The 113,078-nt window shown below is 57.4% G+C and carries 110 protein-coding genes (2 of these 110 only partly in view); 52 read left to right on the forward strand and 58 right to left on the reverse strand.

The genetic code is table 11. From position 1 onward, the window contains the following. The 9 genes from ACDO57_RS19390 to fkpA form a co-directional block, all read right to left on the reverse strand. The coding region (locus ACDO57_RS19390; RefSeq protein WP_040176433.1) for a GTP-binding protein at window positions 1–321 on the reverse strand (321 nt) is incomplete at its 3' end. 69 nt (window positions 322–390) lie between these two features. Beyond that, complete coding sequence (gene fusA, locus ACDO57_RS19395) at window positions 391–2,505, reverse strand: elongation factor G (RefSeq protein WP_008503004.1); 2,115 nt, start codon at window positions 2,503–2,505, stop codon at window positions 391–393. A 96-nt stretch (window positions 2,506–2,601) separates the two neighbouring features. Next, window positions 2,602–3,072 carry a 30S ribosomal protein S7 gene (gene rpsG, locus ACDO57_RS19400; RefSeq protein WP_004106370.1) on the reverse strand — a complete coding sequence of 157 codons (471 nt, stop codon included), beginning with the start codon at window positions 3,070–3,072 and terminating at the stop codon, window positions 2,602–2,604. Window positions 3,073–3,168: 96 nt separating this feature from the next. Further along, window positions 3,169–3,543 carry a 30S ribosomal protein S12 gene (gene rpsL, locus ACDO57_RS19405; protein ID WP_000246815.1) on the reverse strand — a complete coding sequence of 125 codons (375 nt, stop codon included), beginning with the start codon at window positions 3,541–3,543 and terminating at the stop codon, window positions 3,169–3,171. Between the two features lie 124 nt (window positions 3,544–3,667). Next, window positions 3,668–3,955, reverse strand: coding sequence for a sulfurtransferase complex subunit TusB (gene tusB, locus ACDO57_RS19410; RefSeq protein ID WP_024907951.1), 288 nt, complete (start codon window positions 3,953–3,955; stop codon window positions 3,668–3,670). 7 nt (window positions 3,956–3,962) lie between these two features. Next, window positions 3,963–4,322, reverse strand: coding sequence for a sulfurtransferase complex subunit TusC (tusC, locus tag ACDO57_RS19415; RefSeq protein ID WP_148768916.1), 360 nt, complete (start codon window positions 4,320–4,322; stop codon window positions 3,963–3,965). Then, complete coding sequence (gene tusD, locus ACDO57_RS19420) at window positions 4,322–4,708, reverse strand: sulfurtransferase complex subunit TusD (protein ID WP_048992404.1); 387 nt, start codon at window positions 4,706–4,708, stop codon at window positions 4,322–4,324. Before tusD ends, tusC begins: the two co-directional genes overlap by 1 nt. Then, window positions 4,708–5,430, reverse strand: coding sequence for a transcriptional regulator (locus ACDO57_RS19425; protein WP_003861697.1), 723 nt, complete (start codon window positions 5,428–5,430; stop codon window positions 4,708–4,710). Before ACDO57_RS19425 ends, tusD begins: the two co-directional genes overlap by 1 nt. A gap of 166 nt (window positions 5,431–5,596) precedes the next feature. Next, complete coding sequence (gene fkpA, locus ACDO57_RS19430) at window positions 5,597–6,415, reverse strand: FKBP-type peptidyl-prolyl cis-trans isomerase (RefSeq protein WP_008503008.1); 819 nt, start codon at window positions 6,413–6,415, stop codon at window positions 5,597–5,599. 238 nt (window positions 6,416–6,653) lie between these two features. Between fkpA and ACDO57_RS19435 the strand changes: the two genes are divergently transcribed. Further along, the gene (locus ACDO57_RS19435; RefSeq protein ID WP_024907948.1) at window positions 6,654–6,872 is read left to right on the forward strand and encodes a protein SlyX; all 219 of its coding nucleotides are present in this window, start codon (window positions 6,654–6,656) and stop codon (window positions 6,870–6,872) included. Between the two features lie 51 nt (window positions 6,873–6,923). Here the strand turns inward: ACDO57_RS19435 and slyD are convergent, their stop codons facing one another. From slyD to kefG, 4 genes are all read right to left on the reverse strand, one after another. After that, the gene (gene slyD, locus ACDO57_RS19440) at window positions 6,924–7,514 is read right to left on the reverse strand and encodes a peptidylprolyl isomerase (RefSeq protein WP_024907947.1); all 591 of its coding nucleotides are present in this window, start codon (window positions 7,512–7,514) and stop codon (window positions 6,924–6,926) included. Between the two features lie 94 nt (window positions 7,515–7,608). After that, the gene (locus ACDO57_RS19445; protein ID WP_010436300.1) at window positions 7,609–7,809 is read right to left on the reverse strand and encodes a YheV family putative zinc ribbon protein; all 201 of its coding nucleotides are present in this window, start codon (window positions 7,807–7,809) and stop codon (window positions 7,609–7,611) included. A 13-nt stretch (window positions 7,810–7,822) separates the two neighbouring features. After that, window positions 7,823–9,628 carry a glutathione-regulated potassium-efflux system protein KefB gene (gene kefB, locus ACDO57_RS19450; RefSeq protein ID WP_370884461.1) on the reverse strand — a complete coding sequence of 602 codons (1,806 nt, stop codon included), beginning with the start codon at window positions 9,626–9,628 and terminating at the stop codon, window positions 7,823–7,825. After that, window positions 9,628–10,182, reverse strand: coding sequence for a glutathione-regulated potassium-efflux system ancillary protein KefG (gene kefG, locus ACDO57_RS19455; RefSeq protein ID WP_021242220.1), 555 nt, complete (start codon window positions 10,180–10,182; stop codon window positions 9,628–9,630). Before kefG ends, kefB begins: the two co-directional genes overlap by 1 nt. 135 nt (window positions 10,183–10,317) lie before the next feature. Between kefG and ACDO57_RS19460 the strand changes: the two genes are divergently transcribed. Further along, entirely contained in the window at window positions 10,318–12,222 is a 1,905-nt protein-coding gene (locus ACDO57_RS19460) for an ABC transporter ATP-binding protein (protein WP_370884462.1), read from the forward strand. A 15-nt stretch (window positions 12,223–12,237) separates the two neighbouring features. Beyond that, entirely contained in the window at window positions 12,238–13,170 is a 933-nt protein-coding gene (locus tag ACDO57_RS19465; RefSeq protein ID WP_148768913.1) for a LysR family transcriptional regulator, read from the forward strand. A gap of 62 nt (window positions 13,171–13,232) precedes the next feature. On the opposite strand, the gene mdcH is transcribed toward ACDO57_RS19465, so the two are convergent. From mdcH to mdcA, 8 genes are all read right to left on the reverse strand, one after another. Next, a complete protein-coding gene (mdcH, locus tag ACDO57_RS19470; protein ID WP_370884463.1) occupies window positions 13,233–14,129 on the reverse strand; it encodes a malonate decarboxylase subunit epsilon in 897 nt (298 codons plus the stop codon). Then, window positions 14,129–14,746, reverse strand: coding sequence for a malonate decarboxylase holo-ACP synthase (locus tag ACDO57_RS19475; protein ID WP_370884464.1), 618 nt, complete (start codon window positions 14,744–14,746; stop codon window positions 14,129–14,131). Before ACDO57_RS19475 ends, mdcH begins: the two co-directional genes overlap by 1 nt. A gap of 2 nt (window positions 14,747–14,748) precedes the next feature. After that, window positions 14,749–15,708: an AEC family transporter gene (locus ACDO57_RS19480; RefSeq protein ID WP_024907941.1), complete on the reverse strand. Its 960-nt coding sequence runs from the start codon at window positions 15,706–15,708 to the stop codon at window positions 14,749–14,751. 128 nt (window positions 15,709–15,836) lie between these two features. Then, window positions 15,837–16,637: a biotin-independent malonate decarboxylase subunit gamma gene (mdcE, locus tag ACDO57_RS19485; protein ID WP_148768917.1), complete on the reverse strand. Its 801-nt coding sequence runs from the start codon at window positions 16,635–16,637 to the stop codon at window positions 15,837–15,839. Beyond that, window positions 16,637–17,470, reverse strand: a complete 834-nt coding sequence (locus ACDO57_RS19490) for a biotin-independent malonate decarboxylase subunit beta (RefSeq protein WP_370884465.1) — start codon at window positions 17,468–17,470, stop codon at window positions 16,637–16,639. Before ACDO57_RS19490 ends, mdcE begins: the two co-directional genes overlap by 1 nt. Further along, complete coding sequence (gene mdcC / locus ACDO57_RS19495; RefSeq protein ID WP_014885504.1) at window positions 17,463–17,762, reverse strand: malonate decarboxylase acyl carrier protein; 300 nt, start codon at window positions 17,760–17,762, stop codon at window positions 17,463–17,465. The genes ACDO57_RS19490 and mdcC overlap by 8 nt, the downstream gene beginning before the upstream one ends. Window positions 17,763–17,771: 9 nt before the next feature. Further along, a complete protein-coding gene (locus ACDO57_RS19500; protein WP_370884466.1) occupies window positions 17,772–18,629 on the reverse strand; it encodes a triphosphoribosyl-dephospho-CoA synthase in 858 nt (285 codons plus the stop codon). Beyond that, window positions 18,629–20,284, reverse strand: a complete 1,656-nt coding sequence (gene mdcA / locus ACDO57_RS19505; protein ID WP_370884467.1) for a malonate decarboxylase subunit alpha — start codon at window positions 20,282–20,284, stop codon at window positions 18,629–18,631. The genes ACDO57_RS19500 and mdcA overlap by 1 nt, the downstream gene beginning before the upstream one ends. Window positions 20,285–20,512: 228 nt before the next feature. Here mdcA and ACDO57_RS19510 point away from each other — a divergent pair, with 228 nt between their 5' ends. Genes ACDO57_RS19510 through ACDO57_RS19520 form a run of 3 tightly spaced genes read left to right on the forward strand, consistent with a single transcriptional unit; the run spans window position 20,513 to window position 22,650 of the window. After that, window positions 20,513–21,535: a hydrolase gene (locus ACDO57_RS19510; protein WP_370884468.1), complete on the forward strand. Its 1,023-nt coding sequence runs from the start codon at window positions 20,513–20,515 to the stop codon at window positions 21,533–21,535. After that, the gene (locus tag ACDO57_RS19515) at window positions 21,532–21,750 is read left to right on the forward strand and encodes a YheU family protein (protein ID WP_008503016.1); all 219 of its coding nucleotides are present in this window, start codon (window positions 21,532–21,534) and stop codon (window positions 21,748–21,750) included. Before ACDO57_RS19510 ends, ACDO57_RS19515 begins: the two co-directional genes overlap by 4 nt. A 30-nt stretch (window positions 21,751–21,780) precedes the next feature. Next, window positions 21,781–22,650, forward strand: a complete 870-nt coding sequence (locus ACDO57_RS19520) for a phosphoribulokinase (RefSeq protein ID WP_008503017.1) — start codon at window positions 21,781–21,783, stop codon at window positions 22,648–22,650. 66 nt (window positions 22,651–22,716) lie between these two features. On the opposite strand, the gene ACDO57_RS19525 is transcribed toward ACDO57_RS19520, so the two are convergent. Next, a complete protein-coding gene (locus tag ACDO57_RS19525; RefSeq protein WP_008503018.1) occupies window positions 22,717–23,121 on the reverse strand; it encodes an OsmC family protein in 405 nt (134 codons plus the stop codon). 311 nt (window positions 23,122–23,432) lie between these two features. On the opposite strand from ACDO57_RS19525, the gene crp reads away from it, so the two are divergent. Beyond that, on the forward strand, window positions 23,433–24,065 hold the full coding sequence (crp, locus tag ACDO57_RS19530) for a cAMP-activated global transcriptional regulator CRP (protein WP_000242758.1): 633 nt from the start codon (window positions 23,433–23,435) through the stop codon (window positions 24,063–24,065). A gap of 57 nt (window positions 24,066–24,122) precedes the next feature. Continuing rightward, window positions 24,123–26,210, forward strand: a complete 2,088-nt coding sequence (locus ACDO57_RS19535; protein ID WP_370884502.1) for a YccS/YhfK family putative transporter — start codon at window positions 24,123–24,125, stop codon at window positions 26,208–26,210. On the opposite strand, the gene ACDO57_RS19540 is transcribed toward ACDO57_RS19535, so the two are convergent. The 4 genes from ACDO57_RS19540 to ppiA form a co-directional block, all read right to left on the reverse strand. Beyond that, window positions 26,207–27,427 carry an aspartate aminotransferase family protein gene (locus tag ACDO57_RS19540; protein ID WP_370884469.1) on the reverse strand — a complete coding sequence of 407 codons (1,221 nt, stop codon included), beginning with the start codon at window positions 27,425–27,427 and terminating at the stop codon, window positions 26,207–26,209. The genes ACDO57_RS19535 and ACDO57_RS19540 overlap by 4 nt on opposite strands. A gap of 86 nt (window positions 27,428–27,513) precedes the next feature. Then, entirely contained in the window at window positions 27,514–28,077 is a 564-nt protein-coding gene (pabA, locus tag ACDO57_RS19545; protein ID WP_248166261.1) for an aminodeoxychorismate synthase component 2, read from the reverse strand. Between the two features lie 30 nt (window positions 28,078–28,107). After that, window positions 28,108–28,692 (reverse strand): putative adenosine monophosphate-protein transferase Fic, encoded by a 585-nt coding sequence (locus ACDO57_RS19550; RefSeq protein ID WP_370884470.1) that lies wholly within the window; start codon window positions 28,690–28,692, stop codon window positions 28,108–28,110. A gap of 105 nt (window positions 28,693–28,797) precedes the next feature. After that, a complete protein-coding gene (gene ppiA / locus ACDO57_RS19555; RefSeq protein ID WP_023309471.1) occupies window positions 28,798–29,370 on the reverse strand; it encodes a peptidylprolyl isomerase A in 573 nt (190 codons plus the stop codon). Window positions 29,371–29,648: 278 nt separating this feature from the next. On the opposite strand from ppiA, the gene tsgA reads away from it, so the two are divergent. Continuing rightward, a complete protein-coding gene (gene tsgA / locus ACDO57_RS19560) occupies window positions 29,649–30,833 on the forward strand; it encodes an MFS transporter TsgA (protein ID WP_370884471.1) in 1,185 nt (394 codons plus the stop codon). 18 nt (window positions 30,834–30,851) lie between these two features. Here the strand turns inward: tsgA and ACDO57_RS19565 are convergent, their stop codons facing one another. Next, the gene (locus tag ACDO57_RS19565) at window positions 30,852–32,153 is read right to left on the reverse strand and encodes a cytosine deaminase (RefSeq protein ID WP_032648350.1); all 1,302 of its coding nucleotides are present in this window, start codon (window positions 32,151–32,153) and stop codon (window positions 30,852–30,854) included. 239 nt (window positions 32,154–32,392) lie between these two features. Here ACDO57_RS19565 and nirB point away from each other — a divergent pair, with 239 nt between their 5' ends. From nirB to ACDO57_RS19585, 4 genes are all read left to right on the forward strand, one after another. Further along, entirely contained in the window at window positions 32,393–34,936 is a 2,544-nt protein-coding gene (gene nirB, locus ACDO57_RS19570; RefSeq protein ID WP_233396107.1) for a nitrite reductase large subunit NirB, read from the forward strand. Beyond that, the gene (nirD, locus tag ACDO57_RS19575) at window positions 34,933–35,259 is read left to right on the forward strand and encodes a nitrite reductase small subunit NirD (RefSeq protein WP_032648347.1); all 327 of its coding nucleotides are present in this window, start codon (window positions 34,933–34,935) and stop codon (window positions 35,257–35,259) included. The genes nirB and nirD overlap by 4 nt, the downstream gene beginning before the upstream one ends. Window positions 35,260–35,369: 110 nt before the next feature. After that, entirely contained in the window at window positions 35,370–36,743 is a 1,374-nt protein-coding gene (cysG, locus tag ACDO57_RS19580; protein WP_048989696.1) for a siroheme synthase CysG, read from the forward strand. A gap of 137 nt (window positions 36,744–36,880) precedes the next feature. Further along, window positions 36,881–37,051, forward strand: coding sequence for a YhfL family protein (locus ACDO57_RS19585; RefSeq protein WP_008503029.1), 171 nt, complete (start codon window positions 36,881–36,883; stop codon window positions 37,049–37,051). Window positions 37,052–37,194: 143 nt separating this feature from the next. Here the strand turns inward: ACDO57_RS19585 and trpS are convergent, their stop codons facing one another. The 12 genes from trpS to pilM all read right to left on the reverse strand — a co-directional run bounded on the left by trpS (window position 37,195) and on the right by pilM (window position 47,178). Continuing rightward, the gene (trpS, locus tag ACDO57_RS19590) at window positions 37,195–38,199 is read right to left on the reverse strand and encodes a tryptophan--tRNA ligase (RefSeq protein ID WP_370884472.1); all 1,005 of its coding nucleotides are present in this window, start codon (window positions 38,197–38,199) and stop codon (window positions 37,195–37,197) included. Continuing rightward, on the reverse strand, window positions 38,192–38,953 hold the full coding sequence (gene gph / locus ACDO57_RS19595) for a phosphoglycolate phosphatase (RefSeq protein WP_024907924.1): 762 nt from the start codon (window positions 38,951–38,953) through the stop codon (window positions 38,192–38,194). Before gph ends, trpS begins: the two co-directional genes overlap by 8 nt. Then, window positions 38,946–39,623: a ribulose-phosphate 3-epimerase gene (rpe, locus tag ACDO57_RS19600; protein ID WP_024907923.1), complete on the reverse strand. Its 678-nt coding sequence runs from the start codon at window positions 39,621–39,623 to the stop codon at window positions 38,946–38,948. Before rpe ends, gph begins: the two co-directional genes overlap by 8 nt. 41 nt (window positions 39,624–39,664) lie before the next feature. Next, window positions 39,665–40,477: an adenine-specific DNA-methyltransferase gene (gene dam / locus ACDO57_RS19605; protein ID WP_024907922.1), complete on the reverse strand. Its 813-nt coding sequence runs from the start codon at window positions 40,475–40,477 to the stop codon at window positions 39,665–39,667. A gap of 67 nt (window positions 40,478–40,544) precedes the next feature. After that, window positions 40,545–41,861, reverse strand: coding sequence for a cell division protein DamX (gene damX, locus ACDO57_RS19610; RefSeq protein WP_024907921.1), 1,317 nt, complete (start codon window positions 41,859–41,861; stop codon window positions 40,545–40,547). A 92-nt stretch (window positions 41,862–41,953) separates the two neighbouring features. Then, entirely contained in the window at window positions 41,954–43,042 is a 1,089-nt protein-coding gene (gene aroB, locus ACDO57_RS19615; protein WP_024907920.1) for a 3-dehydroquinate synthase, read from the reverse strand. 57 nt (window positions 43,043–43,099) lie between these two features. After that, complete coding sequence (gene aroK, locus ACDO57_RS19620) at window positions 43,100–43,621, reverse strand: shikimate kinase AroK (RefSeq protein ID WP_003861630.1); 522 nt, start codon at window positions 43,619–43,621, stop codon at window positions 43,100–43,102. A 286-nt stretch (window positions 43,622–43,907) separates the two neighbouring features. Then, the gene (hofQ, locus tag ACDO57_RS19625) at window positions 43,908–45,131 is read right to left on the reverse strand and encodes a DNA uptake porin HofQ (protein ID WP_370884503.1); all 1,224 of its coding nucleotides are present in this window, start codon (window positions 45,129–45,131) and stop codon (window positions 43,908–43,910) included. Next, on the reverse strand, window positions 45,058–45,462 hold the full coding sequence (locus ACDO57_RS19630; protein WP_370884473.1) for a HofP DNA utilization family protein: 405 nt from the start codon (window positions 45,460–45,462) through the stop codon (window positions 45,058–45,060). The genes hofQ and ACDO57_RS19630 overlap by 74 nt, the downstream gene beginning before the upstream one ends. Continuing rightward, the gene (locus tag ACDO57_RS19635; RefSeq protein WP_248273339.1) at window positions 45,452–45,907 is read right to left on the reverse strand and encodes a HofO; all 456 of its coding nucleotides are present in this window, start codon (window positions 45,905–45,907) and stop codon (window positions 45,452–45,454) included. The genes ACDO57_RS19630 and ACDO57_RS19635 overlap by 11 nt, the downstream gene beginning before the upstream one ends. Window positions 45,908–45,910: 3 nt before the next feature. After that, entirely contained in the window at window positions 45,911–46,405 is a 495-nt protein-coding gene (locus ACDO57_RS19640; RefSeq protein ID WP_032648332.1) for a PilN domain-containing protein, read from the reverse strand. Then, window positions 46,402–47,178: a pilus assembly protein PilM gene (pilM, locus tag ACDO57_RS19645; RefSeq protein WP_024907916.1), complete on the reverse strand. Its 777-nt coding sequence runs from the start codon at window positions 47,176–47,178 to the stop codon at window positions 46,402–46,404. Before pilM ends, ACDO57_RS19640 begins: the two co-directional genes overlap by 4 nt. Window positions 47,179–47,298: 120 nt before the next feature. On the opposite strand from pilM, the gene mrcA reads away from it, so the two are divergent. Next, a complete protein-coding gene (gene mrcA, locus ACDO57_RS19650; RefSeq protein ID WP_032648328.1) occupies window positions 47,299–49,851 on the forward strand; it encodes a peptidoglycan glycosyltransferase/peptidoglycan DD-transpeptidase MrcA in 2,553 nt (850 codons plus the stop codon). Between the two features lie 79 nt (window positions 49,852–49,930). On the opposite strand, the gene nudE is transcribed toward mrcA, so the two are convergent. Continuing rightward, window positions 49,931–50,491, reverse strand: a complete 561-nt coding sequence (nudE, locus tag ACDO57_RS19655) for an ADP compounds hydrolase NudE (RefSeq protein WP_023333707.1) — start codon at window positions 50,489–50,491, stop codon at window positions 49,931–49,933. Between the two features lie 321 nt (window positions 50,492–50,812). Between nudE and ACDO57_RS19660 the strand changes: the two genes are divergently transcribed. From ACDO57_RS19660 to pckA, 5 genes are all read left to right on the forward strand, one after another. Next, window positions 50,813–52,948: an intracellular growth attenuator family protein gene (locus ACDO57_RS19660; RefSeq protein ID WP_024907914.1), complete on the forward strand. Its 2,136-nt coding sequence runs from the start codon at window positions 50,813–50,815 to the stop codon at window positions 52,946–52,948. A 67-nt stretch (window positions 52,949–53,015) separates the two neighbouring features. Continuing rightward, window positions 53,016–53,699 carry a GMP/IMP nucleotidase gene (gene yrfG, locus ACDO57_RS19665; protein WP_024907913.1) on the forward strand — a complete coding sequence of 228 codons (684 nt, stop codon included), beginning with the start codon at window positions 53,016–53,018 and terminating at the stop codon, window positions 53,697–53,699. After that, complete coding sequence (gene hslR / locus ACDO57_RS19670; RefSeq protein WP_023333710.1) at window positions 53,696–54,097, forward strand: ribosome-associated heat shock protein Hsp15; 402 nt, start codon at window positions 53,696–53,698, stop codon at window positions 54,095–54,097. The genes yrfG and hslR overlap by 4 nt, the downstream gene beginning before the upstream one ends. 17 nt (window positions 54,098–54,114) lie before the next feature. After that, the gene (gene hslO, locus ACDO57_RS19675) at window positions 54,115–54,999 is read left to right on the forward strand and encodes an Hsp33 family molecular chaperone HslO (protein WP_161495995.1); all 885 of its coding nucleotides are present in this window, start codon (window positions 54,115–54,117) and stop codon (window positions 54,997–54,999) included. A gap of 359 nt (window positions 55,000–55,358) precedes the next feature. Next, window positions 55,359–56,978 carry a phosphoenolpyruvate carboxykinase (ATP) gene (gene pckA / locus ACDO57_RS19680; protein WP_023309493.1) on the forward strand — a complete coding sequence of 540 codons (1,620 nt, stop codon included), beginning with the start codon at window positions 55,359–55,361 and terminating at the stop codon, window positions 56,976–56,978. Window positions 56,979–57,044: 66 nt separating this feature from the next. Here pckA and envZ read toward each other — a convergent pair whose 3' ends face one another. Beyond that, window positions 57,045–58,391 (reverse strand): two-component system sensor histidine kinase EnvZ, encoded by a 1,347-nt coding sequence (gene envZ / locus ACDO57_RS19685; RefSeq protein ID WP_008503047.1) that lies wholly within the window; start codon window positions 58,389–58,391, stop codon window positions 57,045–57,047. Further along, window positions 58,388–59,107, reverse strand: a complete 720-nt coding sequence (gene ompR, locus ACDO57_RS19690) for a two-component system response regulator OmpR (RefSeq protein WP_001157751.1) — start codon at window positions 59,105–59,107, stop codon at window positions 58,388–58,390. The genes envZ and ompR overlap by 4 nt, the downstream gene beginning before the upstream one ends. Before the next feature lie 228 nt (window positions 59,108–59,335). Between ompR and greB the strand changes: the two genes are divergently transcribed. The 5 genes from greB (at window position 59,336) to feoC (ending at window position 65,391) form a co-directional block, all read left to right on the forward strand. Beyond that, a complete protein-coding gene (gene greB / locus ACDO57_RS19695) occupies window positions 59,336–59,809 on the forward strand; it encodes a transcription elongation factor GreB (RefSeq protein WP_014885539.1) in 474 nt (157 codons plus the stop codon). Window positions 59,810–59,895: 86 nt separating this feature from the next. Continuing rightward, window positions 59,896–62,226 (forward strand): Tex family protein, encoded by a 2,331-nt coding sequence (locus tag ACDO57_RS19700; RefSeq protein ID WP_370884474.1) that lies wholly within the window; start codon window positions 59,896–59,898, stop codon window positions 62,224–62,226. A 340-nt stretch (window positions 62,227–62,566) separates the two neighbouring features. Beyond that, entirely contained in the window at window positions 62,567–62,794 is a 228-nt protein-coding gene (gene feoA, locus ACDO57_RS19705) for a ferrous iron transporter A (protein WP_008503050.1), read from the forward strand. A gap of 29 nt (window positions 62,795–62,823) precedes the next feature. Further along, window positions 62,824–65,142, forward strand: a complete 2,319-nt coding sequence (gene feoB, locus ACDO57_RS19710; RefSeq protein WP_370884475.1) for a Fe(2+) transporter permease subunit FeoB — start codon at window positions 62,824–62,826, stop codon at window positions 65,140–65,142. A 12-nt stretch (window positions 65,143–65,154) separates the two neighbouring features. Continuing rightward, on the forward strand, window positions 65,155–65,391 hold the full coding sequence (feoC, locus tag ACDO57_RS19715; protein ID WP_024907906.1) for a [Fe-S]-dependent transcriptional repressor FeoC: 237 nt from the start codon (window positions 65,155–65,157) through the stop codon (window positions 65,389–65,391). A 33-nt stretch (window positions 65,392–65,424) separates the two neighbouring features. On the opposite strand, the gene ACDO57_RS19720 is transcribed toward feoC, so the two are convergent. Then, window positions 65,425–65,694, reverse strand: a complete 270-nt coding sequence (locus ACDO57_RS19720; RefSeq protein WP_024907905.1) for a YdgH/BhsA/McbA-like domain containing protein — start codon at window positions 65,692–65,694, stop codon at window positions 65,425–65,427. A gap of 111 nt (window positions 65,695–65,805) precedes the next feature. Continuing rightward, window positions 65,806–66,579, reverse strand: coding sequence for a pimeloyl-ACP methyl ester esterase BioH (gene bioH, locus ACDO57_RS19725; protein ID WP_248273334.1), 774 nt, complete (start codon window positions 66,577–66,579; stop codon window positions 65,806–65,808). Between the two features lie 36 nt (window positions 66,580–66,615). On the opposite strand from bioH, the gene gntX reads away from it, so the two are divergent. The 3 genes from gntX (at window position 66,616) to gntT (ending at window position 69,615) form a co-directional block, all read left to right on the forward strand. Beyond that, entirely contained in the window at window positions 66,616–67,299 is a 684-nt protein-coding gene (gene gntX, locus ACDO57_RS19730) for a DNA utilization protein GntX (protein ID WP_370884476.1), read from the forward strand. 61 nt (window positions 67,300–67,360) lie between these two features. After that, a complete protein-coding gene (gene nfuA / locus ACDO57_RS19735; RefSeq protein ID WP_008503055.1) occupies window positions 67,361–67,936 on the forward strand; it encodes a Fe-S biogenesis protein NfuA in 576 nt (191 codons plus the stop codon). 362 nt (window positions 67,937–68,298) lie between these two features. Further along, window positions 68,299–69,615 (forward strand): gluconate transporter, encoded by a 1,317-nt coding sequence (gene gntT, locus ACDO57_RS19740; RefSeq protein ID WP_024907902.1) that lies wholly within the window; start codon window positions 68,299–68,301, stop codon window positions 69,613–69,615. A gap of 86 nt (window positions 69,616–69,701) precedes the next feature. On the opposite strand, the gene malQ is transcribed toward gntT, so the two are convergent. Next, window positions 69,702–71,783 carry a 4-alpha-glucanotransferase gene (malQ, locus tag ACDO57_RS19745; protein ID WP_370884477.1) on the reverse strand — a complete coding sequence of 694 codons (2,082 nt, stop codon included), beginning with the start codon at window positions 71,781–71,783 and terminating at the stop codon, window positions 69,702–69,704. A gap of 9 nt (window positions 71,784–71,792) precedes the next feature. Next, window positions 71,793–74,186, reverse strand: coding sequence for a maltodextrin phosphorylase (gene malP / locus ACDO57_RS19750; protein WP_370884478.1), 2,394 nt, complete (start codon window positions 74,184–74,186; stop codon window positions 71,793–71,795). 585 nt (window positions 74,187–74,771) lie between these two features. Here malP and malT point away from each other — a divergent pair. Then, complete coding sequence (gene malT / locus ACDO57_RS19755) at window positions 74,772–77,477, forward strand: HTH-type transcriptional regulator MalT (RefSeq protein ID WP_024908893.1); 2,706 nt, start codon at window positions 74,772–74,774, stop codon at window positions 77,475–77,477. A gap of 62 nt (window positions 77,478–77,539) precedes the next feature. On the opposite strand, the gene ACDO57_RS19760 is transcribed toward malT, so the two are convergent. From ACDO57_RS19760 to glpE, 3 genes are read right to left on the reverse strand one after another with little or no spacing between them, the layout of a single operon-like run. After that, complete coding sequence (locus tag ACDO57_RS19760; RefSeq protein ID WP_008503060.1) at window positions 77,540–78,298, reverse strand: DeoR/GlpR family transcriptional regulator; 759 nt, start codon at window positions 78,296–78,298, stop codon at window positions 77,540–77,542. Between the two features lie 16 nt (window positions 78,299–78,314). Then, complete coding sequence (gene glpG / locus ACDO57_RS19765) at window positions 78,315–79,145, reverse strand: rhomboid family intramembrane serine protease GlpG (RefSeq protein ID WP_048991798.1); 831 nt, start codon at window positions 79,143–79,145, stop codon at window positions 78,315–78,317. Window positions 79,146–79,192: 47 nt separating this feature from the next. Then, entirely contained in the window at window positions 79,193–79,525 is a 333-nt protein-coding gene (glpE, locus tag ACDO57_RS19770; protein WP_008503062.1) for a thiosulfate sulfurtransferase GlpE, read from the reverse strand. A 188-nt stretch (window positions 79,526–79,713) separates the two neighbouring features. Here glpE and glpD point away from each other — a divergent pair, with 188 nt between their 5' ends. Then, complete coding sequence (gene glpD, locus ACDO57_RS19775) at window positions 79,714–81,222, forward strand: glycerol-3-phosphate dehydrogenase (RefSeq protein WP_032648306.1); 1,509 nt, start codon at window positions 79,714–79,716, stop codon at window positions 81,220–81,222. Between the two features lie 95 nt (window positions 81,223–81,317). On the opposite strand, the gene glgP is transcribed toward glpD, so the two are convergent. The 6 genes from glgP to asd all read right to left on the reverse strand — a co-directional run bounded on the left by glgP (window position 81,318) and on the right by asd (window position 92,039). Beyond that, window positions 81,318–83,765 (reverse strand): glycogen phosphorylase, encoded by a 2,448-nt coding sequence (gene glgP / locus ACDO57_RS19780; RefSeq protein ID WP_032648304.1) that lies wholly within the window; start codon window positions 83,763–83,765, stop codon window positions 81,318–81,320. 18 nt (window positions 83,766–83,783) lie between these two features. Further along, a complete protein-coding gene (gene glgA / locus ACDO57_RS19785; protein ID WP_024908888.1) occupies window positions 83,784–85,217 on the reverse strand; it encodes a glycogen synthase GlgA in 1,434 nt (477 codons plus the stop codon). Beyond that, on the reverse strand, window positions 85,217–86,512 hold the full coding sequence (gene glgC / locus ACDO57_RS19790) for a glucose-1-phosphate adenylyltransferase (RefSeq protein ID WP_032648303.1): 1,296 nt from the start codon (window positions 86,510–86,512) through the stop codon (window positions 85,217–85,219). Before glgC ends, glgA begins: the two co-directional genes overlap by 1 nt. Before the next feature lie 17 nt (window positions 86,513–86,529). Further along, window positions 86,530–88,503: a glycogen debranching protein GlgX gene (glgX, locus tag ACDO57_RS19795; RefSeq protein WP_370884479.1), complete on the reverse strand. Its 1,974-nt coding sequence runs from the start codon at window positions 88,501–88,503 to the stop codon at window positions 86,530–86,532. Further along, window positions 88,500–90,686 carry a 1,4-alpha-glucan branching enzyme gene (glgB, locus tag ACDO57_RS19800; RefSeq protein ID WP_208763312.1) on the reverse strand — a complete coding sequence of 729 codons (2,187 nt, stop codon included), beginning with the start codon at window positions 90,684–90,686 and terminating at the stop codon, window positions 88,500–88,502. Before glgB ends, glgX begins: the two co-directional genes overlap by 4 nt. A gap of 249 nt (window positions 90,687–90,935) precedes the next feature. Next, window positions 90,936–92,039, reverse strand: a complete 1,104-nt coding sequence (gene asd, locus ACDO57_RS19805; protein ID WP_024908885.1) for an aspartate-semialdehyde dehydrogenase — start codon at window positions 92,037–92,039, stop codon at window positions 90,936–90,938. 177 nt (window positions 92,040–92,216) lie between these two features. Between asd and yhgN the strand changes: the two genes are divergently transcribed. Further along, window positions 92,217–92,810, forward strand: coding sequence for an NAAT family transporter YhgN (yhgN, locus tag ACDO57_RS19810; RefSeq protein ID WP_003861574.1), 594 nt, complete (start codon window positions 92,217–92,219; stop codon window positions 92,808–92,810). 113 nt (window positions 92,811–92,923) lie between these two features. Here yhgN and tusA read toward each other — a convergent pair whose 3' ends face one another. Further along, window positions 92,924–93,166: a sulfurtransferase TusA gene (gene tusA, locus ACDO57_RS19815; RefSeq protein ID WP_370884480.1), complete on the reverse strand. Its 243-nt coding sequence runs from the start codon at window positions 93,164–93,166 to the stop codon at window positions 92,924–92,926. Window positions 93,167–93,333: 167 nt separating this feature from the next. On the opposite strand from tusA, the gene ACDO57_RS19820 reads away from it, so the two are divergent. Further along, on the forward strand, window positions 93,334–93,999 hold the full coding sequence (locus tag ACDO57_RS19820) for a 7-cyano-7-deazaguanine/7-aminomethyl-7-deazaguanine transporter (RefSeq protein WP_032648297.1): 666 nt from the start codon (window positions 93,334–93,336) through the stop codon (window positions 93,997–93,999). 72 nt (window positions 94,000–94,071) lie between these two features. Then, on the forward strand, window positions 94,072–94,629 hold the full coding sequence (locus ACDO57_RS19825) for a DcrB family lipoprotein (protein ID WP_008503073.1): 558 nt from the start codon (window positions 94,072–94,074) through the stop codon (window positions 94,627–94,629). A 4-nt stretch (window positions 94,630–94,633) separates the two neighbouring features. On the opposite strand, the gene ACDO57_RS19830 is transcribed toward ACDO57_RS19825, so the two are convergent. Next, window positions 94,634–95,851: an MFS transporter gene (locus tag ACDO57_RS19830; RefSeq protein ID WP_370884481.1), complete on the reverse strand. Its 1,218-nt coding sequence runs from the start codon at window positions 95,849–95,851 to the stop codon at window positions 94,634–94,636. Window positions 95,852–95,996: 145 nt separating this feature from the next. On the opposite strand from ACDO57_RS19830, the gene ACDO57_RS19835 reads away from it, so the two are divergent. The 20 genes from ACDO57_RS19835 to acpT form a co-directional block, all read left to right on the forward strand. Then, window positions 95,997–97,046, forward strand: a complete 1,050-nt coding sequence (locus ACDO57_RS19835; protein WP_024908881.1) for an AI-2E family transporter — start codon at window positions 95,997–95,999, stop codon at window positions 97,044–97,046. A 335-nt stretch (window positions 97,047–97,381) separates the two neighbouring features. Next, entirely contained in the window at window positions 97,382–97,771 is a 390-nt protein-coding gene (locus ACDO57_RS19840; protein ID WP_024908880.1) for a hypothetical protein, read from the forward strand. Window positions 97,772–97,840: 69 nt separating this feature from the next. Beyond that, a complete protein-coding gene (locus tag ACDO57_RS19845) occupies window positions 97,841–98,944 on the forward strand; it encodes a class I SAM-dependent methyltransferase (RefSeq protein WP_050597518.1) in 1,104 nt (367 codons plus the stop codon). A 28-nt stretch (window positions 98,945–98,972) separates the two neighbouring features. Then, the gene (locus ACDO57_RS19850; protein WP_157189824.1) at window positions 98,973–99,695 is read left to right on the forward strand and encodes a beta-ketoacyl synthase chain length factor; all 723 of its coding nucleotides are present in this window, start codon (window positions 98,973–98,975) and stop codon (window positions 99,693–99,695) included. Beyond that, window positions 99,692–100,507 (forward strand): 1-acyl-sn-glycerol-3-phosphate acyltransferase, encoded by an 816-nt coding sequence (locus tag ACDO57_RS19855; protein WP_024908877.1) that lies wholly within the window; start codon window positions 99,692–99,694, stop codon window positions 100,505–100,507. Before ACDO57_RS19850 ends, ACDO57_RS19855 begins: the two co-directional genes overlap by 4 nt. Further along, window positions 100,488–100,745, forward strand: coding sequence for a phosphopantetheine-binding protein (locus ACDO57_RS19860; RefSeq protein ID WP_008503081.1), 258 nt, complete (start codon window positions 100,488–100,490; stop codon window positions 100,743–100,745). Before ACDO57_RS19855 ends, ACDO57_RS19860 begins: the two co-directional genes overlap by 20 nt. A gap of 12 nt (window positions 100,746–100,757) precedes the next feature. Next, window positions 100,758–101,009 (forward strand): acyl carrier protein, encoded by a 252-nt coding sequence (locus tag ACDO57_RS19865; RefSeq protein ID WP_370884482.1) that lies wholly within the window; start codon window positions 100,758–100,760, stop codon window positions 101,007–101,009. A 6-nt stretch (window positions 101,010–101,015) separates the two neighbouring features. Then, window positions 101,016–101,603, forward strand: a complete 588-nt coding sequence (locus ACDO57_RS19870; protein WP_370884483.1) for a hypothetical protein — start codon at window positions 101,016–101,018, stop codon at window positions 101,601–101,603. Next, window positions 101,596–102,957 carry an AMP-binding protein gene (locus ACDO57_RS19875; protein WP_248166229.1) on the forward strand — a complete coding sequence of 454 codons (1,362 nt, stop codon included), beginning with the start codon at window positions 101,596–101,598 and terminating at the stop codon, window positions 102,955–102,957. The genes ACDO57_RS19870 and ACDO57_RS19875 overlap by 8 nt, the downstream gene beginning before the upstream one ends. After that, the gene (locus tag ACDO57_RS19880; RefSeq protein ID WP_024908872.1) at window positions 102,944–103,297 is read left to right on the forward strand and encodes a hydroxymyristoyl-ACP dehydratase; all 354 of its coding nucleotides are present in this window, start codon (window positions 102,944–102,946) and stop codon (window positions 103,295–103,297) included. Before ACDO57_RS19875 ends, ACDO57_RS19880 begins: the two co-directional genes overlap by 14 nt. After that, window positions 103,288–104,979, forward strand: a complete 1,692-nt coding sequence (locus ACDO57_RS19885) for a glycosyltransferase (protein WP_148769381.1) — start codon at window positions 103,288–103,290, stop codon at window positions 104,977–104,979. The genes ACDO57_RS19880 and ACDO57_RS19885 overlap by 10 nt, the downstream gene beginning before the upstream one ends. A 3-nt stretch (window positions 104,980–104,982) precedes the next feature. Then, window positions 104,983–105,405 carry a thioesterase family protein gene (locus tag ACDO57_RS19890; protein ID WP_061716356.1) on the forward strand — a complete coding sequence of 141 codons (423 nt, stop codon included), beginning with the start codon at window positions 104,983–104,985 and terminating at the stop codon, window positions 105,403–105,405. After that, on the forward strand, window positions 105,402–106,007 hold the full coding sequence (locus ACDO57_RS19895) for an outer membrane lipoprotein carrier protein LolA (RefSeq protein WP_024908869.1): 606 nt from the start codon (window positions 105,402–105,404) through the stop codon (window positions 106,005–106,007). Before ACDO57_RS19890 ends, ACDO57_RS19895 begins: the two co-directional genes overlap by 4 nt. After that, on the forward strand, window positions 105,976–108,300 hold the full coding sequence (locus ACDO57_RS19900; RefSeq protein ID WP_032648281.1) for an MMPL family transporter: 2,325 nt from the start codon (window positions 105,976–105,978) through the stop codon (window positions 108,298–108,300). The genes ACDO57_RS19895 and ACDO57_RS19900 overlap by 32 nt, the downstream gene beginning before the upstream one ends. Continuing rightward, window positions 108,297–108,875, forward strand: a complete 579-nt coding sequence (locus ACDO57_RS19905; RefSeq protein ID WP_370884484.1) for a DUF3261 domain-containing protein — start codon at window positions 108,297–108,299, stop codon at window positions 108,873–108,875. The genes ACDO57_RS19900 and ACDO57_RS19905 overlap by 4 nt, the downstream gene beginning before the upstream one ends. A gap of 1 nt (window position 108,876) precedes the next feature. Continuing rightward, a complete protein-coding gene (locus tag ACDO57_RS19910; protein WP_370884485.1) occupies window positions 108,877–110,046 on the forward strand; it encodes a beta-ketoacyl-[acyl-carrier-protein] synthase family protein in 1,170 nt (389 codons plus the stop codon). Next, a complete protein-coding gene (locus ACDO57_RS19915; RefSeq protein WP_032648277.1) occupies window positions 110,043–110,516 on the forward strand; it encodes a 3-hydroxy-fatty acyl-ACP dehydratase in 474 nt (157 codons plus the stop codon). The genes ACDO57_RS19910 and ACDO57_RS19915 overlap by 4 nt, the downstream gene beginning before the upstream one ends. Next, complete coding sequence (locus ACDO57_RS19920; RefSeq protein ID WP_090420556.1) at window positions 110,513–111,244, forward strand: 3-ketoacyl-ACP reductase FabG2; 732 nt, start codon at window positions 110,513–110,515, stop codon at window positions 111,242–111,244. The genes ACDO57_RS19915 and ACDO57_RS19920 overlap by 4 nt, the downstream gene beginning before the upstream one ends. After that, window positions 111,241–112,470: a beta-ketoacyl-ACP synthase gene (locus tag ACDO57_RS19925; RefSeq protein WP_248166220.1), complete on the forward strand. Its 1,230-nt coding sequence runs from the start codon at window positions 111,241–111,243 to the stop codon at window positions 112,468–112,470. The genes ACDO57_RS19920 and ACDO57_RS19925 overlap by 4 nt, the downstream gene beginning before the upstream one ends. 2 nt (window positions 112,471–112,472) lie before the next feature. Then, a protein-coding gene (acpT, locus tag ACDO57_RS19930; protein ID WP_148769386.1) for a 4'-phosphopantetheinyl transferase AcpT crosses the window boundary here: on the forward strand, window positions 112,473–113,078 show its 5' portion. It continues 12 nt past the right edge of the window; only the first 606 of its 618 coding nucleotides appear in the window; it begins with the start codon at window positions 112,473–112,475; its stop codon lies beyond the right edge, outside the window. Then, window positions 113,038–113,078 carry the final stretch of a 4-amino-4-deoxy-L-arabinose-phosphoundecaprenol flippase subunit ArnF gene (gene arnF / locus ACDO57_RS19935; protein ID WP_061716350.1) on the reverse strand. Its footprint extends 349 nt past the window's final position, so 41 of the gene's 390 nt are visible here — the last part of the coding sequence; its start codon lies beyond the right edge, outside the window — the gene reads right to left on this strand; its stop codon occupies window positions 113,038–113,040. The two genes, acpT and arnF, sit on opposite strands and share 53 nt — an antisense overlap.

The raw sequence follows: 113,078 nt of genomic DNA on the forward strand, positions 1-113,078 counted from the left end.
AGCAACAACCAGGATCGCGCCGTCCATCTGCGCAGCACCGGTGATCATGTTTTTAACATAGTCGGCGTGGCCTGGGCAGTCTACGTGTGCGTAGTGGCGAGTCGGGGTGTCATATTCAACGTGAGAGGTGTTGATGGTGATACCACGTGCTTTTTCTTCTGGTGCGTTATCGATCTGGTCGAATGCACGAGCAGAACCACCGTAGGTTTTAGCCAGAACGGTAGTGATTGCAGCAGTCAGGGTAGTTTTACCATGGTCAACGTGGCCGATAGTACCAACGTTGACGTGCGGTTTTGTACGTTCAAATTTTTCTTTAGACACGGCTATATTCCTTACTATAGTGCTCTCCCCTGTGGAGAGAGCACGGGACTTAGGTTTTAATCCTGTGGATTACTTACCACGGGCTTCAATAACGGCCTGAGCAACGTTGTTAGGCGCATCATCATACTTCAGGAATTCCATGGTGTATGATGCACGACCTTTGGTCAGAGAACGCAGCTGAGTTGCATATCCGAACATTTCAGACAGCGGAACTTCAGCGTGGATCTTAACGCCAGTTACTTCGGATTCCTGACCACGCAGCATACCGCGACGACGGCTCAAGTCACCGATAACGTCACCGGTGTTCTCTTCAGGAGTTTCTACTTCAACCTTCATGATTGGCTCAAGCAGAACTGGTTTTGCTTTCTTAAAGCCTTCTTTAAAGGCAATAGACGCAGCCAGTTTAAACGCCAGTTCAGAGGAGTCAACGTCGTGGTAAGAACCGAAGTGCAGACGAACACCCATGTCAACAACCGGATAGCCAGCCAGAGGGCCCGCTTTCAGCTGTTCCTGGATGCCTTTATCAACGGCTGGGATGTATTCGCCAGGAATTACACCACCTTTGATGTCGTTGATGAACTCGTAACCTTTCGGGTTAGAGCCCGGCTCCAGTGGGTACATGTCGATCACAACGTGACCGTACTGACCGCGACCACCAGACTGCTTAGCGTGTTTACCTTCAATGTCGGTAACTTTCGCGCGAATCGCTTCGCGGTAAGCAACCTGAGGTTTACCCACGTTCGCTTCAACGTTGAATTCACGCTTCATACGGTCAACGATGATGTCCAGGTGCAGTTCACCCATACCAGCGATGATGGTCTGGTTAGATTCTTCATCAGTCCATACGCGGAATGATGGGTCTTCTTTCGCCAGACGGCCCAGAGCCAGACCCATTTTTTCCTGGTCAGCTTTGGTTTTTGGTTCAACTGCGATGGAGATTACCGGCTCTGGGAATTCCATACGCTCCAGAATGATCGGGTGATCCGGGTCACACAGGGTGTCACCAGTGGTCACGTCTTTCAGACCGATAGCTGCAGCGATGTCGCCCGCACGAACTTCTTTGATCTCTTCACGTTTGTTAGCGTGCATCTGTACGATACGGCCAAAACGCTCACGCGCCGCTTTCACGGAGTTCAGGATGGTGTCACCGGAGTTAACCACACCAGAGTAAACGCGGAAGAAGGTCAGGTTACCCACGAATGGGTCGGTAGCAATTTTGAACGCCAGTGCAGAGAATGGCTCTTCGTCGCTTGCGTGACGCTCAGCCGGGGTATCTTTACCGTCGTCCAGGATGCCGTTGATCGCAGGAACGTCAACTGGGGATGGCAGGTAGTCAACTACCGCATCCAGCATCGCCTGAACACCTTTGTTCTTGAACGCAGAACCACAGGTTACCAGGATGATTTCGTTGTTCAGAACGCGCTGACGCAGAGCTTTTTTGATCTCTTCTTCAGTCAGTTCTTCACCACCCAGGTATTTCTCCATCAGCTCTTCAGAAGCTTCAGCAGCGGATTCGATCAGGTTCTGGTGCCATTCGTCAGCCAGGTCCTGCATTGCAGCTGGGATATCTTCGTATTCGAAGGTAACGCCCTGGTCTGCATCGTTCCAGTTGATGGCTTTCATTTTCACCAGGTCGATAACGCCGGTGAAGCCTTCTTCAGCACCAATTGCCAGCTGCAGCGGAACAGGGTTCGCGCCCAGACGGGTTTTGATCTGACCAACAACTTTCAGGAAGTTAGCACCCATACGGTCCATTTTGTTAACGAACGCGATGCGTGGAACTTTATATTTGTTCGCCTGACGCCATACGGTTTCAGACTGTGGCTGAACACCACCAACTGCGCAATAAACCATTACCGCGCCGTCAAGAACACGCATGGAACGTTCTACTTCGATGGTGAAGTCAACGTGCCCTGGGGTGTCGATGATGTTTACGCGATGCGGTTCGTACTGCTTAGCCATACCTGACCAGAATGCAGTAGTCGCTGCGGAGGTGATAGTAATACCACGCTCCTGCTCCTGTTCCATCCAGTCCATGGTGGCTGCGCCGTCATGAACTTCACCGATTTTGTGGTTTACACCGGTGTAGAACAGAATACGTTCGGTAGTAGTGGTTTTACCGGCGTCGATGTGCGCACTGATACCGATGTTACGGTAGCGTGCGATGGGTGTTGTACGAGCCATTTGATTCCTCGTTTATATCTTTAGGCGTTCAGTTAAGTTACCCAGAGCGGGCGGCTTCTCTGAAGCGCCCGCCTGGTGACTAAGACTCCGAAGGGATTACCAACGGTAGTGTGCGAACGCCTTGTTGGCTTCTGCCATACGGTGAACGTCTTCACGTTTCTTAACTGCAGTACCTTTGTTGTCTGCAGCATCAGAAAGTTCGTTCGCCAGACGCAGAGCCATGGATTTATCACCGCGTTTACGAGCAGCTTCAACGATCCAACGCATTGCCAGGGCATTACGACGAACCGGACGAACTTCAACTGGAACCTGATAAGTAGAACCACCAACGCGGCGGGACTTAACTTCTACAGTTGGGCGAACGTTGTCGAGAGCGACTTCGAAAGCTTCCAGTTCATTTTTACCAGAACGCTGAGCCAGGGTCTCAAGCGCGCTGTATACGATTGCTTCTGCAGTAGATTTTTTACCATCTACCATCAGGATATTTACAAATTTTGCCAGCAGTTCTGATCCGAATTTCGGATCTGGAAGAATTTTACGCTGACCAATGACGCGACGACGTGGCATGGGAATACTCCGTTGTTAATTCAGGATTGTCCAAAACTCAAAGAGTTTAGTGTGACATTAAGATAAATCAGTTTGGCCTTACTTAACGGAGAACCATTAAGCCTTAGGACGCTTCACGCCGTACTTGGAGCGAGCCTGCTTACGGTCTTTAACACCTGAGCAGTCCAGCGCACCACGAACGGTGTGGTAACGAACACCCGGAAGGTCTTTAACACGACCGCCACGGATCAGGATCACGGAGTGCTCCTGCAGGTTGTGACCTTCACCACCGATGTAGGAAGTCACTTCGAAACCGTTAGTCAAACGCACACGGCATACTTTACGCAGTGCGGAGTTTGGTTTTTTAGGAGTGGTGGTATATACACGAGTACATACGCCACGTTTCTGCGGGCAGGCTTCCAGCGCAGGCACGTTGCTTTTCGCAACTTTGCGTGCACGTGGTTTGCGTACCAGCTGGTTAACTGTTGCCATTAAATAGCTCCTGGTTTTAGCTTTTGCTTCGTAAACACGTAATAAATCGACCTCATACAATATGAGGACGCGAAATTTTAGGGCTACGTCGAAAAGGTGTCAAGAAATATACAGCGATCTCAGATCACCAGTTCATTTGACTGGCGTGCGTCACAGTAAGATTGACGAAATCAGTATAGCCAACCACGTCAATTTTGGCTGAAATTTGACCAGAAAGACCCCGCGCATCCAGATCATCTTTCAGCGCAGAGACTGTTATGGGGGCGTTCGTGAGAATTTCAACGAAACGACTGCCTTCCAGTGCGGCAAGCACGCCATCCTGAATCAGCAGCAGATCGTCACCTTCGCGCAGCATACTCAGTAACGCGTCGATATCACATTGCCACGGTGAATGGCTCAGAGTATGGAGCATGGCGGCCTCAGAAAGTCAGAACGGTGTCGTAGTGGGAAAGGTGTTCGCGCAATGCAGCAGAAGACAGGACTGTCACATCCAGCACGAAAGGCGTCTTATCATCCAAACCGCGAGCGGCCAGCGAATCGGCGCAGACATACAGGGTTTCAATGTCGTACAGCGGCAACACTTTGAAGGTCGCGATGTAATCCCGCGCCAGAATGGCCTGTGGCTGCTGACCCGCCAGAAGCTGAAACACCCCGTCCCCCAAAAAGAAGACGCCGATATCTTCGGTCAGCGCGGACGTCGCAAGTAACGCATCCAGCCCTTCGCGGCCGGAAGCGCTGCCGTGCGGCGCAGACGTAAAAACAAATGCCACGCGCTTCATCAGAATTGCACCACTCTGTCGCAGGTTAATGCCGCCTGTGCCAGTGCACCCAGACCACTCAACGAAAAACCGGGCTGCAGATTAGAACCCGATAAACCAGAACGCGCGGCTTCGGTTGCATCTGTCACGCCGCGGCGCAGTGCCGCCGCCACGCAGATGTGCAGTTCTACGCCCTGCTTTTCGTTTAATGCCTGCCAGGCGCGCACCAGATCGAACTCATCGCTCGCCGGTGAGGTAAACTGATTCGCGTTATACACCCCTTCCCGATAGAAGAAGACGCTCGCCAGCTCATGTCCAGCCGCCAGTAGCGCATGCGCAAACTGCAGCGCGCTGCTGGCCTGCTGAGTACCGTACGCCGGGCCTGTCACCATTAACGCAAAACGCATTACTTGTCTTGTCCCAGGAAATCGCCGCTTTTGAACTGACGAATATAGAGGTAGACCGTGTGCTTGGAGATGTTCAGACGATCGGCCACCTGGTTGATGGCGTCTTTAATATCAAAAATCCCTTTTTCATAGAGATTGAGCACGATCTGACGATTCTTGGCGTTGTTCGAGACGTTGCGATCGGCATTCACCTCTTCAATCGTAAACTCAAGCGTCTGCGTCACCAGATCTTCAACGGAGGAGGCAAAGTTAACAGAAGAGCCAACGTCCGGCGTTTCTGGTGGAATAAAGGTGCTCATGATTTGCGAGAATGGCACATCAAGGTTCATGTTGATGCACAGCAGCCCAATAACACGATGCTCGCGGTTTCGAATCGCGATGGTTTCAGATTTCATCAGCACGCCACTTTTGGCGCGGGTGAAATAGCATTTGGAGACGCTGCTGTCCGCGCCGGTCATGTCATGCAGCATACGCAATGCAAGGTCGGTAATTGGCGAACCAATTTTACGGCCAGTATGCTCACCATTCGCAATGCGGATGGCGGAGCACTTCAGATCTTGCAGGGAGTGCAATACGATTTCGCAGTGGGAGCCAATGAGCATCGCTAACCCGTCCACTACCGCTTCATAGGATTTCAGAATATCGAAGTCGGTCTGATCGAAAGGACGTTGATCCAGTAAATCAAGTTCACTGGTTTCGTTGGTTAAAAGCGACCTGGACATGAAAAAAACACTCCTTTTCAGGAGCCTGTCGTTAGGTTTTCAGGGCAGGCTCATTATCTACACGGACAACTAAATTAATACAGCGTGCCTAACGCTTTCCAGTGTTAATTATACCTGCCCCACAATAAAAAACCGCCGCCTTAAAGGCGGCGGTTTTTTTTCAGCATTACTTCTTAGCGGCAGCGGCTTTATCGTCAGCCGGTGCGTCTGCCTTGGCATCCGCTTTCGGTGCCGGTTTGATATCCAGCAGCTCTACGTCAAAGACCAGGGTAGAGTTGGCAGGGATACCCGGAACGCCGGTTTTGCCATAGGCCAGATCCGGTGGAATAACCATCTTGATCTTGCCGCCTTTCTTGATGTTTTTCAGGCCTTCAGTCCAGCCCGGGATCACACCATCCAGACGGAAGGAGAGTGGCTCGCCACGGGTGTAAGAGTTATCAAACTCTTTACCGTCGATCAGCGTACCTTTGTAGTTCACGACAACGGTGTCGCTGTCTTTAGGCGCATCGCCGGTGCCTTCTTTCTCAACTTTGTACACCAGGCCAGTCGAAGAGGTTTTCACACCCTTCTCTTTAGCAAAGGCATCGCGGTAGGCTTTGCCTTTCGCTTCGTTGTCTTTAGCGTCCGCGTCCATCTTAGTCTGCGCGGCACCCTTCACGCGCGCTTCAAACGCCTGCAGAGTCTGTTCAATTTCCTGGTCAGACAGCTTGCTCTTATCTGCAAATGCGTCCTGAACGCCCGCGATCAGCTGAGCTTTATCCAGTTTGATGCCCAGCTTCTCTTGTTCTTTCAGAGAGTTTTCCATGTAACGGCCCAGAGATGCGCCCAGTGCGTAGGCGGATTTCTGGTCGTCATTTTTGAACGCCGCTTTGCTGTCTGCAGTGGCAGCAGGCTTCGCAGCAGTATCAGCAGCGAATGACAGCGGCGCGTTCAGCGCAACAGCCATCGTCGTCGCCAGCAGCGTTACTTTAAACAGTGATTTCATCCATATCTCCAGGGCCTGGGGACTCTCACCCCAGCGTTAAACGTAAATGAGTTACGTACTATAAAACGTTGCGGAAGAAATCTACAGACAGACACTTCCAATTCTCGCCACTTTTCAGACTATTTTTGTTTAAATAAGTTTCCTGCCAAGGGGATGCGGACTGTACTTAAGGATAAACTCAGTTAAACTGCGCCGCCGCAGGACCAATATGGCGAATCTGAAATAAACGAGGTGAATGATGAAGGATACAGCATTAGAAGCGAGAATGGCTGAGCTGGAAAGCCGCCTGGCTTTTCAGGACATCACCATCGAAGAGCTAAACCAGACCGTGACCGCACATGAGCTCGAAATGGCAAAACTGCGGGATCATATGCGCCTGCTGACGGAAAAGCTGAAGGCCACGCAGCCGTCAAACATTGCCTCTCAGTCAGAAGAGACGCCACCTCCTCATTATTGAGGCGTAAAAAAAGCGGGATTATCCCGCTTTTTTATTTTCCGCATGACGGAATTAGTGGCAACCGCAGCCGCCGTTACCGCAACCACCTTTACCGTGATCGTGGTCGTGACCATGGTCGTGGCCGTGACCACCGCAGCAGCCGTCGTGGCCGTGATCGTGGTCATGGTCGTGACCGTGCGCACCGTGAACGTGGCCATGAGCCAGCTCTTCTTCGGTCGCTTCACGGATCGCAACAACTTCTACGTTGAACTTCAGGTTCTGGCCAGCCAGCATGTGGTTACCGTCAACCACGACGTGGTCATCTTCCACTTCGGTGATTTCAACAGGAACCGGGCCCTGGTCGGTTTCAGCCAGGAAGCGCATGCCAACCTGCAGTTCGTCAACGCCCATGAACACGTCTTTAGGAACGCGCTGAACCAGGTTGTCGTCATACTGACCGTAAGCGTCGTTCGCGCCTACAGCAACGTCAAATTTGTCGCCAACTTCATGACCTTCCAGCGCGTTTTCCAGGCCGGAAATCAGGGAACCGTGACCATGCAGGTAGTCAAGCGGCGCACTCACCGGAGACTCATCAACCAACACACCGTCTTCTGTACGTACCTGATAGGCCAGGCTGACCACCAGGTCTTTTGCTACTTTCATGATATCTCCTGAGCGTGGGAAAATTGCTGGCGCAGATTGTAGCGGAAATCTGCACCTGTGTACCCTTTAGCTTAAAAAAACTCAGGGCATATCGCTAGTCCGGATGAAAAATCCCGATAACTTGCTCTTCTTTGCGAACGTGATCGCGGGCCTCTTTGTCGGCCTCACGCATCTGGTGACCGCACTTAACACACTCAACAACATCAATATTATTTTCCCGCCACATCGCCAGGGTATCTTGCGCCTGGCAGGTCGGGCATTTTGCACCCGCGATAAAGCGTTTACGTACAGCCATCTTTCGTTACCCTTTATTCAAATTCATCCCAGCCATCGAGCTGGCGTCGTTCCTGCTGCATCTCGCGCTGGAAGATCTCCTCCAGCTCGCGACGCGCTTCCCGCACGCGGGAGATCTGCGCCGTATCGGTATGTACCGGCATCAGCTCGCGCAGCATCCGCATATCCAGCCGGCGGAAGTGCATCTGGGCACGCTGCGCCTGATGCGGATGCATGCCAAGCGAGACCAGCGCCTTACGGCCCAGCTCCAGCGCGCTGGAGAACGTCTCACGGGAGAAGTGTTTCACACCCGCCTGCAATAATTCGTGAGCTTCAACACGTCCCCGCGCACGCGCCAGAATATGCAGATGCGGGAAATGCTGCTGGCAGAGATCCACCAGCTTCATCGTGTCTTCCGGGTCGTTACAGGTAATGACGATGGACTCTGCCGCCTCTGCCCCCGCCGAGCGCAGTAGCTCGAGCTGGGTCGCATCGCCGTAGTAAACCTTGTAGCCGTATTTGCGCATCAGGTTGACCGCGCTGATATCCCGCTCCAGCACCGTAATGCGCATTTTGTTCGCCATCAGCAAACGCCCGATCACCTGTCCAAAGCGGCCAAAGCCCACCACGATCACCTGGGGCTTATCATCCTCCACCCACGGCGCTTCGTCTTCATCGTCTGTCGGGTTCAGGCGGCGCGACAGCAGTTTATCCACCAGCTTCATCAACAGCGGCGTGGTCATCATTGACAGCGTGACCGTCACCAGCAAAAGCGCCATCTGATCGTCTTTAAACAGCTTCTGGGAGGAGGCGGTAGAGAACAGCACAAACGCGAACTCGCCTCCCTGACTCAACACGCTTGCAAACTGCATGCGCTCCGAACTGCGCAGGCCGTAAATGCGCGCCATGACGTACAGCACCAGCGTTTTCACCGCCACCAGGATGGCCACGCTCACCACAACCCACAGCAGATGGGTATAGAGCACGCCAAGGTTGAGCGCCATCCCCACCGAAATAAAGAACAGGCCTAACAGCAGCCCTTTAAAGGGATCGATGGCAATTTCCAGCTCGTGCCGGTATTCACTTTCCGCCAGCAGCACCCCGGCGATAAAGGTCCCGAGCGCCATCGACAGCCCCAGCGCATCCATAAACAATGCCGACCCCAGCACCAGCAGCAGCGTCGCGGCGGTAAATACCTCGCGAACGCCCGACGCGGCAATAAAGCGGAATACGGGACGTAACAGGAAACGACCGCCAATCAGCATGCCCGCGAAGGCCAGCACCTTCATGGCGATTTTCGCCCAGTCGAAGTGGTCGTCACCGGACCCCGCCAGCAGCGGCACCAGCGCCAGAGCCGGGATGACTGCCAAATCCTGGAACAGCAGCACCGAAAAGCCCAGCTGGCCGGCTTCGTTGCGATTCATCCCTTTATCGCGCATCAGCTGCAGCGCCATCGCCGTCGACGACATCGCAAGGCCTATCCCGCCAATCACCGCCGCCTGCCATGAAAAGTTGGTCAGCATTAACAGGCCCCCCAGGATCGCGGCGCTGAACATCACCTGCGCGGCGCCCACGCCAAAGATAGAGCGTCGGAGTTGCCACAATTTCGAAGGATTCAGTTCCAGCCCGATGATGAACATCAGGAACACCACGCCCAGTTCGGAGAAATGGAGAATCTCATCTACATCGCTGATGAATCCCAGTCCCCAAGGGCCAATCGCGATCCCCGCCAGCAGATACCCCAACACCGCACCGATACCAATACGTGCCGCAAGCGGCACCGCGACGACGGCCGCAAATAAAAACAGCACCCCGGCGAGAAGCAAATTCGATCCTTCCATTAACGACCTCCTGCCGGAATCGGTGACGCCAGCCATTCACCATAGGCTCTGGCGTGGCTGGCCAGTTCTTTCGGATCCTGGCGTCGGGCCCAGTAGACAATAATCGGGCTCATCCAGTGCATACGGCACATCGCCGCCGTCAGCTCGAAAGGCCGCAGAATATCGCTCATCGGATAGCGGTTCAGCCCGTCGTGGCGGTAAGCACTTTCCGGCTCTCCGGTGGTGATCACACTACGCCAGTACTTTCCCGCCAGCTGGTTGCCCCCCACCCCGCTGGAGAAGCCCCGGCTCAGCACGCGGTCCAGCCACTCTTTGAGCAGCGCCGGACAGCTGTAGGTGTAAAGCGGATGCTGGAACACAATGACGTCATGCTGACGCAGCAGTTCCTGCTCGTAAGGGATATCAATAAAGAAATCAGGATAGTGCGCGTAGAGATCGTGCACCGTCACGTTGCTGAGCTGTGTGGCCGGCTTAAGCAGCACCCGGTTTGCCACCGAGTCCTGAGATTCCGGATGGGCATACAGCAGCAGCACTTTTGCTGTCTGAGACATCATTCCCCTCCCGGTCTTGTTTCTGTTTTTGTGTATCGTTGTTGTTTTGGGCTACCATGGCGGCCCGGTGCGGAAAATGGCCCACACCTTACATTATCATAATGACAAATTAACATAGTCGGAACATACGGCGCTTCTATGATTGTTTTCTCCTCGTTACAAATTCGTCGCGGCGTGCGCGTCCTGCTGGATAACGCCACTGCTACCATCAACCCGGGCCAAAAAGTGGGCCTGGTCGGCAAAAACGGCTGTGGTAAATCCACGCTGCTGGCGCTGCTGAAAAACGAGATTAGCGCGGATGGCGGTAACTTTACCTTCCCGGGGAACTGGCAGCTCGCCTGGGTAAACCAGGAGACGCCGGCACTGAGCGAACCGGCACTCGACTATGTTATCGACGGCGACCGGGAATACCGTAAGCTCGAGGCGGAACTTAACGCCGCTAACGAGCGCAACGACGGTCACGCCATCGCCACCATTCACGGCAAGCTGGACGCTATCGACGCGTGGACCATTCGCTCCCGCGCCGCCAGCCTGCTGCACGGCCTGGGCTTCAGCAATGAACAGCTGGAACGCCCGGTCAGCGACTTCTCCGGCGGCTGGCGTATGCGCCTCAACCTGGCGCAGGCGCTGATCTGCCGCTCTGACCTGCTGCTGCTCGATGAACCGACCAACCACCTCGATCTCGATGCGGTTATTTGGCTGGAGAAGTGGCTCAAGAGCTATCAGGGCACTCTGATTCTGATCTCCCACGACCGCGACTTCCTCGACCCGGTAGTGGATAAAATCATTCATATCGAACAGCAAACGATGTTCGAGTACACCGGCAACTACAGCTCCTTCGAGCGCCAGCGCGCGACGCGGCTTGCCCAGCAGCAGTCCATGTACGAAAGCCAGCAGCAGCGCGTGGCGCACCTGCAGAGCTTTGTGGAGCGCTTTAAGGCCAAAGCCTCAAAAGCCAAGCAGGCCCAGAGCCGCATCAAGATGCTGGAACGCATGGAGATGATTGCCCCGGCGCACGTGGATAACCCGTTCCACTTCAGCTTCCGCGAGCCGGAAAGTCTGCCGAACCCGCTGCTGAAGATGGAGAAGGTCAGCGCGGGCTATGCCGACCGCATTATTCTCGACTCCATCAAGCTCAACCTGGTGCCGGGTTCGCGCATTGGCCTGCTGGGGCGCAACGGTGCCGGTAAATCGACGCTGATCAAGCTGCTGGCGGGCGAGCTTAGCCCGGTCAGCGGTGAAATCGGCCTGGCGAAGGGCATCAAGCTGGGTTACTTCGCCCAGCATCAGCTGGAATTTTTACGCGCGGATGAATCGCCGATTCAGCACCTCGCGCGTCTGGCGCCGCAGGAGATGGAGCAGAAGCTGCGCGACTATCTCGGCGGCTTTGGCTTCCAGGGTGATAAGGTGACGGAAAACACCGAGCGCTTCTCCGGCGGTGAAAAGGCCCGTCTGGTGCTGGCGCTGATCGTCTGGCAGCGACCGAACCTGCTGCTGCTCGATGAACCGACCAACCACCTGGATCTCGATATGCGTCAGGCGCTGACCGAAGCGCTGATTGAGTTCGAAGGCGCGCTGGTAGTGGTTTCGCACGACCGTCACCTGATCCGCTCCACCACGGACGATCTCTATTTAGTGCACGGCGGCAAAGTCGAACCGTTCGACGGCGATCTGGAAGACTACCAGCAGTGGCTGACGGACGTGCAGAAGCAGGAAAACCAGCCGGAAGAGTCCGCGAAAGATAACGCCAACAGCGCGCAGGCGCGTAAAGACCAGAAGCGTCGTGAAGCGGAGCTGCGCACCCAGACGCAGCCGCTGCGTAAAGAGATTACCCGTCTCGAAAAAGAGATGGAAAAACTCAACGCCACGCTTGCCGCTGTTGAAGAGAAGCTCGGCGACAGCGGTCTGTATGACCAGAGCCGCAAGGCTGAACTGACGGACTGCCTGCAAACGCAGGCGAAGACCAAATCCAGCCTCGAAGAGTGCGAGATGGCGTGGCTCGACGCACAGGAACAGCTGGAAGCGATGCTGCAGGCTGAATAACACGCCGGGAGGGCTATGAGTTTCGATATCACGAGCGAGATTACGTTCCGCAAGCTCAGCATCTTCATGACGTTTATGGAGAAAGGGAATATTGCGCGTACCGCCGAAACTCTGGGCCTGAGCGGCGTGAGCGTGCACCGCGCGCTGCACACCCTGGAAGAGAACGTGCGCTGCCCGCTCTTTACCCACAAGGGGCGCAACCTGATTGCCCTGCCTTCAGCCTGGACGCTGCTGGAGTATTGCCAGGAGGTGATGCAGGTGATGGAGCGCGGGCTGGAAGAGTCGCGCAAAATTGCCGGGATCGGTCAGGGGCGGTTGCGAGTCGGGACGCTCTACTCGCTCACCCTGGAAACCGTGCCGCGCCTGATCATGGGCATGAAGCTGCGCCGTCCGGATCTGGAGATGGATCTGACGATGGGCTCCAACGACACCCTGCTGCACATGCTGGATGAAGGCTCGCTGGACGCGATTCTTATCTCCATCTCCGAAAGCGACATTGACCGTAACAGCCTTGAAGTGCTGCCCCTGTTCCACGACGACATTTTCCTTGCCGCACCGGCTTCCGCCACGCTGAATACCCGCGGACCCGCGGATCTGCGTGATTACAAAGACCAGAAATTTGTCGCTCTTGCAGAAGGGTTTGCCACGTATGCAGGGTTTCAGGAAGCCTTTCATATCGCCGGGTTCGAGCCGGAAATCGTCACGCGCGTAAATGACATCTTCTCGATGCTGAGCCTGGTGCAGGCAGGCGTTGGTTTTACGCTGATGCCGGGCAGGATGAAGAAAGTGTATGAGAATTCCGTGCAGCTGTTGAAGCTGGCGGAGCCGTACCAGATGCAGCAGCTGATCGCGATCGTCTTTGCCCGCAACCGCGAGCAGGACCCGAGCCTGCGGGCATTAGCCGCCGAAGGGCGGATGTATGCGCGCAGCCTGCAGGAAAGTACGTGATACAAAACAAGGCAATCGAACCCGTAGGCCCGGTAAGGCGCAGCCGCTACCGGGCAAAATTCTCACCGCTGAAGCCGCTTCGCCAGATGCACCGCCACGTCCACCCCGCTGCGCTCCAGTGAAATCGTCTCTCCTTCCCACTGCGCCTGACGCGTCAGGCAGGTCAGTACGCCGCCAGGCGGCATTTCAATCGCCAGCCGGGCTTCGCGTTCATTCGCTGAAATCATCGCCTCCTGCCAGCGCACCGTACGCGCCATGTTCATCGCCAGATCGTCGGCGATCTTTTCCGGCTGCCACAGCACGCGCCCGGTGCTGCCGCTCAGATAGGCGCAGCGTGGGCGTGAAAGCGTAACCGATTCAAACGCCGCTGCCAGCTTTTGCGCGGGTACTGCCAGCAGTTCGCAGTGGGACGGCACGCTGACCGCCAGCCGTTTGGCCTTGCTCGCCCCTTTTGCCAGCGCGCGTGCCGCCGCCTGCGCCATCCCGTCATCGCTTCCGGCAATTACGATCTGCGTTTCAGCGTTCAGGTTGGCAATGTAGGTTCCGGTGCCCTGGATAAGGTCTTCCACGTGCGGCAGGGTTAAGCCCATGATGGCCGTCAGGCCGTAGCCGTGCGGGTACGCCTGTTCCATCAAATCACCGCGCAGCGCCACCAGCCTCAGCGCGTCCGAAAAGTCCAGTGCGCCTGCGACAACCGCCGCAGGATAAGCGCCGATGGACAGCCCGCTGACGATATCCGGCGTCACGCCGCGACGCTCCAGCTCGCGCCCCCAGGCCACGCCTGAAATCAGCAGGCAAAGCTGAACCGCGCGGGTGTGGGTTAATGCGTCTGCGCTATCCAGCGTATCCACTTCGGCGCCAAGCACCTCATGCGCCTGAGCCAGTTCCGTTCCCGGCAGGTTTTGCAGCATACCTTCGTGCTGCGTGCCCTGTCCCGGAAAGGTAAACACTATTTTCATCACTCCTCCCTGCGCCACGGATCCGCCACCAGGCGCGGTCCACGGCAGGTTTTCAGCAGCGTTTTGCCGTCGCGCAGCCACTCTGCCAGCGCAAAGCCACCCTCGGGGGTATCCACCTGCGTATCCGCCCGACACAGCGCCCGGCTAAGCTGAGACTGCCAGCCAGCAAACGCATCAGGGGAAACGGCGTGCGGGGCGCGGATCAGCAGATCAAGATCGCTGTCGGCATGAATAACCGGAATACCGGTCGCCAGCGCGTAGCCGGTGCTGCCGGTAATGCCCCACGTCCACGGCCACGCCTGCTGAGAAAGCTGCAGCGCCACCTGAACGGGTGGCTGGGTAACAAACGGCGAGCGCAGCAGATCGGCCGCAACGCTCAGGTCTTCCGGTGAAACCACGCGTAACACGTTTTCCGGCTTCACCCACCCGGCCGCCCGCTGGTCGCGGCGCAGTCCGCGCACGCCAACGGGGATCCGGCCTTCACTGTCAACATCACGCCGCACCACCACCGGCAGGCCGGTATGCCAGGCCGCCTCCACCCAGGATTCGGTGATGCCTTCCAGCGCGTCGCGCGCGGTAAGCCAGATGAGGTCGTGCGGGCGTAATGTTGTGGTCATGATTACATTCCTGAAGTCAGCGAGATAAACAGCGGCAGCGACAGGATACACAGGACGGAGCTTAACAGCAGCACGGCTTCAGCATCCGGCGACTGCACGCCAAAGCGGTTACCGAACACCACGCCGAAGAAGCCCGCAGAAAGTGCAATCATCAGGATAGCGGTGATCGCCACGGAGCCATGCAGGCCGAAGATCAGCACAATACCCCAGGCAATCGCTGGCTGAATCAGCAGCTTGGCGATGGTTGACGTAATCACCATGGTGTTGATCTGCAGCTTACGGGCAGAGAGGATCACCCCGGTCAGGAACAGCGCGGCAGCGGTGGCGGACAGCCCCAGCGGTTTAATCGCTGCAAGAACCAGTTCCGGCATTTTGATCCCAATGGCGGAAAGAATCACGCCCAGCAGCGGGCCCATCACGATCGGTTTTTTAATGGAGCGCCACATCAGCACCGGCAGCATGGAGAGCGTCGAGCCCGAGTTATTCCCCTCGGCGCGTGCTTTCTCACGCTCCAGAATCAGCAGGCAGAACGGGGTCATCAGCACCGAACCGCAGGCAATAGAGACCGCAACGGAAAGCGACGTGGACGAACCTTCACCCAGCACGCTGCCCAGAATCGGCAGGCCAAGCGCTGCATAGTTCGGTAAAGCTACCGTCAGGGTCAGCACGGCCGCGTCCTGCGGGGATTTCTTAAAGACTTTCGTGGCGAGGAAGTAGATGGCCGCATAGGTGATCCACATCGCCAGAGTGAGAACCAGAATCAGCGGCGACTGCGCCACGATGCCGGTCCACGGCGTTTGCACGGTGGCGCTAAACAGCGCGGCAGGCAGTGCAAAATCCATGACGAATATATTGAGCAGGGAAACGTTTTTGTTATCGACCATCTTTGCCTTACCGGCCCAGAATCCCAGCAGCATGATGACGAAAATCGGTGCAAGAGCATGAACAATTACGTAAGTCATAAATCACCTGTAGTAAAAAAAGTTTTAGCACTGGTGCGATGTTTATTATTTTTCAGGATGCAGGCTCCCGCGCGGGCGCAGCGGGCGCGCCCACGGGGTTTGCATCTCCGGCAGGTCTTTTTTTTTACTTACCAGCTGGCTCGCATACGTTCGCGTACGAGCGCCGAGCTGCGGCGGTTGTCAGCACCCAGACGGTTTTTCAGGGTGGTGTCCTGACGAGCGTCACTGATGGCCTGTTGCAGGGTGGTTTTCACCAGCGTCAGATCGTTATCGGAGGGGGCATCCGGGTTGCTGATATCCAGCAGGTTAGAGAGCAGCCCCAGCGTGGCGTAGTTGCCGATGTCGTATGCCATTGGCGGAATGGTCGCCGCCAGTTTTTCCAGCGCCTCGACGGTTCGCAGCGTGATGCGCGCGGCGGACTCTTTGCCCATCGCGTGGATCAGCACGCCCTTGTCGTTGAAGGCGATCAGACGGTTGGCCTGATAGCCGTGCGCCAGGAACGCGCCGGACATTGCCTTGCCGACGATCAGCCCAATCACCGGGTGACCGGCCAGGCGCGCGTTAGCATATGCAGCAGCGGCTCCTGCCAGCGCCTGATGGATACCAAACGCCTCTTCGCGACGGCCATAGGCCTGGCTTGGGACGTCGATCACCGCCACAATCGGGCGTTTGACGGCTTTATCGGCATCCGCCGCGACGGTTTCGCTGACCACCTTCGCCAGCGTCCAGCCTTCCAGCAGACCGACTTCGCCCTGCGCCGCGCGCGGGAAGTGGTTGTGGGCATCCGGCACCACGGCCACAAAGCGCACCGCCTCACCGTTCAGCTCGCCGTCTGCCGCCTGCACGGACGGGCAGAGCCCTTCGATACGTTTGGCATTCGGGGCGAGGGTTTCCAGCCAGAGCTCGCCACGGCTTTTTGAATTACTCATCATTTCACCTCCCGGGCAAAAAGCGCGTTAATCTGTTCGGCATCGGCCTGCTTGCGGGTGTCGAAATTCGTCAGACGGTTCAGGTAATCGTCGTAGTTATCGGTGCGGTGTTTCGCCGGTACGCCTTTCGCAATCGCGTCGTTCATCGCCGCTTTCACCGCGTTTACGCCGTCGCCCACCAGCGCGTCCACCAGCCCGCTTTGATAGCGCACTTCGCCGCCGGTCATGCTCCAGATAAACGGACGGTCGCGGGAGTCGTACTCCTCAATGCCTGCCTCCTGCTCGATAACCTGCGGGCCGTTGAGGCCAAGACGCGCTTCGCGGGTCACAATCAGGTAGCTGCACAGCGCTGCCGCGATGGACATCCCGCCGAAGCAGCCCACGGTCCCGGCCACAATTCCCACCACCGGGGTGTAGCGGCGCAGGTCAACAATCGCGGCGTGGATATCGGCAATCGCCGCCAGGCCGAGATTCGCTTCCTGCAGGCGCACGCCGCCGGTTTCGAGGCACAGCACCGCCTGAGTCGGAATGCCGTTGCGGTTATCTTCCGCCGCCAGCTCCAGCGCCGCCGCCATTTTTGCACCGGACACTTCGCCCATGCTGCCGCCCTGGAACGCGCCTTCAATCGCGACCACGACCGCAGGCTGACCGTTGATGGTGCCTTTTGCGACGACCATGCCGTCATCGGCCTGAGGAACAATCCCCTGCGGCCCAAGCCACGGAGAGATAATGCCTTCAAACGGATCCAGCAGTTCGCGGTAGCTGCCCTCGTCGAGCAGAGCCTGCGCGCGCTGGCGCGCTTTCAGTTCGATAAAGCTGCTGTCATCACGCATGGCTCACCCCCTCAAAAACCTGTTCGATACGAATGCGCGCCACGCCCGGCGTCGCACCGAAATCATGAATGGTCAGTTTGCCTGCCGGCAGGCTGCTGACGGTTTGCAGGCGGTTGAACAGCGCCTCCCAGCGACCCCGGCTGTTGTCGACTGAGGTGGTGATATCAATGGTTAGCGTCTGGCCCGGTTCGGCGGTGAAGAGCACCTCCATATCCCCGGAACCAACTACCCCTGCCAGCGCCCTGCCGCTTAACGCGCGGCTGGCTGGCACGGTCAATGTGATTTTTTCCATAACATCCTCTTAATGCTTTGAATTTGGCGTTTCGATGCGGTCGAGAAACAGCGTGGCGGCAAGCAGGTCGGCAGCGCCGCCCGGTGAGGCGTTGAGCGCCAGCATCTGACGGTCTAACCTGGCCAGCGCCTGCTGGCCCGCAGGCGTTGCGCTGCCGCCGGTATTCAGTACCGCACGGGCGCCGTCCTGCATGGCGTCAAGCCCTTCCATTCCGGCACGTGACAGCACGCAGGTGTCGGTGAGTGAGGTCATGATGGCCATCAGCGCGTCGAGCCTGGCGTGCGTTTCGCTGCTGCCGTTGAGGCGGCTCAGACGAAGCTGCGGCAGCGCACGCTGCATAACGTGCGGAAACGCCTGCTGCGCCTCTTCACGCGCGCCCGGCACGCGGTAACGGTGCGTGGCGCGCAGGCCTTTACTGAACACCTTCGGCGCCGCGTCGTCCGGCAGTCTCGCCAGCTGTGCGGCGGTGCGGGCGACGTCTTGCGCCCTGGCATCACCGCCGAGCATCGCCACCGCGCTGACCAGCAATCCCAGCGCCCAAATCGCGCCGCGATGGGTGTTTACGCCTCCGGTTGCGGACATCATTTGCTGCTCGCCTTCGCGACCGAGTCGCCCGACGGTTTGCCGAAGTGCGATATCTGCCGGACGCTGCCAGCTTTGCTGCGCCAGCGCCTGAAACGTGGAGGTCAGGCTGTGCGCGGAGCGCTCCATCAGCGCAAGGGATAAATCGTGGTGCGCGCCGTTCCCCCGACTGTCCACCAGACCGGGTTTCGGGCTTAAACGTGCTTCGTCAATCAGACACTGCGTGGCGGTTCGCGCCAGCCATTCGGCACCGCCTTCAACCTGAATCTGGGGGAGAAGTTTCATTACCAGCTCCGGAATTTCGCAGGTGGGTTATACAAACCGCCGGACCACTCAACGAGGTCAAACACGCTGCCCGCAGCCAGCAGAGAGCGGGTGGCGTCAGTGCGGCGAATCCCCATATCTTCCGGATACACAACCTTGCCGCTCTGGCGCAGTTCCGCCACGCGTTTGGCGTCCACGCCCAGGCCGATGTCGGTGATCCCCGCGACGGCGGCAACCATGGCCCGACGCTCTTCCAGATCTTTCGCCCGGTAGAGGTAGGCAATCCCCTCTTCCGTCAGCACGTGCGTCACGTCATCGCCGTAAATCATCACCGGTGCCAGCGGCATGCCGGAGGCTTTCGCCACGTCTACGGCATCGAGTTTTTCCACGAAGGTTGGCTTCACGCCTGCCTGGAAGGTTTCGACCATCTGCACGACCAGCTTTTTACCGCGCTGCATCGGGTCCGGCTCGGTGATCATGTTCAGCCAGGCCGGCGTGGCGTGGCGGCGACCGTGCGGGTCATGGCCCATGTTTGGCGCACCGCCGAAGCCGGAAAGACGACCGCGGGTCACGGTTGAGGAGTTGGCGTAGCCGTCAACCTGCAGCGTAGAGCCGATAAACATATCCACCGCGTACTGACCTGCCAGCTGGCAGAAGGCACGGTTGGAACGCATAGAGCCGTCGGCACCGGTAAAGAAGACGTCCGGACGAGCACGGATGTACTCTTCCATCCCCAGCTCGCCGCCGAAGCAGTGCACGCTCTCCACCCAACCGCTTTCGATGGCGGGGATCAGCGTCGGATGGGGGTTCAGCGTCCAGTGTTTACAGATTTTGCCCTTCAGGCCGAGCTGTTCGCCGTAGGTGGGCAGCAGCAGCTCGATCGCTGCGGTGTTAAAGCCGATACCGTGGTTCAGGGACTGCACCTGGTGCTCCGCGTAGATGCCTTTGATGGCCATCATCGCCATCAGGATATGTTCCTGTTTAATGAGGCGTGGGTCGCGGGTGAACAGCGGTTCGATAAAGAACGGCTTATCGGCAACCACCACGAAGTCAATCCACGAGCCCGGAATATCCACGCGCGGCAGGTCACACTCGTCATCCAACAGCTCGTTCACCTGCGCGATGACGATGCCGTCATGGAACGCGGCGGCTTCCACCAGCGCCGGGGTATCTTCAGTGCTCGCCCCGGTATAGAGGTTGCCTTTGCGGTCGGCTTTAAAGCCGGCAATCAGCGCCACGTTGGGCGACAGGTCGACGTAGAGACGTGAGTAAAGTTCGATGTAGGTGTGAATTGCGCCGATTTCGAGCTGACCATCTTCCAGCAGCTGGGAGATTCGCAGGCTCTGCGTCCCGGAGAAGGAGAAATCCAGCTTGCGGGCGATGCCTTTCTCGAAGATATCCAGATGCTCGCTGCGGCCGACGCTCGGCATGATCATATGCAGGTCGTGGACAATTTGCGGATTCACTTCGGCCAGCGAGCGGGAAAGGAAATCCGCCTGCTTCTGGTTGTTACCTTCCAGAACGACCTTGTCGCCAGGCGCGATTAATTTTTCCAGCATGGCGACAAGATCGCCGGTTGGCAGTACCTTGCCCTGCACCGGTACGGACGCCAGGCGACGCGCTTTTTCGCTGCGTCGCGTGTTCCATTGCCGGGTGGGTGTTTGCCCAGATAACATTATTAACCTCCTGATTCAGCTAATCATTTTGATTTGCTTAACGTTGAGTAAAGTGTGCGCTCTGGTGAGAAAGGCATCAATTAAGCGTAGAGTGGAATCATTAGCCTGAGAGTAATAATCAAGGTAAAGATTTGTGATCGGGATCAGTTCATGTTTCGGAAAACCAGGCTAAACGGGGTACAATTCGGAAAGTACCGTAAATTTCTGACAAGAATCAGCATCGCCCTTATGACCCAAATCATTCCATCAGACTTCGACATTGCGGCCGAAGACAGCACTGAGTTCGTGCCTATGCGCGGCGTGGCCAATCGCCATTTGCAGACCATGCTGCCGCGACTGATCCGCCGCAAGGTTCAGTTCACCCCGCACTGGCAGCGGCTTGACCTGCCAGACGGTGATTTTCTGGATCTCGCCTGGAGCGAAGCGCCGGAACAGGTCCGCCATAAGCCGCGTCTGGTGGTCTTTCACGGCCTGGAAGGCAGCCTGCATAGCCCGTATGCGCATGGATTAATTGAGGCGGCAAAAGCGCGCGGCTGGCTCGGCGTGGTGATGCATTTTCGCGGCTGCAGCGGCGAACCGAATCGTCAGAAACGCATTTATCACTCGGGTGAAACCGAAGACGGAACGTGGTTTTTACACTGGCTGCGGGACAACTTTGGCACCGTGCCGACCGCCGCGGTGGGCTACTCGCTGGGCGGCAATATGCTGGCCTGCCTGCTAGCCAAAGAGGGTGAAACCGTCCCGCTGGATGCCGCCGTCATTGTCTCCGCACCGTTTATGCTGGAGCAGTGCAGCTACCACATGGATAAAGGCTTTTCCCGCGTCTATCAGCGCTACCTGCTCAACCTGCTGAAGGCCAACGCGGCGCGTAAGCTGAAAGCCTATCCGGATACCCTGCCGGTCAGCCTGCGTCAGCTGAAAAAGGTGCGCCGTATTCGCGAGTTCGACGACCTGATCACCGCGAAAATCCACGGCTTCGCCGATGCGATTGACTATTATCGTCAGTGCAGCGCCATGCCGCTGCTCAGCAAGATCACGCAGCCGACGCTGATCATTCATGCCAAAGATGACCCGTTTATGGATCATCACTCGATCCCCGCTCAGGAATTCCTGCCCGACAACGTTCACTATCAGTTGACCGAGCACGGCGGCCACGTCGGGTTTATCGGCGGTACGCTGCGCCGCCCGAAAATGTGGCTTGAGACGCGTATTCCTGACTGGCTAACCCCTTATCTGGACGGTGCAAAATGATTATTCCCTGGCAGGATCTGGCTCCCGAAACGCTCGATAATCTGATTGAAAGCTTTGTATTACGCGAAGGCACCGATTATGGTGAACAGGAACGCTCGCTTGAGCAAAAGGTCAACGATGTTAAGCGCCAGCTGAAAAGCGGCGACGTGGTGCTGGTGTGGTCAGAACTGCATGAGACGGTCAATATCATGCCCCGCAACGCGTTTCACGGCTGATCTTCCACCCTTTTAAATCAGGGAGTTGCTATGTCTGCCAGACATCCGGTTATTGCCGTTACGGGGTCGAGTGGTGCGGGAACCACCACCACCAGCCTCGCCTTTCGCAAGATTTTCGCCCAGCTGAATCTTCGTGCGGCGGAGGTCGAAGGCGACAGCTTTCACCGCTACACGCGTCCGGAGATGGACATGGCCATCCGTAAAGCGCGCGATCTGGGTAAACACATCAGCTATTTCGGCCCGGAAGCCAATGACTTCGGCCTGCTGGAACAAACCTTTATAGAGTACGGTCAGAGCGGCAAAGGGCAGTCCCGCAAGTATCTGCATACCTATGATGAAGCTGTTCCCTGGAATCAGGTGCCGGGGACGTTCACCCCGTGGCAACCGCTGCCGGAACCCACCGACGTACTGTTTTACGAAGGATTGCACGGTGGCGTGGTCACTCCTCAACACGACGTGGCGCGCCACGTGGATCTGCTGGTCGGCGTGGTCCCTATCGTTAACCTGGAGTGGATCCAGAAGCTGACGCGCGACATGAGCGAGCGCGGCCATTCACGAGAGGCAGTGATGGACTCGGTGGTGCGCTCCATGGAAGATTACATCAACTTCCTGACGCCGCAGTTCTCCCGTACCCATATCAACTTCCAGCGCGTGCCGACGGTGGACACCTCCAACCCGTTTGCCGCCAAAAGTATCCCGTCCCTTGATGAGAGCTTTGTGGTGATCCATTTCCGCAATCTCGAAGGCATTGATTACCCCTGGCTACTGGCCATGCTGCAGGGCTCGTTTATTTCGCACATGAATACGTTAGTCGTGCCGGGCGGAAAAATGGGGCTGGCGATGGAGCTCATCATGACGCCGCTGGTGGAGCGACTGATGGAAGGGAAGCAGATTGCGTGAACATGTTCCCTCTCCCTGTGGGAGAGGGTTAGGGTGAGGGCATCAACACGCACGATGCCCCAATAATTAAGCTTCGATCACTTCATACGAATGCGTGATTTTTACCGCTTTCTCCAGCATTAACGCCACAGAGCAGTACTTCTCCGCAGACAGATCCACCGCACGCGAGACCGCCGCGTCCTTCAACTCTTTACCGGTGACCACAAAGTGCAGATTAATATGGGTGAACAGGCGTGGCGCCTCTTCGCGACGTTCTGACGTGAGTTTAACCTCACAATCCGTCACGTCATGACGACCTTTTTGCAGAATCGACACCACGTCAATGGCGCTGCATCCCCCTGCCGCCATCAGCACCATTTCCATTGGGCTTGGCGCTTTATCGCCGGAGTTACCGTCCATCAAAATCTGGTGTCCTGACGCGGACTCGCCCAGGAACGTTAAACCTTCAACCCATTTCACGCGCGCTTGCATATTCTTAAACTCCAACGTTGCATTTTTGGTGACAGATTACGCGTGCGTTACATTTCTCGCAATGGAAGGCGACCTGCATCATGCTGAAGCGAGACACCAGGAGACACGCGGCGAAAGCTATGCTAAAACACTCTGGATGCTACAGTAATACATTGACGTTACACATGTATGCAGAGGACATCAAACTTTACTGGCTGCGAAACGTTACGGTAGCCGACTTCCCAGGGTATGGGTAAGAATTCGATTGCAACCCCAGAGTCCGGATGCATCTGATGACTCTGGTGACAGCTTATAACAGAGGATAACAGCGCATGGTGCTTGGCAAACCGCAAACAGACCCGACTCTCGAATGGTTCTTGTCTCATTGCCACATTCATAAGTACCCATCAAAGAGCACGCTGATTCACCAGGGTGAAAAAGCGGAAACGTTGTATTACATCGTTAAAGGCTCGGTGGCAGTGCTGATCAAAGATGAAGAAGGGAAAGAGATGATCCTTTCTTATCTGAACCAGGGCGATTTCATCGGTGAACTGGGCCTGTTTGAAGAGGGCCAGGAACGTAGCGCCTGGGTTCGTGCAAAGACAGCATGTGAAGTGGCTGAAATTTCTTACAAGAAGTTCCGTCAGCTGATTCAGGTTAACCCTGACATCCTGATGCGTCTTTCTTCCCAGATGGCGCGCCGTCTGCAGGTCACCTCAGAGAAAGTGGGCAACCTCGCCTTCCTGGACGTTACCGGCCGTATCGCACAGACCCTGCTGAACCTCGCGAAACAGCCAGACGCCATGACCCACCCGGACGGCATGCAAATTAAAATTACCCGTCAGGAAATTGGTCAGATCGTCGGTTGCTCTCGTGAAACGGTGGGCCGTATCCTGAAAATGCTGGAAGATCAAAACCTGATCTCCGCCCACGGTAAAACCATCGTGGTTTACGGAACGCGTTAATTCCGCTTAAACGGCGTGCCATCGCAAGGTGTCACGCCGTTTTTGTCTCTACTCCCCATGTGGCGCAGGCTGATCTATCACCCGGAAGTTAACTACGCACTGCGACAAACGCTGGTGTTGTGTCTTCCCGTGGCTATAGGCCTGATCCTCGGACATCTTCAGCAAGGTCTGCTGTTTTCCCTCGTGCCTGCCTGCTGCAACATCGCCGGTCTGGACACGCCGCATAAGCGCTTTTTCAAACGCCTGATTATCGGCGGCTGCCTGTTTGCGGGCTGTAGCCTCGCCGTACAGCTTTTACTGGCTCGGGATATCCCGCTGCCGCTGATCCTGACCGTGCTGGCGATGACGCTCGGCGTCACGGCGGAAATCAGTTCGCTGCACGCCCGCCTGCTTCCCGCGTCGCTGATTGCGGCCATCTTCACGCTAAGCCTCGCCGGGAATATGCCGGTGTGGGAGCCGCTGCTGATCTACGCCCTGGGGACATTATGGTACGGCCTATTTAACTGGTTCTGGTTCTGGCTGTGGCGGGAACAGCCGCTGCGCGAATCCCTGAGCCTGCTCTATGTGCAGTTGGCGGAATACTGCGAAGCCAAATACACCCTGCTCACCCAGCATACCGATCCGGAAAAAGCCTTACCGCCGCTGCTGACGCGCCAGCAGAAGGTGGTGGATCTGATAAGCCAGTGCTATCAGCAGCTGCATATGCTCGCCGCCAACAAGAACCACGAGTACAAACGGCTGCTGCGCACCTTCCAGGTCGGGCTGGACCTGCAGGAGCATATCTCCGTGAGCCTGCACCATCCGCAGGAGGTGCAAAAGCTGGTCGAGCGCAGCCACGCCGAAGCGGTGATCCGCTGGAACGCGCAGACCGTCTCGGCACGTCTGCGGGTGCTGGCAGACGACATTCTTTACCACCGCTACCCCACGCGCTTTAACATGGAAAAACAGCTCGGCGCGCTGGAGAAAATCGCCCGTCAGCATCCGGATAACCCGGTCGGCCAGTTTGCCGCCTGGCACTTCAGCCGCATCGCCCGCGTGCTGCGCACCCAGCGCCCGCTTTATCCGCGCGATCTGATGGCGGATAAGCAAAAACGGCTGCCGCTATTGCCCGCGCTCAGGAGCTATCTGTCGCTTAAATCGTCCGCCCTGCGCAACGCCGCACGAATTAGCATGATGCTCAGTACCGCCAGCCTGATGGGCATGGCGCTGCATCTGCCGAAACCCTACTGGATCTTAATGACCGTGCTGTTTGTCACCCAAAACGGCTACGGCGCCACGCGGGTGCGTATTCTGCATCGCGCAGGCGGCACCATGGCCGGGCTGATCATTGCGGGCGTGACGCTGCACTTCCACGTGCCGGAAGGCTACACCCTGGCAGGGATGCTGGCGATCACGCTGGTGAGTTACCTGATTATCCGCAAAAACTACGGCTGGGCGATGGTGGGCTTTACGGTGACGGCGGTATATACCCTGCAGCTGCTCACGCTCAATGGCGAGCAGTTTATTGTCGCCAGGCTGATTGATACCCTGATCGGCTGCCTGATTGCCTTTGGCGGCATGGTCTGGCTGTGGCCGCAGTGGCAAAGTGGACTGCTGCGCCAGAACGCCCACGACGCGCTGGAAGCCGACCAGCAGGCCATTCGCCTGATCCTGAGCGACGACCCGCAGCCGTCGCCGCTGGCTTATCAGCGCATGAAGGTCAACCAGGCGCACAACGCCCTGTTCAACTCACTCAACCAGGCAATGCAGGAGCCGGGCTTTAATTCGCACTATCTGGCAGACATGAAGCTCTGGGTGACGCACAGCCAGTTTATCGTCGAGCATATTAACGCCATGACCACGCTGGCGCGCGAGCACACGATGCTGACGCCGGATCTGGCGCAGCGCTATTTGCAGTCGTGTGAAATTGCGTTGCAGCGGTGTCAGCAGCGTCTGGAATATGACTCGCCGGGTGAGTCGGGAGATTCGAACATTCTGGAAGCGCCGGAAACGTTAACCCACGGGCCAATGAGCACCCTGGAGCAGCATTTGCAGCGCGTACTGGGACATCTGAACACCATGCACACCATTTCGTCGGTGGCATGGCGTCAGCGTCCGCATCACGGGATTTGGCTAACCCGCAGGTTGAAGCGGACGGCGTATTAACCTTTTACGATCTTCGCGACCGCGGCGGCAAAGCGGGTTAATCCTTCTTCGATGTCTTTGTCTTCCACCACCAGCGAAGGTGCGAAACGCATTACGTCCAGCCCGGCGTTCAGCACCATCACCCCTTCGCGAGCGGCGGCGTGCAGGAAGTCGCGCGCGCGGCCCTTATACTGCGGCTTCAGCTCGGCACCAATCAATAACCCCATACCGCGGATCTCGCTGAACACATCGTACTGCTCGTCAATCTTTTGCAGGTGTTTTACGAACAGCTCGCGCTTCGCGCTGACGCCGTTCAACACCTCTGGCGTGTTGATGATGTCGAACGCGGCACCCGCCACGGCGCTCGCCAGCGGGTTACCGCCGTAGGTAGAGCCGTGAGAGCCAACGTGGAACGCGGAGGCGATCTCCTGCGTCGTCAGTACCGCACTCACCGGGAAACCGCCGCCGAGCGCTTTGGCGCTGGTCAGAATATCCGGCGTCACGCCGTAGTGCATATACGCGAACAGATCGCCGGTACGTCCCATTCCGCACTGCACTTCATCAAAGACCAGCAGCGCCTGATGTTCGTCGCACAGCGCGCGCAGCCCTTTCAGGAATTCCGGGGTTGCCGCGGTCACGCCGCCTTCACCCTGAATCGGCTCGACCACCACCGCGCAGGTGTGGTCGTCCATCACCGCTTTCACCGCGTGCAGATCGTTAAACGGCACGTGGACGATATCAGCCGGTTTCGGGCCAAACCCGTCGGAATACTTCGGCTGGCCGCCAACGGAGACGGTAAAGAAGGAGCGTCCGTGGAAGGCATTGTGGAAGGCGATGATTTTGGTTTTGTACGGGCTGTGGCGCGTTGTGGCGTAGTAGCGCGCCAGCTTAAAGGCGGTTTCGTTGGCTTCGGTGCCGGAGTTCATAAACAGCACGCGCTCGGCGAAGGTGGCATCGATGATCTTACGTCCCAGGCGCAGCGCCGGTTCGTTGGTGAACACGTTGCTGGTGTGCCACAGGGTTTCGCCCTGGGTTTTTAGCGCCTCAACCAGCGCGGGATGGCAATGACCCAGCGCCGTGACCGCAATACCGCCCGCGAAATCCACATACTCTTTACCCTGCTGATCCCAGACGCGGCTGCCCTTTCCCTTCACTGGGATAAACTCAGCCGGTGCATAAATCGGCAGGATCACTTCATCGAAAGTCGCGCGGGTAATTGCTGGTTGTTCAGTTGCCATGTCATGCCCATCCATTTTATGTCACATTGATTGTGAAAATATAATCACAAAATATGCATAAAAAATCACAGCAAGGCAACAGTTATTCAGCGATGGAGGAAATTTGCCAGCAGCGCATGGCCCTGCTCGCTGAGGATGCTTTCCGGGTGGAACTGCACGCCTTCGAGGTCCCATTCGCGGTGACGAATCCCCATGATCTCCTGCGTATCGCTCCAGGCCGTCACCTCAAAGCAGTCGGGCAGCGTCGGCGGGTCAATGACCAGGGAATGGTAGCGCGTCACGGTTAACGGATTATTGAGCCCCGTGAACACTCCGGTGCCCGTGTGGGTGACCGGCGAGGTTTTACCGTGCATCACTTTGGCGGCGCGCACGATGGTGGCACCAAACGCCTGGGCAATCGCCTGATGGCCCAGACAGACGCCCAGGATCGGCAGCCTGCCGGCATAGTGCTGGATCACATCCAGAGAAATACCCGACTCCGAGGGCGTACACGGCCCCGGAGAAATCACGATTTTCTGTGGAGCCAGCGTCTCGATATCGGCGAGATCGATCTCGTCGTTGCGACGAACAACCACCTCGGCACCCAGTTCGCAAAAATACTGGTAAAGGTTCCAGGTGAAGGAATCGTAGTTATCAATCAGCAGAATCATGGCGGCTCCCGAAAAAAATGCCGCCCTATTCTACTCAGATTCCCGCGCTTCGCTCACTACTTTGGCAAAGATAGCGTTCAGCGCGGATAAATCACCCGTTGCGCCGCTGCGGTTAGCCGCCACCCACTGCTCGGGATCGATATCGCGCCAGTCCAGCGCGTAGCCTGCATGGAGCGCCAATTGCTCGAAGAAAACGCGTTGGGCAATACCGTTGCCGCGCATGAAGGGATGCAGCATGTTGATTTCGCAGTAATAGTGGCTAACCCGGTCAACAAACGTCGCTTTCTCAAGACCCACAAGATATTTTTCGTTTTCCAGCGCCGCCATTAGCTCGTTGCCCATCTTCTCGATGTACTCAAAATGGCAGAAGGGAATGTCACCTTTAAAAATATCGTCCGTACGGAGTTCGCCTGCCCGCTTCATCTCGCTGCGGTACAGATGACGATGAATAAGGCACAGATGGGGCAACCCAGGCGCGGAAGGCCCAAGCTCCAGCGTCTCAATGTGGGGTTCCGAGGGACCATTACCTTTTTCAAGGAGACAACTGGCCTGTAAATTGACGTTACGCTGCTGTTCCCAGAGACGGGATTTTTGCTTGTCGGTGAGTTTTTTCACTTAACGCCTCCCTGAATAGTCCGTTTGCCACAAGTATAAGCAGCAAAACGCGCTTTCGCAGGGAGGGCGATATCACGCGGGCAGGAGAGCCCGCGTTCAGAAGAATTACGGCAGAACTTTTGCGGAGAGGATAACCACCGGTTTTGACGGCACATTCTGATACGGACCGACGTCGTGAGTAGGCACCTGAGAAATCTTGTCAGCTACGTCCATCCCTTTCACGATTTTACCGAACACCGCATAGCCGAAGTCACGCTGACCGTGGTCGAGGAAGGCGTTATCCGCCACGTTGAGGAAGAACTGGCTGGTCGCGCTATCTTTGTCTGCGGTACGCGCCATGGAGATGGTGCCGCGCTTGTTCAGCAGGCCGTTGTCCGCTTCGTTTTTAATAGGCGGGTTCGGCTGCTTCTGCTGCATCTGCTCGTTGAAACCGCCGCCCTGCACCATAAAGCCTGGGATCACGCGGTGGAAGGTGGTGTTGTTATAGAAACCACTGTTCACGTAGTCGAGGAAGTTTTTCACAGAAACCGGAGCTTTCTGGCTATTCAGTTCCAGCTCAATGTTCCCGGCGGAGGTGGTCAGCAGAACGTGAGGGTCCCCTTTGGCTGCCAGCGCAGCAGGGGAAACGGCAGAAAGAGCAAACACAGCTGCGACAGCCGCCAGTGTTGATTTGAGCATGAGAATTCCTTAACAAAGCGCAGTATAAAAAGCGAATGGCTTGATTCTAAAGAGCAGTATGAACGGAGACCAGCCTTTTACCTAATTTTACGAAATTGAAACAGTTGTAACCACGCAAACGGTTGGCTTTAGCACCATTTTGTGTGATCAGGATCACACAAAAACATGCAATGAAGTTCTAATTTCTCTTAAAAGATATGAATAGATCACTTTAATGTCTAAAATCTGCCCGCTCTCAGCGCCCCCTGGGCGCTTTTCTTTTTCTGAACAGGCCAGACATGACTAACAGCAATCGCATCAAGCTCACATGGATCAGCTTCTTCTCCTACGCCCTGACCGGCGCGTTGGTGATCGTCACCGGGATGGTGATGGGAAATATCGCAGACTACTTCCAGCTGCCCGTTTCCAGCATGAGTAATACCTTCACCTTCCTCAACGCAGGGATCCTGATCTCTATTTTCCTGAATGCCTGGCTGATGGAAATCGTGCCGCTGAAAACCCAGCTGCGTTTTGGCTTTGTGCTGATGGTCGCCGCCGTGGCGGGCCTGATGCTGAGCCACAGCATCGCCCTGTTCTCCGCCGCGATGTTCGTGCTTGGTCTGGTCAGCGGGATCACCATGTCGATCGGTACGTTCCTGATTACCCTTATGTATGAAGGCCGCCAGCGCGGCGCGCGCCTGCTGTTTACCGACTCCTTCTTCAGCATGGCCGGAATGATCTTCCCGATGGTCGCGGCCGTTCTGCTGGCGCGCAGCATTGAGTGGTACTGGGTCTATGCCTGCATTGGTCTGGTCTACGTGGCGATCTTTATTCTGACCTTCGGCTGCGAGTTCCCGGTGCTGGGCAAGAAAGCGCAAACCACCGCAGAGCCCGTTGCGAAAGAAAAGTGGGGAATCGGCGTGCTGTTCCTCTCCATCGCCGCCCTGTGCTACATCCTGGGCCAGCTGGGCTTTATCTCTTGGGTACCGGAATACGCCAAAGGTCTGGGCATGAGCCTGAACGATGCGGGTAAACTGGTGAGCGATTTCTGGATGTCTTACATGTTCGGCATGTGGGCGTTTAGCTTCATCCTGCGCTTCTTCGACCTGCAGCGCATTCTGACCGTGCTGGCAGGCCTGGCGACCGTGCTGATGTATCTGTTCATCAACGGTTCACCAGAACATATGCCGTGGTTCATTCTGACCCTGGGCTTCTTCTCCAGCGCCATTTATACCTCGATCATCACCCTGGGCTCCCTGCAGACCAAAGTGGCCTCGCCGAAGCTGGTTAACTTCGTTCTGACCTGCGGCACCATCGGCACCATGCTGACCTTCGTGGTGACGGGCCCGATCGTTGCCCACAGCGGCCCGCTGGCCGCGCTGCATACCGCGAACGGTCTGTACGCCGTGGTGTTCATCATGTGCTTCATCCTGGGCTTTGTGACCCGCCACCGCCAGCACAACGCGGCAGCGGCATCGCACTAAACCCTGCGCCCCTTTGCATTACGCAGAGGGGCTGTTTCTGGCGAAACTCACCTCTTCTCCCCCGACGTCCGTCTGGATCCAGGTCTGCGCCAGCTGCGTCGTAGCGATCACGCGCCCCTGACGAATCGACCAGCGCACCGGCACCTGGCAGCGCACCGCTTCAAACCCGCTCTCCGCAGGCAAAATAATCAGGTTTGCCGGGTTTCCCGTTTCAATACCGTAATCGCTCAGGCCGAAGGTACGGGCGCTGTTATGGGTGATCAGGTTCAGGCCGCTGTCGATTTGCGGGTAGCCCATCATCTGACAGACGTGCAGCCCCATATGCAGTACCTGCAGCATGTTGCCGGTACCGAGCGGGTACCACGGGTCGAAGACGTCGTCGTGACCGAAGCAGACGTTAATGCCCGCCTCCTGCAGCTCTTTCACCCGGGTGATGCCGCGACGCTTCGGATAGTCATCAAAGCGCCCCTGCAGGTGGATGTTGACCAACGGGTTCGCGACGAAGTTAATCCCCGACATTTTCAGCAGACGGAAAAGCCGCGAGGTGTAAGCGCCGTTGTAGGAGTGCATGGCGGTGGTGTGGCTGGCCGTCACGCGCGGCCCAATACCGGCCTCATACGCCAGCGCGGCCACCGTCTCGACAAACCGAGACTGTTCATCGTCGATTTCGTCGCAGTGAATATCCAGCGGACGGTCATACTTCTTCGCCAGCTCAAACGCGATGTGCAGCGACTGGACGCCATACTCGCGGGTGAACTCGAAGTGTGGGATCGCCCCCACCACGTCGGCCCCCAGCTTTAACGCCTCTTCCAGCAGCGCCGCGCCGTTCGGGTAAGAGAGAATACCTTCCTGCGGAAACGCGACGATTTGCAGCGTTACCCACGGGGCAACCTCCTGCTTCACCTCCAGCATCGCCTTCAGGGCGGTGAGCGTCGGGTCGGAGACATCCACATGGGTGCGAACAAACTGGATGCCGTTGGCAATTTGCCACTTCAGCGTTTTCCAGGCGCGCGCTTTAACGTCCTCATGACTGAGCAACGCCTTGCGCTCGGCCCAGCGCTCGATGCCTTCGAACAGCGTGCCGGACTGGTTCCAGTTCGGCTCACCCGCCGTCTGGGTGGTATCAAGATGGATATGCGGCTCGATGAACGGCGGAATAGCCAGCCCACCGCGCGCGTTCAATACTTCATAACTTTCGGCATGGGTGTCGTCCATCGGGGTGATGTCACCAAATCGCCCGTTCTCAATAGCGAGCTGCCACAGCCCTTCCCGACCCGGTAAACGAACATTCTGAACAAGCCATAACGGTGCTGTAGACATACCTTTCCCCTAAAAAACGCCGCTGATATTCAGGCGTATCGTTTTTTGCAAAATCGCCCCTGAGTTGTACACAAATTCAACGAACACGAAAAGCCTTCGATTTCCACTACTTATAAAAATCCTGACAAATCAGTCATATACCACCTAAGGAGTAGGCGAAGACGTATTTGATTTGCATCAATAAGCGCCCCTGCTGAATCGTTAAGGTAGGCAATAATAGAAAAGAAATCGAGGCAATAATGAGCAAAGTCAGACTCGCTATCATCGGTAACGGCATGGTCGGCCACCGCTTTATCGAGGATCTTCTCGATAAGGCCGATGCTGAGCAGTTCGATATTACCGTGTTCTGTGAAGAACCCCGCAAGGCGTACGACCGTGTGCACCTGTCTTCCTACTTCTCCCATCATACCGCCGAAGAGCTCTCTCTGGTGCGCGAAGGTTTCTACGAGAAGCATGGCGTAAAAGTGCTGGTGGGCGAACGCGCTATCACCATCAACCGTCAGGAAAAAGTGATCCACTCCAGCGCCGGGCGTACGGTTTTTTACGACAAGCTGATCATGGCGACGGGCTCCTATCCGTGGATCCCGCCGATTAAAGGCTCGGAAACGCAGGATTGCTTCGTCTACCGTACCATTGAAGACCTCAACGCCATTGAGTCCTGCGCACGCCGCAGCAAGCGCGGTGCGGTGGTCGGCGGCGGTCTGCTGGGCCTGGAAGCGGCTGGCGCGCTGAAAAACCTCGGCGTTGAAACCCACGTCATCGAATTTGCCCCGATGCTGATGGCCGAACAGCTGGACCACATGGGCGGTGACCAGCTGCGTCGTAAAATCGAAAGCATGGGCGTGAAGGTTCACACCAGCAAGAACACCAAAGAGATCGTTCAGGAAGGGACTGAAGCGCGCAAAACCATGCGCTTTGCCGACGGCAGCGAGCTGGAAGTGGACTTCATCGTCTTCTCCACCGGTATTCGTCCGCGCGACAAGCTGGCGACCCAGTGCGGGCTGGCCGTAGCGCAGCGCGGCGGGATCATGATTAACGACACCTGCCAGACCTCCGATCCGGATATCTACGCTATCGGCGAATGCGCCAGCTGGAACAACCGCGTATACGGTCTGGTGGCGCCGGGCTACAAAATGGCGCAGGTCGCCGTGGACCATATCCTCGGCAGCGAAAACGCGTTTACTGGCGCAGACATGAGCGCCAAGCTGAAGCTGCTGGGCGTGGACGTAGGCGGTATTGGCGATGCGCACGGCCGCACCCCGAATTCCCGCAGCTATGTCTATCTCGACGAAAGCAAAGAGGTCTACAAACGACTCATCGTCAGCCAGGACAACAAAACCCTGCTCGGCGCGGTGCTGGTGGGCGACACCAGCGACTTCGGTAATCTGCTCCAGCTGGTGCTCAACGCCATCGAACTGCCGGAAAACCCGGACGCGCTGATCCTCCCGGCGCACGCCTCCAGCGGCAAGCCGTCCATCGGCGTGGATAAACTGCCGGACAGCGCGCAGATTTGCTCCTGCTTCGACGTGACCAAAGGCATGCTGATCTCCGCGATCAACAAAGGGTGCCACACCGTTGCGGCGCTGAAAGCGGAAACCAAAGCCGGTACCGGCTGCGGCGGCTGTATTCCGCTGGTCACTCAGGTGCTGAACGCCGAACTGGCGAAACAGGGCATCGAAGTGAACAACAACCTGTGCGAGCACTTCGCGTATTCTCGCCAGGAGCTGTACCACCTGATCCGCGTGGAAGGCATTAAGTCCTTCGACGAACTACTGGCGAAGCACGGCCAGGGCTACGGCTGTGAAGTGTGTAAACCGACCGTCGGCTCCCTGCTGGCCTCCTGCTGGAACGAGTACGTGCTCAAGCCGGAGCACACGCCGCTGCAGGACACCAACGACAACTTCCTGGCCAACATTCAGAAAGACGGCACCTACTCCGTTATCCCACGTTCCGCCGGTGGCGAAATCACGCCGGAAGGGCTGGTCGCGGTGGGCCGTATAGCCCGTGAATTTAACCTTTACACCAAAATTACCGGCTCCCAGCGTATCGGCCTGTTCGGCGCGCAGAAGGACGACCTGCCGGAAATCTGGCGTCAGCTGATTGAAGCGGGCTTCGAAACCGGCCACGCGTACGCCAAAGCGCTGCGCATGGCGAAAACCTGCGTGGGCAGCACCTGGTGTCGCTACGGCGTCGGCGACAGCGTGGGCTTCGGCGTGGAGCTGGAAAACCGCTACAAAGGCATTCGTACCCCGCACAAAATGAAGTTTGGCGTCTCCGGCTGCACCCGCGAATGTGCGGAAGCGCAGGGTAAAGACGTGGGTATTATTGCCACCGAGAAAGGCTGGAACCTGTATGTGTGCGGCAACGGCGGGATGAAACCGCGCCATGCGGACCTGCTGGCGGCGGATCTCGATCGCGACACGCTGATTCAGTATCTCGACCGCTTCATGATGTTCTACATCCGTACCGCCGATAAGCTGACCCGTACCGCCTCCTGGCTCGATAACCTCGAGGGCGGCATCGACTATCTGAAATCGGTCATCATCGACGACAAGCTGGGCCTGAACGAACATCTGGAAGCGGAGATGGCGCGCCTGCGCGAGGCGGTGATCTGCGAGTGGACGGAAACCGTCAACACCCCGGCGGCGCAGACGCGCTTCAAACACTTTATCAACAGCACCCAGCGCGACCCGAACGTACAGGTTGTGCCGGAGCGCGAACAGCATCGTCCGGCGACGCCGTATGAACGTATTCCGGTCACGCTGGTGGAGGAAAATGCATGAGCCAGTGGGTAAACATCTGCAATATTAACGACATTCTCCCCGCCACCGGCGTCTGTGCGCTGCTGGGCAACGAGCAGGTGGCGATTTTCCGCCCTCGTCACGATGAACAGGTCTTTGCTATCAGCAATATCGACCCGTTCTTCGAGGCCAGCGTGCTCTCCCGCGGACTGATTGCCGAGCACCAGGGTGAACTGTGGGTCGCCAGCCCGTTGAAAAAGCAGCGTTTCCGCTTAAGCGACGGGTATTGCATGGAAGATGAGAGCCGCTCTGTGAAGCACTACGACGTCCGCGTGAAGGACGGTAAGGTGCAGCTGAAAGGCTAATCCCCCGCCCTTTTAGGGATAACGGCAGGAAAGTCGTATGTTCTGTGCGATCCCTGCTGTTATCCTGACGTCAATTCTTACCCCCTCCATGAATGCTGCGAGGTAACGTCGTGGATCACCTGCCGATTTTTTGTCAATTACGCAACCGCGACTGCCTGCTCGTGGGCGGCGGCGACGTGGCTGAACGCAAAGCGCGCCTGCTGTTAGAGGCTGGCGCCCGACTCACCGTCAACGCCCTCGACTTCGCCCCCCAGTTTGAGGTCTGGGCGCAGGAAGGGATGCTCACGCTGGAACAGGGTGCGTTTAATGAATCCCTGCTGGATACCTGCTGGCTGACCATTGCCGCGACGGATGACGATGAAGTGAACCAGCGCGTGAGCGATGCCTGCGAAGCGCGCCGTATCTTCTGCAACGTGGTGGATGCGCCGAAAGAGGCCAGCTTTATCATGCCGTCGATTATCGACCGCTCGCCGCTGATGATTGCGGTATCGTCCGGGGGACGTTCACCGGTTCTCGCGCGTCTGCTGCGGGAAAAACTGGAAGCCCTGTTGCCCCAGCATCTTGGTCAGATTGCGCATTATGCCGGGCAACTCCGCTCCCGCGTGAAGCAAACCTTCTCGACAGTGGGCGAGCGCCGCCGCTTCTGGGAAAAATTCTTTGTGAACGACAGGCTGGCGCAGTCGCTGGCGAATCAGGACGTGAAGGCGGTTGAAGAGACAACGACGCAGTTACTCTCCGAACCCCTGGATCATCGAGGCGAAGTGGTGCTGGTGGGCGCAGGTCCCGGCGATGCGGGTCTGCTGACGTTAAAAGGACTACAGCAGATCCAGCAGGCGGATATCGTGGTGTACGACCGTCTGGTTTCTGATGACATCATGAATCTGGTCCGTCGCGATGCCGACCGCGTATTCGTTGGCAAACGGGCGGGCTACCACTGCGTGCCGCAGGAGGAGATTAACCAGATCCTGCTGCGCGAGGCGCAGAAAGGTAAGCGCGTGGTGCGCCTTAAGGGCGGCGATCCGTTTATCTTTGGTCGCGGCGGCGAGGAGCTGGAAACCCTGTGCGACGCGGGCATTCCGTTCTCCGTCGTGCCGGGCATTACGGCAGCATCCGGCTGCTCAGCGTACTCTGGCATTCCGCTGACCCACCGGGATTACGCCCAGAGCGTGCGTCTGGTGACGGGCCACCTGAAGACCGGCAGCGAGCTGGACTGGCATAACCTGGCCGCCGAAAAGCAGACGCTGGTGTTCTACATGGGGCTCAATCAGGCCGCCACGATTCAGGCGAAGCTGCTGGAGCACGGTATGAATGCGGATATGCCCGTCGCGCTAGTCGAAAACGGCACCGCCATTACGCAGCGCGTGGTGGATGGTGTACTGACGCAGCTCGGTGAGCTGGCGCAGCAGGTTGAAAGCCCGGCGCTGATTGTGGTGGGCCGTGTGGTTGAACTGCGCGACAGGCTGAACTGGTTCTCGAATCACTAACGCATACTCTTCCTTCCCGGAGTAGTCCTTAAGCGGACTACTCCCCTCTTACCGCTGTCGATAACATACCGCCCGTATAGTGGAACTTTTCCATTTATTCCCTCGTATTACATCCATTTTTTAGACAAGGAATGCATATGTTCAAACTGGCAAAAGCCGCCGTTCTGGTTGGCCTGTTATCAACGCTGACGGCCTGCACCGGTCACGTACAGAACACCAAAAATAATTGCAGCTACGATTATCTGCTGCACCCGGCGATCTCCATTTCGAAAATCATCGGTGGTTGCGGCCCGGCAGCGCAGCAGTAAGCGTTTTACAGGCGTAAAAAAACCGGGATGTCCCGGTTTTTTTGTTTAGGGAAGTGCGGCCTGATGCCCTCACCCTGACCCTCTCCCACAGGGAGAGGGAACAAACCCTAAAAACGGTAACGTGGTTACCGTTTTGCTTTTACTTAAGGTTTACCCACAAACCCAATCGCGTTGTATACCGCTTTCAGGGTTTCGGACGCGCGTGCGCTGGCTTTTTCCGCGCCCTCTTTCATCACCTTCTGCAGGAAGGCTTCGTCATTGCGATAGCGTTTATAGCGCTCCTGAAGCTCGGTCAGCATGCCGGAAACGGCGTCTGCCACTTCACCTTTCAGGTGGCCATACATCTTACCTTCGAAATGTTGTTCCAGCTCAGGAATGCTCTGGCCGGTCACGCCGGAGAGGATATCCAGCAGGTTGGAGACGCCCGCTTTGTTCTGCACGTCGTAGCGCACAACAGGCGGCTCGTCGGAGTCGGTGACCGCGCGCTTGAGCTTTTTGACGACGGATTTCGGATCTTCCAGCAGGCCGATAACGTTGTTGCGGTTATCGTCAGACTTGGACATCTTTTTGGTCGGTTCCAGCAGCGACATCACGCGCGCACCGGATTTTGGAATAAATGGCTCAGGCACTTTAAACACATCGCCGTAGATCGCGTTAAAGCGCTGGGCGATATCGCGGCTCAGCTCAAGATGCTGCTTCTGGTCTTCACCCACCGGGACCTGGTTTGTCTGGTACAGCAGGATGTCTGCCGCCATCAGCACCGGATAGTCAAACAGACCGGCGTTGATGTTTTCAGAGTAGCGCGCGGATTTATCCTTGAACTGGGTCATGCGGCTCAGCTCGCCGAAATAGGTATAGCAGTTCAGCGCCCAGCCCAGCTGCGCGTGCTCCGGCACGTGAGACTGAACGAAGATGGTGCTTTTCTCAGGATCGATGCCGCAGGCCAGGTACAGCGCCAGCGTATCGAGAGTGGCTTTGCGCAGCTTCTCAGGATCCTGACGCGCGGTAATCGCATGGAGATCGACGATGCAGTAGATGCAATGGTAGTCATCCTGCATGCTGACCCACTGACGTAACGCACCCATGTAGTTACCAATGGTCAATTCACCTGAAGGCTGTGCGCCACTAAAAACGATGGGCTTAGTCATTATTCAATTCCTGATGTTCACTGTGCGAAAGCCCGAGTGCGGGCAACAAATCTTTGAAGTGGTCGAAGACCACATCCGGCTCACTTAGCGTGATGGCCTCACCGTAGTTGTAGCCATAGGTTAATCCGACGGAAGGACACCCTGCCGCTCGGGCAGCCAGAATATCATTGCGCGAATCCCCGACAAAGAGCAGCTCCGCGGGCGTTAAGGATAATTTTCCTGCCACCAGCAAAAGCGGTTCCGGATGCGGCTTTTTGTTCTGCACGTCATCGCCACCCACAATCACGGAGAAATACTTCGCGATATCGAGCGCTTCCAGCAGAGGCGCAACGAACGGGGTTGGCTTGTTGGTCACCAGCCCCAGCGGGATGCCCTTAGCGTGCAGCGCGCTCAGCGTTTCCTGAACGTCCGGGAACAGGAAACTGCCCTCCTCGACGGTCTCTTCGTAGAAACGATCGAACAATTTGCGCAGAATACGCAGCTGCTCATCCTTAGGAATGTCAGCGTGATCGACGCTCGGTTTACCCTGCGCGGAACGCTGCGACGCGCGCTCCTGGCGAGCCCACGTCAGCGCACGCTCCATCAGAACATCGGCGCCGTTGCCAATCCACGTTACCACGCGTTCTTCACCTGCAACGGGCAGCTCAAGTGCGTACAGCGCCTGATCTACGGCGCTCGTTAAGCCCGGCGCGCTGTCGACCAGCGTACCGTCGAGGTCGAATGCCACACCCCGAATAGCCTGTAATTTATCCATGACTTACCTTCGCCAGCTCGCGGCGCATTTCATCAATGACTTTTTTGTAATCCGGTTGGTCGAAAATGGCTGAACCGGCAACAAACATATCCGCGCCCGCTGCCGCAATTTCACCAATGTTATTCACTTTCACACCGCCGTCCACTTCCAGACGAATATCGTAGCCTGACTCGTCAATACGACGGCGAACTTCACGCAGCTTATCCAGCGTGTGGGGGATAAACGACTGGCCGCCAAAGCCCGGGTTAACGGACATCAGCAGGATCACGTCCAGCTTGTCCATGACATAGTCGAGATAGCTCAGCGGCGTGGCCGGGTTAAACACCAGACCCGCTTTACAGCCGTTCTCTTTGATCAGCTGCAGCGTGCGGTCGACGTGTTCAGAGGCTTCCGGATGGAAAGTGATGATGCTGGCACCCGCCGCGGCGAAGTCAGGCACGATGCGGTCAACAGGCTTCACCATCAGGTGAACGTCGATCGGCGCGGTAATGCCATAGTTACGCAATGCCTTGAGCACCATTGGACCAATGGTCAGATTCGGAACGTAGTGGTTATCCATCACGTCGAAATGGACAACATCTGCGCCAGCCGCGAGAGCTTTGGCGGTATCTTCACCCAGACGGGCAAAATCGGCCGACAGAATTGAGGGAGCAATCAAAAACTGTTTCATCCGCTTCTCCTTGAAATGTGTTTACCGGCGGGCAAAACGGCTCAGGGGCGATAAAGAGCCAGAAGTTCGTCCACCTTTTTACGTGTGCCGCCGTTGCTGCTAATGCTACGCCGCACTTTGACCTGAAAATGCTTCGCGGCTTTGTACCATTCGCGCGTATCAGGGGTATCGTGATTCGAAATTAACACCGGAATTCTTTTGCTGACCAGCTTTTCCGCCATCTCAGCCAGACGAGCCTGTTCGGCCGGGCTGAAGCTGTTGGTGTGATAGGCGGTGAAGTTCGCCGTCGCAGACAGCGGCGCGTAAGGCGGGTCACAGTAAACCACCGAGTTTACGCCTGCCAGTTCCATACACTCTTCATAGGAGAGGCAATGAAACTCTGCGTTCTGCGCTTTTTCGGCAAAGTGATACAGCTCGTCCTGCGGAAAATACGGGCGCTTATAGCGGCCAAAAGGCACGTTAAATTCCCCGCGCAGGTTATACCGGCACAGGCCGTTGTAACCATGTCGGTTGAGGTAGAGGAACAGCAGGGCTCTGCGGAACGGGTCCTGGCTCTGGTTAAACTCCGCGCGGTACTGGTAGTAAACGTCCGGGTTATTGTTCTCGGGCGTAAACAGTTTGCGCGCCTCGGCGACATACTCATCGGTACGCAGCTTAACGATGTTATAGAGGCTGATAAGGTCGCTGTTGATATCCGCCAGGATATAACGAGAAAAATCGGTGTTGAGGAACACCGATCCTGCACCCACGAAAGGTTCGATAAGACACTCGCCTTTAGGCAGGTGCTTTTTAATATCATCGAGCAGGGGGTATTTCCCCCCTGCCCATTTCAGAAAAGCGCGATTTTTTTTCATGCTGACTAACTGATTACACCTTCTCCAGCTGTGGAGAAAGCTCCGACAGCATCCTGCGCTTTAAACATTACTTCAGATCGGCCTGAACCTGATGAATCGGCTTCGCCCATGGGTTTTTCGCCTGAACATCAGCTGGCAGCGCCGCTACGGCACGTTTTGCTTCATCTTTGGACGAATAAACACCGCTCACAAGCACATACCACGGCTGACCGTTACGGGTCGTCTGATAAACAACGTAGTTTTTCAGATTTGATTTCTTCGCCCAGCTGTTGAGGTTGTCATAGTTAGACGAACTGCTCAGCTGCAGCGTGTAGTTGCTGGATGGCGCAGACTTCAGCGAGCCAACGTTACCTGCAGTTTTACCTGCTGCGCTGCTGGAGGCTGTTGCCGTGGCTGCTGGAGCCGTTGCTGCAGGCGCAGCTGTGGCAGCCGGTGCCGTGGTGGTCGCCGTGGCTTTCGGCGCAGTCTGCGTGACGGGCGCTTTAGCTGGCTCGCTCACCGCGGCCGTTTCGGTGTGTTTCGGCTGTGCCGGTACGGCTTTCACTTCAGGCGCTTTAACGACTGCCTGAGGTTTGGTTTCACGCTTAGGCTCAATCACCGCCTGCTTGCGTTCAGGACGTGTCGCAGTCTGCGTCTGGCGCGGCTTGGTTTCCGTCGCGGCCGCTTGCGGCTGAGCGTTACCACCGCGAACCGGGGCAACGGTTGCAGGTTCAGTTGGCAACGTAGAGTTAACCACGACGTTATCAACCTGCTGCTGGTTCTGCGGCTGCGTCAACGCATTGTTCAGGTCTCCCTGAACTTCTACGCGCTGCTGGCCTTCAGGCGTAGCAGGTGCCTGACCCTGAGCAGGGGTTGAAGAAACAGGCGGCAGAGAAACATCCTGCGGCGCTGCGGTGTTCCCTGCGGTCTGCTCTGCGGAAGTGGTACCCGGAGCAGGCTGCGCACCATTCGCCTGATTGGACGCATCGTTACCGGACAGGTTGATGCTCTTCTCAGCGGAAGCCGTTTGCTCGGTTGAGTTCGTTGACGGTGCTTTAAGCGCGGAGCCAATGCCGACAATCAGCAGCACAAGCACCAGAACGCCAAGGCCCATCATGATGTACTGGCGGGACGCCGGTTTAGGCGCAGCGGCTTTTTTACGTTTACGCGGGCGACGCTCTACAGGCTGTTCGTCCATTGAATCTTCTTCGGACTCATAATCCTCTTCTGCTCGCTCTTCGTGCGCGTTGCGGCTGCGCGAAGGGCGACGATCGTCTGCATCCAGATCAACATCGTCAAAGTTGATCTGCGGCTCGTTATCACGTTCTGAAGATTGACGAGAACGACCAGTACGACGATCGCTGGGATCGGGTTTCAGCTCGTCTTCTGGTTTGAATTCATCCATTTAACACCCCACTCAAAGGCTTATGCCAACGACTTTGCATTTCACCTGAAGCTAAACGACCACCTGCGACAGTGGCCTGACCTTTCTAGTTGTTACGCCTGCTGACAGTCAGCGATAGCGCCAAGAACGACATCGTGCGGCACTCCGCCGCGTACTTCACTCTTCCCTATTGCAAGCGGGAGTACAAGACGCATCTCACCTGCCAATACTTTTTTATCGCGCATCATGTGGGGTAAATACGCTTGCGCCGACATCTCCTGCGGCCCGGTCACCGGCAAACCTGCACGCTCAAGCAGCGCAATAATGCGTGCCGTCTCTTCCGGCTTGAACTGCCCGAGACGTTCGGAGGTGCGAGCCGCCATCACCATGCCGGCCGCAACGGCTTCACCGTGCAGCCAGTTACCGTAGCCCATTTCGGCTTCAATCGCGTGACCAAACGTATGCCCAAGATTCAGTAAAGCACGTAAGCCCGTTTCACGCTCGTCTGCGGCAACAACTTCTGCTTTCAGCTCACAGCAACGACGAATGCAGTATGCCAGTTTAGCCTCATCCAGGCCCAGCAGCGCATCCATATTCTCTTCAAGCCAGCTAAAGAACTCGCCATCCAGAATAATGCCGTATTTGATCACTTCCGCCAGACCAGAAGCCAGCTCGCGCTTCGGCAGCGTTTTCAGACAGTCGAGATCCACCACCACCGATGCGGGCTGGTAGAAGGCGCCAATCATGTTTTTACCGAGCGGATGGTTGACTGCCGTTTTGCCACCGACAGAGGAGTCGACCTGGGACAGCAACGTGGTCGGGATTTGAATAAAACGGACGCCACGTTGATAGCTTGCGGCCGCAAAACCGGTCAGATCGCCCACAACACCGCCGCCCAGGGCAAGCAGTGTTGTATCGCGACCGTGTGGTTTTTGCAGCAATGCGGTAAAGACGGTATCCAGTACCGTCAGGCTTTTATACTGCTCGCCATCGGGGAGAATCACACTGTCGACTTTTACGCCCGCCTGCTCAAGCAGGTGGCGTACGCGGTCGAGATAAAGCGGAGCCAGCGTCTCATTGGTGACCAGCATCGCCTGATCACCCGCTTTCAGTGGTAAAAAGGAAGCTGGGTCGTTAAACAAACCAGCCGCGATGGTGATAGGGTAACTACGTTCCCCGAGAGTAACTGTAATCCTCTCCATGACGCGACATCCACCTTTAATGCTTTTACCCGCAGGCGAGTGTATATAAAGCCAGAATCAGTTGCTTTCCAGCATATGAATAATCTGGTTTGCAACCACTTTAGCGCTCTGGTCGTCAGTACGAATGGTCACATCGGCAATCTCTTCATACAGCGGATTGCGTTCATCGGCCAACGCTTCCAGAACTTCGCGTGGTGGCGTTTCAACCTGCAGCAGCGGGCGCTTTTTATCGCGCTGCGTACGTGCCAGCTGTTTCTCGATAGTCGTCTCAAGATAGACCACTACGCCACGGGCGGAGAGACGGTTGCGGGTTTCGCGAGATTTCACAGAGCCGCCGCCTGTTGCCAGAACGATGCCCTGTTTTTCCGTGAGTTCGTTGATCACTTTTTCTTCTCGGTCACGGAAACCTTCTTCGCCTTCTACGTCGAAAACCCAGCCCACATCAGCTCCGGTTCGTTTCTCAATCTCTTGATCAGAATCGTAAAATTCCATATTGAGTTGTTGAGCTAACTGACGCCCAATAGTGCTTTTGCCGGCACCCATAGGCCCAACCAGAAAGATATTGCGTTTCTCTGCCATTTTATCGGTACTACTAAGACTATTCGTTAATGGTAATCCCCGCTGCGCAGACACCCGGCGTAGCAGGACATGAACTGAAACCTCATATGCAATAGAGCGAGAGTCAGACTAAAAATTATCTCAATACTCCGGCTTGTTTGGCAACTGATTAAATCACCGCGCCGGGCGCATAAGGTAATAAGACGTAAGTCCAACTCAAATCGGTACTCCTTGTATGCTAATTCATGCCCCACGTCAAACATCTGCAACAAACTGAATGCAAATTCATTGCGGGGATCGTTACCCGTCAGCGAATACCGACCAGACGTGGTGTAATAAACACCACTAACTCCCGCCGTTCGTTGTCTTTCCCGTCATGGCGAAAAAGCTGACCAAGCCAGGGGATTTTTCCCAGCCCCGGTACGCTGTCACTGCCGGTTTTGTTCTTCTGCGAAAAAATTCCGCCCAACGCCAGCGTTTCTCCACTTTTTACCTCCACCTGGGTTTCTATCTCCTGTTTGTCGATCGCCAGCGTTTCGCCGTCCGCCTGCTGTAGAACCTGTCCCGGCATATTTTCGCTGATGTGCAATTTCAGGCGCACGCGCCCTCCCGGCAACACCACCGGCGTGACCTCCATCCCTAATACCGCTTCCTTAAACTCAATGGAGGTTGCGCCGCTTTCACCGCTTGAGACCTGATACGGGATCTCACTCCCCTGCTTGATACTGGCCGGCTGCATATGCGAGGCCAGCAGCCGCGGGCTGGCGATGATATCGACCTGCTGTTTTTGCTCCAGCGCAGAGAGCTCCAGATCCAGCAGCCGACCATTGATCCGTCCGATGTTAAAACCCACGTGGCTGGTGGCGCTGGCGACGGAAAGATCGCTGCCAAGCGTGGTGAGCTGGCCAACCTTGCCCGCGTCGGTGGCGTCGGCGAGATTCCACTTCACTCCCAGCTCACGCAGGCTTTTTTCATTAATGGTCACAATGTGCGCCGCCAGCTCGACCTGTTCGACGGGAATATCCATCTGAGCGGCCCAGCGCTGCAGCGTCTCCACCACCGTCTGGTTATCCCGGATCAGCAGGCGATTGGTGCGTTTGTCGACGGATAAACTCCCCTTCGGGCTCAGGAGTTTTTCCGCGGCTTTTTGCAGCTCTCCGGCATCGGCATAAGAAAAAGGGATAGTGTGAGACACCAGCGGCGCATCAAGCTGTCGACGCGCCCGCTCATGTTCTGAACGTTCCCGCTGCTCACGCTGCCAGGCGGCGGTATGCACGTAAAAAATGCCCGCTTCCTCGCGCAGGACAAGTCCGGCACTGGAGACTACCGTCCGTAACGCCTGCCGCCAGGGGACGCGCGTCAGGTTTAGCGAAAGCGTGCCGCTGACATCAGGCGATACCACCAGATTACGGTTCTCCTGTGCGACCAGGGCCTGTAACACCTGAACCACAGGAACGTCATCCACCACCAGCGTGACCGGTTTTGGCTCGGCGGCCCACAGGGGATGGCTGAACGCCAGCAGCCACAGCATTATCCGTAAATTCATTTTTGTCCGTTCCTTCTCGTTGCCACGTCCATTTTTCTGGTTCACATGTGTCACCCACATCAACAACCAGTTCCGTTGCATTGATGGCTGTTATCGTCCAGCCTGCCGGGAAGCGCTCATGCGTTTTCAGCCGGTACCAGCGCTTTTGCCCATCCTGTAAAATGCCGATAGCCTGCTGTCCTTCCACCATGCCGCGATAGTGCCACTGCGCCAGCTCGCCAATGGCGCAGGGATCGTCCGGCGGGTGAAACGGATCGCGCATGCCGGTCAATAGCAGCGCTGAGCAAACCAGCAAATATCGCGCGCTATTTCGCATGTGCCAGCTCCAGCCGCAGGCGCAACGCCGTACCTTGTGGCGAAATCGCAAAAGCGGCGATCTGCACATCCCGCTGCGCCAGCCGGGAAAAAAGCGCCGGAAGCGCCTGCCACTCAACCTCCAGCATCAGTTCCCCTCCGTTCTGCAGCGGCTTCCAGTGAACCAGCGTCGTGTTATCACCCTGAAAATCGAGCGGGGAAAAAGATATCAATTCCCGTGATTCCGGCGTTTCCGGACGAAACGGCACCTTTCTGACCGCAAGCCATAACGCTGCGTTAGCTCTCGTGTCCTGAATCAGCTGGCGCTGTCGTTCAGCACACTGCCTGTCTACCGGTCTGAGCAAGGTGCCCCACGCGGCCAGTCCTGCCAGGAGACTCCCCAGACACCAGAAGAGCACCCGATACCAGGGACGGCTTTCGCACCAGCGTTCTAACAGGGTATCCACGCGTTACCCCTCGCTTTTAAGCTGAAGGGTGAACATCCAGCGCCCCTGGCTGTCCCGCCGAAGCTCACCCGCCGTCCCGGGCGTAAAACCCGCTATTTGGCCAAGCGCATCGCGCAGAGCAGACAGGGCCGGCAGGGTTATGGCATACCCGCTCAGCATCAGAGCAGGAGGCTGATAGCGCAGCTCTGTCAGCCAGACCTGTGCCGGAATGGTGCGGGAAAGGGCTTCCAGCACCGGTTGCCATGCACGTCGTTGAATTTCCTGCGCTGGCAGCTGCGCCTGTGAGGCGAGTCTCTGCCGGGAGAGAAGCACATGCTGCACGGCCTGCATGCCCGTCAGATCCGTTTGCAGCGCGTGCAGCCTCATAAGAGGGTTCATCCGCAGACAGAAAATGGCCATGAAGATTAACAGTACGGTACCGACACACATTGCGCCCCAGAAACGCAGGCATCGCGCGCGCCGCTGCTGCCGCCAGGGCAGAAAGTTCATGATGCTCATCCGGGCACCTCGCTCATGGCCAGCGCCAGCGCAACGGTATAATCAGCGCCGCAGTCCGGCAGCGGGGCATGGCAGCGCTCAAGGATTTCCCACGGGTCACGTCGGCTATCAAACAGCGCGATGTCATCCGGACCAAGCGCCAGCAGCGCCGACAGCTCAGCCACATTGTCTGCTTCTGTGGTAAAGCGTCGTCCCCACTGGTGGCGCATCGCCCAGAGCCACTGCCGCTCGTCCCGCCAGGCGATGCACTTCGCTGGTGTCACCGCAGGAAGAAGATTCGCCAGAGCGCTGGCATCCGGCGTAATGGTCATCAGCCGCAAACGCAGCGCCTTCGCCAGCGCCAGAAGGGTGTCAACCTCGTTGTTTTGTGCGGCTGTCACCTGAAAGGTATTGCTGAGCGTATCCTGCACGTAATCGAAACAGAGCGTATCGGCAGACATCTCCAGTTCGCGGGCGAGCGCGGCGCCAAGCCATGAGAGCTGCTCGCTGTCGCGCAGCGCAACGGTCGGACGGGCAAGCGACCGCTGCAGGGTGCGTGCAGCCGGGAAAGAGAGGAACGCCCGGTGGTAGTGCGGCAGCGTTTTTCGCCAGTCGCGTAACGCATCAACCAGCTGTTCTGACTGATAAATTTTGCCGTCACGAATGATGCCTTCAGCCAGCGGGATTGCCCACCAGCGCCGCAAACACCAGCCGGACTTCTCCCGGGCCAGTGCGACGATCAGCACCCTATCCTGTTGAATATGAATGCCCGTTTGCCAAGTTTTGAAAGCCATGCTTCACGATCTCCTTATCGCCCGTCACCCTGACGGCTATATCAATGAATCAGGCTTGCCTTTATACTACCGCGCGATTGTTTAGAAACTGCCCAAGTGAAACCAAATGGGAAATCTCCGGTGAAGTTCGTAAAGTATTTATTCATCCTTGCAGTCTGTTGCATTCTGCTGGGAGCAGGCTCGATTTACGGTTTGTACAAATATATTGAGCCACAGCTACCTGATGTCGCCACGCTTCGCGATGTGCGACTCCAGATCCCGATGCAAGTCTATAGCGCCGATGGCGAGCTCATGGCGCAGTATGGCGAGAAGCGTCGTATTCCGCTGACCTTAAACCAAATTCCCCCTGTGATGGTGAAAGCCTTTATCGCCACGGAGGACAGCCGTTTTTACGAGCACCACGGTGTCGATCCGGTGGGGATTTTCCGCGCCGCGAGCATTGCGCTGTTCTCTGGTCACGCCTCTCAGGGGGCGAGTACCATTACGCAGCAGCTGGCGCGTAACTTCTTCCTCAGCCCTGAAAAGACGCTGATACGTAAGATCAAAGAGGTGTTCCTTGCTATCCGTATTGAGCAGCTGCTGAGCAAAGACGAAATCCTTGAGCTGTACCTCAACAAAATCTACCTGGGCTACCGCGCTTATGGCGTGGGGGCTGCCGCACAGGTGTACTTCGGTAAGCCTGTTGAGCAACTCACCTTAAGCGAAATGGCAACCATTGCCGGTCTGCCGAAAGCGCCGTCCACGTTTAACCCGCTCTACTCGCTCGATCGCGCCACCGCGCGTCGGAACGTCGTCCTGTCACGTATGCTGAGCGAAGGCTACATCAGCCAGAGCGAGTACGAGCAGGCGCGTAACGATGTCATTGACGCTAACTACCACGCCCCTGAGATCGCCTTCGCCTCCCCTTACCTGACCGAAATGGTTCGCCAGGAGATGGTGAATCGTTATGGTGATAAGGCCTATGAAGATGGCTATCGCGTGTACACCACCGTCACCCGCAAAGTTCAGCAGGCGGCGCAGGAAGCGGTACGCAACAACGTGATGGACTACGATATGCGTCACGGCTATCGCGGCCCGTCAAACGTGCTGTGGAAAGTGGGCGAAAGCGCGTGGGACAGCAAAAAAATCACCAGTACGCTGAAGGCGCTGCCAACCTACGGTCCGCTCCTTCCTGCCGTGGTGACGCAGGCCGATCCTCAGGAGGCCGTTGCGACGCTTGCGGACGGTACCTCCGTCTCCCTGCGTATGGACGGTATCCGCTGGGCGCGTCCGTACCGCTCGGATACGCTGCAGGGCGCCACGCCGCGTAAAGTGACCGACGCGGTACAAACCGGGCAGCAAATCTGGGTGCGCAAGGTAGGTGAATCCTGGTGGCTGGCGCAGGTGCCGGACGTCAACTCGGCCCTGGTCTCGATCAACCCGCAGAACGGCGCCATCCTGGCCCTGGTCGGCGGGTTTGATTTCAACCAGAGCAAATTTAACCGCGCCACCCAGGCGCTGCGTCAGGTCGGTTCCAATATCAAACCGTTCCTCTACACGGCAGCGATGGATAAGGGCTTGACCCTCGCCAGCATCCTGAACGACGTGCCAATTTCCCGCTGGGATGCCGGTGCCGGTTCCGACTGGCAGCCGAAGAACTCCCCTGCGGAGTATGCCGGTCCTATTCGTCTTCGTCAGGGCCTGGGACAGTCGAAAAACGTGGTGATGGTACGCGCCATGCGCGCGATGGGCGTCGACTATGCCGCAGAGTATCTGCAGCGCTTCGGCTTCCCGGCGCAGAATATCGTTCGCACCGAGTCGCTGGCGTTGGGCTCAGCCTCCTTTACGCCGCTTCAGGTTGCACGCGGGTACTCGGTGATGGCCAACGGCGGCTTCCTGATTGACCCGTACTTCATCAGCAAGATCGAGAACGACCAGGGCGGCGTGCTGTTTGAAGCGAAGCCGAAAATTGCCTGCCCTGACTGCGATATTCCAGTCATTTATGGCAATACGCCGAAATCCGACGTGCTTGAAAACAAGGACATGGAAGACCCAGCCGTGTCGCAGGAGCAGCAGAACGGCGTTGTGCCGCAGCCGCAGCTGGAACAGGCGAACCAGGCGCTGGTGGCGCAGACCGGTGCGCAGCAGTATGCCCCGCATGTGATCAACACGCCGCTGTCGTTCCTGATCAAGAGCGCGCTGAACACCAACATCTTCGGTGAACCGGGCTGGCAGGGTACCGGCTGGCGTGCAGGACGTGATTTGCAGCGCCATGATATCGGCGGTAAAACGGGGACAACCAACAGCTCGAAAGACGCGTGGTTCTCCGGTTACGGGCCGGGCGTGGTGACATCGGTCTGGATCGGCTTCGACGATCATCGCCGCGACTTAGGTCGTACAACGGCCTCCGGCGCGATTAAGGATCAGATTTCCGGTTACGAAGGCGGAGCGAAGAGCGCGCAGCCGGCCTGGGACGCCTACATGAAGTCCGTTCTTGAAGGCGTGCCGGAGCAGCCGCTTACGCCACCGCCAGGCGTGGTGACGGTCAATATCGACCGCAGCACGGGTCAGCTCGCCAACGGCGGTAACAGTCGCGAAGAGTATTTCATTGAGGGCACCCAGCCAACCACACAGGCGGTGCATGAGGTGGGCACAGAGATCATCGACAACGGCGAAACGCACGAGCTGTTCTAAACATAAAAATGCCCGGTAAAAACCGGGCAAAGCATCGTAGGCCGGGTAAGGCGAAGCCGCCACCCGGCTTTTTTATGGCCTACAGCCGCCCCTGCCCCTTCAGCCACTCCCGTACCAGGAACAGCGCGCTCACGTTGCGAGCCTCGTTAAAGTCAGGGTCTTCCAGCAGGTCCATCAGATGCGCCAGCGGCCAGCGAACCTGCGGCAGCGGCTCCGGCTCATCCCCTTCCAGCGATTCAGGATAGAGATCTTCAGCGACCACAATATTCATTTTGCTGGAAAAATAAGACGGCGCCATGCTCAGTTTTTTCAGGAATGAAAGCTCATTCGCCCCGAAACCGACCTCTTCTTTCAGCTCGCGGTTTGCCGCTTCAAAGACGGTTTCACCCGGATCGATAAGCCCTTTCGAGAACCCAAGCTCGTAAGATTCCGTTCCCACAGCGTATTCGCGGATCAAAATCAGATGATCGTCGATAATGGGAATAATCATCACCGCTTCGCGCGACGAGGGGCGCATACGTTCATAAACGCGACGCACACCGTTGCTGAACTCCAGGTCCACACTTTCAACATTAAACAGCCGCGATTTGGCGACAGTTTCAACATTCAGAATGGTGGGTTTTTGTAGTGGTTTGCTCATCGTGATGGGTCTTAGCAGTGAGAACTGGGGTTATTGTGCGATACGCCGCACGGTTTCGGCAATGTCAATTGTTCTGTATTTACATTTGTGCAACGTAGCAGGAATCAATCCTCAATTCAAAACAAATGTCAAGAGGTTGAAATGTTTCCAGGAATTTGCTGATATCGCGCCATAACAGGCTTTGCTATCATCACCGGTCACTGGGATGCGCTTCAGAATGCTCAAGTTCGACTCCATACTTGCCGATAGCCAACCACAGACACTCATTCAATGTAAAGGTGCTACTGACTACACCTGTAAGATAAGTAAGATGGGGAAAGCATGAGCACCATTTTGATTGTTCTCGCTGCTATGCTGGCCGGCGCATTGGTTGCAGGGTGGATGTACAGGCGCCGCGTACAGCGCCGTTATCGTCTGCCCTTTTTAAATGCATTTGCGGGTGCGACCACGCGTAAACTCACGCAAGACGAGCGCGATGCAGTTGAAAACTATCTCGAAATCCTGAACCGTTCTCAGCTCACGCCTGGGCCAACGGGAGCTACCGCCGCACCCGTCGCGCTAAAGCTCAATGCGCAAAGTGATACCGTGCTCTGCGTGACGCGCTCCATCACGCGCTATGGCATCACCACTGATGACCCCAACAAATGGCGCTATTACCTGGATTCCGTCGAAGTGCATCTCCCTCCGTCCTGGGAGCAATACATTAATGACGAAAACAGCGTTGAGCTGATTCACACCGATTCGTTGCCCCTGGTTATCTCGCTTAACGGCCACACGCTGAATGAATACCTTCAGGAAGCCCCGCGTTTTGCGCTGGAGCGTGCGAGTTCAACGCAGGCTTCCATTCGTGGCGAAGAGACTGAGCAGATCGAACTGCTGAATATTCGCCAGGAGACGCATGAAGAGTACGCCCTGAGCCGCCCGGACGGCATTCGTGAAGCGCTTCTGATCGTCTCCGCCTTCCTGCTCTTTTTTGTCTGCCTGTTGACGCCGGATGTGTTTGTCCCCTGGCTGGCGGGAGGCGCGGTGCTGCTGCTGGCGGCCGGGCTTTGGGGTCTCTTTGCCCCACCGGCCAAAACCTCGTTGCGCGAGATCCACTGCCTGCGCGGTACGCCAAAGCGCTGGGGCCTGTTCGGTGAAAACGATCAGGAACATCTCAATAATATTTCGCTCGGTATTATCGATCTGATCTACCCGCGCCACTGGCAACCGTGGATTGCGCAGGACCTGGGTCAGAAAACGGATATTGATATCTACCTTGACCGACACGTTGTGCGTCAGGGGCGCTTCTTGTCCCTGCATGATGAAGTGAAAAATTTCCCGCTTCAGCACTGGCTTCGCAGCACGGTCATTGCCGGAGGCGCGGCGCTGGTCTTAGTCATGCTTCTGCTTTTCGTGCCGCTGGATATGCCCATCAAATTCACCCTGTCGTGGATCAAAGGGGCGCAAACCATCGAAGCGACCAGCGTCAACAAGCTGGATGAAGCCGGTGTGCGCGTGGGGGACACGCTGCGCCTGAAGGGTACCGGGATGTGTAATATTCACACCCCGGGGGCGTGGAACACCCGCCAGAATTCGCCGTTTATGCCGTTCGACTGCTCGCAAATTATCTGGAACGACGCTCCGCCGCTGCCGCTGCCGGAATCCGAAGTGGTGAATAAAGCCACGGCCCTTACCCAGACGGTGAACCGCCAGCTGCACCCGAAAACGGACGATGACTCGCGCGTCAGCCCCGCGCTACGCTCGGCCATTCAAAAATCAGGCATGGTTCTGCTGGATGATTTTGGTGACATCGTCCTGAAAACGCAGGATTTATGCTCCTCTCAGGATGAGTGCATACGTCTTAAAAACGCCCTGGTAAACCTGGGTAACAGTAAAGACTGGGACTCGCTGGTGAAACGCGCCGAAGCGGGACGACTGGACGGTGTTAACGTGCTGCTGCGTCCGGTGAGCGCTGAATCGCTGGATAACCTGGTCGCCACCTCCACCTCGCCGTTCATGATGCGCGAGACCACCCGTGCGGCTCAGGCGCTGAACAGCCCGGCACCGGGCGGGTTTGTGATTGTCAGCGATGAAGGCAGCGACCTGGTCGATCAGCCTTACCCGCAGGTTGCGCTTTATGACTATCCGGCGCAGGAGCAGTGGAGCCAATTCCAGCGCCTCGCGCAGATGCTGATGCAAACGCCGTTCAGCGCCGAAGGGATTGTCACAAGCCTTTACACCGATGCCAACGGCACTCGCCATATCGGCCTGCACCGGATGCCGGATAGCGCAGGTTTATGGCGTTACGTTGGCACCTCTTTGCTGATGACCGCGATGCTGATTGCCATTTTCTGGAACGGTTTTATGGCCCTGCGCCGCTACCAGCGCTCGCGCACCCGGCTTGCCGACATCCAGCAGTATTATGAAAACTGCCTCAATCCTAAGCTGATCCCCTCGTCTGAGAGCCTGATCTGATAACGTTGTTGCGCGGCAAGATGTGCTACCCTGTCGCGCACGTTTCTTCTGGCTGGAGTTCCCCCTTATGCACCTTGATATCGCCTGGCAGGAGGTTGATACCGTTCTGCTGGATATGGACGGCACGCTGCTCGATCTCGCCTTTGATAACTATTTCTGGCAAACGCTGGTTCCTGAAACCTATGGCGAGCAGCAGGGGATCTCCCCGGCAGAAGCGCAGGCATTCATTCGTTCGCAATATAGCGCGGTCCAACATACGCTAAACTGGTACTGTCTTGACTACTGGAGCGATCGCCTCGGTCTGGATATTTGTGCCATGACCACCGCCCAGGGTCCACGCGCCGTATTGCGCGAGGATACGGTTCCGTTCCTGGATGCGCTGAAAGCAAGCGGCAAGCGCCGTATTTTACTGACCAACGCGCATCCACATAATCTGGCGGTGAAGCTGGAGCATACGGGTCTGGCGTCGCACCTTGATTTATTACTTTCCACCCACACATTTGGTTATCCGAAAGAGGATCAGCGGTTGTGGCATGCGGTGAAGGAAGAGACGGGTTTGCAGCCAGAACGTACGCTGTTCATTGATGACAGCGAGCCCATTCTGGATTCCGCGGCAAAGTTTGGCATCCGCTACTGTCTGGGCGTTACCAATCCTGACTCTGGCCTGGCTGAAAAAAGCTATCTGCGCCACCCTGGACTGAACGACTATCGCCAGATGATCCCCTCACTGACCGTGAAGGAGACGCCATGAAAGAAAAACCCTCTGACGGGGTAAGACTGGATAAATGGCTGTGGGCGGCGCGTTTTTATAAAACGCGCGCCCTTGCCCGCGAGATGGTTGACGGCGGAAAAGTGCATTACAACGGCCAGCGCAGCAAACCGAGCAAGCTGGTTGAGCTGAATGCCACCTTAACGCTGCGTCAGGGCAACGATGAACGTACGGTAGTGATTAAAGCCATTACCGAACAACGTCGACCCGCAACGGAAGCCGTACTGCTTTATGAAGAGACGGCGGAGAGCATTGAAAAGCGCGAGAAGACCGCGCTGGCGCGCAAAATGAACGCGCTGACGATGCCTCACCCGGACCGGCGACCGGATAAAAAAGAGCGCCGTGACCTGATGAAATTTAAACACGGTGAGACTGAATAACCTCACCCGCACGAGAGATGAAAATGGCCCAACACGACCAATTACACCGCTATCTGTTTGAACAATTCGCCGTGCGCGGCGAGCTGGTCACCGTATCTGAAACCTGGAAACAGATCCTGGAAAACCACAACTACCCGCTGCCGGTGAAGACCCTGTTGGGCGAACTGCTGGTTGCCACCAGCCTGCTGACGGCGACGCTGAAGTTTGCCGGTGATATCACCGTGCAGCTGCAGGGTGACGGCCCGATGACGCTGGCGGTCATCAACGGCAATAACCAGCAGCAGATGCGCGGCGTCGCGCGCGTTCAGGGCGACGTGCCTGAAAATGCAGACCTCAAAACGCTGGTGGGTAATGGCTACCTGGTGATCACCATCTCCCCTGAGGAAGGTGAGCGCTATCAGGGCGTGGTGGGTCTGGAAGGCGATACCCTGGCGGCCTGCCTGGAAGATTACTTCATGCGTTCTGAACAGCTGCCGACGCGCCTGTTCATCCGCACCGGTGAAGTGGACGGTCAGCCTGCTGCGGGCGGTATGCTGCTGCAGGTTCTGCCTGCGCAGGACGCACAGACCAATGACTTTGAGCACCTGGCGACGCTGACAGAAACCATCAAAGCGGAAGAGTTGTTCAACCTGTCAGCGACTGACGTGCTGTGGCGTCTGTACCACGAAGAAGAAGTGACCGTTTACGACCCGCAGTCCGTGGAATTTAAGTGCACCTGCTCCCGCGAACGCTGCGCTGGCGCACTGAAAACCCTCCCGGATGAAGAGATCGACAGCATCATGGCGGAAGACGGTGAAATTGATATGCACTGTGACTACTGCGGTACGCACTATGTGTTCAATTCAATGGATATCGCAGAGATCCGCAATAACGCCTCCCCGGCAGATCCACAGGTTCACTAAACCTCTTTCCCCTCACCCTATAACCCTCTCCCCTTTGAGGAGAGGGCTGGGGTGAGGGTAAAAACTCCACCCAAGCTGAATCGTTTTCCCTGTGTAACTCTTACGTAATTTTCTTACGTGTATGCGATTACATTCACATTCCTTCCGATAAAATCACCAGTCTTTAACCTTTTCGGAACATTTTCCCCACCCAAAAAGCGATTCCTGCGATAATCCGCCTGCGCTGTGACTGGAGTCGCAGCGTTTTCCGTTAGTAAGGGTTTTGTCCAGATGCATGAATCTATGAGCCCCGTCGCGGTAAACAACCCCAGAAAAACCCTACAATTTCAGGCAGTACATATTGGCTAAGGAGCAGTGATATGCGTGTTACTGGTTTAACCCCGCAAGATCTCAAGGCTTATGGTATTCACGACGTCCAGGAAATCGTCTACAACCCCGACTACGATACGCTGTATCAGGAAGAGCTCAATCCAGCACTGGAAGGATACGAGCGTGGTGTGTTGACGAATCTTGGTGCTATCGCCGTCGATACCGGTATCTTTACCGGTCGTTCGCCGAAAGATAAGTATATCGTCCGAGACGAAACCACCCGCGATACGCTGTGGTGGGCTGACAAGGGCAAAGGGAAGAACGACAACAAACCGCTCTCTCCGGAAACCTGGCAGCACCTGAAAGGGCTCGTCACCCATCAACTTTCCGGCAAGCGTTTGTTTATTGTCGACGCTTTCTGCGGCGCTAACGCCGACACCCGTCTCTCCGTACGTTTTATCACCGAAGTGGCCTGGCAGGCGCATTTCGTGAAAAACATGTTTATTCGTCCAACCGACGAAGAGCTGCAGGACTTCACCCCTGATTTCATCGTGATGAACGGCGCGAAATGCACCAACCCACAGTGGAAAGAGCAGGGTCTGAACTCCGAAAACTTTGTTGCCTTCAACCTGACCGAGCGTATCCAGCTGATCGGCGGTACCTGGTACGGCGGCGAAATGAAGAAAGGGATGTTCTCGGTCATGAACTACCTGCTGCCGCTGCGGGGCATTGCCTCCATGCACTGCTCGGCGAACGTCGGTGAAAAAGGCGACGTGGCGGTCTTCTTCGGCCTGTCCGGCACCGGGAAAACGACTCTGTCCACCGATCCTAAACGTCGTCTGATTGGCGATGACGAACACGGCTGGGATGACGATGGCGTATTCAACTTTGAAGGCGGCTGCTACGCGAAGACCATTCGCCTGTCTGAAGAGGCCGAGCCGGATATCTTCCACGCGATCCGTCGCGATGCGCTGCTGGAAAACGTCACCGTGCGTGCCGACGGCTCCATCGACTTCGACGATGCGTCGAAAACGGAAAACACCCGCGTCTCTTACCCGATCTACCACATCGACAATATCGTGAAGCCGGTGTCAAAAGCGGGTCATGCCACGAAGGTTATTTTCCTGACGGCGGATGCGTTCGGCGTACTGCCTCCGGTGTCTCGCCTGACGGCCAGCCAGACGCAGTACCACTTCCTCTCGGGTTTCACCGCCAAGCTGGCGGGTACCGAGCGCGGCGTGACGGAGCCAACCCCAACCTTCTCCGCCTGCTTCGGCGCAGCCTTCCTGTCGCTGCACCCGACACAGTATGCTGAAGTGCTGGTGAAACGCATGCAGGCATCCGGCGCGCAGGCATACCTGGTGAACACCGGCTGGAACGGCACCGGCAAACGTATCTCCATCAAAGATACCCGCGCGATTATCGACGCCATTCTGGATGGTTCTCTGGACGACGCCGAAACCTTCACGCTGCCGATGTTTGACCTGGCGATCCCAACGTCGCTGCCGGGTGTGGATACGCATATCCTCGACCCGCGCAATACGTACGGTTCGCCGGAGCAGTGGCGTGAGAAAGCGGAATCGCTGGCGAAACTGTTTATCGAGAACTTCGAGAAGTACACCGATACTCCGGCGGGTGCTGCGCTGGTGAGTGCGGGTCCAAAACTGTAGTCCATGTCGGGTGGCGGCTTCGCCTTACCCGACCTACAAAAAAGGGTGGCGAATGCCACCCTTTTTTTAACTCTCTTTCACCTGCCCGCGCGTGACCGGTACCGGCAACCAGGCGCGAATGCTCAACCCACCCCGCTCGCTGGTGCCAATCTCCAGCAACCCGTTATGGTTATCCACAATACGCTGCACAATCGCCAGGCCTAAGCCCGTACCGCTGGTGCTGCGCGCGCTGTCACCGCGCACAAACGGCTGGAACAGATGCTTACGCTGCTCGGGCTTGATGCCCGGACCGTCGTCTTCCACCTGGAACCAGGCGCGGTTGAGTTCAGAGCCGCTGCTGACCTTAATCCAGCCGTTGCCGTAGCGCGCCGCGTTAACCACCATGTTGGCCACCGCGCGTTTAATGGAGAGCGGGTGCATACGTACCTGGATCTCGCCCGCCTGGAGGTCGGTATCGATCTCGCGCTCGTAGCCGCTTTCCGCCGCCACCACTTCGCCCAGCACCGCGTTCAGATCCGCCATCTCCATCGGCATCTCCTGACCGGTACGCAGGTAGTCGATGAACTGCTCAATGATGGCGTTACACTCTTCGATGTCCTTATTGATGGACTCGGCAAGGTAACCGTCCTCTTCTCCCATCATCTCCGTCGCCAGACGGATACGCGTTAGCGGCGTGCGCAGGTCATGACTGACGCCCGCCATCAGCAGCGTACGGTCATCCGCCAGCTGCTTCACGCCTGCCGCCATATGGTTAAACGCGCGCGTCACCGAGCGGACTTCCGAGGCGCCATACTCGCGTAGCGGAGGAGGAATAATCCCTTTACCGACCTGCAGCGCAGCGTGCTCCAGGTCGACCAGCGGTCGGTTCTGTATACGGATAAATAGCCACGCGCCGCCTATCGCCAGCAGCATAATCGCCAGGGTGTAGCGGAACAGCGGCGAGAAGTCGCCCTGATGGATTTCGGTCAGCGGGACGCGCACCCAGATATTGGGTGACAGCCAGGTTTTCAGCCAGACGACGGGCGAGCTCTTGTTGACCTCAACGCGCACTTCCGTCGGGCCGCCCAGCTGCTGCGCCATCTGCTGGCTGAGGAATTCATAGTGCTGCGCCCAGCGCAGGCCCGCGTCTTCCGCCGCTTCATTCGAGTAGAGCGAAATGCCCAGTTCACGGTAGATTTCACGGCGAAACGCCGGGGGAACGACGAGCTGCGTGCCGTCCTCCAGCTGCAGTTTATCGGTCATCAGCATACGGACTTCGTAGGCCAGGACCTTATTAAACTGCTGGAGGCTCGGCAGGATCGCAAAGTTCAGCACCACCAGATAGGTCGTCACCAGGCTGACGAACAGCAGGGTGACGATCAGTAACAGGGTGCGGGCAAACGAGCTACGCGGCGAGAAGCGCATTCGCCTCATGCTTTAGAGCCGTCCGGGACGAACACGTAGCCCAGACCCCATACGGTCTGAATATAACGAGGGTGCGCCGGATCTTCTTCCACCATGCGGCGCAGGCGGGAGATCTGCACGTCAATGGAGCGTTCCATTGCGGAGTATTCGCGACCGCGCGCCAGGTTCATCAGCTTGTCACGGGAAAGCGGTTCACGCGGGTGGCTGACCAGCGCTTTCAGGACCGCAAACTCGCCGCTGGTGAGCGGCATTGGCTCGTCTTCACGGAACATCTCGCGCGTACCGAGGTTCAGCTTGAACTTGCCGAAGGCGATGACGGCTTCTTCCTGCGACGGCGCGCCAGGCAGTTCGTTCGCCTGACGGCGAAGGACAGCGCGAATACGCGCCAGCAGTTCACGCGGGTTAAACGGTTTTGGAATATAGTCGTCGGCGCCGATTTCGAGGCCCACGATACGGTCAACTTCTTCTCCCTTCGCCGTCACCATGATGATCGGCATCGGGTTGCTCTGGCTGCGCAGACGGCGGCAGATAGAAAGCCCGTCTTCGCCAGGCAGCATCAGGTCGAGAACCATCAGGTGGAAAGATTCACGGGTCAGCAGACGGTCCATCTGCTCAGCGTTCGCGACGCTACGAACCTGGAAGCCCTGCTCGGTCAGATAACGTTCCAGCAGCGCACGCAGGCGCATGTCGTCATCCACGACCAGAATTTTGTAGTTCTCTTGCATTGTGTGTACTCCCAAAGGTTCGGATAGTCTTTGTAACAGCGTATTCTAAAAAAGTGCACGTATTCGACCAGTTAATTCTGGTATAAATTCTAGTCGAAATTGTTACAAAGCATATTTAACAGCAGCTTATCTGTTCATTTCATCACATAAATCATTATTAATCCTGTCTGTTACACTGTGTGGTACGTATTGTGCGCAAGACAGAAAACCGGCAGCAAAGGCTTTACCATGAAAACGCCCCTGATCACCCGCGAAGGGTATGAGAAGCTCAAAAAAGAGATGGATTACCTCTGGCGCGAAGAGCGTCCTGAAGTGACCAAAAAAGTGACCTGGGCCGCGAGCCTGGGCGATCGCAGCGAAAACGCTGACTACCAGTACAACAAAAAGCGGCTGCGCGAAATTGACCGCCGGGTTCGCTATCTGACGAAGTGCCTCGAGAATCTCAAAATTGTTGATTACTCACCGCAGCAGGAGGGCAAAGTGTTCTTCGGCGCGTGGGTGGAGATTGAAAACGACGACGGCGACACCCTGCGCTTTCGCATTGTCGGCTACGATGAAATTTTTGGTCGTAAGGATTACATCTCCATCGACTCCCCGATGGCTCGCGCGCTGTTGAAAAAGGAAGTGGGCGATCTGGCCGTCGTGCAGACCCCAGCCGGCGAAGCCAGCTGGTACGTCAATGAGATCGTCTACGTAAAATAGTCCGAGAGCGCCCTCCCCGGCTGGCATTTTGCCGTGTCAGCCCGTATAACTATCCCCTGATTTTTGACCCACAAGATGATAAAGCCATGATGAAAGATTCGCTCTGCCGCATTATTGCGGGTGATATTCAGGCCAGAGCCGAACAGGTAGAAGCTGCCGTTCGCCTGCTTGATGAAGGGAACACCGTGCCATTTATTGCGCGCTATCGTAAGGAAGTCACCGGCGGTCTGGATGACACGCAGCTGCGTAACCTGGAGACCCGTCTCGGTTATCTGCGCGAACTGGAAGAACGTCGTCAGGCGATCCTTAAGTCCATCGGCGAACAGGGCAAGCTGACCAGCGAACTGGAAAGCGCCATCAACGGCACCCTGAGCAAAACCGAACTCGAAGACCTCTATCTGCCGTATAAACCGAAGCGCCGCACGCGCGGACAGATTGCGATTGAAGCGGGTCTTGAGCCGCTGGCCGACCTGCTGTGGAACGAACCGTCCCACGATCCGGATACCGAAGCGGCGAAATTCATCGACGCCGACAAAGGCGTAGCGGATACCAAGGCCGCCCTCGACGGCGCGCGCTATATTCTGATGGAGCGCTTCGCCGAAGACGCCGCCCTGCTCGCCAAAGTGCGTGATTACCTGTGGAAGAATGCCCACATCGTCTCTACCGTCGTCGCGGGTAAAGAGGAAGAAGGCGCGAAATTCCGCGACTACTTCGATCACCACGAACCGATCTCTACCGCCCCTTCCCACCGCGCGCTGGCGATGTTCCGCGGCCGCAACGAAGGCGTGCTGCAGCTCTCCCTGAACGCCGACCCGCAGTTTGACGAGCCGCCGAAAGAGAGCCACTGCGAGCAGATTATCATCGACAATCTTGGCCTGCGCCTGAACAACGCCCCGGCGGACAGTTGGCGCAAAGGCGTGGTGAGCTGGACCTGGCGCATCAAGGTGCTGATGCACCTCGAAACCGAGCTGATGGGCACCGTGCGCGAGCGCGCCGAAGATGAAGCGATCAACGTCTTCGCCCGTAACCTGCACGACCTGCTGATGGCCGCCCCTGCTGGCCTGCGCGCCACCATGGGTCTCGATCCGGGTCTGCGCACCGGTGTAAAAGTCGCTGTGGTTGACGGCACCGGCAAGCTGGTGGCTACCGATACCATTTATCCGCACACTGGCCAGGCAGCGAAAGCGGCCGTGGTAGTGGCGGCGCTGTGCGAAAAATACAACGTAGAGCTGGTTGCCATCGGCAACGGTACGGCCTCACGTGAGACCGAGCGTTTCTACCTCGACGTGCAGAAGCAGTTCCCGAAAGTGACGGCGCAGAAAGTGATCGTCAGCGAAGCGGGGGCATCCGTCTATTCCGCATCCGAGCTGGCGGCACAGGAGTTCCCGGACCTGGACGTTTCCCTGCGCGGTGCGGTCTCTATCGCTCGCCGCCTGCAGGATCCGCTGGCGGAGCTGGTGAAGATCGACCCGAAATCCATCGGCGTGGGCCAGTATCAGCACGACGTGAGCCAGACGCAGCTGGCGCGCAAGCTGGATGCTGTCGTGGAAGACTGCGTTAACGCCGTCGGCGTTGACCTGAACACCGCCTCCGTTCCGTTGCTGACCCGCGTGGCGGGCTTAACCCGCATGATGGCGCAGAACATCGTCGCCTGGCGTGACGAGAACGGCCAGTTCCAGAACCGTCAGCAGCTGCTGAAGGTGAGCCGTCTGGGGCCAAAAGCCTTTGAGCAGTGCGCGGGCTTCCTGCGCATCAACCACGGCGATAACCCGCTGGATGCCTCTACCGTTCACCCGGAAGCGTACCCTGTGGTGGAGCGTATTCTGGCCGCCACCCAGCAGGCGCTGAAAGATCTCATGAGCGACAGCAGCGCCCTGCGCAATCTGAAAGCCGTTGATTTCACCGATGACAAATTTGGTGTCCCAACCGTTACCGACATTATCAAAGAGCTGGAAAAGCCGGGCCGCGATCCGCGTCCTGAGTTCAAAACGGCGACCTTTGCTGACGGCGTGGAAACCATGAACGACCTGCTGCCCGGCATGGTGCTGGAAGGCGCGGTGACCAACGTCACCAACTTTGGCGCGTTTGTGGATATCGGCGTGCATCAGGACGGTCTGGTCCATATCTCCTCCCTTGCCGACAAGTTCGTTGAAGACCCGCACACCGTGGTCAAAGCGGGCGACATCGTGAAGGTCAAAGTGCTGGAAGTGGACCTGCAGCGCAAGCGTATCGCCCTGACCATGCGTCTGGACGAACAGCCTGGCGACGCCAACGCGCGCCGTGGCGGAAACGGCGGTGGCCGCGAGCAGCAGCGTCCGGCCGCGAAAGCGGCAAAACCGCGCGGACGTGATGCCCAGCCTGCAGGCAACAGCGCGATGATGGATGCGCTGGCGGCAGCGATGGGTAAGAAACGCTAAACCCTCACCCTAACCCTCTCCCCACAGGGGAGAGGGGATCGCACGGTGCGGTCTTTTCTCCCTCGCCCCCATCGGGAGAGGGCCGGGGTGAGGGGAATAAAATCATATCGAAATATATGAAACCGATTGCACATCCATATTTAAACCACCAATTATCACCCCGTTAACAAATCCCCTCATTTTCGTTTTCCAGGCATTTCAGCAAATATTGAGCAAGGTCAAAAAGGCCGTAAATTAATATCGCAAACAACATTCCGTCACAGTTTTAATATTGCTGATAAAAACTATTCTCATTATCATCCCATAGTAGATAATTTAACCTTTCGTGGAATCAGGCGTTATGCAATTCACTCCAGACAGTGCATGGAAGATTACCGGTTTTACCCGCGAAATTAGCCCGGCCTATCGGCAAAAGCTGCTGTCGCTGGGCATGCTGCCCGGCTCGTCCTTTCAGGTCGTACGCGTAGCGCCGTTAGGCGATCCGGTTCATATCGAAACCCGCCGCGTGAATCTGGTGCTGCGTAAGAAAGACCTCGCGTTAATAGAAGTCGAAGCCTTATCCCGATAACAAGCCAGCGGTTTCAGTGAGTCTAAAAAATGAAAAAGTTAACTATTGGCTTAATTGGCAATCCTAATTCCGGCAAGACTACGCTTTTTAACCAGCTGACTGGAGCCCGCCAGCGCGTGGGCAACTGGGCGGGCGTGACGGTTGAGCGTAAAGAGGGCCAGTTCACGACAACGGACAATCAGGTAACGCTGGTCGACCTTCCCGGCACCTACTCCTTAACCACCATTTCGTCGCAAACCTCGCTCGATGAGCAGATTGCCTGCCACTATATTCTTGGCGGCGACGCGGACCTGCTGATCAACGTGGTCGATGCCTCCAATCTCGAGCGTAACCTTTATCTGACGCTGCAGCTGCTGGAGCTGGGGATCCCCTGCATCGTGGCGCTCAACATGCTCGATATCGCAGAGAAACAAAAGCTGCGCATCGACGTCGATGCCCTCTCCGCGCGCCTGGGGTGCCCGGTGGTTCCGCTGGTCTCGACGCGCGCGCGCGGTATTGATGCGCTGAAGCTGGCCATTGACCGTCACGCGGGTAATCGCGACATTGAGCTGGTGCATTACGCGCAGCCTCTCCTGCGTGAAGCCAACGTGCTGGCGCAGGAGATGGACAACAGCATGCCTGCGAAACAGCGCCTGTGGCTTGGACTGCAGATGCTGGAAGGGGATATCTACAGCCGCGCTTACGCCGGGCATGCGGCCGATAAGCTGGACGTGACGGTGGCCCGGCTTAGCGACGAGCTGGACGACCCGGCGCTGCACATCGCCGACGCCCGTTACCAGGCCATCGCCTCGATCTGCGACGTGGTCAGTAACGCCCTGACGGCAGAACCCAGCCGCTTTACGGCGGCGGTGGATAAAGTTGTGCTTAACCGCTTCCTCGGTTTGCCGATCTTCCTGCTGGTGATGTACGTGATGTTCCTGCTCGCCATTAACATCGGTGGCGCGCTGCAGCCGATTTTTGACGCCGGTTCCGTCGCGGTCTTCGTCCACGGGATCCAGTGGGTGGGTTATACCCTGCACTTCCCGGAATGGCTCACCATCTTCCTCGCGCAGGGGATCGGCGGCGGTATCAACACCGTTCTGCCGCTGGTGCCGCAGATCGGCATGATGTATCTGTTCCTCTCGTTCCTGGAAGATTCCGGCTACATGGCGCGCGCCGCGTTCGTGATGGATCGTCTGATGCAGGCGCTGGGTCTGCCGGGTAAATCCTTCGTCCCGCTGATTGTCGGCTTCGGCTGTAACGTGCCGTCGGTGATGGGCGCGCGCACCCTGGATGCACCGCGTGAACGTCTGATGACCATCATGATGGCGCCGTTTATGTCCTGCGGTGCCCGCCTGGCAATCTTTGCGGTCTTTGCCGCAGCCTTCTTTGGTCAGCAGGGCGCGCTGGCGGTCTTCTCGCTGTATGTGCTGGGCATCGTGATGGCGATCCTCACCGGTCTGATGCTGAAGCACACCATCATGCGCGGTGAAGCGTCACCGTTTGTGATGGAGCTGCCGGTGTATCACGTGCCGCATCTGAAAAGCCTGGCGATCCAGACCTGGCAGCGCCTGAAAGGCTTTGTGCTGCGCGCCGGTAAGGTAATTGTCATCGTCAGCGTTTTCCTGAGCGCGCTGAACAGCTTCACCCTCAGCGGGCAGGCGGCAGATAACATCAACGACTCTGCCCTCGCTTCCGTCAGCCGCGTCATCACGCCGGTCTTCAAACCGATTGGCGTGCATGAGGATAACTGGCAGGCAACCGTCGGGCTGTTCACCGGTGCGATGGCGAAAGAGGTGGTTGTCGGCACCCTGAACACGCTTTACACCGCTGAGAACATTCAGGAACAGGAATTTAATCCAGCAGAGTTTCATCTCGGTCATGAGCTGCTGGGTGCCGTAGAGGAAACCTGGCAGAGCCTGAAGGACACCTTCAGCCTGAGCGTGCTGGCGAACCCGATTGAAGCGAGCAAAGGCGACGGCGAAATGGCGACGGGTGCCATGGGCGTCATGGGCGAGAAATTTGGCAGCGCGTCCGCGGCCTACAGCTACCTTATCTTTGTACTGCTCTACATTCCGTGCATCTCGGTGATGGGGGCGATTGCCCGCGAGTCCAGCCGCGGCTGGATGGGCTTCTCCATCCTGTGGGGGTTAAATATTGCGTACTCGCTGTCGACGCTCTTTTATCAAACCGTTAACTTCAGCCAGCATCCGCGCTACAGCCTGGTCTGCATTCTCGCGGTTGTGCTGTTTAACGTGGTAGTGCTCGGTCTGCTGCGGCGGGCACGCAGCCGCGTCGATATCGACCTGCTGGCAAACCGTAAAACCGCCGCGACCTGCTGCAGCAGCCCGGCGGGCGACTGCCACTAAGGAGTACACCACATGGCATCGTTGATTCAGGTTCGTGACCTGCTGGCGCTACAGGGGCGGATGGAGGCGAAACAGTTGAGCCTCAGCCTGCATACGCCGCAGCCGATGATCGATGCCATGCTGGAAAGACTGGAAGCCATGGGGAAAGCCGTGCGGATTCAGGAAGACGCGGACGGCTGTCTCTCCGGCAGTTGTAAAAGCTGTCCGGAAGGAAAGGCCTGCCTCAGGGAGTGGTGGGCACTGCGCTAGTAAAGCCAGGCATCGCTGCCCGGCTTTATCGTATTACTTGTAGACGTCCGCCGTTGCGCGTACGTTCTTCGTGTCTTTGTTTGCACTGGTTACCACGTAGTACGTCCCACCCAGTTCATCCGCTTTCTTCGACAGCTCTCTGCGAGCATCCATCGGCGCGGTAGTATCAGACGTAGAGATCTCACCAACTTTGGTCAGATTCATGCCAGCAACTTTATCTTTTTCCAGCTCTTTTGCCGCAAAGACGCCAAATGAAAGTGACCCAATAACCAGAGAAGTGACAATACCTGTAACAAGTTTCATAACCTGACTCTCCATAGGATTGTTGTTTTGATTATCGTAAGCAGAACAACCGCAACGACATCTGGAGTATGGTTGCGGTGTGTAACTTTTTCCAGGCTGGATAGAAAATAATCAGTCGAAACGTTGACTTAACGCAATGAGCGCTGAACAAAACTCCGCCGGATGAGAGATGAACGGGGCATGTGCAGCTTTGGCAACGATCTGCGATTCGCTGTTCGGCCAAAGTGAATCCAGGAGTGGAACCACCTTGCGCGGCACAATTCCGTCGAGGTAACCGTAGATACGCAGGTGCGGCAGCGTCAGGGCGGCCAGCGGCTCGCGCAGGTCAACGGTTTTCAGGAGCTCAAGACCACCGTTAAGCACCTCAACCTCCGGCATCGGCAATGAAAGCACGGTCTGCTTCAGCGTGCGGGCATCCTTACGGGCGGTGTCAGTTCCCATCGTCTGCAGGGCGAGGAAGCGCTCTACGGTCCGCTGGAAATCTTCGCTCAGCTGCTGCTGGAAGCCCGCCAGTACCTCGGGTTTTATCCCCGGCCACGCGTCCTGCGCGCTAAAACAGGGTGACGACGCCACCGTCACCAGCGCTTGTACGCGGTCTGGTCGCGACAGCGCAATCTGGCTTGCCACCAGCCCGCCCAGGCTCCAGCCCAGCCAGACAGCGTTTTGCGGCGCGGCGTCCAGAACCTGCTGCGCCATCTCATCAAGCGACAACGCGCCATATCCGCGGCTGCGGCCAAAGCCGGGTAAATCTACCAGATGCAGTGTGAAATGCGAGGCGAGTTCCTCACGTATGCAATGCCATATCTCCGCATTCAGGCCCCATCCGTGCAGCAGCACAAGATGGCAATTTCCTGTCCCTACAGTCTGCCACCACAGCGTCTTCATCAGTTACTGTTCTCTTTTTTCACATGGAGGTTGCACATGCTAACAGTACCTGGGTTGTGCTGGCTATGCCGAATGCCGCTGGCGCTCAGCGGGTGGGGCGTCTGCTCCGTCTGCACGCGTACGCTGGAATGGCGTATCGGGATCTGTCCACAATGTGGTTTACCGGCCACAAATTCCTCTTTGCCCTGCGGCCGCTGCCTGAAGAAATCCCCGCCGTGGAGCGCGCTGGTGGCCGTAGATGATTATGTTCCGCCGCTGAGCAGGCTGATTCACGCGCTGAAGTTTTCCGGCCAGAGTGCGCTGGCTCAGCCCCTTGCCCGACTGCTACTGCTGGCGGTTTTGCAGGCGCGGCGCCACCGCGCATTGCCGAAAATCGACAGGGTGGTAAATGTCCCCCTCTACCGACGTCGGCACTGGCGGCGGGGTTATAACCAGAGTGACCTGATCTGCCGTCCCCTCGCCCGGTGGCTTGGCTGTCAGTATGATGCCCGCGCGCTGACACGTGTTCATGCCACCGCCATCCAGCATCAGCTCAGCGCCCGGCTTCGCAAAAGAAACCTCAAAAATGCCTTTCGCCTTGAATTGCCGGTCGACGGTCTCCATATCGCGATTGTGGATGATGTCGTCACCACAGGCAGTACCGTTGCTGAACTTTCCCGACTGCTTTTGCAAAGCGGCGCCGCGTCGGTTCAGGTATGGTGTCTGTGCCGTACCTTGTAGCCCTTCTTCAATGGGCGTATGATTATACCCAGGTAATTTAGTCAACTATTAGGCCAAAGCTATGATCCGTATTTCCGATTCTGCACAAGCGCACTTTGCCAAACTGCTGGCAAATCAGGAAGAAGGGACGCAGATCCGCGTGTTTGTGATTAATCCAGGCACTCCGAATGCAGAATGTGGTGTTTCTTATTGTCCTCCGGACGCTGTGGAAGCCACCGACACTGCCCTTAAATTTGAACAGCTCACCGCCTATGTTGATGAGCTGAGCGCACCGTATCTTGAAGATGCGGAGATCGACTTCGTCACCGATCAGCTGGGTTCTCAGCTGACCCTGAAAGCGCCGAACGCGAAAATGCGTAAAGTGTCTGACGATGCCCCGCTGATGGAGCGCGTTGAGTATCTGCTGCAATCCCAGATCAACCCACAGCTGGCTGGCCACGGCGGCCGTGTTTCCCTGATGGAAATCACCGACGAAGGTTTTGCCATTCTGCAGTTTGGCGGCGGTTGTAACGGTTGTTCAATGGTCGATGTCACCCTGAAAGAAGGGATCGAGAAGCAGCTGCTGAACGAGTTCCCGGAACTGAAAGGCGTGCGTGACCTGACCGAACACCAGCGCGGCGAGCACTCCTACTACTGATTCAGTGCCCGTCTGTATTGCCCGGTGGCGCTGCGCTTACCGGGACTACAAAAACAGTCTGCACGAGTCGTAGGCCGGGTAAGGCGAAGCCGCCACCCGGCTTTTGTTTTCCCACCGCTCCCCTCTATATGTTGACCTGCGTCTCATAATTCACATTTTGCCTGCCAGGGTGATTCTCAATCACGTCATGTTACCCGTATCATTCTCATGGGCACTAAGCACACTCATAACAGCCGACTAAACTTAATGGTTTCCAAGGCATCAGTATTAGTGCCGTTACTTCTCTGTTCCCAGTTGGGACAATCGGAATGTGTCGTTGAAACAATGACGTTACCCATAACAATTCAAAGGCCAGGTAAATCATGCCATTAGTCATCGTTGCTATCGGTGTTGTGTTATTACTGCTCTTGATGATCCGTTTCAAAATGAACGGATTTATCGCTCTGGTTCTGGTGGCACTTGCAGTCGGTCTGATGCAGGGTATGCCGCTGGTTAAAGTTATCAGTTCCATCAAAGCCGGTGTCGGCGGCACGCTCGGCAGCCTGGCGTTGATCATGGGCTTCGGCGCCATGCTCGGTAAAATGCTGGCGGACTGTGGTGGCGCCCAGCGTATTGCTACCACGCTTATCGACAAATTTGGTAAGAAGAATATTCAGTGGGCAGTGGTGTTAACCGGTTTTACCGTCGGTTTCGCGCTGTTCTACGAAGTGGGCTTCGTGCTGATGCTGCCGCTGGTGTTCACCATCGCGGCTGCCGCGAGCATCCCGCTGCTGTATGTTGGCGTGCCGATGGCTGCGGCGCTGTCCGTGACCCACGGCTTCCTGCCGCCGCACCCGGGTCCAACCGCTATCGCGACCATCTTCCACGCGGATATGGGTAAAACCCTGCTGTTCGGTACGATTCTGGCGATCCCGACGGTGATTCTGGCAGGCCCGGTTTATGCCCGCTTCCTGAAGGGCATTGATAAGCCAATCCCGGAAGGTCTGTACAGCGCCAAAACCTTCACCGAAGAAGAGATGCCTGGTTTTGGCGTCAGCGTCTGGACTTCTCTGGTACCGGTGATCCTGATGGCAATGCGTGCCGTGGCTGAGATGATCCTGCCGAAAGGTCATGCGTTCCTGTCCGTTGCGGAATTCCTGGGTGACCCGGTGATGGCAACGCTGATTGCCGTGCTGATCGCGATGTTCACCTTCGGTCTTAATCGCGGCCGTTCAATGGATCAGATCAACGACACGCTGACCTCGTCCATCAAAATCATTGCCATGATGCTCCTGATCATCGGCGGTGGCGGTGCATTCAAGCAGGTTCTGGTCGACAGCGGCGTGGACAAATACATCGCTGCCATGATGCATGAAACCAACGTGTCGCCGCTCCTGATGGCCTGGTCTATCGCTGCCGTGCTGCGTATTGCGCTGGGTTCTGCGACCGTTGCGGCGATTACCGCAGGCGGTATCGTTGCTCCGCTGATTGCTACCACGGGCGTGAGCCCTGAGCTGATGGTTATCGCCGTCGGTTCCGGTAGCGTGATTTTCTCTCACGTTAACGACCCGGGCTTCTGGCTGTTCAAGGAGTACTTCAACCTGACGATCGGTGAAACCATCAAGTCCTGGTCCGCGCTGGAAACCATTATTTCGGTGTGCGGTCTGGTCGGGGTGCTGCTGCTCAATATGGTGGTCTGATGTAAAAAAGCCGGGTGGCGCTGACGCTTACCCGGCCTACATTCTATTCCCTCTCCCCCTGGGAGAGGGTTAGGGTGAGGGTGAAATTACCGCTTCTTACCCACCGCTCTTCTGCGCTTATCCAAATCCTTAATCAGCCTGTTCACCCCATCATCGGCAAACATCTTCTCAAGCGTGGTGGACAGCTTGCGACGCCAGTTCTTGTACTGATAGCTGGTGCCCGGAATGTTCACCGGCTCCGCCATATCAATCCAGTCTTCCGGCTGCAGGCCCAGCAGGGCGCTGTTGCTGTCGGCAATATAGCGCTGCAAACCGCGGTTGAGGGTCGCGGTCATCGACATCAACGACGCCTTATGCCCGGCGCGTTTCGGCAGACAGCCCTGCTCGTGCAGCGCATCCAGCAGCCCCTGCTTAGAAAGCTCGCGATCCTGATACAGGCCGCGCAGAACCTCTTCATCAGGATACAGTCCCAGCGTTTTGCCGAGCGTCAGATCGCCGCTTTCCCAATAGCCACGAAGCGTAGGAAGGTCATGCGTCGTCGCGACTGCCATTGACTGTTCAGGGTACGCTTTCGGCGCGCGGAAGGTTTTCTCATGGTCGTTTTCAAAATAGAGCACTTTGTAGGAGTAGACGCCGCTGTCGCGGAGCTTGCTGACAATTTCCACCGGCACGGTACCGAGATCTTCACCGATCACCATGCACTGGTGACGCTTACTTTCCAGCGCCAGGATCGACAGCAGATCGTCAACCGGGTACTGCACGTACGCCCCGTGATCCGCCGTTTCACCGTACGGGATCCACCACAGGCGCAGCACGGACATCACGTGGTCAATACGCAGCGCCCCGCAGTTCTGCATGTTCGCGCGCAGCAGGTCGATAAACGGCTCGTAGGCGCGCGCCGCCATGACGTGCGGATCCATTGGCGGCAATCCCCAATTCTGACCGAGCGGGCCAAGGATATCCGGTGGCGCACCCACGGAGGCTTTCAGACAGTAAAGCTCACGGTCGCACCAGGTTTCCGCGCCGCCTTCCGCCACGCCGACGGCCAGGTCACGATACAGGCCGATCGGCATCTTATAGCCCTGGCTCACCTGCCAGCAGGCGGCAAACTGGCTGTACGCCAGCCACTGCAGCCACAGGTAGAAGTCCACCTCATCGGCATATTTTTTACAGAACGCTTTTACTTCCGGCGTGTCGACGGACTGATACGCTTCAGGCCAGACCGGCCAGCCCCAGCGCATTTCGTCCTCTTTCACCTGATACGCGTGCAGCGCATCAAACGCCGCCTGCCAGTACAGGCTCTCGCCCTCCTGCGTCACGAACTGGCGGAACGCGGCCATCTGCTCGTCGTCACGCTGCGAAAAGCCTTTCCACGCCAGGCGCAGCGCGGCCATTTTCAGCGCCGTGACGGTGGAATAGTCCACCCAGTCTGCGTCGCGCGCCTGCTTCAGTGCCTGCTGCGTGGTGCTAAGTTTCCACCACGCCTGCGCCTCTTTGCTGTTTTTGAAGTCATCTAAGGCGTTAACGTCGATATAAATCACGTTCAGCCAGCGACGGGACGACGGGCTATACGGGCTGGCGCTCTCCGGGTTGGCGGGATAAAGCGCGTGGATCGGGTTGAGGCCGATAAACGCGCCGCCGCGCTCGCCCACGGATGCCAGCATGTTCTTCAGATCGCCAAAATCACCGATGCCCCAGTTGCTGTCGGAACGCAGCGTGTAGAGCTGCACGCAGGCGCCCCACAGCTTTTTGCCTTCAAGCAAAGCCTGCGGCTCGTAGCAGCGTTTTGGCGCGACGATCACCCGGCAGTGGAAACGCCGATCGTCCTGGGTGAGCGTGAGGGTGTGATAGCCCTCCGGCAGCTTCGCCGGAAGGTTTAACGTTTTGCCGCCGGTGGCGTGACCTTTGTGCTGATGCCCCTCTTCGGTGGTCAGCAGCCAGCTAAACTCGCCGCGCCCCTCCACCGCCAGCGGCATCTTTTTGCCTGCGGTGAATACCTTCACGTTCGGCACCGGCGCAGCCGACGCTTTCGCGTCGGTTTTGTGCATAGCGTCCAGCAAACGTCTTTTGGTGTCGGCGCCAATAGACTGCGGTTTGCCGTGAGCATTAATGTAACTGAGGCTGATCCCCGCCGCCTGCGCGGCGCTGTCCAGACGTTTACTCTCCATCGCGCTTCCTTAGCGTTTTGCCTGCCAGATACGTGCCTGATAATCACGGATTGAACGGTCAGAGCTGAACATACCGCAGCGGGCGGTGTTCAGGATGCACGCCCGGGTCCACGCTTCCTGGTCGCGATAGAGCACGTCGACCTGCTTTTGCGCTTCGACATAGGCCGTGAAGTCCGCCATCACCAGATACGGGTCACCGCCGTGTTTGTCCATGCTGTGCAGCATCTGGTCAAACGCGTGCTTGTCGCCGTCGCTGTATTTACCGCTTTCCAGCTCCTTCAGCACTGCATCAAGCACTTTGTCTTTCTTACGCCATTTCACCGGGTCATAGCCTTTGGCCTTGATGGCTTTCACCTCTTCCACGGTATGGCCGAAGATAAAGATATTCTCTTCCCCCACCTTCTCGGCGATTTCGACGTTGGCCCCGTCGAGCGTACCGACGGTAAGCGCGCCGTTCAGCGCCAGCTTCATGTTGCCGGTACCGGACGCTTCTTTCCCTGCGGTAGAGATCTGCTCGGAGATATCCGCCGCCGGGATCAGCATTTCAGCCGCCGAGACGCAGTAATCCGGCAGGAACACCACCTTCAGCTTGTCGCCCACTTTCGGATCGCTATTGATCGCCGCCGCCACTTTGTTGATGGCGAGGATGATGTTTTTCGCCAGGTAGTAACCCGGCGCCGCTTTCGCACCGAACAGGAACACGCGCGGCACGCGGTCAGCCTGCGGGTTCTCGCGGATCTCTTTGTACAGCGCCAGAATGTGCAGCAGGTTCAGGTGCTGGCGTTTGTACTCGTGCAGACGCTTGATCTGGATATCGAAAATCGCATTCGGGTTGATTTCAATCCCGGTACGCATTTTCACGAACTCCGCCAGGCGAACCTTGTTCTCATGCTTGATCGCACGGTACTGCTCGCGGAATTTCGCGTCGTCGGCCTGTTTTTCCAGGTTGATGAGCTGGTCCAGATCGTTGGCCCACTCTTTCTTCAGGGTCTTGTCCAGCAGGCCGGCCAGCAGCGGGTTGCACTGCTTGATCCAGCGACGCGGCGTGATGCCGTTGGTCACGTTGTGGAATTTGGTTGGCCACAGCTGGTGGTATTCAGGGAACAGATCTTTCACCACCAGATCCGAGTGTAGCGCCGCCACGCCGTTCACCGCAAAGCCGCTGACTACGCACATGTTCGCCATGCGCACCTGCTTATCGTGCACCACCGCCAGCTTCGCCCAGACCGCTTTGTTACCCGGCCAGGTTTTATCCACGAGCTTTTTAAACTGGTCGTTAATCTTGTTGATGATCTGCATGTGGCGCGGCAGCAGCGTTTTCACCAGCTTCTCATCCCAGCACTCCAGCGCTTCTGGCATCAGGGTGTGGTTGGTGTAGGCAAAGGTACGGCTGGTGATGGCCCAGGCGTCATCCCAGCTCAGCTGATGCTCGTCGATCAGCACGCGCAGCAGTTCCGGGATCGCAATCGTCGGGTGCGTGTCGTTGAGCTGAATCACTTCAAAGTCCGGCAGCTGAGCCAGCTTGCGGCCCGCCAGGTGATGGCGACGCAGAATGTCCGCCACGGAGCAGGCGCACTGGAAGTACTGTTGCATCAGGCGCAGCTTTTTACCGGCCAGGTGGTTGTCGTTCGGATAGAGGACTTTGGTCAGCTTCTCGGCGTCGATACCCTGCTGCTCGGCGCGCAGGAAATCGCCGTCGTTGAATTTGGTCAGGTTAAACGGATGGGCATGCTTCGCCTGCCACAGACGCAGCGGCTGCGCCACGCCGTTACGGTAGCCAAGCACCGGCAGATCCCAGGCTTCACCGGTGATGGTGAACGCAGGCTCCCAGAGCCCCTGCTTTGTCACTTTCCCGCCAATGCCAACCTGCACATCCAGCTGCGCGTTGTGGCGGAACCACGGATAGGTATTGCGATGCCAGTCGTCCGGCGCTTCCATCTGATGACCGTCAGCGAACGACTGACGGAACAGGCCGTACTGGTAGTTCAGGCCGTAGCCAATCGCCGACTGGCCGACGGTCGCCATGGAGTCCAGGAAACAGGCCGCCAGACGTCCCAGGCCGCCGTTGCCCAGCGCCGGGTCAATCTCTTCTTCCAGCAGGTCGGTCAGGTTAATGTCGTGCTCTTTGAGGACGTCACCCACCTCCTGATACCAGCCGAGGTTCAACAGGTTGTTGCCCGTCAGACGGCCAATCAGGAATTCCATTGAAATGTAGTTTACATGGCGCTGGCCTTTTACCGGTTTTGCCAGGGGTTGAGCATCCAGCTGCTCTGCGAGCGCACCGCTCACTGCCTGCCACCACTGGTGAGGCGTCATTTCGTTTGCAGCATGAAGGCCAAAACGCTGCCACTGACGCGTCAGGGCAGCCTGGAATTGAGCTTTGTTGAAGGTAGGCTGTGACATAGGGGATCGGCATCCTTTAGAAAGAAAACACAAGTTGGCGCTAGTGTGCCTGGCTCATTTCCCCTCTTCCTCCTCCCGTGGGGGATTAGACAGGGAGGAGTAGCGGGGATGAGCAGAAAAGTGTGATCGAGGCCACTCTCAGAGCATAGTTCGAGTGTGCCCGGAAGATAAAAAAGTAACCGAGGATAATGTCAAAGAAATGAAATGCAGTTTCGGGTGAAATCAAACCCCACCGAAATAATTACTTACGTAGAATAATATTTCTGCAATCACGTAATCGCTAAGGAGATTATTAATCTCCCTTAACTTTACCAGCAGTATATTAAATTTGACGTCACTATCCCTTTCTGAAACCAGTTTCAGCGCAGCGGTAACCAGTACAGACAAGCCAGCAGTGACGCGGCGTCAAAGACCTTTCCAGAAAGTTCCATCTTCTTCCTGAATGTTTTGTGACAGAGTGCAAATTCACAGCCACCAAATCCAGACATAACTTGCAATAGTTAACTTATTGGCCGACCTTATATCCATTAATTACGAAGCGCAAAAAAAATAAAATCTCTCGTTCCCCACAGTGAAGTGAAACCTATGTTGATTCCGTCTAAATTAAGTCGCCCGGTTCGCCTTGACCATACAGTGGTCCGCGAACGTCTGTTGGCTAAACTTTCCGGCGCGCATAATTTCCGACTGGCGCTGGTTACGAGCCCTGCAGGTTATGGAAAAACAACGCTCATTTCGCAATGGGCCGCAGGTAAGAGCGATCTTGGCTGGTACTCCCTCGATGAGGGCGATAACCAGCAAGAGCGTTTTGCCAGCTATCTGATTGCTGCCATACAGCAAGCCACCCATGGACACTGCGTCGCCAGTGAGATGATGGTGCAAAAGCGCCAGTATGCCAGCTTGTCTTCCCTTTTCTCTCAGCTGTTTATCGAACTGGCCGAATGGCATCGCCCGCTTTACGTGGTGATTGATGATTATCATCTCATCACTAACCCGGTGATTCATGAATCGATGCGTTTCTTCCTGCGCCATCAGCCGGAAAACCTGACTTTAGTCGTGCTGTCACGCAACCTGCCGCAGCTGGGTATTGCCAACCTGCGCGTGCGCGATCAGCTTCTGGAAGTGGGCAGCCAGCAGTTGGCCTTTACCCACCAGGAAGCAAAACAGTTCTTTGACTGCCGCCTGACCTCACCGATTGAGGCCGCCGAAAGCAGCCGTCTGTGTGATGACGTTGCGGGCTGGGCCACGGCGCTGCAGCTTATCGCCCTCTCTGCCCGGCAAAACAACAGTCCGGCGCATCAGTCTGCGCGGCGTCTGGCGGGCATCAACGCCAGCCACCTTTCTGACTACCTGGTGGATGAGGTGCTGGACAGCGTCGATCCCTCGACGCGTAATTTCCTGCTGAAAAGCTCTCTGCTGCGTTCCATGAATGATGCGCTCATCGTGCGGGTGACGGGCTGTGAAAACGGTCAGCTGCAGCTCGAAGAGATTGAACGTCAGGGCCTTTTCCTGACGCGCATGGACGATCCGGGCGAGTGGTTTAGCTATCACCCGCTGTTTGGTAGCTTCCTGCGCCAGCGCTGTCAGTGGGAAATGGCGGTTGAACTGCCGGAGATTCACCGCGCCGCTGCCGAAGGCTGGATGGCACAAGGTTTCCCGAGCGAGGCCATCCACCACGCGCTGGCCGCCGGTGATGCCAGCATGCTGCGCGATATCCTCCTCAACCATGCATGGGGCCTGTTTAACCACAGCGAACTGACGCTGCTGGAAGAGTCCCTCAAAGCCCTGCCGTGGGAAAGCCTGCTGGAGAACCCGCGTCTGGTGCTGCTGCAGGCCTGGCTGATGCAGAGTCAGCATCGTTACAGCGAAGTGAACACCCTGCTGGCGCGCGCCGAGCAGGAGATGGAAAGCGAAATGGATACCACCCTGCACGGCGAGTTCAACGCGCTGCGCGCTCAGGTGGCCATTAACGACGGCGACCCGGACGAAGCTGAACGACTGGCGATGGTCGCGCTGGATGAACTGCCGCTGGCTAACTTCTACAGCCGCATCGTGGCGACCTCGGTGCACGGCGAAGTGCTGCACTGCAAAGGCGATCTCACGCGTTCGCTTTCACTGATGCAGCAAACCGAGCAGATGGCGCGTCGTCATGATGTCTGGCACTACGCGCTGTGGAGCCTGATCCAACAGAGTGAGATTTTATTCGCGCAGGGGTTCCTGCAGGCCGCCTGGGAAAACCAGGAAAAAGCGTTCCAGCTGATTCGTGAACAGCACCTGGAACAGCTGCCGATGCACGAGTTCCTGTTGCGTATTCGCGCTCAGCTGCTGTGGGCATGGTCGCGTCTGGATGAAGCAGAAAGCTGTGCCCGTCAGGGTGTGGATGTTCTTTCCAGCTTCCAGCCGCAGCAGCAGCTACAGTGTCTGGCGCTGCTGGTGCAGTGCTCGCTGGCGCGCGGCGATCTCGATAACGCCCGCAACCATCTTAACCGCCTGGAAAACCTGCTCGGCAACGGCCAGTATCATAGCGACTGGGTATCGAACGCCGATAAGGTTCGGGTGATTTACTGGCAGATGACCGGCGACAAAAAATCCGCCGCCAACTGGCTGCGCCAGACGCCAAAACCGGAATTTGCCAACAACCACTTTCTGCAGAGCCAGTGGCGCAACATCGCCCGCGCGCAGATCCTGCTCGGTGATTTAGAGCCCGCAGAGATTGTCCTGGAAGAGCTGAACGAGAACGCGCGCAGCCTGCGCCTGATGAGCGACCTGAACCGCAACCTGCTGCTGCAGAACCAGCTCTACTGGCAGGCGGGTCGTAAAAATGATGCCCAGCGCGTGCTGCTGGAGGCGCTGCAGCTGGCTAACCGCACCGGGTTTATCAGCCACTTTGTGATTGAAGGTGAAGTGATGGCGCAGCAGCTGCGTCAGCTTATTCAGCTCAACACGCTGCCGGAGCTGGATCAGCATCGCGCCCAGCGTATTCTGCGCGAGATTAACCAGCATCATCGGCACAAGTTCGCGCACTTCGATGAGAACTTCGTTGAACGTCTGCTGAACCACCCGGAAGTGCCGGAGCTTATCCGCACCAGCCCGCTCACCCAGCGCGAATGGCAGGTTCTGGGGCTGATCTATTCAGGCTACAGCAACGAACAGATTGCCGGTGAGCTGGCGGTGGCGGCGACCACCATCAAAACGCATATCCGCAACCTGTACCAGAAGCTGGGCGTGGCGCATCGTCAGGATGCGGTACAGCATGCGCAGCAGCTGTTGAAGATGATGGGGTACGGAGTTTAGGTTTTTTGCGGCCTGATGCCCTCACCCCGACCCTCTCCCACAGGGAGAGGGAGAACGGCGTTTCAACACAACTCTAACTGCAAATTATTATCTTTAATCACCTGCATCACGCCCGCCGGCGGCATCACGTCGGTGTAGACCGCATCCACCATGCTGATGCTGCCCATGTTCACCATCGCGTTACGGCCAAACTTCGAATGGTCTACCACCAGCATCACGTGACGCGAGTTTTCAATGATCGCGCGCTTGGTGCGCACCTCGTGGTAATCAAACTCCAGCAGCGAGCCGTCGCTGTCGATGCCGCTGATCCCCAGAATGCCGAAGTCGAGGCGGAACTGAGAGATAAAATCGAGGGTCGCTTCGCCGATAATCCCGCCGTCGCGGCTGCGCAGTTCGCCGCCCGCGAGGATGATGCGGAAATCGTCTTTCTGCATCAGGGTATTGGCCACGTTCAGGTTGTTGGTGACCACGCGCAGGTTCTCGTGATCCAGCAGGGCATGGGCGACCGCTTCCGGCGTGGTGCCGATATCAATAAACAGCGTTGCCCCGTTTGGGATCTGGCTGGCGACCTTGCGGGCAATACGCTCTTTCTCCGCCGTCTGCGTGGCTTTACGGTCGTGCCAGGAGGTGTTAACCGAGCTGGACGGCAGCGCCGCGCCGCCGTGGTGGCGAAGAATACGGTTCTGATCGGCCAGGTCGTTCAGGTCACGACGGATGGTTTGTGGGCTGACGGCAAACTGCTCCACCAGCTCTTCGGTGCTGACGTATCCCTGTTTTTTTACCAGTTCGATAATGGCGTCATGACGTTGTGTTTGTTTCATCAATTATCCCTGAGAATTATGTTCGTTTTCGCGCATGGAGCGTGTCGGCAAACGCCATCGCCAGCCCCACGGCCAGCCCGGCGACGTGTGCACCGTTGGCGATAGACATACCAAACAGATCAAACCATCCGGCAATTAGCCATATTAACGCAAAGGTTATTAATCCGCGTTGCAGATAGATGCCGCTTTCCGGGTCGCGCTCCCCGCGAAGCCAGACATAGCCCATCAGGGCATACACAACGCCCGACAGCCCGCCGAACCACGGCCCGCTGAACTTGTGCTGCACGTAGCCGCTCAGCAGGGCGCTGATAAGGGTGATAACGATCAGCTTGCCGCTGCCCAGACGCTTTTCAACGGCACCGCCGAGATACCACCACCAGAGCAGGTTAAAGAGGATATGCATCACCGAGAAGTGCATCAGCGCGTGGCTAAAGTAGCGCCAGACGTCAAACTCAAGTGACGGATCATAGGGCCACGCCAGGGCAATCATCACGCTCTGGTCGCCGACCACGTTCATGATAATGAAGACAATGATGCAGGCCGCCATCAGCAGCAGCGTAAACGGGCCCGCGCGCTCGCGAATGGTGGCGATGAAGGGAAAGCGGCTGTAGTGCAATCCGCTTCCGGTCTGGCCGGACTGCCAGCTTGCCGCCAGATAGCGCGGGTCGCCAGGGTTCTCAAGAAAACGCGCCAGCTCCTCGTTTACCCGCCCGGCCTGGCTCTCATCGGCCAGCCAGACGTCGGTCTGCGTATGTTGCTGAATAGTCAGAATAACGCCCTGCGTCGCCATATAGTCGACAAACGCCTGGGCGACGCGCGGGTTGGTAAAAGAGGTGATCATCAACATGGGCAGCGGTCGCTTATTTCCACACAAAAGGGGACAGTATAGCGGGATCAGCGCTCAAAAGCGTATTCCACTTCTGCCGGGAAATGACGATGCCAGGCATCGAAGCCGCCGTCGACGCTGTATACCGCGTCGTAGCCCTGCTGAAGCAGATACTGCGCCGCGCCTTTGCTGCTGTTGCCGTGATAGCACATGACCATCACCGGCGTGTCGAAGTCGTTATCGCGCATAAACGCGCCCAGCGTGTCGTTGGTGAGATGGAACGCGCCCGGCGTATGGCCCATCGCAAAACTCTGCGGATCGCGGATGTCCACCAGCACCGCTTTTCCCTGGTGCATCTTCTGGTGGGCTTCTTCTACGTTAATACATTCAAACTGATCCATGGTGTTCTCTTTACAGTGGTCAACGACAAGATTTTACCCCGTAGTGTACGTCCTGGCGGCGGGTAAACGCCATTATGTTATCCATATCACTCTAAATTGTTTTTTTGATGTTACCAAAAGCGCGTTCCTTTGCTATTATGAGCGATATCGAACATTTCTGAGCTTTAACGAAAGTGCATGAGGGTGTTATGGAAACCAAAGATCTGATTGTGATAGGCGGTGGCATCAACGGTGCCGGTATTGCGGTCGATGCCGCAGGACGCGGTTTATCCGTACTGATGCTGGAAGCTAACGATCTCGCCTGCGCGACGTCGTCCGCCAGCTCCAAACTGATTCACGGTGGCCTGCGCTACCTGGAACACTACGAATTCCGCCTGGTCAGTGAAGCGCTGGCCGAACGTGAAGTGCTGCTGAAAATGGCCCCGCATCTGGCGATTCCGATGCGCTTCCGCCTGCCCCATCGCCCGCATCTGCGTCCGGCATGGATGATCCGAATTGGTCTGTTTATGTACGATCATCTGGGTAAACGCACCAGCCTCCCGGGTTCGAAAGGTTTGCGTTTTGGCTCAGAATCGGTCCTTAAGCCTGAAATCGTGCGCGGATTCGAATATTCCGACTGCTGGGTGGACGATGCCCGCCTGGTGCTGGCGAACGCGCAGATGGTTGAGAAGAAAGGTGGCGAGGTGAAAACCCGTACCCGCGCGACCGCTGCCCGTCGTGAAAACGGCCTGTGGATTGTGGAAGCGGAAGACATCGATACCGGCGAGAAATTCAGCTGGAAAGCGCGCGGTCTGGTGAACGCTACCGGCCCGTGGGTGAAGCAGTTCTTCGACGACGGCATGCATCTGCCTTCGCCGTACGGCATCCGCCTGATCAAGGGCAGCCACATTGTGGTGCCGCGCGTGCATACCCAGAAGCAGGCTTACATTCTGCAGAACGAAGATAAGCGCATCGTGTTTGTGATCCCGTGGATGGACGAGTTCTCTATCATCGGCACCACCGACGTGGAGTACAAAGGCGATCCGAAGAACGTCGAGATCGACGAGAGCGAAGTGAACTACCTGCTCAAAGTGTATAACGCGCACTTTAAGAAACAGCTGTCACGCGATGACGTGGTCTGGACCTACTCCGGCGTACGTCCGCTATGCGATGACGAGTCTGACTCTCCGCAGGCCATCACCCGTGACTATACGCTCGATATTCACGATGTAGACGGTCAGGCGCCGCTGTTGTCCGTGTTTGGCGGCAAGCTGACCACCTACCGCAAGCTGGCCGAGCACGCGCTGGAAAAACTGGCGCCGTACTACAAAGGCATTGGCCCGGCATGGACCAAAGGCGCGGTGCTGCCCGGCGGTGATATCGGCGGTAACCGCGATGATTACGCCGCGAAGCTGCGCCGTCGCTTCCCGTTCATCACCGAAGGGATGGCGCGCCACTATGCCCGCACCTACGGCAGCAATACCGAGCTGTTCCTGGGCGATGCGAAGGACATTGCGGATCTGGGCGAGCATTTCGGCCACGAGCTGTACGAAGCCGAGCTGCGCTACCTGGTTGAGCACGAGTGGGTGCGTCGTCTGGACGATGCTATCTGGCGCCGTACCAAAGAAGGGATGTGGCTCAACGCCGAACAGCAGTCTCGCGTGGCGCAGTGGTTACTGCAAAATGCGGGAAAGCGTGAGCTGTCGCTAGCGTCTTAATGCGATCGGTGCGGGCTGATACCCTCACCCTGCCCCTCTCCCACAGGGAGAGGGAACAAACACTAAAAACGGCAACCGAGGTTGCCGTTTTGCTTTTATAACCTCACCGGATCAATATGCCAGATCGTCTCGGCATACTCCTTGATGGTCCTGTCAGACGAGAAATACCCCATATTGGCGATGTTATACATCGCGGCGCTGGTCCACTTCTCCGGCTGGCGATACAGTTCGTCCACCTTGTCCTGACAGTCCACGTAGCTGCGATAATCCGCCAGCACCTGATAGTGATCGCCAAAGTTAATCAGCGAATCCACCAGATCGCGGTAGCGGCTCGGTTCATCCGGGCTAAACACGCCGGTCGCGATCTGCGTCAGCACCTGACGCAACTCTTCATCCCCTTCGTAATATTGACGTGGCGAGTAGCCTTTTCTGCGCAGCGCCTCCACCTCTTCCGTCGTATTACCGAAGATAAAGATATTGTCTTCGCCCACATGCTCCAGCATCTCGACGTTCGCCCCGTCAAGCGTACCGATGGTCAGCGCGCCGTTAAGGGCAAACTTCATGTTACTGGTGCCGGATGCCTCCGTCCCCGCCGTGGAAATCTGTTCAGAGAGATCCGCCGCCGGGATGATCAGCTGCGCCAGGCTGACGCTGTAGTTTGGAATGAACACCACCTTCAGCTTGTCGCCAATGTCCGGATCCTGGTTAACCACCTTCGCCACGTCGTTGATGAGATGAATAATGTGCTTCGCCATGTAGTAGGCCGACGCCGCCTTACCGGCGAAGATCTTCACGCGCGGCACCCATTCGGCCGTCGGATCGGCCTTGATGCGGTTGTAATGGGTGATCACGTGCAGCACGTTCATCAGTTGACGCTTGTATTCATGGATGCGTTTGATCTGCACGTCGAACAGCGCTTTCGGGTTTGCCACCACGTTGAGGTGCATCGCCAGCCAGACCGCCAGACGCTTTTTGTTCAGCAGCTTGGCTTCGCGCACGGCTTTGTTCACCGTCGGGAAATCAATATGCTGTTCCAGCTCGCTCAGCTGGCTCAAATCGGTACGCCAGGTGCGGCCGATATTCTCGTCCAGTACCTCAGAGAGCGGCTGGTTGGCCAGCGCCAGCCAGCGGCGCGGGGTGACGCCGTTGGTCACGTTGCAGAAGCGCGTCGGGAAGATCTTCGCAAAGTCCGCAAACAGCGACTGCACCATCAGGTTCGAGTGGAGCTCGGACACCCCGTTGACCTTGTGGCTGATAACAACCGCCAGCCAGGCCATGCGCACGCGGCGACCGTTCGACTCATCAATGATGGACGCGCGGCTCAGCAGGCCGGTATCGTTCGGATACTGCTCCTGCAGCGTTTTGAGGAAGTAGTCGTTAATCTCAAAGATAATCTGCAGATGGCGCGGCAGGATTTTGCCGAGCATGTCCACCGGCCACGTTTCCAGCGCTTCGCTCATCAGCGTGTGGTTGGTGTACGAGAACACCTGGCAGGTCACCTCAAAGGCGTCGTCCCAGCTGAACTTATGCTCGTCGATCAGCAGGCGCATCAGCTCCGGAATAGAGAGCACCGGGTGAGTGTCATTAAGGTGGATCGCGGTTTTCTCCGCCAGGTTGGCGTAGGTTTTGTGCAGCTGATGGTGGCGGCTGAGGATGTCCTGAATGGTCGCCGAAACGAGGAAATACTCCTGACGCAGGCGCAGCTCGCGGCCCGAGTAGGTCGAGTCATCCGGGTACAGCACACGGGATACGTTCTCGGAGTGGTTTTTATCCTCCACCGCCGCGAAGTAGTCACCCTGGTTAAATTTACCGAGGTTAATTTCGCTACTGGCCTGGGCGCTCCACAGGCGCAGCGTGTTGGTGGCGTCGGTGTCGTAGCCGGGGATAATCTGGTCGTAGGCCACGGCCAGGATCTCTTCCGTTTCCACCCAGCGGGATTTTTTCCCTTCCTGCTGAATACGCCCGCCAAAGCGCACCTTGTAGCGCGTGTTGTGGCGCTTGAACTCCCACGGGTTACCGTACTCCAGCCAGTAGTCCGGGGACTCTTTCTGACGCCCGTCGACGATGTTCTGCTTGAACATGCCGTAATCGTAGCGAATACCGTAGCCGCGGCCCGGCAACGCCAGCGTCGCCAGCGAGTCGAGGAAGCAGGCGGCGAGACGCCCCAGACCGCCGTTACCGAGGCCCGGGTCGTTCTCTTCGTCGATCAGTTCTTCTAAATCTAACCCCATCTCTTCCAGTGCGGTTTTGACGTCGTCATAAATACCGAGCGACAACAGCGCATTGGACAGCGTGCGGCCAATCAAAAATTCCATCGACAGGTAGTAAACCTGACGCGTTTCCTGAGAGAGCTGGGCGCGGTTTGAGCGCAGCCAGCGTTCCACTAAACGGTCGCGCACCGCAAACAGGGTGGCGTTCAGCCACTCGTGCTTGTTGGCAATAACCGGATCTTTCCCGATGGTGAACATCAGCTTGTAGGCGATGGAGTGCTTTAACGCCTCAACGCTGAGCGTGGGTGAAGAGTAGCTAAATGGAGCGTTCATATCAGTAACTTCGCCTCGTTACATCAAGCGTTGATAGAGATCGCGGTATGACTGCGCCGCGACGTGCCAGCTAAAGTCCATGGACATCGCCTGACGTTGTACGTAACGCCACAGCGATGGACGGGACCACAAGACGAAAGCACGCCGAATCGCCCGAAGCAGCGACCAGGCATTACTGTCCTCAAAGACAAACCCGCTGGCGATACCGTCCGCCAGGTTTTCCAGAGAGCTGTCGGATACCGTATCCGCCAGTCCGCCCGTGCGGCGTACCAGCGGCAGGGTGCCATATTTCAGGCCGTACAGCTGCGTTAGGCCACAGGGTTCGAAACGGCTTGGCACCAGGATGACGTCCGCGCCGCCCATAATGCGGTGCGAGAATGCCTCGTGGTAGCCAATCTGCACGCCCACCTGACCCGGATGTTCCGCCGCGGCGGCAAGGAAACCTTCCTGCAGCACCGGGTCGCCCGCGCCGAGCAGCGCCAGCTGTCCGCCCTGCTCCAGTAAACCGGGCAGCGCCTCCAGCACCAGATCCAGCCCTTTCTGGCTGGTCAGGCGGCTGACCACCGCGAACAGCGGCACTTTGTCGTTAACCTTCAGACCCATCGCAATCTGCAGCTGGCGTTTGTTTTCCGCTTTGTCTTCCACGGAATCACGGCCGTAGCGCGCCGCCAGCAGGAGATCGGTTTCCGGGCTCCAGATCTGTTCGTCCACGCCGTTCAGAATGCCCGACAGGCGGCCTTCGCGATGGCGCTGCTGCAGCAACCCTTCCATACCGTAGCCAAACGCCGGCTGGGTGATCTCACGCGCGTAGGTTGGGCTCACCGCCGTGATGTGATCGGCGTAGTACAGCCCGGCTTTCAGGAACGAGATCTGCCCGTTAAACTCCAGCCCGTGCATGTTATAGAACGATAATGGCAGATCGATTTCACTCATGTGATGGGCATAGTACATCCCCTGATACGCCAGATTGTGCACGGTAAAGACCGATTTGGCCGGATGGCCGCGCGCGGCGAGATACGCCGGGGCAAGCCCGGCGTGCCAGTCGTGCGCGTGCACCACATCCGGGCGCCAGAACGGATCCAGCCCCGTCGCCATTTCTGCACCGACCCAGCCGAGCAGCGCAAAGCGCAGCACGTTATCGGTATAAGCGAACAGGTTCGTATCGTGATACGGGCTGCCCGGTCGATCGTATAAGTGCGGCGCGTCGATCAGGTAAATCCCTACGCCATTGTAATGTCCAAACAGCAGAGTGATGCGTCCGGCGAAGGTCTCACGGCGGGTCACCACTTTTGCATCGGGTATACCACGCCGGATATCCGGAAAGGCGGGCAGCAGGACTCGGGTATCCACGCCTCCGGCGATTTGCGCTGCCGGTAATGCACCCAAAACATCTGCCAGACCGCCCGTTTTCAACAACGGGAACATCTCAGAACATACGTGTAAAACCTGCATCATCGCTCCTGTTTGATCTGCAGCTTCCGCAACATTTCCCGTGTGACTAACACGATCCCCTCTTCCGAACGATAGAAACGACGCGCGTCTTCTTCCGCATTCTCCCCAATCACCATCCCTTCAGGGATGACGCAGGCACGGTCGATCACGCAGCGACGCAGACGACACGAGCGCCCTACCCAGACATCCGGCAATAAGACTGCCGAATCGATATTACAGAATGAATTTATCCGCACGCGGGGGAACAGCACCGACTGCACCACCACCGAGCCTGAAATAATGCACCCGCCGGACACCAGCGAGTTCAGCGTCATACCATGGCTGCCGGAGCGGTCCTGCACGAACTTGGCTGGCGGCAGCGACTCCATATGGGTACGAATCGGCCAGTTCTGGTCGTACATATCCAGCTCAGGCGTGACCGACGCCAGGTCGAGGTTCGCTTTCCAGTACGCCTCCAGGGTTCCCACATCGCGCCAGTAAGGCTCCGCATTCGGGTCGGACTGCACGCAGGACAGCGGGAAAGGATGTGCATACGCCATGCCAGCTTTCGTGATTTTCGGAATGATGTCTTTACCGAAGTCGTGGCTGGAGTTTTCGTCTTTGTCGTCTTCTTCCAGCAGCTCATAAAGATATTCTGCATCAAAGATGTAGATCCCCATGCTGGCAAGCGATTTGGTGTCATCGCCCGGCATGGTTGGCGGGTTCGCCGGTTTTTCAACGAAGTCGATAATTTTGTCGTCGGCATCCACGTGCATGACGCCAAACGCCGTCGCTTCAGCAACGGGCACAGGCAGACACGCCACGGTGCAGCGCGCCCCTTTTTCGACGTGGTCGATGAGCATGTGGGAGTAATCTTGCTTGTAGATATGGTCCCCGGCGAGGATCACGATATATTCCGCGTTATAGCGACGAATAATGTCGAGGTTCTGGGTCACCGCATCCGCCGTCCCGCGATACCAGTTCTCGCCGTGAACGCGCTGCTGCGCAGGGAGGAGATCGACAAACTCGTTCATCTCTTCGCTGAAGAATGACCAGCCGCGCTGGATATGCTGAACCAGCGTGTGCGACTGATACTGCGTTATGACGCCAATACGGCGAATGCCCGAGTTCAGGCAGTTGGAGAGCGCAAAGTCGATGATGCGGAACTTACCACCAAAGTGAACAGCCGGTTTGGCGCGCTTGATGGTCAAATCTTTCAGACGGGTACCACGCCCACCCGCAAGTATCAGGGCAACCGTTTTTAATGGTAGCTGGCGTGCCAACATTAAGGGATCGTTCTTCTCTAATCTAACCATGACTAACTCCTTTTTTATCATCTTTGGAATACGCACACTCCGTGCGCAGGCCCGTGCCAGACAGCCATTACTACCGGATTATCCACTCCGGCAAAGGGGGGAACAGCTCGCCATTCCCCTTCAGGTAAAACAATCTCTGCGACGTCATCCGTCGCGTTCAGCGTGACCAGCCATTTATCCGACAGCAGGATTTGCAGGCGTGGTACGCCGTGTTGCCACTCTTGCGCGCTTAACGGTTGCGCGTCTTGATTCAGCCAGCGAACGTTGCCGTCACCCTCTTCCCACCAGCGGTCGGCGGTCAGCGCGGGGATCTGCTGGCGAAGATGGATCAGCGCAGCGGTAAAATGAATCAGCCCGCTGTTGGCTTCACCCCAGTCGAGCCAGGTTAACGTGTTGTCCTGGCAATACGCATTGTTGTTACCGTGCTGGCTGTGGCCGTGTTCATCGCCTGCCAGCAGCATCGGCGTGCCCTGCGACAATAAAAGCGTTGTCAGCAGCGCATGTACGCTGGCGCGTCGCCGCTCTATCACATCCAGACTTCCGCCTAACCCTTCTATACCATGATTGAAGCTATGGTTATTGTTAGTGCCATCGCGATTCTCTTCGCCGTTTGCCTCATTGTGTTTCTGATTGAAACAAACGCAGTCCCTGAGGGTAAAACCGTCGTGCGCCGTCAACAGATTGACGGTGGCCGACGGGCGTTTGCCGTCGCGCTTAAAGAGATCGCTTGAAGCAGCAAAGCGTCCGGCGAACTCCCCGAGCGACAGATTCCGCTCCAGCCAGAAGCGGCGTACGGCGTCGCGGTAGTGGTCGTTCCACTCGGCAAACAGCGGCGGGAAATTCCCGACCTGATAACCACCTTCTCCGATGTCCCACGGCTCGGCAATGAGCTTCACCTGCGAGAGCACCGGACAGTTTTTTATCGCCTCAAACAGCGGCGCCTGCTGGCTGAACGCCGGCGTGCGCCCCATCACCGGGGCCAGGTCGAAACGAAAACCGTCGACGTGGAACGTTTCCACCCAGTATTTCAGGCATTCATAAGCAAAATGCGTGACCGCCGGATGGCTGAGATTGAGCGTGTTACCGCAGCCGGTCCAGTTCTCATAATCGCCATCCTGCCTGATCCAATAATAGCTACGGTTATCAATTCCGCGCATGGAGAGCGTCGGACCGTCGAGATCGCTTTCGGCACTGTGGTTCAGCACGACGTCCAGAATGACCTCAATGCCCGCCGTATGAAGCGCCTTCACCGCATCGCGAAACTCGTCCCGCGCCTTTTCCGGATGAGCGGCATAGCGTGGCTCAAGCGCGAACATCGCCAGCGGGTTGTAGCCCCAGTAGTTGCTTAGCCCCAGCCGCTGCAGGCGCGGCTCGCTGGCAAAATGGGCGACGGGTAGCAGTTCCAGAGCGGTGATGCCGAGGTGTTTCAGGTAGGCGATCATGGTGGGATGCCCGAGCGCCTTATAGGTACCGCGCATCTCTTTGGGGATCGACGGGTGCAGGTAGGTCAGCCCTTTGACGTGGGCTTCATAAATGACGGTATGGCCCCACGGCGTCTGCGGCGGGGTATCGTCTTCCCAGTCATAAAGATCGTTCACCACCACGCTTTTTGGCGCGACGGGCGCGCTGTCGCGGTGGTCGGGATCACCGTAACCCACGTGGAAGAGCGGGTCGTCTTTAAATTCGCCGTCCACGCGGTGCGCGCACGGGTCAATCAACAGCTTCGCCGGATTAAACCAGTGACCCTGCGCCGGATCCCACGGACCGTGTACGCGAAAGCCATAGTGCAAGCCTGGCCGCCCTCCGGCCAGGTAGCCGTGCCAGGTATCCCCCGTGCGCGCGGGTAAATCGTAACGGTGCTCGTTACCTTCCCCGTCAAACACGCACAGTTCTACCCGCTCAGCGTGAGCGGAAAAGAGGGTGAAATTGATCCCCTTCCCGTCAAAACTCGCCCCGAGCGGTTCGGGTTTACCTGCCGTAAGCTGCGTCATTCGCCCTCCCGCATTAGCCAGATGGTGCCAAGCGGCGGCAGCGTCAGGCTCAGGGAGTTGGGTCGTCCGTGGCTTTCGATGGCGTCGCTCTGTACCAGCCCGCCGTTACCGGCGTTACTGCCGTGGTAGTGCATCGAGTCGGTATTCAGAATTTCGCGCCATTTACCCGGTTGGTTAATGCCGAAGCGGTAGTGTTCACGCGGCACCGGCGTAAAGTTGCTGGCGACGATGATCTCGTTACCGGCTTTGTCACGACGCACAAAGACAAACACCGAGCGTTCGTGGTCGTCCACCACCAGCCATTCAAAGCCGTACGGATCGAAGTCGAGCTCGTGCAGCGCTTTGTGGTGGCGATAGGTCAGGTTCAGATCGCGTACCAGCCGCTGCACCCCGTGGTGCCAGTTGTCGCCGCCTTCCAGCAGATGCCAGTCGAGGCTGGCGTCGTGGTTCCACTCGCGTCCCTGAGCGAACTCATTGCCCATAAACAGCAGTTTTTTGCCCGGGAAGGCAAACATCCAGCCGTAGTAGGCGCGCAGGTTGGCAAACTTCTGCCACGCGTCGCCCGGCATGCGGTCGAGAATCGATTTTTTGCCGTGCACCACTTCATCGTGGGACAGCGGCAGCATGAAGTTTTCGGTGTAGTTGTAGAGCATCCCGAACGTCAGCTTATCGTGATGGTACTTACGGTGGACCGGATCCAGCTTCATGTAGTCGAGCGTGTCGTGCATCCACCCCAGGTTCCACTTATACCAGAAACCCAGGCCGCCCAATGACGGCGGACGGGAGACGCCCGCAAAGTCGGTCGACTCTTCCGCCATGGTTACGGCACCGTCCACCTGCTCGCCGATAATGCGGTTGGTATTACGCAGGAATTCAATCGCTTCCAGGTTTTCGCGGCCGCCAAACTCGTTCGGGATCCACTCCCCCTCTTTGCGGCTGTAGTCGCGGTAGATCATCGACGCCACCGCATCCACGCGCAGGGCATCGATGCCAAACCGCTCGATCCAGTACAGGGCATTCCCGACCAGATAGTTTGCGACCTCACGGCGACCGTAGTTGTAGATCAGCGTGTTCCAGTCCTGGTGATAGCCTTCGCGCGGATCGCTGTGCTCGTACAGCTTCGTGCCGTCAAACTCTGCCAGCGCGAAATCATCTGCGGGGAAATGACCCGGCACCCAGTCGAGGATCACGTTCAGCCCGGCGGCGTGCGCGGCATCAATGAAATAGCGGAAGTCGTCGCGCGTGCCGAAGCGGCGCGTTGGCGCATACAGCCCGGTGGGCTGATAGCCCCAGCTGCCGTCGAACGGGTGCTCGTTGACCGGCAGCAGCTCAAGGTGGGTAAAGCCCATCCATTTGGCATACGGCACCAGCTGGTCGGCAAGCTCCCGGTAGCTCAGCCAGAAGTTGTTATCGGTGTGGCGACGCCAGGAGCCAAGGTGTACCTCATAGACGGAGATCGGCGCATCAAAGCGGTTAGCCTGCTTGCGCTCCTCCGTCTGAACGACCTTCTCCGGCAGGCCGCAAATCAGCGACGCGGTATCCGGACGCATCTGCGCTTCGAAGGCATACGGGTCGGCTTTAATGCGCAGCTTGCCGTGAGCGTCAATCATCTCGAATTTATAAAGCTGCCCGTGGTGCGCCCCGGGGATAAACAGCTCCCAAATGCCGGTTTCCCGACGCAGGCGCATCGGGTGGCGGCGGCCGTCCCAGTAGTTGAACTGACCAACAACGGAGACGCGCTGGGCATTGGGCGCCCACACGGAGAAGCGCGTGCCGGTAATGCCGTCCATGGTATCGGCATGGGCACCCAGCGTTTCATAAGGACGAAGATGCGTTCCTTCGGAAAGCAGCCAGGCGTCCATCTCTTTAAGCAGAGGGCCGAAGCTGTAGGGATCGTCAATCAGGTTTTGCTGACCGTGCCAGAGAACGGCGAGCTGATAGCGAAACGGGTTTTTACGACGGGGCATCACGCCCGAGAAGAAGCCACGGGAATCGAGGCATTCAAGATTACCCACTTTGCGGCCGGTTTTGGGTTCAATCACCCAGACTTCTGTGGCATCCGGTAACAGTGCCCTAACTTCCAGACCGGCCTCAGTACGGTGCATCCCAAGCACAGAAAAGGGGTCAGCGAAATGACCCGCAATAAGCGCATTAATCACGTCTCTATCCACACGATCGGACATGGTATTCATCCTGTTTTTTATGTCGTCCTTTTTAAGCGCTCCGGGACGACTTTTAATGTGACCTGAACGGGACAGCACAAAAATGTGCATCCATTCTGCTCCGCTCGAACCTCAGGTAAGAAATGACTCTTCCTTAAAGCATAGCCAACGCTCTAGATGACTCCTGATAAAAAATAAGACATACGCGTGTTACTCCATGTAGTACGCAAAAAAAAGGGGTGAAAATCACCCCTGGTATTTAACAAATTATTACGCCAGCTGGCGCAGCATGCGGCGCAGCGGTTCGGCGGCGCCCCACAGGAGCTGGTCACCGACGGTGAACGCGGAGAGATACTCCGGCCCCATATTCAGCTTACGCAGACGGCCAACCGGCGTGGTCAGCGTGCCGGTCACCGCTGCCGGGGTCAGCTCGCGCATGGTGATATCGCGATCGTTTGGTACCACTTTCGCCCACGGGTTGTGCGCGGCCAGCAGCTCTTCCACGGTCGGAATAGACACATCTTTTTTCAGTTTAATGGTGAAGGCCTGGCTGTGGCAGCGCAGTGCGCCGATACGTACGCACAGACCGTCAACCGGAATGGTGTTCGCGGTATTGAGGATTTTGTTGGTCTCAGCCTGGCCTTTCCACTCTTCGCGGGTCTGGCCGTTATCCAGCTGTTTGTCGATCCACGGGATCAGGCCGCCTGCCAGCGGTACGCCAAAGTTATCCACCGGCAGCTCGCCGCTGCGGGTCAGCTGAGTGACCTTACGCTCGATATCCAGAATAGCGGATGCCGGGTTTGCCAGCTCGGTCGCAACGCTCTGGTGCAGCTGGCCCATCTGGGTCAACAGCTCGCGCATGTGACGCGCGCCGCCACCGGACGCCGCCTGGTAGGTCGCCACGGAGACCCACTCCACCAGATCCTGCGCGAACAGGCCGCCGAGGGACATCAGCATCAGGCTGACGGTGCAGTTGCCGCCGACAAAGGTTTTCACGCCGTTGTTCAGGCCATCGGTGATCACGCCCTGGTTAACCGGGTCGAGAATGATGATGGCATCGTCTTTCATGCGCAGCGACGAGGCCGCGTCAATCCAGTAGCCCTGCCAGCCGCTTTCACGCAGCTTTGGATAGATTTCGTTGGTATAATCGCCGCCCTGGCAGGTCACAATAATGTCGAGCGCCTTCAGCGCTTCCAGATCGTAAGCATCCTGCAACGTGCCTGTGGTACCACCAAAGGACGGAGCAGCCTGGCCGAGCTGGGAAGTGGAGAAGAAGACCGGGCGGATAGCGTCGAAATCGCGCTCTTCAACCATGCGTTGCATGAGTACAGAGCCGACCATACCGCGCCAGCCGATAAAACCAACGTTTTTCATAGCATTTTTTTCCTGCTGAGGGTGTGTGCTGTTTGTGCAAGCCAGTATTGAACTGGGATATGCTTCACATTACAAAATGCTGCCAAAGTCGCAAGCGAAATTAATCGATGATTGCCCGGCAATCAGAAATACAGCTAATTATCATAATAACCATAGAGAATTTCAGGGATAATTTACATGAGTGAAATCATTTCCGCAGCGGTTTTATTGATTCTGATAATGGATCCACTGGGTAACCTGCCGATCTTCATGTCGGTGCTGAAGCACACCGAGCCGAAGCGCCGCCGGGCGATCATGATCCGCGAGCTGCTCATCGCCCTGCTGGTGATGTTTATCTTCCTGTTTGCCGGGGAAAAAATTCTCGCATTCCTGAACCTGCGCGCCGAAACCGTGTCGATTTCCGGCGGGATTATTCTGTTCCTGATTGCCATTAAGATGATTTTCCCGAGCGCGGAAGGTAGCAGCAGCGGCCTGCCTGCGGGTGAAGAGCCGTTTATTGTGCCGCTGGCGATCCCCCTCGTCGCGGGCCCGACCATTCTGGCCACGCTGATGCTGCTGTCGCATCAGTATCCGAACCAGATGAGTCATCTGGTGATTGCCCTGCTGATTGCCTGGGGCGGGACGTTCATTATCCTGCTGCAGTCGTCCCTGTTCCTGCGCCTGCTGGGTGAGAAAGGGGTGAACGCGCTGGAGCGCCTGATGGGGCTGATTCTGGTCATGATGGCGACGCAGATGTTCCTGGACGGGATCCGGGCGTGGATGAAAGGATGACTTTCTCCCTCTCCCCGTGGGAGAGGGTCGGGGTGAGGGCATCAGGCCGCAGAGGACGTATTTTTGCCGGGTGGCGGCTTTGCCTTACCCGGCCTACAACACCACCAGCCCATCTACCCCTTACGAATTAAATACCGGTACGGCAGCGCCTCAGTCTGCTGTGCCACCAGCTCATGTTCCATAAAGATACAAAAACCGGGAATATCACGGGTCGTGGCCGGGTCATCGGCAATAATCAACAGCGTTTCACCGGTCTGCATATTGCGCACGGTCTTACGTACCATCATTACCGGTTCCGGGCAGCGAAGGCCCTGGGCATCAAGGGTGTGGTCTGGGCTGGAAAACAGGTCGGTCATGATCTTCTCGGTCAGATAAAAACGGCTGTAGTTTACGCCCGGTTGCGATCAATGCAAACCAGGTTAACGATTGCGTAAAAACTAACCATTGCAATGTCCTGCCAAAGCAGTATCATGCTGCGGTTTTTATTGGGTTCCCTCACCCCAACGTATAAAAAGGTCACAATATGACGTCGTTTTCCGAATCTCAGCGCGTAAAAGCGTTGTTCTGGCTTTCGCTTTTCCATTTGCTGGTGATCACCTCCAGCAACTATCTGGTGCAGCTCCCGATCTCCATCTTTGGTTTTCATACCACCTGGGGCGCGTTCAGTTTTCCGTTTATTTTCCTCGCGACCGATTTGACCGTGCGTATCTTTGGCGCACCGCTGGCTCGCCGCATTATTTTTTCGGTCATGCTCCCGGCGCTGTTCATCTCGTACGTGATTTCGTCTCTGTTTTATATGGGGAGCTGGCAGGGCTTTGAGGCGTTAACCCACTTTAACCTGTTTGTCGCCCGTATCGCCGCCGCCAGCTTTATGGCCTACGCGCTGGGGCAGATCCTCGACGTGCACGTGTTTAACCGCCTGCGGCAAAATCACCGCTGGTGGATGGCGCCCACCGCCTCCACGCTGTTCGGTAACGTGAGCGATACGCTGGCCTTCTTCTTCATCGCCTTCTGGCGCAGCCCGGATGCGTTCATGGCCGAACACTGGATGGAAATCGCGCTGGTGGACTACTGCTTCAAGGTCCTCATCAGCATTGTCTTCTTCCTGCCGATGTACGGCGTACTGCTCAATATGCTGCTGAAAAGGCTGGCAGATAAATCTGAAATCACCGCATTGCAGGCAGGTTAAAGGTTCGCTTTATCAGTTGTGATAAGATGAGCGAATGAGCCGTTATGGCCGTTTATCGAAAGGAAGAAGTCAATGCGCAATCTGGTTAAATATGTCGGGATTGGCCTGCTGGTTGTGGGTCTTGCAGCCTGTGATAACAGCGACACGAAAACGCCTGCTCAGGGCGCATCCGCAGAGAGCAACGCGACCGGCCAGCCGGTCAATCTGATGGATGGCAAACTCAGTTTCTCTCTGCCAGCCGATATGACTGACCAGAGCGGCAAGCTGGGCACCCAGGCGAACAACATGCACGTTTACTCCGACGCAACCGGGCAGAAAGCGGTTATTGTGATTGTGGGCGACGACACCAGCGAAGATCTGGCCGTTCTGTCCAAACGTCTGGAAGATCAGCAGCGCGGCCGCGACCCGCAGCTGCAGGTCGTGACCAATAAATCCATCGAGCTGAAAGGCCATAAGCTGCAGCAGCTGGACAGCATCATCTCTGCAAAAGGCCAGACCGCGTACTCCTCTGTCGTGCTGGGCAAGGTCGATAACAAACTGCTGACCCTGCAGATCACCCTGCCAGCTGAAGATCAGCAGAAAGCGCAGACGGCTGCTGAAAACATCATTAACACCATCGTGATCCAGTAACGTTTCACGGCGATGACGTGGCCTCCGGTGCCTGCACCGGAGGCCATTTTTTTAGCCGCCACGTCAGCAGCAGTGCAATCACAACCAGACCCGCTGCAGCAAGATAGATCACCGGCACGCCTGCCCAGGCCATCACCAGCCCCGCCAGCGGGCCGGTAATGCCTAAAGACATATCCATAAACACCGTATAGGTCGCCAGCGCCGCCCCCTGATTCTGCTGCGGCACGGCTTTTACCGCCACCACGCCCAGCGCCGGGAAGACCAGAGAAAAGCCTGCCCCCGCGAGGAATACGCCCACTTTCGCGACCCAGGGCACCATCGCTATTCCGGTCAGCAGCAGCCCGACAATCTCTATCGCAAAGCAGATCATCGCCACGTTCAGCCCGCCCAGACGGTTGATGCCGTTAGGGAAAAGCAGGCGCGCGCCAACAAACGCACAGCTGAACAGGGTTAACGCAAAGGCCGCGCCGTCCCAGCCTTTGGCGTCATAAAACAGAGTAATGAAGGTGGCTATCACGCCGAAGCCAGTGGTCGCCAGCGCCAGGGCCATGCCGTACGGCCAGACGCGCCCCAGCACCGCCCGAAACGGCAGCGGCTTGCCTTTGCTGGCCTTCACCTTCGGGCGCGGCAGCGCAAAGAGGATCGCCAGCAGCGCGACCGCCATGATGGTGATGGCCAGCCCATGCAGCCCGCCCAGCGCATAGCAGGCTACGCCGAGCGGCGCACCGAGCGCCATCGCACCGTAGGTGACAATCCCGTTCCAGGAGATCACCCGGCCAATGTGCGGCGCGCCGACAACCCCCACGCCCCACAGCGTCGAGCCGGTTCCCGCCAGACTTTGCCCAATGCCCAGAATGACGCGACCCAGGCAGAGCAGCGCCAGGCTGACCAGCGGCCAGTGGCTGGTTGCGGCTGCCAGAAGATAGCTCAGGCCGCTGAGGAAACAGCCGCACAATCCCACGACCACGATGCTTTTTGGACCGAACGTGTCCGCGTAGCGCCCGGCATGCGGGCGGCTGAGGAGCGTGGCGAAATACTGCAGGCTAATCACCAGCCCCGCCCAGAAGGCGCTGAAGCCCATCACGTCATGGACATAGCCCGGCAGGACCGCCAGCGGCAGCCCGATGGTCAGATAGCTGGCAAAGTTGAAAAGCACAACGGAAACGATGCGCAGATTGAGGCGCAGTCCGCTCAGTGCCGGTTCAGCGGCAGGTTCGGGCATGGGGTTCTACCTGGATTTTTTACAACAGTGTTTCACTATTACCACGGCGCAATAAGAAAATCAGCCCCGACTTTCAGATTAACGGCCCCAGACGAAGCGGAGCCCGGACACTACACTTACCGGGTCATCATATTAAGGAACACGCATGATCGCTAACCCGTCCGACAAAGCAGGGCTCCACATCTTATTAAAACTCGCCTGTCTGGTGGTTATCCTTGCGGGTATCCACGCTGCCGCTGACATTATTGTCCAGCTCCTGCTGGCGCTCTTTTTTGCCATTGTGCTTAATCCGCTGGTAACCTGGTTTTTACGCCGGGGCGTCAGCCGTCCGGTCGCCATCACCATCGTCGTCATCGTGATGCTGATTGCCCTGACGGCGCTCTTTGGCGTGCTGGCAGCCTCGCTGAGCGAATTCTCCACCATGCTGCCGCAGTACAACAAAGAGCTGACCCGTAAGATTGTCGCACTCCAGGAGATGGTGCCCTTTCTTAATCTGCATATCTCACCCGAACGGATGCTGCGCAGGATGGATTCCGAGAAGGTCATGACCTACGCCACCACGCTGATGACGGGGCTTTCCGGCGCGATGGCCAGCATTCTGCTGCTGGTCATGACGGTGGTGTTTATGCTGTTCGAAGTCCGCCACGTCCCCTATAAGCTGCGCTTTGCATTAAATAATCCACAAATTCATATTGCTGGCTTACACCGGGCACTGAAGGGCGTTTCCAAATATCTGGCGCTGAAAACGCTGCTGAGCGTCTGGACGGGGATCATTGTCTGGCTGGGGCTGATGCTGATGGACGTGCAGTTCGCGCTGATGTGGGGCGTGCTGGCGTTTCTGCTCAACTACGTGCCCAATATTGGCGCGGTGCTTTCCGCCGTGCCGCCGATGATTCAGGCGTTCCTGTTTAACGGCTTCTACGAATGCATGCTGGTCGGCGCGCTGTTCCTCGTCGTGCATATGGTGCTGGGCAATATTCTTGAGCCGCGCATGATGGGACACCGGCTGGGCATGTCGACGCTGGTGGTGTTTTTATCCTTACTGATTTGGGGATGGCTGCTGGGCCCGGTCGGGATGCTGCTGTCGGTCCCCCTGACCAGCGTGTGTAAAATCTGGATGGAAACCACCAAAGGCGGAAGCAAGCTGGCGATCCTGCTCGGGCCGGGGAGGCCGAAAAGCCGGCTACCCGGGTAACCGGCCTACCTGTACAGGTAGGTTTAAAGCGTCAGTAATACACCGTAAATTACCGCGTCCCTAATCCGTCGCGGTATTTTTATTTGCGTTAAGGCGATATTCACTCTGTCTTTATTTACGCCACGCGCATTATGTTGAAACGCAATTCATGATTTAACGCAAATTATAAAAAATGAAATTCTTATTTATTTTCCATGTTATTATGCCCGCCTTCGCGTCAACGCAATGCAAACATTAATATTGATTAAAAATACATCTGGCGGTCAAAAAAGCCGGATGCGTATTATTTGTAAAAACCACTACCTTTAATTGTTATTATTGATATGGAGTTGTTGATGAAAAAGATCGTTAAATGGTGTACTGCTGCCGTATTCGTGGGTGCACTGGCAGGCTGTGCGCGTACCGCCCCAATCGCTCAGGTTCACTCTATTGTCAGCGCGGGTCATACTGCCGATCAGGTAAAAACGGCAATTTTGAAAGCAGGCCAAAAGCGTGACTGGATCATGACGGAAGCGGGTCCTGGGGTGATTAAGGGACGTCTGCAGTCACGCGATCACTCGGTCCAGGTGAGTATTCCGTACACGGCAACAAGCTATTCAATCAACTATGAAAACAGCCTTAACCTGAAAGCGGCAGACGGTAAAATTCACAAGAATTATAACCGCTGGGTGAATAACCTCGACCACGATATTCAGCTGAACCTCTCCGCTGGCGCCGCGCTGTAATATTTTTCTAAAGTCGGGCCGCGTATGGCCCGATAACCTCTCTTTATTGCCCTAAAAGGTTACGCAGTAATGTACGAAAAGGACACACTCAGCGCACTGGATGCCATTACCGAAGCGCAACGCATCGCCTTTGCCCCGATGCTATTCCAGACTGCGCTTTGTCTGCGTAACTCTGGCGTTCTCGCCTGGCTCGATAAACAAGGCAAAGAGGGAGCTACCCTCGAGGAAATAACCGAAAACAGCACCCTGAGTAGCTATGGTGTTAGCGTCCTGCTGGATATGGGATTAAGCGGACGCATCGTTACCCAACAGGATGGACGTTATTTTCTGGCAAAAGTGGGACATTTTTTACTGCACGACGCAATGACCCGCGTAAATATGGATTTCACTCAGGACGTTTGTTATCAGGGGCTATTTCACCTGGCGGACGCCCTGCAGGAAGAAAAGCCGGCCGGATTAGCCGTGTTTGGCGACTGGCCAACCATCTACCCGGCATTATCCCAATTACCGGCTCCGGCGAAAGAGAGCTGGTTCGCCTTTGATCATTACTATTCTGACGCCGCTTTTGACGCTGCGTTACCATATATATTCGCAAGCTCGCCGACAAAATTGTACGATGTGGGCGGAAATACGGGTAAATGGTCGTTACGCTGCTGCCGCTATGACGAAAATGTTGCCGTGACGATCCTCGATCTGCCGCAGCAGATAGCGCTGGCGCAGGAAAACATCGCAAAAGCAGGTTTTTCTCATCGTATTGGATTCCATGCTGTCGATATGCTTAGCCCAGCAGCATTGCCGGGTGACGCCGACGTCTGGTGGATGAGCCAGTTCCTGGATTGTTTCTCTCCGGATCAGATTGTCGCCATGCTGACGCGCGTCGCACAGGTCATGAAGCCAGGCGCACGTTTGTGCATCATGGAGCTTTTCTGGGATGCCCAGAAGTTTGAAGCGGCCTCTTTCAGCCTGAATGCCACCTCGCTCTATTTCACCTGTATGGCGAATGGTAATAGCCGGTTTTACAGCGTAGAGAAGTTTTATCGCTACCTGGAGAGCGCAGGTTTCAGCGTTGAACAGCGGCTGGACAACCTTGGGGTCGGTCATACCCTGCTGATATGCACCAAACGTGAACAACAGAGCAGCGTAGCTGCCCGGGTGGCCCAGCCTGCCCTTTGAATACGGTTTTTTTCGCGGACGCGCGTAGATGAAATTTTCACTGAACATTATCGACTGGCAGGCGAGAGCGCCAGGACTCAGCGATGCCACAGAGTGGCAGGCGTGGTCTCGCCTGCAGCTGGCCGTTGACCCAGCGGCCCCGCTTCCCCGGCTGACCGCTTTACCCATGATGACCGCGCGCCGCCTCAATTCAGGCAGTAAGCTGGCGGTGGACATTGGTCTTGCCATGCTGCAAAAGCACGCTATTGATGCCGTCGTCTATTCCAGCCGTCACGGCGAGCTGGAGCGCAACTACCGTATTCTGCATGCTCTGGCGACCGGGCAGTCCGTTTCCCCCACCGATTTCGCTATGTCCGTGCACAATTCCGCGGTGGGCAATCTCACGATTACCGCACGCCAGGCCATCGTCTCGTCATCCATCTCAGCCGGACTGGACACCTTCCAGCAGGCCTTATGTGAAGTGCTGAGCCTGCTGCATGCGGGCTATTCCCGCGTCCTGCTGGTCGATTTTGACGGCGCGCTGCCGGAATTTTACCATCCGGCGTTACCGCCGCAGATGCCCACCTGGCCGTACGCGCTGGCGCTGGTGATTGAATCCGGCAACGGATTGCAGTGTGAAACCCGAAGCGGCAGCACGGGTGAAGAACCCGCCCTGCCGCAAAGCCTGTTGTTCCTGCAACGCTATCTCAGCGAGGCACGGCAGTTTATGGTGCCCGGGGAACGTTTGCTGTGGCAATGGACACGCACATGAACCGCCTGGCTGCCCGTATCAACTGGTTATGGCGTCTGGTGATGACCGGCTTCTGCTTCGCGCTGTTTGGCGTGGGCGGGCTGCTGCTGTCGCTGGTCTGGTTCAACCTGCTGCTGATCGTCCAGCGCGATCGCGCCAGCCGTCGTCGCCTGGCGCGTCGCAGCATTGCGGCCAGCTTCCGCTTCTTCCTGACCGTTGCTCGCAGCCTCGGAGTACTTGACTATCGCATTCACAATCTTGACGCGCTGCGCAGCGATCGGGGTTGTCTGGTGGTGGCTAACCACCCCACGTTAATTGACTACGTGATTCTGGCGTCGGTGATGCCGGAAACCGACTGTCTGGTGAAGAGCGCGCTGCTGCGCAACCCGTTTGTCAGCGGTGTTATCCGCGCGGCGGATTACCTGATTAACAGCGAAGCCGAGCCCCTGCTCGCGGCCAGCCAGCAGCGTCTGGCTCAGGGCGACACGCTTTTAATCTTCCCGGAAGGCACGCGTACCCGGTTTGGCGAGGCTATCTCCCTCCAGCGCGGCGCGGCAAATATCGCCGTGCGCTGTAACAGCGATCTGCGGGTGGTGCTGATCCACTGTAGCGAACATCTGCTGGATAAAAAAAGTCACTGGTATGATGTACCGCCAGAAAAACCTGTTTTCACCGTGGATGTCCGCGACCGCGTGAACATCGACGAATTTTACGATGCAACTGAACAAGAACCGGCGCTGGCGGCAAGGCAGTTAAACCGGCATCTACAGCATCGATTAACATCAGGCCTTCAATCTTTGTCAGGAATTAATGATGCAAGCGCTTTATCTTGAAATTAAGAATCTCATTATCACCACGCTGAATCTGGACGAGCTTACCGCAGAGGATATTGATACCGATGCCGCGCTGTTTGGCGATGGGCTGGGTCTCGACTCTATCGACGCGCTGGAACTGGGGCTGGCCGTGAAAAACCAGTATGGCGTGGTGCTTTCCGCCGAAAGCGAAGAGATGCGCCAGCACTTCTTTTCCGTCGCCACGCTGGCGTCCTTTATCAACGCTCAACGCGCCTGAGATGTGATCACGATGACCGAACAAGAAACCATTTATCAGGAAGTCTGTGGCCTTTTGACCAAGCTCTTTGAAATCGACCCGCAGGATATTACGCCCGAAGCCCGTCTTTACGAAGGCCTGGAGCTGGACAGCATTGATGCGGTGGACATGATTGTTCATCTGCAGAAAAAAACGGGCAAGAAAATCAAGCCGGAAACCTTCAAATCGGTTCGTACCGTTCAGGATGTGGTAGACGCCGTCGAACAGCTTCTGCGCGAAGAGTAAGACATTGTGCGTGGTGGACGGACGTTCCCGGTCATCCCACTGCTGACGGGGCTGATGCTGCTGGCGTGGCCCTTCCTCATTGGATTTGGGCTGACGCACAACAGCCTGCAATGGCTGTTACCGGTGATGGCACTGGTATTGCTGCTGCGGCTGCGTCAGGCGCAGCGAAACACCGGCCCGATGCGGTACGTGGTGCAGTGTGTTGCGCTGGCGGGCATCGTGCTCTGCGCGGCCAGCTATCTGCTGAAAACCCATCAGTGGCTGCTGCTCTACCCGGTGGTCGTCAATCTGGTGATGCTGGCCGTGTTCGGGGGTTCGCTGTGGACCGCGATGCCACTTGTCGAGCGACTGGCGCGCTTGCGCGAGCCAGATTTGCCCCCGGAGGGCGTGCGCTATACCCGCAAGGTGACTCTCGTCTGGTGCGGCTTTTTCATCGGTAACGGCGCGATGGCGCTGTTCTCCGTCCTCCACGGCGACATGCATCTGTGGACGCTGTGGAACGGTATGGTGGCTTACATCCTGATGGGGACGCTGATGGCGACAGAGTGGCTGGTGCGCCAGCGGGTGATAAAAAAAGAGATGCACAATGACTAACCCCCTTCCACTGGGCCAGTGGTTAAACGCGCCGCGCCCTGACGATACGCCCGTTGCGTGGCTTGACGATCGTACCTGGACGCTGGGCCAGCTGCGCCACGACGTGACCTTACTGGTCGACACCCTGCGTCAGCATGAAGGCGAGCGCTGGGCGCTGTGCTTTGAAAATAGCTACCTGTTTATTGTTGCGCTGCTGGCCTCGCTGCATGCCGGTAAAACACCGGTCATTCCCGGCCATAGCCGCGTCTCACAGCTTGAAGAACAGCAGGCGTTGTTTAGCGGCGTTCTGAGCGATCGGACTCTCGCTTTCCATGGGAAGCTGATTGTGGTGGCCTCCCACCATCAGACAGTTAACCACTGGGCGCCCCTGCCGGAGATTGACGAAAGCCGCTTCGTAGAGCTGTTCACCTCCGGCTCCACGGGTACCCCGCGCCGGGTGATTAAGCACATCGTCAGTCTGGATCGCGAGGCCCGTCTGCTGGCTGACCGCTTCGGCGAGCGTCTGGCCGGATGCAGCGTTGTCGCCTCGGTCGTACCGCAACACCTGTACGGCCTGACATTCCGCATCGTATTGCCGATGGCGCTGGGTCTGCCGCTGCATGCCGCGATGCTCTATTACGCAGAACAGCTGGCCGCCCTTCCTCATGACAGACTTTACCTGTTCATCAGCAGCCCGGCGTTCCTGAAGCGCCTGGATACCGAGCTGGCCGCGCCGCCCGTCAGGATGCTGATTTCCGCAGGCGGAATGCTGCCCTGGTGTGACGTCGCCACCACCGCTGGCTGGCTTAACATCTGCCCGGATGAAATTTATGGCAGTACCGAAACCGGGATCCTTGCCTGGCGCCATCGCCAGCAGGATAACGTCCCGTGGCTGGCGTTCCCCGGCGTGATCTTCCATCAGGAAGATGAAGCCTGTCGCGTCACGTCGCCACTGATCCATGAGGCTGAAGGACTCCAGCTGGACGATATCCTCCACTTCGACAGCGAGGGGCTGTTCAGCATCGCCGGTCGTCGCGGGCGGGTGGTCAAAATTGAAGAAAAGCGCATCTCGCTTAACGAGATCGAACGTCGCCTGCTGGAGCTCGACGGCATTTGCGAAGCGGCTGTACTGCCGGTCACGCGCGGAGGCCGTCAGGGGATTGGTGCACTGCTGGTCCTGGACGAAGCGGTTCGTCAGCGCGGGTATATGCAGGATAAAAAAGCGCAGGAGTTCGCCTGGCGTCGCGCCCTGCTGCCCTGGCTTGAGCCGGTCGCCGTTCCACGCTACTGGCGCATTGTCGATGAAATGCCGGTAAACAGTATGAACAAGCGTGTCTATGCGCAGTTAGAGGAGTTGTTTCATGAAAATTCATGAAATTGAGCGCCACCAGACACAGCCGGAGAAGCTGGAAATCACTTTGCATCTCGACGCGGCGCTGTTCTGGTTTCAGGGCCATTTTGCCGTACAACCGCTACTGCCCGGCGTTGCACAGCTTGACTGGGTGATGCACTACGCCACGACATTACTGGCACCGGGCTACCGCTTTCACAGCATTCAAAACGTGAAGTTCCAGGCTCCTCTGCTGCCGGAAACCACGGTCACGCTGGTGCTTGAGTGGCATGCCGAACGTCAGATGCTGACCTTCAGCTACCAGCGTCACGCCGGGGATGAGCGCCATACCGCCAGCAGCGGAAAGATTCGTCTATGTCAGTAATCTTTCGCCCCTGCGTGCTGATCCCGTGCTACAACCACGGCGCCATGATCGCCAGCGTGCTGTCGCGTCTCGCACCGTTCGGCCTGCCGTGCCTGGTGGTGGATGACGGCAGCGAAGCTGTCACCCGTCAGGAGCTCGAACGCCTGGCGGCGGCGGAGCCACAGATGACGCTGGTCCGTCTGGCGCAAAACGCCGGGAAAGGTGCCGCGGTCATCAGGGGGCTGGAGGAGTGCGCGCGCGCGGGCTATACCCACGCCGTGCAGGTGGACGCGGACGGCCAGCACGCCATCGAAGATATCCCCAAACTGCTGGCGCTGGCAGAGCGCCACCCGGACGCGCTGATTTCCGGCCAGCCCATTTACGATGATTCCATTCCACGCTCGCGACTCTACGGTCGCTGGGTAACCCACGTCTGGGTGTGGATTGAGACCTTATCCCTGCAGCTTAAAGATAGCATGTGCGGCTTTCGGGTCTACCCGGTCTCGCCCACGCTGCGGCTGGCAGCGCGTGAGCCGCTCGGTAAACGGATGGACTTTGACACCGAAGTGATGGTCCGTCTCTACTGGCAGGGCAACACCAGCGTCTTTCTGCCCACCCGCGTGACCTATCCGAAGGACGGGTTGTCCCACTTCGATGCGTTAAAAGATAACGTGCGGATCTCCCTGATGCATACCCGACTCTTCTTCGGCATGCTGCCCCGCATGCCCGGCCTGCTTTTCCGTCGACGCCGCCAGCACTGGGCGCAGCAGGACGAAGTCAAGGGTCTGCGGGGGATGCGCCTGATGCTGCGCGTCTGGCAACTGCTGGGGCGGCGGGCCTTTGCCGTGCTGCTGTGGCCGGTGATCGGCGTGTACTGGCTTATCGCGCGTCCGGCGCGGCAAGCCTCGCGGCAGTGGATTGCGAGAGTGAAGCAAGAACTGCGTCAGCGGAGCATGCCTGTTCCCTCACGGCTCAACAGTTTTTTCCATTTTATGCGCTTTGGCAACGCGATGCTGGATAAAGTCGCCAGCTGGCGCGGTGAGCTGAAGTTTGATCGCGACGTGGTCTTTGCTCCCGGCGCGAGCGAAGCGCTAGATATCGCGGCGCCGCAGGGCAAGCTCCTGCTCGCCTCGCACCTTGGCGACGTAGAAGCCTGCCGGGCGCTGGCTCAGCTGGAAGAGAGCAAAACCATCAACGCCCTGGTTTTCAGCGAGAACGCCCAGCGCTTTAAGCAAATCATGAGCGAAATGGCGCCCCAGGCCAGCGTAAATTTGATGTCGGTTACCGACATCGGCCCGGACACCGCGATTGCCATCAAAGAGAAGCTTGAGCGCGGAGAGTGGGTCGCGATTGTGGGCGATCGCATCGCGGTGAATCCGCAGCGTGGCGGTGACTGGCGCGTGATCTGGAGTCCGTTCATGGGCCAACCTGCGCCGTTCCCACAGGGGCCGTTTATTCTGGCCTCCATCCTGCGCTGCCCGGTGGTGCTGATTTTCGCTCTGCGCCAGCAGGGGAAGCTCACCCTGCACTGCGAACCGTTTGCCGACCCGCTGCACCTGCCGCGCGGTGAACGCCAGCAGGCGCTGCAGGATATCGTCGATCGCTACGCGCAGCGGCTGGAGCATTACGCCCTCATGTCGCCGCTCGACTGGTTTAATTTTTTCGATTTCTGGCATCTGCCAGAGTCCAGAGAGAAGGAGTAAAGGGTGCTGACCGATCCCCGCTTTACGACTGAAGTCGAGATCACCGTTCCGTTCCACGACGTCGATATGATGGGCGTGGTCTGGCACGGTAACTATTTCCGCTACTTTGAGATCGCCCGCGAGGCGCTGCTCAATCAGTTTAACTATGGCTATCGCCAGATGAAGGCCTCCGGCTACGTTTGGCCCGTCGTCGATACCCGGGTGAAATACCGCGATGCGGTGACCTTTGAGCAGCGAATTCGCGTCCGCGCACACATTGAAGAGTATGAAAACCGCCTGCGCATTGCCTATCAAATTTTCGATGCGCAGACCGGCAAACGCACCACCACCGGTTACACCATCCAGGTGGCAGTAGAAGAAGCCACCCGCGAAATGTGCTTTGTGAGCCCGGCAATACTGTTTGAACGAATGGGAGTGACGCCATGAAATGGTTGCCTTTGCTGGCGCTGATCGTCAGCCCGCTGGTCAGCGCCGTGACGCTGGATGAACTGCAGCAGCGCTTCACCGAGCAGCCTGTCGTGCGTGCGCACTTCGAACAGGTTCGCACGATAAAAGATATGCCGCAGCCGCTGCGCTCGCAGGGCGAGATGCTGATCGCCCGCGACAGTGGCCTGCTGTGGGATCAAAAAGCGCCGTTTCCGATGACGCTCCTGCTGGACGACAAGCGGATGGTTCAGGCGATCAACGGCCAGCCGCCGCAGACCATCACTGCCGACAATAATCCGCAGATGTTCCAGTTCAACCACCTTCTGCGGGCTCTGTTCCAGGCCGACCGCAAGGTGCTTGAAGAGAACTTCCGCATCGATTTTAAAGACCAGGGAGCAGGCCGCTGGTCGCTGGTGCTCACGCCAAAAACGACGCCGCTGGACAAGATTTTCGCCACCCTCGATCTGGGCGGCGCGACCTATCTGGAGACGATTCGCCTCAACGACAAACAGGGTGACCGTACCGATATCGCCCTTTCACGCCACCAACTGACGCCCGCCAGCCTGACCGATGACGAACGCCAACGCTTTGCCGCACCGTAAATCCCTGCGCCCGGCGCTGCTGTGGGCCACGCTATGCCTGATCCTGCTGGGCGTGCTGCTGTCGCGGCTGCCCGGCGCGCGGCTGAACAGCAGCGTGCTGGCCATGCTGCCGAAACAGACGCTGGGGGCGATCCCGCCGGCGCTTAACGACGGGTTTATGCAGCGTCTCGACCGCCAGCTGGTCTGGCTGGTTAGCCCCGGCAAAGAGCCGGATTCGCGCGTGGCGCAGCAGTGGCTGGCGATGCTGCAAAGCAGTGACGCGCTCAGCGAGGTCAAAGGCCCGATGGACGCCGCCGGGCAAAAAGCCTGGGGAGAGTTCTTCTGGCAGCACCGCAACGGCCTTATCGATCCCGCCACCCGCGCCCGCCTGCAAAACGGCGGAAACGCGCAGGCGCAGTGGATTTTATCTCAGCTCTATTCAGCCTTTTCCGGCGTCAGCGGCAAAGAGCTGCAAAACGATCCCCTGATGCTGATGCGCGGCTCGCAGCTCGCTCTGGCGCAAAACGGCCAGAAGCTGCGGCTGATGGACGGCTGGCTGGTCACAAAAGATGAGGCGGGAAACTACTGGTATCTGCTTCACGGTGAACTGGCGGGCTCGTCATTTGATATGCAGCAGACCCACCGGCTCGTGACGACGCTTAACGCGCTGCAGGAGACGCTCAAAGCCCGTTACCCGCAGGCACAGCTGCTTTCCCGCGGAACCGTGTTTTACAGCGATTACGCCAGCCAGCAGGCCAAACGCGACGTCTCAACGCTGGGCATCGCCACCCTGCTTGGCGTGTTCCTGCTCATCGTGGCGGTGTTCCGCTCTCTGCGTCCGCTGCTGCTGAGCGTGCTCTCGATTGCCATCGGCGCGCTGGCGGGCACGGTGGTAACGCTGCTGCTCTTTGGCGAGCTGCACCTGATGACGCTGGTGATGAGCATGAGCATCATCGGTATTTCAGCCGACTACACGCTCTACTACCTGACCGAACGGATGGTGCACGGCGCGGAGCATTCCCCCTGGCAAAGCCTGGGGAAAGTGCGCAATGCGCTGCTGCTGGCGCTGCTGACGACCGTCGCCGCCTACCTGATTATGATGCTGGCCCCCTTCCCCGGGATCCGCCAGATGGCGGTGTTCGCCGCCGTGGGATTGAGCGCCTCCTGCCTGACGGTGATTTTCTGGCATCCATGGCTGTGCCGGGGTTTACCGGTGCGCCCGGTTCCGCTGATGGTCCCGATGATGCGCTGGCTGGCCGCCTGGCGACGCAATAAAAAATTGTCCGTTGGTTTGCCCGTCGCGCTGGCGCTGCTCTCCGCCGTGGGGATGAGCACCCTGAGGGTGGACGACGATATCGCCCAACTACAGGCCCTGCCAAAAGATATTCTGGCGCAGGAGAAGGCCATTACCGCCCTGACCGGACAGAGCGTCGATCAGAAATGGTTTGTGGTCCATGGCGCCTCGCCTCAGCAAACGCTGGAGCGACTGGAAGCCTTTACCCCGGCGCTGGCCGAGGCGCAAAAAGCCGGAGAGATCGCCCGCTGGCGTACCCTGCCGCTGAACTCGCTGGCCCGCCAGAAAAGCGATCTTACGCTGCTGCGCGACGCTGCCCCTGCGGTAACGAACGTGCTGCAAAGCGCCGGGCTCAACGCCGTCTCCCCGAATCTCGACGCCATGCCGGTCAGCGTGGACGCGTGGCTTAAAAGCCCGGCCAGCGAAGGCTGGCGTCTGCTCTGGCTGACCCTGCCTGATGGAGAAAGCGGCGTGCTGGTGCCGGTGGACGGCGCGAAAAACAGCGCGCACCTCAGTGAACTGGCCGCGCGCCATGATGGCGTCGTCTGGGTCGATCGCAAAGCCAGCTTTGACAGCCTGTTTGCCCTCTATCGCACGCTGCTGACGGGGCTACTGTTTGCGGCGCTGGCAGTGATTGCCTGTGGGGCAATGCTGCGCCTCGGCTGGCGTAAAGGGCTGATAAGCCTGGTACCGTCCGTGCTGTCGCTGAGCTGCGGGCTGGCGGTCCTGGCCGCAACGGGCCATCCGGTGAATCTGTTTTCACTGCTGGCGCTGGTACTGGTGCTCGGCATTGGCATTAACTACACGCTGTTTTTCAGCAATCCGCGCGGTACGCCGCTGACCTCAATGCTGGCGATTACGCTGGCGATGATGACCACGCTGCTGACGCTGGGCATGCTCGTCTTCAGCGCCACCCAGGCCATCAGCAGCTTTGGTATCGTGCTGGTGAGCGGTATTTTTACCGCCTTCCTGCTGGCGCCGCTGGCGATGCCGGATAAGAAAGAGAGAAAACGTAAATGAACGCTTTTTACCGCGCCGCCGCGCTGGCCGCCGCGCTGCTGCTGGCAGGCTGCAGCCATTCGACCGATACCAAAGAGACGCGTCCCCAGGCCTGGCTCCAGCCGGGAACTAAAGTTACGCTCCCGCCACCCGGCATTAGCCCAGCAGTAAGCTCCCAACAGCTGCTGACCGGCAGCTTTAATGGACAATCGCAGTCTCTGCTGGTGATGCTCAACGCGGATGCGCATAAAGTGACGCTGGCCGGACTCTCTTCCGTGGGCATTCGTCTGTTCCTCGCGACGTACGATGAGACCGGTATTCATACCGAGCAGTCGATCGTCGTGCCGCAGCTGCCGCCCGCCAGCCAGGTGCTGGCCGACGTGATGCTCAGCCACTGGCCAATTAGCGCCTGGCAGCCACAGTTGCCGAAGGGCTGGACGTTAACGGACAATGGCGATCGACGCGAGCTGCGCAACGACAGCGGCAAGCTGGTGACGGAGATTGTCTATCTGCAGCGCAAAGGCAAGCGCGAGCCGATCAGCATCGAGCAACACGTATTCAAATACCACATCACCATTCAATATCTGGGTGACTGAGATGATTTATATTTCCGCTGTTGGCATGGTCAACGCGCTGGGCAACTCGCCTGATGAGATTGCTGCGAACCTGACGGCAGGCGTGGCGCCGGGGATGCATGCCCGGACCGGCTGGCTGCAGGACTCACCCGAAGCCGTACTGGGTGGCGTGGAAGGCGAGCTGCCGACCATCCCGGATACCTTGTCCGCACACCGCACCCGCAACAACCAGCTGCTGCTGGCCGCGCTGACGCAGATTCAGTCGACCGTCGACGAGGCCATCGCCCGCGTCGGTCGCGACCGTGTGGCCGTGGTGCTGGGAACCAGTACCTCCGGGCTGGATGAAGGCGATGAGCATGTGCGCCGCATGACCGACGGCGAGACCAGCACGCGCTGGCAGTATCCGCAGCAGGAGCTTGGCGATCCGTCCCGCTTCCTTGCCAACTGGCTTCAGCTCGAGGGCCCGGCCTATACGATCTCGACGGCCTGCTCTTCCAGCGCGCGGGCGATGATCGGCGGCAAACGCCTGATCGACGCCGGACTGGTGGATATCGCCATTGTCGGCGGGGCCGATACCCTGAGCCGAATGCCCGTCAACGGTTTTAACAGCCTTGAATCCTTCTCCCCTACGCTCTGCGAGCCGTTCGGTCGCGATCGCCGGGGGATCACCATCGGTGAAGCCGCCGCGCTGATGGTGCTGAGCCGTGAGCCCGCCGATGTGGCGCTGCTCGGGACGGGCGAATCCAGTGATGCTTACCATATTTCCGCTCCTCATCCGCAGGGCGAAGGAGCGATCAGAGCCATCACGCAGGCGCTTAACGAAGCGGGTATGCAGCCGGATGATATCGGCTACATCAACCTGCACGGCACGGCCACGCCGCTCAACGATCAGATTGAATCGCAGGTCGTTCACGATCTCTTCGGGGAAAGCGTGCCGTGCAGCTCAACCAAACATCTTACCGGCCATACGCTGGGCGCTGCCGGCATTACCGAAGCGGCCCTGAGCTGGCTGATCCTGACGCGCGATCTACCCTTGCCGCCGCAGGACTTCGTCCGCTACGCACCGGACGACACGCTGGCGCCGTGCGGCCTGCTGCACCAGAGTGCCGCTCTGAAAAAACCGGTCATTTTGTCTAATTCGTTCGCGTTTGGCGGCAATAACGCCAGCATTCTGCTGGGGAGAGCGTCATGAGCTACTTATCACCCGTCGACTATTTGCCGCACGATGCGCCAATGATGCTGCTCGAGTCCGTTGAGTGCGTTACGGATGACACGGCGGTATGCCGCGTTGTGGTCGACAGGCAAAGCGTACTGGCGCCGTTTCTGAATGCCGATGGCGATCTGCCGGGCTGGTACGCGCTCGAGCTGATGGCGCAGACCGTCGGCGTCTGGTCAGGCTGGCATCGCCAGCAGCAGGGGCAGGATCATATTGCGCTGGGCATGGTGCTCGGCGCGCGCGAGCTGGTCTGCGCCAGCGGGCGTTTTACGCAAGGTCTGACGCTGGAAATCACCGTAAAACTGCTGATGCAGGACGAACGCTTCGGCAGTTTTGAATGCGCGATTTCCGCTGATGAAGAGACGCTGGCCACGGGCCGGGTCAACACCTTTCAGCCGAGCGCAGAAGAATTAACCTCGCTTTTTAATCAGGGATCTAACGCATGAGTCGTTCCGTACTGGTCACAGGGGCCAGCAAAGGCATAGGGCGCGCCATCGCCCGCCAGCTCGCCGCCGACGGGTTTACCGTAGGCGTGCATTACCATCGTGATGCCGCAGGCGCGCAGGAGACGCTGGACGCCATCACGCAGGCGGGTGGCAACGGTCGTTTACTCGCCTTTGATGTGGGCAACCGCGAACAGTGCCGCGAGGTGCTGGAGCAGGACATTGAAGCCCATGGCGCATGGTATGGCGTGGTCAGCAACGCCGGTATCACCCGCGATGGCGCCTTTCCGGCATTGAGTGAAGACGACTGGGACAGCGTGATCCACACCAATCTCGACAGTTTTTATAACGTCATTCACCCCTGCATTATGCCGATGATTAGCACCCGTAAAGGGGGACGTATTATCACCTTATCGTCCGTATCCGGCGTGATGGGCAACCGCGGACAGGTGAACTACAGCGCGGCAAAAGCGGGCATTATCGGTGCCACCAAAGCGCTGGCGATTGAGCTGGCAAAACGCAAAATCACCGTGAACTGCATTGCCCCGGGGCTGATTGATACCGGCATGATTGAGATGGAAGAGGCCGCGCTGAAAGAAGCGATGTCCATCATTCCAATGAAACGCATGGGCCAGGCTGAGGAGGTCGCCGGGCTGGCAAGCTATCTGATGTCAGATATTGCGGGCTACGTCACCCGCCAGGTCATTTCCATTAACGGAGGAATGCTATGACGCGTCGCGTGGTGATTACGGGCATGGGCGGCGTGACCGCCTTTGGTGAAAACTGGCAATCCGTGTCCAGCAGACTGCTGGCGTATGAAAACGCGGTGCGTAAAATGCCGGAATGGCAGGTGTATGATGGCCTGCACACCCTGCTGGGCGCGCCGATCGATGATTTCACGCTGCCGGAACACTATACCCGCAAGCGTATTCGCGCCATGGGCCGGGTGTCGTTGATGTCGACCCGCGCCACCGAGCTGGCGCTGGAGCAGGCGGGGCTGATTGGCGAGGCGGTACTCACCAACGGGCAAACCGGTATCGCCTACGGTTCTTCTACAGGCAGTACCGGACCGGTCAGCGAATTCGCGACCATGCTCACCGAAAAGCACACCAATAACATCACCGGGACAACCTACGTGCAGATGATGCCGCACACGACCGCGGTGAATACCGGCCTGTTCTTTGGGCTACGCGGCCGCGTCATCCCGACGTCGAGCGCCTGTACGTCCGGCAGCCAGGCGATTGGCTACGCCTGGGAGGCGATTCGCCACGGCTACCAGACCGTTATGGTTGCGGGGGGCGCTGAGGAGCTGTGCCCGTCTGAAGCGGCGGTGTTTGACACGCTGTTTGCCACCAGCCAGCGTAACGACGAACCCAAAACCACCCCTTCACCATTCGATACGCAACGCGATGGTCTGGTGATTGGGGAAGGCGCAGGTACCCTGATACTCGAAGAGCTGGAGCATGCCAAAGCGCGCGGGGCCAGGATCTACGGCGAAATCGTGGGCTTTGCCACTAACTGTGACGCGGCCCATATCACCCAGCCTCAGCGTGAAACCATGCAGATTTGCATGGAGCAGTCGCTGGCCATGGCGGGATTAAACGCCCTGGATATGGGGTATATCTCCGCGCACGGTACCGCCACCGATCGCGGTGATATCGCCGAAAGTCAGGCCACTGCCGCTATCTATGGTGACAACGTGCCGGTTTCCTCGCTGAAGAGCTATTTTGGCCATACGTTAGGGGCCTGCGGCGCGCTGGAAGCGTGGATGAGCTTGCAGATGATGCGTGAAGGCTGGTTTGCCCCGACGCTCAATTTAACGCACCCGGATGAGCAATGCGGTGCTTTAGATTATATTATGGGGGAAGCCCGCCAGATCGATTGCGAATATCTGCAGAGTAATAACTTCGCGTTCGGCGGCATCAACACCTCGATTATCATTAAACGCTGGGCGTAACTATGTACCAGTTTGTACTGGGAAAGATCTCCACCCTTAGCGCGGACCCGCTGGCGTCAACGCTCGTACACAGGGCACCTCAGGGTGCCCGACATGCCTCCTGGCTGGCCGGGAGGACGCTGCTCGCCAGAACGTTATCTCCTCACCCGCTCCCCGACATCATTTACGGTGAGCAGGGGAAACCAGCCTTTGCGAAGGGGCATCCACTGTGGTTCAACCTGAGCCACAGCGGTGACGATATCGCCTTACTGATGAGCGATGAAGGCGAAGTCGGCTGTGATATCGAAGTGATTCGTCCAAGGAAGAACTGGCAGGCGCTGGCTAATGCGGTATTCAGCGTGACAGAGCATGATGAGCTGGAGCGTGAAGCGCCCGAGGAACGGCTTTCTGCGTTCTGGCGTATCTGGACACGGAAAGAAGCGATTGTGAAACAGCGTGGCGGCAGTGCCTGGCAGATTGTCAGCATCGACAGCACTGCGCAGACACATGCGGTCAGTCAGCTACAGGTCGGCTCGCTGAGCCTTGCCGTCTGCACATCGACCCCTTATACCCTGACCAACGAGTCGATTATTCACGTTGGGACGTTCGGGGCAGAAAAATCACTAACA

Origin of the sequence: Enterobacter cloacae complex sp. 2015409 (assembly GCF_041365315.1) — a bacterium.
Classification (GTDB): Bacteria; Pseudomonadota; Gammaproteobacteria; order Enterobacterales; family Enterobacteriaceae; genus Enterobacter; species Enterobacter pseudoroggenkampii.

What these genes read in the sequence shown, in the direction of transcription:
- ACDO57_RS19525 (WP_008503018.1), bottom strand. Translation starts at nt 23,121, where the DNA reads ATGCAAGCGCGCGTGAAATGGGTTGAAGGTTTAACGTTCCTGGGCGAG.
- kefB (WP_370884461.1), bottom strand. Translation starts at nt 9,628, where the DNA reads ATGGAAGGATCGAATTTGCTTCTCGCCGGGGTGCTGTTTTTATTTGCG.
- ACDO57_RS19585 (WP_008503029.1), top strand. Translation starts at nt 36,881, where the DNA reads ATGTTCAAACTGGCAAAAGCCGCCGTTCTGGTTGGCCTGTTATCAACG.
- bioH (WP_248273334.1), bottom strand. Translation starts at nt 66,579, where the DNA reads ATGAAGACGCTGTGGTGGCAGACTGTAGGGACAGGAAATTGCCATCTT.
- ACDO57_RS19915 (WP_032648277.1), top strand. Translation starts at nt 110,043, where the DNA reads ATGAGCTACTTATCACCCGTCGACTATTTGCCGCACGATGCGCCAATG.
- ACDO57_RS19875 (WP_248166229.1), top strand. Translation starts at nt 101,596, where the DNA reads ATGACTAACCCCCTTCCACTGGGCCAGTGGTTAAACGCGCCGCGCCCT.
- rpe (WP_024907923.1), bottom strand. Translation starts at nt 39,623, where the DNA reads ATGAAACAGTTTTTGATTGCTCCCTCAATTCTGTCGGCCGATTTTGCC.
- dam (WP_024907922.1), bottom strand. Translation starts at nt 40,477, where the DNA reads ATGAAAAAAAATCGCGCTTTTCTGAAATGGGCAGGGGGGAAATACCCC.
- kefG (WP_021242220.1), bottom strand. Translation starts at nt 10,182, where the DNA reads ATGATGTCTCAGACAGCAAAAGTGCTGCTGCTGTATGCCCATCCGGAA.
- ACDO57_RS19925 (WP_248166220.1), top strand. Translation starts at nt 111,241, where the DNA reads ATGACGCGTCGCGTGGTGATTACGGGCATGGGCGGCGTGACCGCCTTT.
- gntT (WP_024907902.1), top strand. Translation starts at nt 68,299, where the DNA reads ATGCCATTAGTCATCGTTGCTATCGGTGTTGTGTTATTACTGCTCTTG.
- ACDO57_RS19885 (WP_148769381.1), top strand. Translation starts at nt 103,288, where the DNA reads ATGTCAGTAATCTTTCGCCCCTGCGTGCTGATCCCGTGCTACAACCAC.
- ACDO57_RS19820 (WP_032648297.1), top strand. Translation starts at nt 93,334, where the DNA reads ATGACGTCGTTTTCCGAATCTCAGCGCGTAAAAGCGTTGTTCTGGCTT.
- ACDO57_RS19850 (WP_157189824.1), top strand. Translation starts at nt 98,973, where the DNA reads ATGAAATTTTCACTGAACATTATCGACTGGCAGGCGAGAGCGCCAGGA.
- nfuA (WP_008503055.1), top strand. Translation starts at nt 67,361, where the DNA reads ATGATCCGTATTTCCGATTCTGCACAAGCGCACTTTGCCAAACTGCTG.
- ACDO57_RS19540 (WP_370884469.1), bottom strand. Translation starts at nt 27,427, where the DNA reads ATGGCAACTGAACAACCAGCAATTACCCGCGCGACTTTCGATGAAGTG.
- tusA (WP_370884480.1), bottom strand. Translation starts at nt 93,166, where the DNA reads ATGACCGACCTGTTTTCCAGCCCAGACCACACCCTTGATGCCCAGGGC.
- crp (WP_000242758.1), top strand. Translation starts at nt 23,433, where the DNA reads ATGGTGCTTGGCAAACCGCAAACAGACCCGACTCTCGAATGGTTCTTG.
- glgB (WP_208763312.1), bottom strand. Translation starts at nt 90,686, where the DNA reads ATGTCCGATCGTGTGGATAGAGACGTGATTAATGCGCTTATTGCGGGT.
- gntX (WP_370884476.1), top strand. Translation starts at nt 66,616, where the DNA reads ATGCTAACAGTACCTGGGTTGTGCTGGCTATGCCGAATGCCGCTGGCG.
- ACDO57_RS19825 (WP_008503073.1), top strand. Translation starts at nt 94,072, where the DNA reads ATGCGCAATCTGGTTAAATATGTCGGGATTGGCCTGCTGGTTGTGGGT.
- trpS (WP_370884472.1), bottom strand. Translation starts at nt 38,199, where the DNA reads ATGACTAAGCCCATCGTTTTTAGTGGCGCACAGCCTTCAGGTGAATTG.
- damX (WP_024907921.1), bottom strand. Translation starts at nt 41,861, where the DNA reads ATGGATGAATTCAAACCAGAAGACGAGCTGAAACCCGATCCCAGCGAT.
- feoC (WP_024907906.1), top strand. Translation starts at nt 65,155, where the DNA reads ATGGCATCGTTGATTCAGGTTCGTGACCTGCTGGCGCTACAGGGGCGG.
- rpsG (WP_004106370.1), bottom strand. Translation starts at nt 3,072, where the DNA reads ATGCCACGTCGTCGCGTCATTGGTCAGCGTAAAATTCTTCCAGATCCG.
- hslO (WP_161495995.1), top strand. Translation starts at nt 54,115, where the DNA reads ATGAAAATGGCCCAACACGACCAATTACACCGCTATCTGTTTGAACAA.
- ACDO57_RS19905 (WP_370884484.1), top strand. Translation starts at nt 108,297, where the DNA reads ATGAACGCTTTTTACCGCGCCGCCGCGCTGGCCGCCGCGCTGCTGCTG.
- nirB (WP_233396107.1), top strand. Translation starts at nt 32,393, where the DNA reads ATGAGCAAAGTCAGACTCGCTATCATCGGTAACGGCATGGTCGGCCAC.
- feoA (WP_008503050.1), top strand. Translation starts at nt 62,567, where the DNA reads ATGCAATTCACTCCAGACAGTGCATGGAAGATTACCGGTTTTACCCGC.
- ACDO57_RS19845 (WP_050597518.1), top strand. Translation starts at nt 97,841, where the DNA reads ATGTACGAAAAGGACACACTCAGCGCACTGGATGCCATTACCGAAGCG.
- ACDO57_RS19500 (WP_370884466.1), bottom strand. Translation starts at nt 18,629, where the DNA reads ATGAAACTTCTCCCCCAGATTCAGGTTGAAGGCGGTGCCGAATGGCTG.
- ACDO57_RS19465 (WP_148768913.1), top strand. Translation starts at nt 12,238, where the DNA reads ATGAGTTTCGATATCACGAGCGAGATTACGTTCCGCAAGCTCAGCATC.
- pilM (WP_024907916.1), bottom strand. Translation starts at nt 47,178, where the DNA reads ATGGCTTTCAAAACTTGGCAAACGGGCATTCATATTCAACAGGATAGG.
- ACDO57_RS19840 (WP_024908880.1), top strand. Translation starts at nt 97,382, where the DNA reads ATGAAAAAGATCGTTAAATGGTGTACTGCTGCCGTATTCGTGGGTGCA.
- glgA (WP_024908888.1), bottom strand. Translation starts at nt 85,217, where the DNA reads ATGCAGGTTTTACACGTATGTTCTGAGATGTTCCCGTTGTTGAAAACG.
- ACDO57_RS19660 (WP_024907914.1), top strand. Translation starts at nt 50,813, where the DNA reads ATGAGCACCATTTTGATTGTTCTCGCTGCTATGCTGGCCGGCGCATTG.
- ACDO57_RS19490 (WP_370884465.1), bottom strand. Translation starts at nt 17,470, where the DNA reads ATGCGTGATGACAGCAGCTTTATCGAACTGAAAGCGCGCCAGCGCGCG.
- malT (WP_024908893.1), top strand. Translation starts at nt 74,772, where the DNA reads ATGTTGATTCCGTCTAAATTAAGTCGCCCGGTTCGCCTTGACCATACA.
- gph (WP_024907924.1), bottom strand. Translation starts at nt 38,953, where the DNA reads ATGGATAAATTACAGGCTATTCGGGGTGTGGCATTCGACCTCGACGGT.
- asd (WP_024908885.1), bottom strand. Translation starts at nt 92,039, where the DNA reads ATGAAAAACGTTGGTTTTATCGGCTGGCGCGGTATGGTCGGCTCTGTA.
- yhgN (WP_003861574.1), top strand. Translation starts at nt 92,217, where the DNA reads ATGAGTGAAATCATTTCCGCAGCGGTTTTATTGATTCTGATAATGGAT.
- ACDO57_RS19460 (WP_370884462.1), top strand. Translation starts at nt 10,318, where the DNA reads ATGATTGTTTTCTCCTCGTTACAAATTCGTCGCGGCGTGCGCGTCCTG.
- ACDO57_RS19515 (WP_008503016.1), top strand. Translation starts at nt 21,532, where the DNA reads ATGATTATTCCCTGGCAGGATCTGGCTCCCGAAACGCTCGATAATCTG.
- mdcH (WP_370884463.1), bottom strand. Translation starts at nt 14,129, where the DNA reads ATGAAAATAGTGTTTACCTTTCCGGGACAGGGCACGCAGCACGAAGGT.
- ACDO57_RS19855 (WP_024908877.1), top strand. Translation starts at nt 99,692, where the DNA reads ATGAACCGCCTGGCTGCCCGTATCAACTGGTTATGGCGTCTGGTGATG.
- ACDO57_RS19425 (WP_003861697.1), bottom strand. Translation starts at nt 5,430, where the DNA reads ATGTCCAGGTCGCTTTTAACCAACGAAACCAGTGAACTTGATTTACTG.
- glgP (WP_032648304.1), bottom strand. Translation starts at nt 83,765, where the DNA reads ATGAACGCTCCATTTAGCTACTCTTCACCCACGCTCAGCGTTGAGGCG.
- ACDO57_RS19640 (WP_032648332.1), bottom strand. Translation starts at nt 46,405, where the DNA reads ATGAGCATCATGAACTTTCTGCCCTGGCGGCAGCAGCGGCGCGCGCGA.
- mdcA (WP_370884467.1), bottom strand. Translation starts at nt 20,284, where the DNA reads ATGTTATCTGGGCAAACACCCACCCGGCAATGGAACACGCGACGCAGC.
- ACDO57_RS19510 (WP_370884468.1), top strand. Translation starts at nt 20,513, where the DNA reads ATGACCCAAATCATTCCATCAGACTTCGACATTGCGGCCGAAGACAGC.
- ACDO57_RS19865 (WP_370884482.1), top strand. Translation starts at nt 100,758, where the DNA reads ATGACCGAACAAGAAACCATTTATCAGGAAGTCTGTGGCCTTTTGACC.
- feoB (WP_370884475.1), top strand. Translation starts at nt 62,824, where the DNA reads ATGAAAAAGTTAACTATTGGCTTAATTGGCAATCCTAATTCCGGCAAG.
- ACDO57_RS19830 (WP_370884481.1), bottom strand. Translation starts at nt 95,851, where the DNA reads ATGCCCGAACCTGCCGCTGAACCGGCACTGAGCGGACTGCGCCTCAAT.
- greB (WP_014885539.1), top strand. Translation starts at nt 59,336, where the DNA reads ATGAAAACGCCCCTGATCACCCGCGAAGGGTATGAGAAGCTCAAAAAA.
- ACDO57_RS19835 (WP_024908881.1), top strand. Translation starts at nt 95,997, where the DNA reads ATGATCGCTAACCCGTCCGACAAAGCAGGGCTCCACATCTTATTAAAA.
- ACDO57_RS19435 (WP_024907948.1), top strand. Translation starts at nt 6,654, where the DNA reads ATGAAGGATACAGCATTAGAAGCGAGAATGGCTGAGCTGGAAAGCCGC.
- pabA (WP_248166261.1), bottom strand. Translation starts at nt 28,077, where the DNA reads ATGATTCTGCTGATTGATAACTACGATTCCTTCACCTGGAACCTTTAC.
- ACDO57_RS19880 (WP_024908872.1), top strand. Translation starts at nt 102,944, where the DNA reads ATGAAAATTCATGAAATTGAGCGCCACCAGACACAGCCGGAGAAGCTG.
- ACDO57_RS19860 (WP_008503081.1), top strand. Translation starts at nt 100,488, where the DNA reads ATGCAAGCGCTTTATCTTGAAATTAAGAATCTCATTATCACCACGCTG.
- tsgA (WP_370884471.1), top strand. Translation starts at nt 29,649, where the DNA reads ATGACTAACAGCAATCGCATCAAGCTCACATGGATCAGCTTCTTCTCC.
- ompR (WP_001157751.1), bottom strand. Translation starts at nt 59,107, where the DNA reads ATGCAAGAGAACTACAAAATTCTGGTCGTGGATGACGACATGCGCCTG.
- ACDO57_RS19445 (WP_010436300.1), bottom strand. Translation starts at nt 7,809, where the DNA reads ATGGCTGTACGTAAACGCTTTATCGCGGGTGCAAAATGCCCGACCTGC.
- mdcE (WP_148768917.1), bottom strand. Translation starts at nt 16,637, where the DNA reads ATGAGTAATTCAAAAAGCCGTGGCGAGCTCTGGCTGGAAACCCTCGCC.
- ACDO57_RS19700 (WP_370884474.1), top strand. Translation starts at nt 59,896, where the DNA reads ATGATGAAAGATTCGCTCTGCCGCATTATTGCGGGTGATATTCAGGCC.
- ppiA (WP_023309471.1), bottom strand. Translation starts at nt 29,370, where the DNA reads ATGCTCAAATCAACACTGGCGGCTGTCGCAGCTGTGTTTGCTCTTTCT.
- glpD (WP_032648306.1), top strand. Translation starts at nt 79,714, where the DNA reads ATGGAAACCAAAGATCTGATTGTGATAGGCGGTGGCATCAACGGTGCC.
- mdcC (WP_014885504.1), bottom strand. Translation starts at nt 17,762, where the DNA reads ATGGAAAAAATCACATTGACCGTGCCAGCCAGCCGCGCGTTAAGCGGC.
- ACDO57_RS19520 (WP_008503017.1), top strand. Translation starts at nt 21,781, where the DNA reads ATGTCTGCCAGACATCCGGTTATTGCCGTTACGGGGTCGAGTGGTGCG.
- ACDO57_RS19720 (WP_024907905.1), bottom strand. Translation starts at nt 65,694, where the DNA reads ATGAAACTTGTTACAGGTATTGTCACTTCTCTGGTTATTGGGTCACTT.
- ACDO57_RS19475 (WP_370884464.1), bottom strand. Translation starts at nt 14,746, where the DNA reads ATGACCACAACATTACGCCCGCACGACCTCATCTGGCTTACCGCGCGC.
- ACDO57_RS19920 (WP_090420556.1), top strand. Translation starts at nt 110,513, where the DNA reads ATGAGTCGTTCCGTACTGGTCACAGGGGCCAGCAAAGGCATAGGGCGC.
- glgX (WP_370884479.1), bottom strand. Translation starts at nt 88,503, where the DNA reads ATGACGCAGCTTACGGCAGGTAAACCCGAACCGCTCGGGGCGAGTTTT.
- ACDO57_RS19565 (WP_032648350.1), bottom strand. Translation starts at nt 32,153, where the DNA reads ATGTCTACAGCACCGTTATGGCTTGTTCAGAATGTTCGTTTACCGGGT.
- ACDO57_RS19895 (WP_024908869.1), top strand. Translation starts at nt 105,402, where the DNA reads ATGAAATGGTTGCCTTTGCTGGCGCTGATCGTCAGCCCGCTGGTCAGC.
- aroK (WP_003861630.1), bottom strand. Translation starts at nt 43,621, where the DNA reads ATGGCAGAGAAACGCAATATCTTTCTGGTTGGGCCTATGGGTGCCGGC.
- rpsL (WP_000246815.1), bottom strand. Translation starts at nt 3,543, where the DNA reads ATGGCAACAGTTAACCAGCTGGTACGCAAACCACGTGCACGCAAAGTT.
- ACDO57_RS19910 (WP_370884485.1), top strand. Translation starts at nt 108,877, where the DNA reads ATGATTTATATTTCCGCTGTTGGCATGGTCAACGCGCTGGGCAACTCG.
- pckA (WP_023309493.1), top strand. Translation starts at nt 55,359, where the DNA reads ATGCGTGTTACTGGTTTAACCCCGCAAGATCTCAAGGCTTATGGTATT.
- ACDO57_RS19480 (WP_024907941.1), bottom strand. Translation starts at nt 15,708, where the DNA reads ATGACTTACGTAATTGTTCATGCTCTTGCACCGATTTTCGTCATCATG.
- nirD (WP_032648347.1), top strand. Translation starts at nt 34,933, where the DNA reads ATGAGCCAGTGGGTAAACATCTGCAATATTAACGACATTCTCCCCGCC.
- hofQ (WP_370884503.1), bottom strand. Translation starts at nt 45,131, where the DNA reads ATGCTGTGGCTGCTGGCGTTCAGCCATCCCCTGTGGGCCGCCGAGCCA.
- ACDO57_RS19630 (WP_370884473.1), bottom strand. Translation starts at nt 45,462, where the DNA reads ATGCGAAATAGCGCGCGATATTTGCTGGTTTGCTCAGCGCTGCTATTG.
- ACDO57_RS19535 (WP_370884502.1), top strand. Translation starts at nt 24,123, where the DNA reads ATGTGGCGCAGGCTGATCTATCACCCGGAAGTTAACTACGCACTGCGA.
- malP (WP_370884478.1), bottom strand. Translation starts at nt 74,186, where the DNA reads ATGTCACAGCCTACCTTCAACAAAGCTCAATTCCAGGCTGCCCTGACG.
- hslR (WP_023333710.1), top strand. Translation starts at nt 53,696, where the DNA reads ATGAAAGAAAAACCCTCTGACGGGGTAAGACTGGATAAATGGCTGTGG.
- fusA (WP_008503004.1), bottom strand. Translation starts at nt 2,505, where the DNA reads ATGGCTCGTACAACACCCATCGCACGCTACCGTAACATCGGTATCAGT.
- tusB (WP_024907951.1), bottom strand. Translation starts at nt 3,955, where the DNA reads ATGCTCCATACTCTGAGCCATTCACCGTGGCAATGTGATATCGACGCG.
- slyD (WP_024907947.1), bottom strand. Translation starts at nt 7,514, where the DNA reads ATGAAAGTAGCAAAAGACCTGGTGGTCAGCCTGGCCTATCAGGTACGT.
- envZ (WP_008503047.1), bottom strand. Translation starts at nt 58,391, where the DNA reads ATGAGGCGAATGCGCTTCTCGCCGCGTAGCTCGTTTGCCCGCACCCTG.
- ACDO57_RS19900 (WP_032648281.1), top strand. Translation starts at nt 105,976, where the DNA reads ATGACGAACGCCAACGCTTTGCCGCACCGTAAATCCCTGCGCCCGGCG.
- glpE (WP_008503062.1), bottom strand. Translation starts at nt 79,525, where the DNA reads ATGGATCAGTTTGAATGTATTAACGTAGAAGAAGCCCACCAGAAGATG.
- yrfG (WP_024907913.1), top strand. Translation starts at nt 53,016, where the DNA reads ATGCACCTTGATATCGCCTGGCAGGAGGTTGATACCGTTCTGCTGGAT.
- glgC (WP_032648303.1), bottom strand. Translation starts at nt 86,512, where the DNA reads ATGGTTAGATTAGAGAAGAACGATCCCTTAATGTTGGCACGCCAGCTA.
- tusD (WP_048992404.1), bottom strand. Translation starts at nt 4,708, where the DNA reads ATGCGTTTTGCGTTAATGGTGACAGGCCCGGCGTACGGTACTCAGCAG.
- aroB (WP_024907920.1), bottom strand. Translation starts at nt 43,042, where the DNA reads ATGGAGAGGATTACAGTTACTCTCGGGGAACGTAGTTACCCTATCACC.
- ACDO57_RS19760 (WP_008503060.1), bottom strand. Translation starts at nt 78,298, where the DNA reads ATGAAACAAACACAACGTCATGACGCCATTATCGAACTGGTAAAAAAA.
- tusC (WP_148768916.1), bottom strand. Translation starts at nt 4,322, where the DNA reads ATGAAGCGCGTGGCATTTGTTTTTACGTCTGCGCCGCACGGCAGCGCT.
- glpG (WP_048991798.1), bottom strand. Translation starts at nt 79,145, where the DNA reads ATGTTGATGATCACCTCTTTTACCAACCCGCGCGTCGCCCAGGCGTTT.
- fkpA (WP_008503008.1), bottom strand. Translation starts at nt 6,415, where the DNA reads ATGAAATCACTGTTTAAAGTAACGCTGCTGGCGACGACGATGGCTGTT.
- malQ (WP_370884477.1), bottom strand. Translation starts at nt 71,783, where the DNA reads ATGGAGAGTAAACGTCTGGACAGCGCCGCGCAGGCGGCGGGGATCAGC.
- nudE (WP_023333707.1), bottom strand. Translation starts at nt 50,491, where the DNA reads ATGAGCAAACCACTACAAAAACCCACCATTCTGAATGTTGAAACTGTC.